This is a genomic window from Fluviicoccus sp. (genome assembly GCF_030646115.1).
Lineage (GTDB): Bacteria > Pseudomonadota > Gammaproteobacteria > Pseudomonadales > Moraxellaceae > Fluviicoccus.
This window is the reverse complement of the sequence record NZ_JAUSMX010000005.1, coordinates 57672-172267: the sequence shown is the minus strand read 5'-3', so window position 1 is coordinate 172267 and position 114596 is coordinate 57672. Positions and strand designations below refer to the sequence as shown.

Annotated in this window: 104 protein-coding genes and 9 tRNA genes (2 of these 113 cut by a window edge); 50 read left to right on the top strand and 63 right to left on the bottom strand. The window is 58.7% G+C overall.

Features of this window, described 5'->3' with window-relative positions; genetic code table 11:
• The 3 genes in view from rsxC to rsxA are tightly spaced (at most 39 nt apart) and all read right to left on the bottom strand, a layout consistent with a single transcriptional unit that may run on beyond the window.
• Window positions 1-1275, bottom strand: the 5' portion of a protein-coding gene (gene rsxC / locus Q7T36_RS03220) for an electron transport complex subunit RsxC (RefSeq protein ID WP_304843950.1). Its footprint begins 189 nt before the window's first position; 1275 of the gene's 1464 nt are visible here — the first part of the coding sequence; it begins with the start codon at window positions 1273-1275; the stop codon falls past the left edge of the window.
• 39 nt (window positions 1276-1314) lie between these two features.
• On the bottom strand, window positions 1315-1842 hold the full coding sequence (locus tag Q7T36_RS03215) for an RnfABCDGE type electron transport complex subunit B (protein ID WP_304843947.1): 528 nt from the start codon (window positions 1840-1842) through the stop codon (window positions 1315-1317).
• A gap of 36 nt (window positions 1843-1878) precedes the next feature.
• Window positions 1879-2460, bottom strand: a complete 582-nt coding sequence (gene rsxA, locus Q7T36_RS03210) for an electron transport complex subunit RsxA (protein WP_304843944.1) — start codon at window positions 2458-2460, stop codon at window positions 1879-1881.
• A 511-nt stretch (window positions 2461-2971) separates the two neighbouring features.
• On the opposite strand from rsxA, the gene nifL reads away from it, so the two are divergent.
• The 8 genes from nifL to Q7T36_RS03170 all read left to right on the top strand — a co-directional run bounded on the left by nifL (window position 2972) and on the right by Q7T36_RS03170 (window position 11454).
• A complete protein-coding gene (gene nifL, locus Q7T36_RS03205) occupies window positions 2972-4546 on the top strand; it encodes a nitrogen fixation negative regulator NifL (RefSeq protein WP_304843942.1) in 1575 nt (524 codons plus the stop codon).
• An 11-nt stretch (window positions 4547-4557) separates the two neighbouring features.
• A complete protein-coding gene (gene nifA / locus Q7T36_RS03200; RefSeq protein ID WP_304843940.1) occupies window positions 4558-6141 on the top strand; it encodes a nif-specific transcriptional activator NifA in 1584 nt (527 codons plus the stop codon).
• 222 nt (window positions 6142-6363) lie between these two features.
• The gene (gene nifB / locus Q7T36_RS03195) at window positions 6364-7872 is read left to right on the top strand and encodes a nitrogenase cofactor biosynthesis protein NifB (RefSeq protein WP_304843938.1); all 1509 of its coding nucleotides are present in this window, start codon (window positions 6364-6366) and stop codon (window positions 7870-7872) included.
• 36 nt (window positions 7873-7908) lie between these two features.
• Window positions 7909-8187, top strand: a complete 279-nt coding sequence (locus Q7T36_RS03190) for a 4Fe-4S binding protein (protein WP_304843935.1) — start codon at window positions 7909-7911, stop codon at window positions 8185-8187.
• Window positions 8188-8201: 14 nt separating this feature from the next.
• Complete coding sequence (locus Q7T36_RS03185) at window positions 8202-8642, top strand: ArsC/Spx/MgsR family protein (RefSeq protein WP_304843933.1); 441 nt, start codon at window positions 8202-8204, stop codon at window positions 8640-8642.
• The gene (locus Q7T36_RS03180; protein WP_304843931.1) at window positions 8639-9277 is read left to right on the top strand and encodes a nitrogen fixation protein NifQ; all 639 of its coding nucleotides are present in this window, start codon (window positions 8639-8641) and stop codon (window positions 9275-9277) included. The genes Q7T36_RS03185 and Q7T36_RS03180 overlap by 4 nt, the downstream gene beginning before the upstream one ends.
• A gap of 108 nt (window positions 9278-9385) precedes the next feature.
• Window positions 9386-10309, top strand: coding sequence for a bifunctional enoyl-CoA hydratase/phosphate acetyltransferase (locus Q7T36_RS03175; protein ID WP_304843929.1), 924 nt, complete (start codon window positions 9386-9388; stop codon window positions 10307-10309).
• A complete protein-coding gene (locus Q7T36_RS03170; protein ID WP_304843927.1) occupies window positions 10306-11454 on the top strand; it encodes an acetate/propionate family kinase in 1149 nt (382 codons plus the stop codon). The genes Q7T36_RS03175 and Q7T36_RS03170 overlap by 4 nt, the downstream gene beginning before the upstream one ends.
• Window positions 11455-11545: 91 nt before the next feature.
• Here the strand turns inward: Q7T36_RS03170 and phbB are convergent, their stop codons facing one another.
• From phbB to cydP, 6 genes are all read right to left on the bottom strand, one after another.
• Window positions 11546-12295 (bottom strand): acetoacetyl-CoA reductase, encoded by a 750-nt coding sequence (gene phbB, locus Q7T36_RS03165; RefSeq protein WP_304843925.1) that lies wholly within the window; start codon window positions 12293-12295, stop codon window positions 11546-11548.
• Window positions 12296-12447: 152 nt separating this feature from the next.
• Window positions 12448-13800, bottom strand: coding sequence for a DUF2252 domain-containing protein (locus Q7T36_RS03160; RefSeq protein ID WP_304843923.1), 1353 nt, complete (start codon window positions 13798-13800; stop codon window positions 12448-12450).
• A gap of 166 nt (window positions 13801-13966) precedes the next feature.
• Window positions 13967-14113, bottom strand: a complete 147-nt coding sequence (cydX, locus tag Q7T36_RS03155; RefSeq protein ID WP_304843920.1) for a cytochrome bd-I oxidase subunit CydX — start codon at window positions 14111-14113, stop codon at window positions 13967-13969.
• A 12-nt stretch (window positions 14114-14125) separates the two neighbouring features.
• Window positions 14126-15262, bottom strand: coding sequence for a cytochrome d ubiquinol oxidase subunit II (gene cydB, locus Q7T36_RS03150; RefSeq protein ID WP_304843918.1), 1137 nt, complete (start codon window positions 15260-15262; stop codon window positions 14126-14128).
• Window positions 15263-15264: 2 nt separating this feature from the next.
• Window positions 15265-16839, bottom strand: a complete 1575-nt coding sequence (locus Q7T36_RS03145) for a cytochrome ubiquinol oxidase subunit I (protein ID WP_304843916.1) — start codon at window positions 16837-16839, stop codon at window positions 15265-15267.
• 130 nt (window positions 16840-16969) lie between these two features.
• Window positions 16970-17170, bottom strand: coding sequence for a cytochrome oxidase putative small subunit CydP (gene cydP / locus Q7T36_RS17970; RefSeq protein ID WP_370690039.1), 201 nt, complete (start codon window positions 17168-17170; stop codon window positions 16970-16972).
• A 274-nt stretch (window positions 17171-17444) separates the two neighbouring features.
• Between cydP and Q7T36_RS03140 the strand changes: the two genes are divergently transcribed.
• From Q7T36_RS03140 to Q7T36_RS03110, 7 genes are all read left to right on the top strand, one after another.
• Window positions 17445-18173 carry a hypothetical protein gene (locus tag Q7T36_RS03140; protein ID WP_304843915.1) on the top strand — a complete coding sequence of 243 codons (729 nt, stop codon included), beginning with the start codon at window positions 17445-17447 and terminating at the stop codon, window positions 18171-18173.
• Between the two features lie 63 nt (window positions 18174-18236).
• Complete coding sequence (locus Q7T36_RS03135; protein ID WP_304843913.1) at window positions 18237-18488, top strand: hypothetical protein; 252 nt, start codon at window positions 18237-18239, stop codon at window positions 18486-18488.
• 378 nt (window positions 18489-18866) lie between these two features.
• Complete coding sequence (gene ade, locus Q7T36_RS03130) at window positions 18867-20525, top strand: adenine deaminase (protein WP_304843910.1); 1659 nt, start codon at window positions 18867-18869, stop codon at window positions 20523-20525.
• Window positions 20516-21913, top strand: a complete 1398-nt coding sequence (locus tag Q7T36_RS03125; protein ID WP_304843907.1) for an FAD binding domain-containing protein — start codon at window positions 20516-20518, stop codon at window positions 21911-21913. Before ade ends, Q7T36_RS03125 begins: the two co-directional genes overlap by 10 nt.
• Window positions 21910-24168, top strand: coding sequence for a xanthine dehydrogenase molybdopterin binding subunit (locus Q7T36_RS03120; RefSeq protein WP_304843905.1), 2259 nt, complete (start codon window positions 21910-21912; stop codon window positions 24166-24168). The genes Q7T36_RS03125 and Q7T36_RS03120 overlap by 4 nt, the downstream gene beginning before the upstream one ends.
• Complete coding sequence (locus Q7T36_RS03115; RefSeq protein WP_304843904.1) at window positions 24165-24638, top strand: hypothetical protein; 474 nt, start codon at window positions 24165-24167, stop codon at window positions 24636-24638. The genes Q7T36_RS03120 and Q7T36_RS03115 overlap by 4 nt, the downstream gene beginning before the upstream one ends.
• A complete protein-coding gene (locus tag Q7T36_RS03110; protein WP_304843902.1) occupies window positions 24631-25563 on the top strand; it encodes an XdhC family protein in 933 nt (310 codons plus the stop codon). Before Q7T36_RS03115 ends, Q7T36_RS03110 begins: the two co-directional genes overlap by 8 nt.
• Before the next feature lie 107 nt (window positions 25564-25670).
• Here Q7T36_RS03110 and Q7T36_RS03105 read toward each other — a convergent pair whose 3' ends face one another.
• Window positions 25671-26015, bottom strand: a complete 345-nt coding sequence (locus Q7T36_RS03105; protein WP_304843900.1) for a hypothetical protein — start codon at window positions 26013-26015, stop codon at window positions 25671-25673.
• A 215-nt stretch (window positions 26016-26230) separates the two neighbouring features.
• Between Q7T36_RS03105 and Q7T36_RS03100 the strand changes: the two genes are divergently transcribed.
• Both Q7T36_RS03100 and Q7T36_RS03095 read left to right on the top strand, forming a co-directional pair.
• Window positions 26231-28396, top strand: a complete 2166-nt coding sequence (locus tag Q7T36_RS03100) for a DNA topoisomerase 3 (protein WP_304843898.1) — start codon at window positions 26231-26233, stop codon at window positions 28394-28396.
• Window positions 28393-29106: an RDD family protein gene (locus tag Q7T36_RS03095; RefSeq protein WP_304843896.1), complete on the top strand. Its 714-nt coding sequence runs from the start codon at window positions 28393-28395 to the stop codon at window positions 29104-29106. Before Q7T36_RS03100 ends, Q7T36_RS03095 begins: the two co-directional genes overlap by 4 nt.
• Here the strand turns inward: Q7T36_RS03095 and Q7T36_RS03090 are convergent.
• From Q7T36_RS03090 to Q7T36_RS03075, 4 genes are all read right to left on the bottom strand, one after another.
• On the bottom strand, window positions 29103-30146 hold the full coding sequence (locus Q7T36_RS03090) for a lipase secretion chaperone (protein WP_304843894.1): 1044 nt from the start codon (window positions 30144-30146) through the stop codon (window positions 29103-29105). The genes Q7T36_RS03095 and Q7T36_RS03090 overlap by 4 nt on opposite strands.
• Window positions 30147-30228: 82 nt before the next feature.
• Complete coding sequence (locus Q7T36_RS03085; RefSeq protein ID WP_304843892.1) at window positions 30229-31167, bottom strand: triacylglycerol lipase; 939 nt, start codon at window positions 31165-31167, stop codon at window positions 30229-30231.
• Between the two features lie 400 nt (window positions 31168-31567).
• Window positions 31568-32506, bottom strand: a complete 939-nt coding sequence (locus Q7T36_RS03080) for a triacylglycerol lipase (protein WP_304843889.1) — start codon at window positions 32504-32506, stop codon at window positions 31568-31570.
• Between the two features lie 227 nt (window positions 32507-32733).
• A complete protein-coding gene (locus Q7T36_RS03075; RefSeq protein WP_304843887.1) occupies window positions 32734-33348 on the bottom strand; it encodes a tRNA-(ms[2]io[6]A)-hydroxylase in 615 nt (204 codons plus the stop codon).
• A gap of 139 nt (window positions 33349-33487) precedes the next feature.
• Between Q7T36_RS03075 and Q7T36_RS03070 the strand changes: the two genes are divergently transcribed.
• The 4 genes from Q7T36_RS03070 to Q7T36_RS03055 are packed head-to-tail and all read left to right on the top strand — an operon-like array spanning window position 33488 to window position 37338.
• Window positions 33488-34408, top strand: a complete 921-nt coding sequence (locus tag Q7T36_RS03070) for a lysophospholipid acyltransferase family protein (RefSeq protein WP_304843885.1) — start codon at window positions 33488-33490, stop codon at window positions 34406-34408.
• A 39-nt stretch (window positions 34409-34447) separates the two neighbouring features.
• Complete coding sequence (locus Q7T36_RS03065; RefSeq protein ID WP_304843882.1) at window positions 34448-35491, top strand: toxic anion resistance protein; 1044 nt, start codon at window positions 34448-34450, stop codon at window positions 35489-35491.
• A gap of 3 nt (window positions 35492-35494) precedes the next feature.
• The gene (locus Q7T36_RS03060) at window positions 35495-36715 is read left to right on the top strand and encodes a toxic anion resistance protein (RefSeq protein ID WP_304843880.1); all 1221 of its coding nucleotides are present in this window, start codon (window positions 35495-35497) and stop codon (window positions 36713-36715) included.
• 44 nt (window positions 36716-36759) lie between these two features.
• Complete coding sequence (locus Q7T36_RS03055; protein WP_304843878.1) at window positions 36760-37338, top strand: TerD family protein; 579 nt, start codon at window positions 36760-36762, stop codon at window positions 37336-37338.
• Window positions 37339-37470: 132 nt separating this feature from the next.
• Here Q7T36_RS03055 and Q7T36_RS03050 read toward each other — a convergent pair.
• The 8 genes from Q7T36_RS03050 to Q7T36_RS03015 all read right to left on the bottom strand — a co-directional run bounded on the left by Q7T36_RS03050 (window position 37471) and on the right by Q7T36_RS03015 (window position 45984).
• Window positions 37471-37547: transfer RNA gene (locus tag Q7T36_RS03050), tRNA-Val, on the bottom strand.
• A 36-nt stretch (window positions 37548-37583) separates the two neighbouring features.
• The gene (locus Q7T36_RS03045) at window positions 37584-39629 is read right to left on the bottom strand and encodes a DUF3488 and transglutaminase-like domain-containing protein (RefSeq protein WP_304843876.1); all 2046 of its coding nucleotides are present in this window, start codon (window positions 39627-39629) and stop codon (window positions 37584-37586) included.
• Window positions 39626-40612 carry a DUF58 domain-containing protein gene (locus Q7T36_RS03040; protein WP_304843874.1) on the bottom strand — a complete coding sequence of 329 codons (987 nt, stop codon included), beginning with the start codon at window positions 40610-40612 and terminating at the stop codon, window positions 39626-39628. The genes Q7T36_RS03045 and Q7T36_RS03040 overlap by 4 nt, the downstream gene beginning before the upstream one ends.
• The gene (locus Q7T36_RS03035) at window positions 40599-41516 is read right to left on the bottom strand and encodes a MoxR family ATPase (protein WP_304843871.1); all 918 of its coding nucleotides are present in this window, start codon (window positions 41514-41516) and stop codon (window positions 40599-40601) included. Before Q7T36_RS03035 ends, Q7T36_RS03040 begins: the two co-directional genes overlap by 14 nt.
• A gap of 70 nt (window positions 41517-41586) precedes the next feature.
• Window positions 41587-42786 (bottom strand): O-succinylhomoserine sulfhydrylase, encoded by a 1200-nt coding sequence (locus Q7T36_RS03030; protein ID WP_304843869.1) that lies wholly within the window; start codon window positions 42784-42786, stop codon window positions 41587-41589.
• A gap of 23 nt (window positions 42787-42809) precedes the next feature.
• A complete protein-coding gene (gene purF, locus Q7T36_RS03025; RefSeq protein ID WP_304843867.1) occupies window positions 42810-44354 on the bottom strand; it encodes an amidophosphoribosyltransferase in 1545 nt (514 codons plus the stop codon).
• A gap of 8 nt (window positions 44355-44362) precedes the next feature.
• A complete protein-coding gene (locus tag Q7T36_RS03020; RefSeq protein WP_304843865.1) occupies window positions 44363-44884 on the bottom strand; it encodes a CvpA family protein in 522 nt (173 codons plus the stop codon).
• Between the two features lie 77 nt (window positions 44885-44961).
• Window positions 44962-45984 carry a quinone-dependent dihydroorotate dehydrogenase gene (locus Q7T36_RS03015; RefSeq protein ID WP_304843863.1) on the bottom strand — a complete coding sequence of 341 codons (1023 nt, stop codon included), beginning with the start codon at window positions 45982-45984 and terminating at the stop codon, window positions 44962-44964.
• A gap of 252 nt (window positions 45985-46236) precedes the next feature.
• Here Q7T36_RS03015 and Q7T36_RS03010 point away from each other — a divergent pair, with 252 nt between their 5' ends.
• From Q7T36_RS03010 to Q7T36_RS02985, 6 genes are read left to right on the top strand one after another with little or no spacing between them, the layout of a single operon-like run.
• The gene (locus Q7T36_RS03010) at window positions 46237-47190 is read left to right on the top strand and encodes a stage II sporulation protein M (protein WP_304843860.1); all 954 of its coding nucleotides are present in this window, start codon (window positions 46237-46239) and stop codon (window positions 47188-47190) included.
• Entirely contained in the window at window positions 47180-47941 is a 762-nt protein-coding gene (locus Q7T36_RS03005; protein WP_304843858.1) for a hypothetical protein, read from the top strand. The genes Q7T36_RS03010 and Q7T36_RS03005 overlap by 11 nt, the downstream gene beginning before the upstream one ends.
• Window position 47942: 1 nt before the next feature.
• Complete coding sequence (locus Q7T36_RS03000; protein ID WP_304843855.1) at window positions 47943-48731, top strand: hypothetical protein; 789 nt, start codon at window positions 47943-47945, stop codon at window positions 48729-48731.
• On the top strand, window positions 48728-49855 hold the full coding sequence (locus Q7T36_RS02995) for a DUF4350 domain-containing protein (RefSeq protein ID WP_304843852.1): 1128 nt from the start codon (window positions 48728-48730) through the stop codon (window positions 49853-49855). The genes Q7T36_RS03000 and Q7T36_RS02995 overlap by 4 nt, the downstream gene beginning before the upstream one ends.
• Window positions 49852-50859, top strand: coding sequence for a MoxR family ATPase (locus Q7T36_RS02990; protein ID WP_304843849.1), 1008 nt, complete (start codon window positions 49852-49854; stop codon window positions 50857-50859). Before Q7T36_RS02995 ends, Q7T36_RS02990 begins: the two co-directional genes overlap by 4 nt.
• 9 nt (window positions 50860-50868) lie before the next feature.
• Window positions 50869-52173 (top strand): DUF58 domain-containing protein, encoded by a 1305-nt coding sequence (locus tag Q7T36_RS02985; protein ID WP_304843847.1) that lies wholly within the window; start codon window positions 50869-50871, stop codon window positions 52171-52173.
• A gap of 728 nt (window positions 52174-52901) precedes the next feature.
• Here the strand turns inward: Q7T36_RS02985 and Q7T36_RS02980 are convergent.
• The 4 genes from Q7T36_RS02980 to Q7T36_RS02965 form a co-directional block, all read right to left on the bottom strand.
• Window positions 52902-57197: an NACHT domain-containing NTPase gene (locus tag Q7T36_RS02980; RefSeq protein WP_304843845.1), complete on the bottom strand. Its 4296-nt coding sequence runs from the start codon at window positions 57195-57197 to the stop codon at window positions 52902-52904.
• 83 nt (window positions 57198-57280) lie between these two features.
• On the bottom strand, window positions 57281-57577 hold the full coding sequence (locus Q7T36_RS02975; RefSeq protein ID WP_304843843.1) for a hypothetical protein: 297 nt from the start codon (window positions 57575-57577) through the stop codon (window positions 57281-57283).
• Between the two features lie 59 nt (window positions 57578-57636).
• On the bottom strand, window positions 57637-58857 hold the full coding sequence (locus Q7T36_RS02970; protein WP_304843842.1) for an argininosuccinate synthase: 1221 nt from the start codon (window positions 58855-58857) through the stop codon (window positions 57637-57639).
• A gap of 76 nt (window positions 58858-58933) precedes the next feature.
• Window positions 58934-60247, bottom strand: coding sequence for a GGDEF domain-containing protein (locus tag Q7T36_RS02965; RefSeq protein WP_304843839.1), 1314 nt, complete (start codon window positions 60245-60247; stop codon window positions 58934-58936).
• Between the two features lie 179 nt (window positions 60248-60426).
• On the opposite strand from Q7T36_RS02965, the gene pyrC reads away from it, so the two are divergent.
• Both pyrC and rnt read left to right on the top strand, forming a co-directional pair.
• Window positions 60427-61461 (top strand): dihydroorotase, encoded by a 1035-nt coding sequence (pyrC, locus tag Q7T36_RS02960; RefSeq protein ID WP_304844083.1) that lies wholly within the window; start codon window positions 60427-60429, stop codon window positions 61459-61461.
• On the top strand, window positions 61458-62069 hold the full coding sequence (rnt, locus tag Q7T36_RS02955) for a ribonuclease T (RefSeq protein WP_304843836.1): 612 nt from the start codon (window positions 61458-61460) through the stop codon (window positions 62067-62069). The genes pyrC and rnt overlap by 4 nt, the downstream gene beginning before the upstream one ends.
• 30 nt (window positions 62070-62099) lie before the next feature.
• On the opposite strand, the gene Q7T36_RS02950 is transcribed toward rnt, so the two are convergent.
• The 5 genes from Q7T36_RS02950 to nadA form a co-directional block, all read right to left on the bottom strand.
• The gene (locus tag Q7T36_RS02950; RefSeq protein WP_304843834.1) at window positions 62100-62324 is read right to left on the bottom strand and encodes a PA3496 family putative envelope integrity protein; all 225 of its coding nucleotides are present in this window, start codon (window positions 62322-62324) and stop codon (window positions 62100-62102) included.
• Window positions 62325-62560: 236 nt separating this feature from the next.
• Window positions 62561-62636: transfer RNA gene (locus Q7T36_RS02945), tRNA-His, on the bottom strand.
• Window positions 62637-62668: 32 nt separating this feature from the next.
• Window positions 62669-62745, bottom strand: a tRNA-Arg gene (locus tag Q7T36_RS02940).
• 18 nt (window positions 62746-62763) lie between these two features.
• Window positions 62764-62840, bottom strand: a tRNA-Pro gene (locus tag Q7T36_RS02935).
• Window positions 62841-62936: 96 nt separating this feature from the next.
• The gene (nadA, locus tag Q7T36_RS02930; protein WP_304843833.1) at window positions 62937-63992 is read right to left on the bottom strand and encodes a quinolinate synthase NadA; all 1056 of its coding nucleotides are present in this window, start codon (window positions 63990-63992) and stop codon (window positions 62937-62939) included.
• A gap of 148 nt (window positions 63993-64140) precedes the next feature.
• On the opposite strand from nadA, the gene putA reads away from it, so the two are divergent.
• Window positions 64141-67248, top strand: coding sequence for a bifunctional proline dehydrogenase/L-glutamate gamma-semialdehyde dehydrogenase PutA (putA, locus tag Q7T36_RS02925; RefSeq protein ID WP_304843830.1), 3108 nt, complete (start codon window positions 64141-64143; stop codon window positions 67246-67248).
• Here putA and Q7T36_RS02920 read toward each other — a convergent pair.
• Window positions 67217-67966, bottom strand: a complete 750-nt coding sequence (locus Q7T36_RS02920) for an energy transducer TonB (protein WP_304843828.1) — start codon at window positions 67964-67966, stop codon at window positions 67217-67219. The two genes, putA and Q7T36_RS02920, sit on opposite strands and share 32 nt — an antisense overlap.
• Before the next feature lie 120 nt (window positions 67967-68086).
• Between Q7T36_RS02920 and Q7T36_RS02915 the strand changes: the two genes are divergently transcribed.
• The 3 genes from Q7T36_RS02915 to Q7T36_RS02905 all read left to right on the top strand — a co-directional run bounded on the left by Q7T36_RS02915 (window position 68087) and on the right by Q7T36_RS02905 (window position 68823).
• Window positions 68087-68162 (top strand) — tRNA-Ala (locus Q7T36_RS02915).
• Between the two features lie 5 nt (window positions 68163-68167).
• Window positions 68168-68243 (top strand) — tRNA-Glu (locus tag Q7T36_RS02910).
• Between the two features lie 142 nt (window positions 68244-68385).
• Window positions 68386-68823, top strand: a complete 438-nt coding sequence (locus tag Q7T36_RS02905) for an HIT domain-containing protein (RefSeq protein ID WP_304843826.1) — start codon at window positions 68386-68388, stop codon at window positions 68821-68823.
• A gap of 58 nt (window positions 68824-68881) precedes the next feature.
• On the opposite strand, the gene Q7T36_RS02900 is transcribed toward Q7T36_RS02905, so the two are convergent.
• Window positions 68882-69466, bottom strand: a complete 585-nt coding sequence (locus Q7T36_RS02900) for a DUF1285 domain-containing protein (RefSeq protein ID WP_304843823.1) — start codon at window positions 69464-69466, stop codon at window positions 68882-68884.
• Window positions 69467-69694: 228 nt separating this feature from the next.
• Here Q7T36_RS02900 and Q7T36_RS02895 point away from each other — a divergent pair, with 228 nt between their 5' ends.
• On the top strand, window positions 69695-71326 hold the full coding sequence (locus tag Q7T36_RS02895) for an electron transfer flavoprotein-ubiquinone oxidoreductase (protein WP_304844081.1): 1632 nt from the start codon (window positions 69695-69697) through the stop codon (window positions 71324-71326).
• Window positions 71327-71392: 66 nt separating this feature from the next.
• Here Q7T36_RS02895 and Q7T36_RS02890 read toward each other — a convergent pair whose 3' ends face one another.
• From Q7T36_RS02890 to Q7T36_RS02875, 4 genes are all read right to left on the bottom strand, one after another.
• Window positions 71393-71893, bottom strand: coding sequence for a GDYXXLXY domain-containing protein (locus Q7T36_RS02890; RefSeq protein WP_304843821.1), 501 nt, complete (start codon window positions 71891-71893; stop codon window positions 71393-71395).
• A complete protein-coding gene (locus Q7T36_RS02885) occupies window positions 71886-72947 on the bottom strand; it encodes a DUF4401 domain-containing protein (RefSeq protein ID WP_304843819.1) in 1062 nt (353 codons plus the stop codon). Before Q7T36_RS02885 ends, Q7T36_RS02890 begins: the two co-directional genes overlap by 8 nt.
• A complete protein-coding gene (locus Q7T36_RS02880; protein ID WP_304843817.1) occupies window positions 72934-73899 on the bottom strand; it encodes a DUF2157 domain-containing protein in 966 nt (321 codons plus the stop codon). Before Q7T36_RS02880 ends, Q7T36_RS02885 begins: the two co-directional genes overlap by 14 nt.
• A gap of 143 nt (window positions 73900-74042) precedes the next feature.
• Complete coding sequence (locus tag Q7T36_RS02875; protein WP_304843815.1) at window positions 74043-74684, bottom strand: OmpA family protein; 642 nt, start codon at window positions 74682-74684, stop codon at window positions 74043-74045.
• A gap of 195 nt (window positions 74685-74879) precedes the next feature.
• On the opposite strand from Q7T36_RS02875, the gene Q7T36_RS02870 reads away from it, so the two are divergent.
• Window positions 74880-75962, top strand: coding sequence for a 3-deoxy-7-phosphoheptulonate synthase (locus tag Q7T36_RS02870; RefSeq protein WP_304843813.1), 1083 nt, complete (start codon window positions 74880-74882; stop codon window positions 75960-75962).
• Window positions 75963-76017: 55 nt separating this feature from the next.
• On the opposite strand, the gene Q7T36_RS02865 is transcribed toward Q7T36_RS02870, so the two are convergent.
• The 3 genes from Q7T36_RS02865 to Q7T36_RS02855 all read right to left on the bottom strand — a co-directional run bounded on the left by Q7T36_RS02865 (window position 76018) and on the right by Q7T36_RS02855 (window position 79861).
• Window positions 76018-76509 (bottom strand): 3'-5' exonuclease, encoded by a 492-nt coding sequence (locus Q7T36_RS02865; protein WP_304843811.1) that lies wholly within the window; start codon window positions 76507-76509, stop codon window positions 76018-76020.
• A gap of 80 nt (window positions 76510-76589) precedes the next feature.
• Window positions 76590-78761: a malate synthase G gene (locus Q7T36_RS02860; RefSeq protein WP_304843809.1), complete on the bottom strand. Its 2172-nt coding sequence runs from the start codon at window positions 78759-78761 to the stop codon at window positions 76590-76592.
• Window positions 78762-78856: 95 nt separating this feature from the next.
• Complete coding sequence (locus Q7T36_RS02855; RefSeq protein ID WP_304843806.1) at window positions 78857-79861, bottom strand: LysR family transcriptional regulator; 1005 nt, start codon at window positions 79859-79861, stop codon at window positions 78857-78859.
• Window positions 79862-79999: 138 nt separating this feature from the next.
• Here Q7T36_RS02855 and Q7T36_RS02850 point away from each other — a divergent pair, with 138 nt between their 5' ends.
• From Q7T36_RS02850 to Q7T36_RS02835, 4 genes are all read left to right on the top strand, one after another.
• Window positions 80000-81601 (top strand): isocitrate lyase, encoded by a 1602-nt coding sequence (locus Q7T36_RS02850; protein ID WP_304843804.1) that lies wholly within the window; start codon window positions 80000-80002, stop codon window positions 81599-81601.
• A gap of 103 nt (window positions 81602-81704) precedes the next feature.
• Complete coding sequence (locus Q7T36_RS02845; protein ID WP_304843802.1) at window positions 81705-82253, top strand: DUF2939 domain-containing protein; 549 nt, start codon at window positions 81705-81707, stop codon at window positions 82251-82253.
• Between the two features lie 138 nt (window positions 82254-82391).
• A complete protein-coding gene (aspS, locus tag Q7T36_RS02840; RefSeq protein ID WP_304843800.1) occupies window positions 82392-84200 on the top strand; it encodes an aspartate--tRNA ligase in 1809 nt (602 codons plus the stop codon).
• 90 nt (window positions 84201-84290) lie between these two features.
• Window positions 84291-85037, top strand: a complete 747-nt coding sequence (locus Q7T36_RS02835) for a YebC/PmpR family DNA-binding transcriptional regulator (protein WP_304843798.1) — start codon at window positions 84291-84293, stop codon at window positions 85035-85037.
• A gap of 92 nt (window positions 85038-85129) precedes the next feature.
• Here the strand turns inward: Q7T36_RS02835 and ppsA are convergent, their stop codons facing one another.
• Window positions 85130-87502, bottom strand: a complete 2373-nt coding sequence (ppsA, locus tag Q7T36_RS02830; protein ID WP_304843796.1) for a phosphoenolpyruvate synthase — start codon at window positions 87500-87502, stop codon at window positions 85130-85132.
• Window positions 87503-87675: 173 nt separating this feature from the next.
• Between ppsA and Q7T36_RS02825 the strand changes: the two genes are divergently transcribed.
• Window positions 87676-88497, top strand: a complete 822-nt coding sequence (locus Q7T36_RS02825) for a pyruvate, water dikinase regulatory protein (RefSeq protein ID WP_304843794.1) — start codon at window positions 87676-87678, stop codon at window positions 88495-88497.
• Window positions 88498-88501: 4 nt separating this feature from the next.
• Here the strand turns inward: Q7T36_RS02825 and Q7T36_RS02820 are convergent, their stop codons facing one another.
• Together Q7T36_RS02820 and grxD are read right to left on the bottom strand one after the other, a co-directional pair.
• Entirely contained in the window at window positions 88502-90088 is a 1587-nt protein-coding gene (locus Q7T36_RS02820; protein ID WP_304843792.1) for a PAS domain-containing protein, read from the bottom strand.
• 197 nt (window positions 90089-90285) lie between these two features.
• A complete protein-coding gene (gene grxD / locus Q7T36_RS02815) occupies window positions 90286-90609 on the bottom strand; it encodes a Grx4 family monothiol glutaredoxin (RefSeq protein WP_304843789.1) in 324 nt (107 codons plus the stop codon).
• A gap of 120 nt (window positions 90610-90729) precedes the next feature.
• Between grxD and Q7T36_RS02810 the strand changes: the two genes are divergently transcribed.
• The 3 genes from Q7T36_RS02810 to Q7T36_RS02800 all read left to right on the top strand — a co-directional run bounded on the left by Q7T36_RS02810 (window position 90730) and on the right by Q7T36_RS02800 (window position 94349).
• The gene (locus tag Q7T36_RS02810; protein WP_304843787.1) at window positions 90730-91908 is read left to right on the top strand and encodes an aspartate aminotransferase family protein; all 1179 of its coding nucleotides are present in this window, start codon (window positions 90730-90732) and stop codon (window positions 91906-91908) included.
• A gap of 33 nt (window positions 91909-91941) precedes the next feature.
• Entirely contained in the window at window positions 91942-92853 is a 912-nt protein-coding gene (argF, locus tag Q7T36_RS02805) for an ornithine carbamoyltransferase (RefSeq protein ID WP_304843785.1), read from the top strand.
• Window positions 92854-93002: 149 nt separating this feature from the next.
• A complete protein-coding gene (locus Q7T36_RS02800) occupies window positions 93003-94349 on the top strand; it encodes a hypothetical protein (protein ID WP_304843783.1) in 1347 nt (448 codons plus the stop codon).
• A 42-nt stretch (window positions 94350-94391) separates the two neighbouring features.
• On the opposite strand, the gene glpK is transcribed toward Q7T36_RS02800, so the two are convergent.
• Window positions 94392-95882 carry a glycerol kinase GlpK gene (gene glpK / locus Q7T36_RS02795; protein WP_304843781.1) on the bottom strand — a complete coding sequence of 497 codons (1491 nt, stop codon included), beginning with the start codon at window positions 95880-95882 and terminating at the stop codon, window positions 94392-94394.
• A 129-nt stretch (window positions 95883-96011) separates the two neighbouring features.
• On the opposite strand from glpK, the gene tusD reads away from it, so the two are divergent.
• The 5 genes from tusD to Q7T36_RS02770 are packed head-to-tail and all read left to right on the top strand — an operon-like array spanning window position 96012 to window position 98394.
• Window positions 96012-96398, top strand: coding sequence for a sulfurtransferase complex subunit TusD (tusD, locus tag Q7T36_RS02790; protein ID WP_304843779.1), 387 nt, complete (start codon window positions 96012-96014; stop codon window positions 96396-96398).
• Window positions 96399-96402: 4 nt separating this feature from the next.
• Window positions 96403-96759: a sulfurtransferase complex subunit TusC gene (gene tusC, locus Q7T36_RS02785; RefSeq protein WP_304843777.1), complete on the top strand. Its 357-nt coding sequence runs from the start codon at window positions 96403-96405 to the stop codon at window positions 96757-96759.
• Window positions 96759-97034 (top strand): DsrH/TusB family sulfur metabolism protein, encoded by a 276-nt coding sequence (locus Q7T36_RS02780; RefSeq protein WP_304843774.1) that lies wholly within the window; start codon window positions 96759-96761, stop codon window positions 97032-97034. The genes tusC and Q7T36_RS02780 overlap by 1 nt, the downstream gene beginning before the upstream one ends.
• A complete protein-coding gene (locus Q7T36_RS02775) occupies window positions 97009-97344 on the top strand; it encodes a TusE/DsrC/DsvC family sulfur relay protein (RefSeq protein WP_304843772.1) in 336 nt (111 codons plus the stop codon). The genes Q7T36_RS02780 and Q7T36_RS02775 overlap by 26 nt, the downstream gene beginning before the upstream one ends.
• 12 nt (window positions 97345-97356) lie before the next feature.
• Window positions 97357-98394 (top strand): glycosyl transferase family protein, encoded by a 1038-nt coding sequence (locus tag Q7T36_RS02770; protein WP_304843770.1) that lies wholly within the window; start codon window positions 97357-97359, stop codon window positions 98392-98394.
• 8 nt (window positions 98395-98402) lie between these two features.
• Here Q7T36_RS02770 and Q7T36_RS02765 read toward each other — a convergent pair whose 3' ends face one another.
• The 17 genes from Q7T36_RS02765 to Q7T36_RS02685 all read right to left on the bottom strand — a co-directional run bounded on the left by Q7T36_RS02765 (window position 98403) and on the right by Q7T36_RS02685 (window position 110431).
• Window positions 98403-98843 (bottom strand): DUF6691 family protein, encoded by a 441-nt coding sequence (locus tag Q7T36_RS02765; RefSeq protein ID WP_304843768.1) that lies wholly within the window; start codon window positions 98841-98843, stop codon window positions 98403-98405.
• A gap of 22 nt (window positions 98844-98865) precedes the next feature.
• Entirely contained in the window at window positions 98866-99267 is a 402-nt protein-coding gene (locus Q7T36_RS02760; protein WP_304843767.1) for a YeeE/YedE family protein, read from the bottom strand.
• Window positions 99268-99351: 84 nt separating this feature from the next.
• A tRNA-Asp gene (locus tag Q7T36_RS02755) sits at window positions 99352-99428 on the bottom strand.
• Window positions 99429-99501: 73 nt separating this feature from the next.
• Window positions 99502-99578, bottom strand: a tRNA-Asp gene (locus tag Q7T36_RS02750).
• A gap of 25 nt (window positions 99579-99603) precedes the next feature.
• Window positions 99604-99679, bottom strand: a tRNA-Val gene (locus tag Q7T36_RS02745).
• A 152-nt stretch (window positions 99680-99831) separates the two neighbouring features.
• Complete coding sequence (locus tag Q7T36_RS02740) at window positions 99832-100314, bottom strand: L,D-transpeptidase (RefSeq protein WP_304843764.1); 483 nt, start codon at window positions 100312-100314, stop codon at window positions 99832-99834.
• On the bottom strand, window positions 100314-100970 hold the full coding sequence (locus Q7T36_RS02735; RefSeq protein ID WP_304843762.1) for a TIGR00730 family Rossman fold protein: 657 nt from the start codon (window positions 100968-100970) through the stop codon (window positions 100314-100316). Before Q7T36_RS02735 ends, Q7T36_RS02740 begins: the two co-directional genes overlap by 1 nt.
• 54 nt (window positions 100971-101024) lie before the next feature.
• Window positions 101025-101747 (bottom strand): pyridoxine 5'-phosphate synthase, encoded by a 723-nt coding sequence (gene pdxJ / locus Q7T36_RS02730; RefSeq protein WP_304843760.1) that lies wholly within the window; start codon window positions 101745-101747, stop codon window positions 101025-101027.
• Window positions 101725-102405 (bottom strand): DNA repair protein RecO, encoded by a 681-nt coding sequence (locus tag Q7T36_RS02725; protein ID WP_304843757.1) that lies wholly within the window; start codon window positions 102403-102405, stop codon window positions 101725-101727. Before Q7T36_RS02725 ends, pdxJ begins: the two co-directional genes overlap by 23 nt.
• The gene (gene era, locus Q7T36_RS02720; protein WP_304843755.1) at window positions 102402-103346 is read right to left on the bottom strand and encodes a GTPase Era; all 945 of its coding nucleotides are present in this window, start codon (window positions 103344-103346) and stop codon (window positions 102402-102404) included. Before era ends, Q7T36_RS02725 begins: the two co-directional genes overlap by 4 nt.
• Entirely contained in the window at window positions 103343-104026 is a 684-nt protein-coding gene (rnc, locus tag Q7T36_RS02715; RefSeq protein ID WP_304843753.1) for a ribonuclease III, read from the bottom strand. The genes era and rnc overlap by 4 nt, the downstream gene beginning before the upstream one ends.
• Window positions 104023-104427, bottom strand: a complete 405-nt coding sequence (locus Q7T36_RS02710) for a DUF4845 domain-containing protein (RefSeq protein WP_304843751.1) — start codon at window positions 104425-104427, stop codon at window positions 104023-104025. Before Q7T36_RS02710 ends, rnc begins: the two co-directional genes overlap by 4 nt.
• A gap of 25 nt (window positions 104428-104452) precedes the next feature.
• Entirely contained in the window at window positions 104453-105331 is an 879-nt protein-coding gene (lepB, locus tag Q7T36_RS02705; RefSeq protein ID WP_304844078.1) for a signal peptidase I, read from the bottom strand.
• Between the two features lie 258 nt (window positions 105332-105589).
• A complete protein-coding gene (lepA, locus tag Q7T36_RS02700) occupies window positions 105590-107389 on the bottom strand; it encodes a translation elongation factor 4 (protein ID WP_304843748.1) in 1800 nt (599 codons plus the stop codon).
• A gap of 81 nt (window positions 107390-107470) precedes the next feature.
• On the bottom strand, window positions 107471-108562 hold the full coding sequence (gene aroC / locus Q7T36_RS02695; RefSeq protein ID WP_304843746.1) for a chorismate synthase: 1092 nt from the start codon (window positions 108560-108562) through the stop codon (window positions 107471-107473).
• A complete protein-coding gene (gene prmB, locus Q7T36_RS02690) occupies window positions 108563-109510 on the bottom strand; it encodes a 50S ribosomal protein L3 N(5)-glutamine methyltransferase (protein ID WP_304843743.1) in 948 nt (315 codons plus the stop codon).
• A 138-nt stretch (window positions 109511-109648) separates the two neighbouring features.
• Window positions 109649-110431 (bottom strand): dienelactone hydrolase family protein, encoded by a 783-nt coding sequence (locus tag Q7T36_RS02685; protein ID WP_304843740.1) that lies wholly within the window; start codon window positions 110429-110431, stop codon window positions 109649-109651.
• A 150-nt stretch (window positions 110432-110581) separates the two neighbouring features.
• Between Q7T36_RS02685 and Q7T36_RS02680 the strand changes: the two genes are divergently transcribed.
• Window positions 110582-111328 (top strand): DUF805 domain-containing protein, encoded by a 747-nt coding sequence (locus tag Q7T36_RS02680; protein ID WP_304843738.1) that lies wholly within the window; start codon window positions 110582-110584, stop codon window positions 111326-111328.
• Between the two features lie 95 nt (window positions 111329-111423).
• Here Q7T36_RS02680 and Q7T36_RS02675 read toward each other — a convergent pair whose 3' ends face one another.
• Both Q7T36_RS02675 and Q7T36_RS02670 read right to left on the bottom strand, forming a co-directional pair.
• Window positions 111424-112623 carry a ferritin-like domain-containing protein gene (locus tag Q7T36_RS02675; protein ID WP_304843736.1) on the bottom strand — a complete coding sequence of 400 codons (1200 nt, stop codon included), beginning with the start codon at window positions 112621-112623 and terminating at the stop codon, window positions 111424-111426.
• 42 nt (window positions 112624-112665) lie between these two features.
• Window positions 112666-113892: a ferredoxin--NADP reductase gene (locus Q7T36_RS02670; protein ID WP_304843734.1), complete on the bottom strand. Its 1227-nt coding sequence runs from the start codon at window positions 113890-113892 to the stop codon at window positions 112666-112668.
• Window positions 113893-114141: 249 nt separating this feature from the next.
• Between Q7T36_RS02670 and Q7T36_RS02665 the strand changes: the two genes are divergently transcribed.
• Window positions 114142-114596, top strand: partial view of a Smr/MutS family protein gene (locus tag Q7T36_RS02665; protein ID WP_304843732.1) — the 5' portion only. 202 nt of this gene lie beyond the right edge of the window; the window shows 455 of its 657 coding nt (coding positions 1-455); it begins with the start codon at window positions 114142-114144; the stop codon falls past the right edge of the window.

Here is a 114596-nt window from a genome sequence, read left to right as displayed (position 1 = left end):
CACCAGCGGGATGTGTGAAGGGCAAACGTAGGCGCAGGAGCCGCAGAGGATGCAGTCCTTGAGGCCGTAATCATCCGCACCGTCGAAGTCATCGGCGCGGGCATGCGCCGCCATTTCCAGCGGCATCAGACCCATGGGGCAGGCGTCCACGCAGCGGGCGCAGCGGATGCAGGCGGAAGCCTCGTCACGCGGCAATTCCGCCGCCGACAGCGCCAGGATGCCGGTCGTGCCCTTGATCACCGGCACATCCAGCGAGGGCAGGGCTTGTCCCATCATCGGCCCTCCCAACAGCAGGCGGGCGGGTTGGCCGTTCAGGCCGCCGCCAATTTCCAGCACGGTCCGAACCGGGGTGCCGATCAGGACTTCGATATTGCGCGGCTTGTTGACACAGCCCCCGGCCACCGTCACGACCCGCGAAATCAGCGGTCGTCCGAAGCGCAGCGCCTGCTGAATGGCATAGACGGTGCCGACGTTGTGCACCAGCACACCCACCTGGGTGCTGCGGCCACCGGCGGGCACCTCTCGGCCGGTAATGGCCTGGATCAGCTGCTTGGCCGAGCCCATCGGGTACAGGGCTGGCACCACTTCCACCTCGATGCTGCCGTGGCCCTCGCAGGCGGCGCGCATGGCGGCAATGGCTTCCGGCTTGTTGTCTTCAATAGCCACCACCACGCTGTAGGCGCGCAGGATATGACGGATCAGCAGCGCCCCGTCGACGATATCCTCGGCGCGCTCCCGCATCAGCCGGTCATCCGTGGTCAGGTAAGGCTCACATTCGCTGCCGTTGACCAGCACGGTCTTGATTTCATGTTTTACCCCCTGCTTCAGTTTCACCGCTGCCGGGAAAATGGCGCCGCCCATTCCCACCACACCCGCCTGCGCCACACGTTCGGCCAGCACCTCCGGCGCCAGGGCATAGGGGTCTTCGGGTATTTCCAGATCAGCCCAGCGGTCCTCGCCGTCGCAGTCAATGGTGATGGCGTTGGCGCTGAGGCCGGACGGGTGGGGGGTGCCGATGGGGCCGATCGCCGATACCATTCCGGAACTGGAGGCATGCACCGGCGCGGAGACATCCGAGCCGGCCTCGGCAATCAGTTGTCCCTTCAGGACATGGTCGCCCACCCGAACCACCGGTATGGCTTCAGCGCCCGCATGCTGGCGCAAGGGCAGGTATAGTCGCGGCGGCAGTAAGGCCGGAACAATGGTCAGCGCGGCGGAGCGGTCCTTGTGGCCGTCCGGATGCACACCGCCGCGAATGCGTGGAAACTTGAACACGGGTCTTCTCCGTCAATCAACACAAACAGTCACGATCGCTCAGGCTGCCAAGGGTTTCGGCCAGCTCCAGCTTTCCAGGGACGGCAGCTCGGGGTGCAGCGTGACGCATTGCTCCGGACAGGCCTCGGCGCACTGGTTGCAACCGGTACAGGCCGCGCTCATCACGACATGGATCTGGCCATTTGCCCCGACAATCGCATCCGTGGGACACGCCCGGAAGCAACGGGTGCAACCGGTGCAATCGTCTGCGTTGATGCGCGCAATCATCGGTACGCTGAGGCGGTCATCGGCTTCCATAGGGACCCCCAGCAGGGTTGCCAGCTGCTCCGCAAGTCCGCGTCCGCCGGGGGGGCAGCAGGTGATCTTGGCCTCACCGTTCACCAGCGCTTCCGCCGCCGCCGAACATCCGGGAAAGCCGCATTGGCCGCATTGCGCGCCGGGCATCAATGCTTCGATTTCCTTCACCAGCGGATTTTCATCCGGCACGGCGAAAACCCGTGCAGAGATGCCGAGCAGCACACCAAACATCAGGCCAAGGCCGGTCAGGATCAGGGTGGCGAGCAACATGGGAAACCTCCTCAGAAGACCGTGGTCAGTCGGGCATCAGGCGCCGGGGATCAGGCCGCTGAATCCCATGAAGGTCATGGCCAGCAGTCCGGCGGTGATGAAGGCAATTGGGGGACCGGCAAAGAGTGAAGGCACGTGCGCCAGCGCCAACCGTTCACGCAGGCCGGCAAACATGATCATGATCAGCGAGAAGCCCAGCGCCGAACCGAAGCCGAACACCGTGCTCTGCAGCAGTCCGTAGTTCTCCCGCACTGCTATCAGCGGCACTCCCAGCACGGCGCAATTGGTGGTAATCAGGGGCAGGTAGATGCCCAGCGCCTTGTACAGGGCGGGGCTGAACTTGCGGATGACCGTCTCGATGAACTGCACCGCCACCGCCACCACCAGGATGAAGGCCATGATGCGCATGAATCCGATCCCCAAGGGCTGCAACAGCCAGTTCTCCAGCATCCAGCTGCTGGCCGCGCCCACGGTCATCACAAACGTGGTGGCGGCTCCGAGGCCCAGCGAAGTGGACAACTTGTTGGAAACCCCCATGAAGGGGCACAGGCCCAGGAAACGCACCAACACCACGTTATTGACCAGTACGGTGCTCAGCAACAGCATCAGGTAATCCATGGTCTTCCCCCTCGGGTGGCGTCTGGCAGTGGCGGTTTTCGTCAGAAGTGTGGGTGCAGCAACCATGCCATGCTGCCCCGGCTCGTCGGTTTCCAGACGGGCCGTTCCCCATCGGCCCAAGGCGCAACATGCGGCTAAAACACGGGTTTACAAGGGATTTTGTCCGGTCGTGAGCCTGGTTAAGGCCTCCGGCCCCAAGGCCGCCGGGGCCGGATTTTGACCGGGGGCGCATGGCAGCCGGCATCCGCACGAAGTTCCATTTGTCAGTTTCATGACAAAGCCGCCGACGTGGTTTCAGCCATGTGTTTTCTTTCCCACATGAAAAACAGGCCATTTCCGATTCATGGCGGCAACAGCAAGACCATCCCATACCCTGCAGAGGCCCGTGATTCACGATGTTCCGGGGATTTCGCGACGGTACGGGCGGCATCCGACTGCATCGACTGGCCCCGGCACGCTAATTGCCTAGTATTTACAAGGTTATTTGGCTGACATCTCCGGAGTACGGGTCATGAGCAAGGCGGATGGATTGGAAGCATCGGAAAATGGCTCTCTACCGGCGGAAGAGCCTGTGGCCTCGCCGGGTGCCTTGGCGCCGGAAGTCTTCATGCACGCGGTGGAGCATGCCCCGGTCTCGATCTCCATCACCGACCTGAAAGCCAACATCCTTTACGCCAACCGCGCCTTTAACGCCACCACCGGTTACACCACGGAAGAAGTGGTCGGCAAGAACGAGGCGGTGCTCTCCAACGGCACCACGCCGCGCCTGGTCTACGAAGCTCTGTGGGGAAGGCTGGCGCAGCAAAAACCCTGGTCCGGCGTCATGGTCAACCGCCGCAAGGACGAATCGCAGTATCTCGCCGAACTCACCGTCGCGCCGGTGCTGGACGATCAGGGCAAGACCATTTACTACCTGGGCATGCACCGCGACCGCAGCGACCTCCACGAACTGGAACAGCGCGTCAACAACCAGCAGCGCATGATCGAGGCCGTGCTCAATGCGTCTCCGGCGGCGATGGTGTTGCTGGACCGGGGACACAACATCCAGCTCACCAACCCCAGTTTTGTCGCACTCACTGCCGGTATAGCCCGGGGTCAGCCGATGGGCGTCGCCCTGGCCACCCTGATTGACAGCCTCGGGGAAAACTTCATCGCTCTGCGTGACGGGGGGCGACCGTTTACCGGCCGCGAAATCTGTTTTGACCTGGGCGGCTATTCCCAGCACTGGTATTCCTGCCACGGCCTGTCGCTGCAACTGGAAGATGAATGCGCTTCCACCTTTTTCGCCCAGCCGGAAAAGCACCACCTGCTGCTGATCGTGCATGACATCACTGAACTGCGGCAGCGCCAGCAGGACTCGCAGATGAACGCGATCAAGGCGCTGATGGCCGAGGACGAGTTGCTGGAAGGTATGCGTGAAACCTTCAACGGTGCACTGCACCGCTTGCAGGGGCCGGTCAACCTGATTGGTGCGGCGCTGCGCATGCTGCAGCGGCGGCTGGGCGATCAGGCCGATACTGATCCGGTCGTTCTGGCCATGCGCGAGGCCAACGAAGCCGGGCTGCAGGCGCTGGACAGTCTCAGTGACTCCATTCCGGAGCCGTCCACGCAAGCCAGGATGCCGGTCAACATCAACCAGCTGATCCGGGAAGTAATCACCATCACCACCGACCGGCTGCTGGCGCAGGGCATTGTCGTGGAATGGCAGCCCGCCATGCGGCTACCCTGGGTCATTGCCAGTGAAAACCGCCTGCGCAGCATGCTCAAGCAACTGGTGGACAACGCCATCGAGGCCATGAGCCACCGCAGCGTCACCCGGCGCGAACTGCGGGTCAGTACCCAAGTGGACCGGCAGGTGGTGCGCATCGAAATCAGTGACACTGGAGCGGGCATCCCTTCTGAACTGGCGTTCAAGGTCTTTGAACCGTTCTACAGCACCAAGCCGCCCCACAAGGGCTGCCGGGGCATGGGACTGCCCATGGCGCAGGAAATCGTCACCGAACATGCCGGAACCCTGTTCATCGACACCGCTTACCGCGAAGGTTGCCGCATGGTTGTGGAGCTGCCTTTCTCTGCCACAAGCTGACCGGAGGCCGAATGAATTCCCCACCCCCACGACGTTCCCGGCCGTTGTCACGGCTGGAATTGCTGGAGCATGAACTGGGCGCGCTGGCCCGCATCTCCCGGTTGCTGTGCCGCACCTTGCCGATTGAAGAAATCCTCTCCGAAGTGCTGGCTGTCCTGCATAACGATGCGGGACTGGAGCACGGCCTCATCACCTTTGCCAATGCCGAACACAACGCCTTGCAGATCGGGGCGGTCCACAGCGACTCGGACGATGTGACCCGCCTCTCCGGCAATATCCGTTACCGCAGCGGCGAAGGCGTCATCGGCAACATCCTGCGCCATGGGGAAATGGTGGTTCTGGGCCGCATCTCGCACGAGCCGCGCTTTCTGGACCGGCTGTCGCTTTACGATCTGGAACTGCCGTTTATCGGCGTACCGATCAAGGACAGCGCCAACGCCACCATTGGCGTGCTGGCGGCTCAGCCGGATTGTCCCGCCGACGAGATGCTTGCCGATCGCGGCCGCTTCCTGCAAACCGTCGCCAACCTGCTGTCGCAGACCGTGCGGCTGGTGGTCAACGCGGAAAAGGGTGACCGCATTGCCGACGAACGCGATGAACTGCGGCGGGAAGTCCGCGCCAAGTATGGCTTCGAGAACATGGTGGTGGGACACACACCGGTGATGCGGCGGGTATTCGACCAGGTGCGACGGGTGGCCAAATGGGACAGCACCGTGCTGATTCTGGGTGAGTCCGGCACCGGCAAGGAGCTGATCGCCAGCGCCATCCACTACAACTCGCCACGCGCCCACCAGCCGCTGATCCGGCTCAATTGCGCCGCCCTGCCGGAAAACCTGCTGGAGTCGGAATTGTTCGGTCATGAAAAAGGCGCCTTCACCGGCGCCATCAAGATGCGGAAGGGGCGTTTCGAGCAGGCGGACAACGGCACGCTGTTCCTGGATGAAATCGGCGAGATCTCGCCGATGTTCCAGGCCAAGCTGTTGCGGGTGCTGCAGGAAGGGGAACTGGAGCGCGTAGGCGGCAGCCAGACCATACGCGTCAATGTGCGTATCGTCACCGCCACTAACCGCGATCTGGAATACGAGGTGGAGAAGGGGAAATTCCGTGAAGACCTCTATTACCGGCTGAACGTAATGGCCATCCGGGTGCCGCCGCTACGCGAGCGCGCGGCGGATATCCCCGAACTGGCGGATTTCCTGCTGGCCAAGATTGCCCGCCAGCAAAACCGGACACTCCGCCTGACCGACAGCGCCCTGCGCTTGCTGGTCGCCCACAATTGGCCGGGCAATGTCCGTGAACTGGAAAACTGCCTGGAACGCGCTGCGATCATGAGCGAGGACGGCGCCATTGACCGCGACGTGATTTCGCTCAGCGGCGTGGATGAGTCCACCCGGTCGTTTGCCCCGGCGACTATCACCCCGGTCATGCCGCCGGTGGATCTCACGGACATCGACATGGATGAACGTGAACGCGTCATCGCCGCGCTGGAGCAGGCCGGCTGGGTGCAGGCCAAGGCCGCTCGCCTGCTGGACATGACGCCGCGCCAGATTGCCTACCGCATCCAGACGCTGAACATCAATGTCCGCAAGATCTGAGTCCCTGTCCGGAGCATTTTGGCTCGGGACAGGCCGGATTTGTCGCAACCCCCACAAAGCGCGGTCGGTCCTTTGTCCGCAGCCCGACAATGCACCTTGTGCATAAATTAATAAAGCATTTAAAAACAATGGTATTTACTCCCGGCATGGCCGTTGCATCACTCCGTATAACTGCTGACAGCCATGCAGCCTCATCCAGTCGAACGCCCCGGGAGACCCACCATGGAACTGAACGTGCTCGGACAAGATCCCGTCCCCGCCCAAGGCGGTTGCTCCGCCGGATCGTGCGGCAGCACCGACACCCAGGTTTCGCAACTGCCGGAGCACATCCGAGCCAAGGTGCAGAACCATCCCTGTTACTCCGAGGAAGCCCATCACTACTTTGCCCGCATGCACGTGGCCGTGGCACCGGCCTGCAACATCCAGTGCCATTACTGCAACCGCAAGTACGATTGCGCCAACGAGTCCCGTCCCGGCGTGGTCTCGGAAGTACTGACCCCGGAGCAGGCGGTGCGCAAGGTCAAGGCCGTCGCTGCTGCCATCCCGCAGATGAGCGTGCTGGGCATTGCCGGTCCCGGAGATCCCTTGGCCAATCCGCAACGCACCTTCGACACCTTCCGCATGCTCAGCGAGCAGGCCCCGGACATCAAACTTTGCGTGTCCACCAACGGCCTCAACCTACCGCAATCGGTGGAGGAACTGGCCAAGCACAACATCGATCATGTCACCATCACCATCAACTGCGTGGACCCCGAGGTCGGGGCGAAGATTTACCCCTGGATCTACTGGAACAACAAACGTATCCGCGGCAAGCGGGCGGCGAAAATACTCATCGACCAGCAGCAGAAGGGCCTGGAAATGCTGGTGGAGCGGGGCATCCTGGTGAAAGTGAACTCGGTGCTTATCCCCGGCGTCAACGACGAGCACCTGAAGGAAGTCAGCAAGATCGTCAAGGCCAAAGGCGCGTTCCTGCACAACGTCATGCCGCTGATTGCCGAGGCCGAGCATGGCACTTTCTACGGTGTCATGGGTCAGCGCAGCCCGGATGCCGACGAGTTGCAGGACCTGCAGGATGCCTGCGCCGGCGACATGAACATGATGCGGCATTGCCGCCAGTGCCGTGCCGACGCCGTCGGCCTGCTGGGCGAAGACCGGGGCGAGGAGTTCACCCTAGACAAGATCGAGGCGATGGACGTGGATTACGAGGCGGCCATGGTGAAGCGCGCCGCCATCCATTCCGCCATTCTGGAGGAACTGGAAGAGAAGCATGAGAAGAAGGCGCGCCTGGCCGCCATGTCGGTGCCGGTGATCCCGTCGGCTGCCGCCGGGAAGCATCACCGGCCGGTGCTGATGGCGGTCGCCACCAGCGGCGGCGGTGTTATCAACCAGCACTTCGGGCACGCCCGTGAATTCCTGGTCTACGAAGCCTCACCCGCCGGTGTGCGCTTCATAGGGCATCGCAAAGTCGACCAGTACTGCATCGGCGACGACAGCTGCGGCGAAAAGGAGAGTGCGCTGGCGGGCAGCATCCGCTCGTTGAAAGGTTGTGAAGCTGTGCTCTGTGCACGCATCGGTTTCGAGCCCTGGTCCGATCTGGAGCAGGCCGGCATCCAGCCCAATGGCGAGCATGCCATGGAACCCATCGAGGAAGCGGTGCTGGCGGTCTATCAGGAAATGATCGACGCCGGAAAGCTGGACGCCGTCCGCACGCCGATGCGGAGTCACGGCTAAACACTCTTATCGCGTTGAAACCGAGAGGTCACGTTCATGGCGCTTTCCATCGTGGAATCCTGTGTCAACTGCTGGGCCTGTGTTGACGTCTGCCCCAGCAACGCCATTCATGCGGCAACGCCGCATTTCCGCATCAACCCGCACCAGTGCACGGAATGTGACGGCGACTACCCGGACAAGCAATGCGCCAGCATCTGTCCGGTGGAAGGCGCGATCCTGCTGGCGGACGGCAGCCCCGCCAATCCGCCGGGATCGCTGACCGGCATTCCCCCCGAGCGCCTAGCCGAGGCCATGCGCGAAATACGCGCCCGCTAACCCGGAGTCCGCCCATGAGCAGCATCCTGTTCTATGAAAAACCGGGCTGTGGCGGCAATGCCCTCCAAAAAAAGGTTCTGGAAGCGGCGGGGGCGCAACTGCAGGTGAAAAACCTGTTGACCGAGCCGTGGACCGCCGCCTCGTTACAACCTTTTCTGACCGGGAAGCCGGTTGCCGAATGGTTCAACATGGCGGCGCCGCGAATCCGGAATGGAGACGTGCAGCCGGACCATCTGGATGAAGTTCAGGCCCTTGCCCTGTTGCTGGCAGAACCACTGCTGATCCGACGGCCGCTGATCCGTTACGGAGACTTCTGCAGTATAGGCTTCGATTGGCCGGGTCTGGCCGCAGCGCTTGAATTGGATGCCGGGACCGAAACAACGGTCGCCGCCCTGGAAGGTTGCATACATCATCCGGCAGGCAGTTGCCGTCATCCACAGGAGGCTGAAGCATGACTACTCAGTTGGCGGCCCGCGAGGATCTCATATCCTTGATAGAGCCCATGCCCCACCAGATGCCGTTGTATTCATACTTGATGGCCGCGGGGCCGGACCGCCCCAACAAGTCCTGGCTGGCCCGGATCCTTGACGCCCAGCGCAGCACCGGCAGCGCCTTGCCCCTGCATCTTGGACTGGAACCAGATGCTTACAGGCAATTGATCAACTGTTTTTTTCCGGATTGCCGCGTATGGCTGGCGCTGCATTATGGCCATGATCTGCTCTGGCAGCGGGGTGAGTTGCGCCAGCAGTTACTGGTGTTGCGTCGAGAAGAATGGGAAACACTTCGAAACCTGCTGGTACAGCATCGTCGTGGTGATGACGCGTCTGAAATCCGGATGGCGGAAATCGTAGCCGCCGCCTGTCTGGGCAGCGGTCACTTGTGGCGCGATCTCGGCCTGGGCTCGCGCGGAATGTTGCGTGATCTGCTGCAATCCAATTTTCCGGCTCTGGTATCCCTCAACACCCGGGACATGCGCTGGAAGCGGTTTTTTTACAAACAGCTTTGCGAACAGGAGGGCGGTTATGTCTGCCGCTCGCCAAGCTGTGACCAGTGTTCAACCTACGATGAATGTTTTGGAGAGGAAAACTGAGGCAGGAGTGGAGCGATGACGTCTTGTACATCCATCATCGTCCGTCACCAGACTGTCAGAACGGATCGTGCATAATAGGGAAACCCACAACACCTTCAGGGATTTCTCATGTTGCCGATTATGCGTTTCTCCGATCTGATGAAACGCGCACGTTTGCTGGGTGCGGTGCAAACCGCCATTGTGCATCCTGTTTCCGAAGTTGTCCTGCGCTCCACCCTCAGCGCCCGCTCCTTGGGTCTGATTGAACCGATTCTGGTAGGGCCGGAGTCGCGAATCCGCAGCGTGGCCGAACAGGCCGGTCTGGATCTGACCAATATCCCTATCCACAATACCCCTCACAGCCATGCCTCGATCAGCGAGGCCGCCAGACTGGCGCGGGAAGGGAAGGTTGAGCTGCTGGTCAAGGGTTCCACCAGCACCGACGAATTGATGTCCGTGCTGGTGGAAGCCGCCAGCGGGATTCGCACCGAACGCCGGATGAGCCATGTCTTTGTCATGGAAGTTGCCACCTATCACAAATTGCTGCTGGTGACGGATGGCGCCCTGAATGTAACACCCGACCTAGCCGCCAAGCGCGACATCGTGCAGAACGCCATTGATCTGGCGCACGCGCTCAGCATCGACTGCCCCAAGGTAGCCATCCTGGCCGCGCAGGAAAAAGTCAAACCCTTCATCCCCTCGACCATTGACGCCGCCGCTCTGTGCAAGATGGCCGACCGCGACCAGATTACCGGCGGCAAACTGGACGGCCCGCTGGCATTTGACAACGCGATTTCCGCCGAAGCAGCCCGGATGAAGGGCATCCGCTCCGAGGTTGCCGGGGATGCCGATATCCTGCTGGCCCCGGATCTGGAAGCGGGCAATATGCTGGCCAAGCAACTGACCTATCTGGCATCGGCGCGCACGGCGGGGATTGTCATGGGCGCGCGCCTTCCCATTGTGCTCACCAGCCGCTCCGAACAGGAAGAAGGGCGGGTGATTTCCCTGGCGCTGGGGGTGCTGGTGGCCCATAACCGCCGGAGAAAACCATGAGCCTGCTGACGTTGAATGTCGGTTCTTCCTCGCTGAAGGCCGCGTGTTACCGCCAGGGAGAATCGCAGGCGGTATTTGTGCTGGATGTCGATCTGGCCACCGGCGCGGCGCAGTCCTGCGCCGGCCTGCCGGAGTCCCGGCGTCAATGGCCGCCGGGATTAAGCGCCGCCGACATTGCATTACGACTGGTGTCCTGGCTGCGAGAGTCGGGAGAGCACGGCCTCACGGCCTGCGTCCATCGCGTGGTGCATGGCGGTGAGCGGGATGCTCCCGTGCTGATCAACGAAGGAGTCCTGCGGGCACTGCATCGGCTTGCCCCCCTCTGTCCCCTGCACCAGCCTGCGGCCCTGGCCGTGGTCGACGCCCTCCGCAACAGCTGCCCTGACCTGGTGCAGATAGCCGCCTTTGATACCGCTTTTCATGCCGGTCAGCCCTCGCTATGGCGGGAATATGCGCTGCCGGCTGAACTGCGGGAACGCGGAGTCCGGGGCTATGGATTTCATGGATTGTCCTGCCAGTCGATCATGCGCCGGTTACGGCATGACAGTGCGCAATTGGCGGATGGGCGGGTGATCATTGCCCATCTGGGCAATGGCTCCAGCCTGACAGCGGTCAAGGGCGGGCGAAGTCAGGCAACGACAATGGGATTCAGCGCCTTGGACGGGTTGCCGATGGGCACCCGCTGCGGGCATCTGGACCCCGGCGTGCTGCTTTATCTGCTGGAGCAGGACTGGACCGTGGAAGCCCTGACACGGATGTTGTACCGTCAGTCCGGTTTACTGGGGCTTTCCGGCATCAGTGGCGATATGCGCACCCTGACCGCCAGCGATGCGCCGGAAGCGGCTTTTGCCATTGATTACTACATCGACCGGGTGGCGCGGGAGATTGCAGGGCTGGCAACAGTACTGGGCGGGCTGGATCTGCTGGTCTTTACCGGCGGCATTGGCGAACACCAGCCTGCCGTGCGCGCCTGTATCGTCCGGCGCTTGGCCTGGATGGGGTTGAAGCTGGATGAACAAGCCAACCGGGAAGGCTGTGTCAACATTGCGGTTGCTGAATCCGCTGCCTCCCTGTTGGTGATCGCCACCGATGAGCAGGATGAGTTGCGCCGTGCCGCCGAGGCGGTGCTGCTGTTCGGGGATTGATCACCGTTTGCTCACCTTCATGGCCGCATCACAAAAAAGGGGAGCCATCAGGCTCCCCAAGGCTTCCCGGAAGGGAAGCGCCTAAAACCGCTCAATGCATGTAATGGCCGCCATTGACCGGCAGGTTGGCTCCGGTGATGAAGCCTGATTCGGGAGCCGCGAGAAAGGCCACGGCGCGGGCGATTTCCTCGGGGCGGCCCAAGCGGCCGACCGGGATCTGACGGCGGATCTGCTCGCGGATTTCCGGGGCAATCGCCAGCACCATCGGGGTCTCGGTATAACCCGGCGACACGGTATTGACGGTGACGCCCTTGGACGCCACCTCCTGCGCCAGGGCCTTGGTAAAGCCATGCATGCCGGCCTTGGCGGCTGAATAGTTGGTCTGACCGAACTGACCCTTGTCGCCGTTGATGGACGCCACATTGATGATGCGCCCGAAACCACGTTGCATCATGCCGTCCACCAGATGACGCGACAGGTTGAAAACACTGAACAGATTGGTTTCCAGCACCACGCGCCAGTGGTCCTCGCTCATCTTGCGCAGGGTGCCGTCGCGGGTCACCCCGGCGTTATTGACGAGGAGGCTGATGGGGCCGAAACGTTCTTCGATATCGGCAACCATACGCCGGCAATCGTCAAAGTCGGCCACATTGCCGTATTGCAGGGAAATGTCGTAGCCGTCCTCGCACTGCAGCTCCTGCCAAATCTGAGCGGCCTCATGTTTGCCGCCATGGTAATACCCGGCCACCACCTGATAACCCTCGTCCGCCAGACGACGGCAGATGGCGGTGCCAATGCCGCCGGTTCCGCCGGTGACCAGGGCAATGCGTTTTTCACTCATCTCGGTTCTCCAAAGCCATACCAGATAACTAGATTTCCATTCTTCATCCCTGAAGGATTAGTGACCGAAAAATGACGGATTAATGACGCCCTCCTGGTGGATCGGCTTTAAACCTGCTCGCGGCAACCCATCAGGCACACCCGGAAATAGCCTTAATACAAGGGCGTTCCCGCATTTTTGGCGGCGACAAAACTTTGCCAGTCCAGTTGAACCTGATTGGCATAGTCGAAAGCAAAACTGACCATTTCCGCCTTCAAGCCGCTCTTGCTGGTCACGGCGTCGCTGACTTGTTTGTCGATGCTGTAACTGACGATGGCTGAGTCGTAGTCCTGATCGGCCAAGGCATGCGCGGCAGCCAGCGCCTGTCCAAGATAGATGGCGGCGGCGTTCATGCGTGTGGCGTCCAGCAGGGTGTAGTCAAAATCTTCCTGAAACGGAGACTTCTCGTGGACGTAGTAAGGAATTCCGCTGATATTCGTATAACCAATCAACCGTTCCGCATTGATCAATTGTGCTTTGGCGGTTTTGGCGACACGGTTGGCTTCGTTGTAACCATAAGCGGACGCAGGCAGTTGTCCGTTATCGGCCAGCGCTACCGAGCTTGAAATTGTCTGCTTCATTTCCAGAATGACATCGTCGGTGGTTGCCGTACTGGGGCCTTGCACCAGAACGTAGTAACGCATCTTGCCCAAGGAGCCGACACCCGAACCCAGCTTCCGATGAATGTCTTTGACCGTATAAAAGCCGGCGGAGTATTGCTTAGAGGCTGCAATCGACGCCACATAGCCGCTCATGGCAGTCTTGATGTTGTTGTAGGTCGTCGTGTCGACCGCTGTCAGGTTGGAGAGGTTCTGGAAGGTGCGGGTGGTGCCGCTCAGCTGGGTGTATTTGGACAACAAGCTGGCGCGTGTTTTACCGGCTGCTGCTGTAATCGTGTCCTTGACCGCGCCGCCGGTATTGCTGCTCTTGAGCTGGAAGGTGAGTTCAGCGCTGCTGCCCTTGAAACTGCTCATCTGATCGACATAAGCGCCAACCATGGTATTGATGGCTGTGGTGATATTGCTGTCATTGACGCCGGTTTCCCGTCCGGCAAGCACCATGCTGGCAGCGAGGCGCCGCAGGTCCCACGTGTATTGTCCCAGATAGCCCTCATCAAAATCGGACACCTTGAAGACGACCGCTCCGGCGCTGTCCTTGACGGCGTCAAAATTACCGATATGGGTGTCGCCGCCCAGCCAGGTATAGCCGGTCTGAATGTTGGCGTAGCCGGAGGCGGGCAGGGTGAGCATGTCCTGGAAGAAAAGGTGGTCAGTGCCGCGATAAAAGGTGTAGGGACTGGTGGCCATGGTCGTCATTTTGGTGGCGACTTCCACGCTGTTGGTGGCGGCCAGCGGGTGGTTGAAGCTGTAAAGTTGGCTGACGACCCAATTGGTTCGGGGAGCGGCGGCATTGGCGTGGGAGGTGAAGGCTATCAGGCCGGCCAAGGCCAGAATACGCATTCGCATGATCAGGATCTCGTTGTTGTTGGCAATTCGAGAAGTGAATCAAAACTGCATGACGTATTGATGTTGATTTAGTGACGCGTACGGCGGCCATCCGGCGTTTTGAACGAAGCGAGAACACGACTTTGTCATTCAACCCCGCCGAGGTCTTCCCCGGCGGGGTTATGGTTCACTGATCCCGAAACTCTTCAAAGCGATGTCGGGACTCCTGCTCGCTGCGGCGGCCAAACGCATAGTTCGACTCCAGCCACATGACGTTGAGGATGCTGAAGCACAGGGCAAGACCCAGTCCGAGAACCCAGCTGAAATACCACATGATTCACCTCGCTTAATACATCGTATGGGAGTTGGCGCGGATATTTTCAACCGTCACCGTGCCACGCATTTTCCGGTAGACCCAGCCCGTATAGATCAGGATCAGGGGCAGGAATACCACAACCACACCCAGCATGATGCTGAGGGTATGGCGGCTGGAGGTGGCGTCCCACAGTGTCAGGCTGCTGCCTGCATCCAGCGAAGAAGGCAGGATGAAGGGAAACAACGCAATACCCGCAGTGGCCACGATACTGCCGCAAGCCAGCGAACTGCTGAGAAACCCGGTCCAGCGCCAGCCTTTCCAGGCCGCCAGCGCCGCCATCAGGCTGGTCAGGACTCCCAGCGCCGGAACCAGCCACAGCAGTGGCCGGTTCATCAGGGAATGCAACCAGGCCCCATCCTGACGGACTACGGTTTTCATTAGCGGCGTCAGTACGCCATTCACATTGCCTTGCTGCTCAATGGCAAAACCGGACATGCCCTTGATCCAGAATCCGCCGAGGGTAAACAGGAGGGCTGTTGTCACGCCGCCTATGATGGCCAGCTGTCGTGAACGCTGCGCCACCATGCCGTCCGTCCGCAAATGGAGATAGCCGGCGCCATGCGTGCCCAGCATCACCAGCGAAACGGCACCGCAGAACAAGGCAAACGGGTTCAGCAAATCGAAGAAGCTGCCGCCATAGAAAACCTGCAGGTCGGTGTTGTAGCGGAAGGGCAGTCCGGAGAACAGGTTGCCGACCGCTACACCGAACAGGATCGACGGCAGGATGCCGGAAAAACTCAGGGCGATGTCCCAGTTGCGACGCCACCGGGCGGAGGGCTCCTTGCTGCGATAGTCAAAGCCCACCGGGCGGAAAAACAGCCCCAGCAGCACCAGCATCAATGGCAGGTAGAGTACCGAAAAGGCGGCGGCATACAACAGGGGCCAGGCCGCAAACAATGCTCCTCCGGCTGTGACCAGCCAGACCTGGTTGCCTTCCCACACCGGACCAATGGTGTTCAGCGCCACCCGTCGCTCGTCATCCGACTTTGCGACCAGCATCAGGATGCTGCCAACGCCGAAGTCAAAGCCGTCCATGATGACAAAGCCGACAAACAAAATTCCGACCAGCAGCCACCAGATGAATTTCAGGGTTTCGTAATCAAACATGATCATGCCTCCTGATTCAGCGCGGGCGCAGCGGTTTCGCCGTCATAGCGACCGGTATGCAAACTCGCCGGGCCCAAGCGGATGTATTTCAGCATCAGGTACATTTCGACCACGAACAAACCGCTATAGACCAGCACCAACCCTATCAGGCTGCCCAGGACTTCATGTCCGGCCAGTTGCGACACCGACAGGTGCGTCGGCAGGATACCGCTGATCGTCCATGGTTGCCGACCGTATTCCGCCACGAACCAGCCTAGCTCCGCCGCCAGCCAGGGCAGGGGAATGCTCCAGACACACAACCGCAGCAGCCAGCGTTGCGGCGCCAGTTTCTTGGCCGCCAGAAACCAGAAGCTGGCGGCAAACACGAACAGGAAAAAGAAGCCCAGGCCGACCATCAGCCGGAACGACCAGAACAGGGGCGCCACCTTGGGAATTGTATCCTGCGCTGCCTGCTTGATCTGGGCATCGGTAGCATCTACCACAGCAGGTGTATATTTTTTCAGCAGCAGTCCGTAGCCCAGGTTTTCCTTGTGCTGGTCGAAACGGGTGCGGGCGGCATCACTCAGGTCACCGGACTTGAGCGTTTGCAGGGCTTCAAAGGCGATGATGCCGTCACGGATTCGGGCTTCATGCTCCTTGCGCAGGTCTTTCAGGCCGATGACCTGCTTGTCGATCGAACGGGTGGCGATCAGGCCCAGGGCATAAGGGATCTGGATGGCATAATCGGTACGTTCCTCGGCCTGGTTGGGAAAACCGAAGGCTGTAAACGAGGCTGGCGCGGGTTGGGTTTCCCATTCCGCTTCAATCGCGGCGATCTTGACCCGTTGCACTTCCCCGGCGGTATAACCGGATTCGTCACCCAACACAATCACGGACAACACAGACGCCAGACCGAAGCTGGAAGCAATTGCGAACGAACGCAGGGCAAAATTGACGTCCCGGGCTTTCAGCAAGTACCAGGAAGAGATGCCCAGGACAAACATCGAAGCCGTGACATACCCGGCAGCGACGGTGTGGATGAACTTGACCTGTGCGACAGGATTGAAAAACACATCCGCCATGCTCACCAGTTCCATGCGCATGGTGACAAAATTGAACTCCGCACCCACCGGATTCTGCATCCAGCCGTTGGCCACCAGAATCCACAGCGCAGACAGGTTGGAGCCCAGCGCCACCAGAAACGTCGTCATCAGATGCTGCAGCTTCGACAGCCGGTCCCAGCCAAAAAAGAAGATACCGACAAAGGTGGACTCGAGGAAAAAGGCCATCAACCCTTCAATGGCCAGCGGAGCACCAAAGATGTCGCCGACATAATGCGAGTAATAGGCCCAATTGGTCCCGAACTGGAACTCCATGGTGATCCCGGTTGTCACCCCCATGGCGAAGTTGATGCCGAAGAGCTTGCCCCAGAAGCGTGTCATGTCCTTGTAGATCTGCTGGCCGGTCATGACATACGTGGCCTCACAAATAAAGAGTATCCACGACATCCCCAGGGTCAGCGGGACAAAAAAGAAATGAAACATGGCGGTGACGGCAAACTGCAGTCGCGACAGTTCAACCACGGTGTCTAAGTTCATAGCATTCTCCGGAGAAAAGCCGTGTTCAGGGTGATGAAGGAGGGCGCCCATACAGTCTTTACAGGAAATACTGCATGATCAGGGTAGCTTAAGGAATGCGGCACATTGCCGCAGCAGCACAGATAGGTCATCAGTGAACCGTCCGTATGGGCGTTGGGGACGGTGAGGAGAGGGGAGCGGTAGACAGTATCCTGGAGTCCAGGCTTTCCACCGGCATTTGCATGTGCGGGGCAACCGGGTGCGAAAACCAAATGCACCATATTCCCCAGAGTAATCCGGCCTTGATCAGCAACAACAGCGTAATGTCACGCTTCAAGCGGTCTTGACGCATCCTGTGTCACCTCCGGAGTTGAGTTTAATCAAAGTAGCATACCCCCTGTAGTATTTCACCCCGTATCGTTTAAGATTGACTGAAAGTGGCGAATGCAGTAAGGATTATGGCAATCCGGCAGCCCAGCGGTTACTGTTGAGCTAACGGAGCAACGTGTTCAGAAGCTGGTACGAGAACGTGGCTCCAGTTGACCGTTTTCCCCATGGATCCACCGGGATCTATACGATAGCCTTTGGCGGACAACAAAAAGAAAATCTCGCGGGAGAATATTCCAATGACAATCCGGCGTTTCGGGTTGAGCCTGTTGCTGGGCTTGACAGTGGCTGCGGGCGTGGTCCATGCTGAGGACGAAGACGGCCTTGATGAATTCCGCGACAAGCTGACCAACGAATGGATGATGGTCAAGAACGACCGCCTGCACAATATCCGCACCTTCGCACGGCTGGAAGACGGCAAGCGCTACCGCTCCATGAAGGTTGAAGCGACCCTGGACGCCAGTCTGGCCTCGCTGGCCCGAGTCATGTACGACATCGAGAGTTATCCCCGCTGGTTCTGGAAAACCCGTACGGCCCGTTTCCTGCGCAAGGATTCACCCACCGAGTTCATTGCCTACATGGTTCATGAAGCGCCGGTGGGGCTGCCGGACCGGGATACGGCCATCAAGATAACCGTTGATCCGCAATCCCGTGGCAAGCCCGGCATCGTGATGCATGTGACCGCCATGCCTGACTTTCTTCCAGCCAAGCCGCCGCTGGTGCGGGTCAAGGCCGAAGAGCTGACCTTGCGTTTTACGCCCAAGTCCGAAAAGCAGGTGGATTTGCAGGTGGAAGGCTATTTCGATCCGGGTGGATTTGCTCCGGCTTGGGCAGCGAACTTTGTGCAACGCAATGCGCCGTACAGCGTCATTCTGGGGTTGCAGCGTATGGCGAACAAAGAGGACTATGCAAAGGAAGGGCGGCCGTTACCGTTCAAGATCTATGAATTCGGGCAGGCTATTCCCTGAGTTTTGTTCCGGATCCCTGTAAGGATATTCCGGCTCACGGCCATCAGGATTCGTGGTTAACCCATGACAGACAACGCAGTCAAATTTCACATCATCTACACTGACCGGGATATGCTGTTATCCCGGCAAGCCTTTGCATCCTGGCGCGACATTCAGGAAGCCTATCCCGGTTATCTGACATCTTTGGGGCCATGGAGTGCTGAGGAAGTCATCGAGTATCTTCAGCAGGAATATCCGGAACTTGAGCCTTCATCGGAACAACAGCTTGCATTGTGCATGTCCGCCGTGGAAACTGTACTGAGCTTCAGTCGGTGATTGGACGCGTACCTGATCAATCCCTGAAGGCTTAGACAGCCCAACGAAAACCCTCAGTCAGTTTTTCCAAGTCACACCAAACACCTCCGAATTACCTCAAAAAGCCCATCCAAACGCCTATCCCGGCCACCGGGGACTTATGTCGCATAATGTATATTATGTTAAAGATTACTAACTATAGCGACCCCACACCACATCCCCGCCACTTTCTACTGTAATCTTACATGTTACGTATTCGTTATTTTCAATACACAACCAACCCATCCACAAGACCACCATGCTTCAGCCAACATCCGTACCCTGAACAGCAAAACCATCAATAGCGCACCCATCCCACGGGTATTACAATCAAAAGATAGACCTCAAACGGACACCGACATGACCGGCAATTCTGGAAACGTCAGCGCCAACATCGTGGACATCGACCAACGCCGCATTTACGCCGCCAACGTGCAATGGACCGACGGTGTCATTACCGCCATGCAGGAAACCGGCTCCGAGCACCTTGAACTGCCATACCTGATTCCCGGCTTCATCGACGCGCATATCCATCTGGAAAGCAGCCTGCTGCCACCGGCCGAGTTTGCCCGGCTGGCAGTGCGTCACGGCACAGTCGCCACGGTTTCAGACCCGCACGAAATCGCCAACATCCTGGGAATTGAAGGTGTGCACTGGATGCTGGAAAACGTGCAACAGACGCCCTTTCATGTCTTGCTGGGCGCTCCCAGCTGTGTCCCGGCCACGCCGTTTGAAACCGCCGGTGCCGTGCTGGAGGCCCATGAGGTGGAAGCCTTGCTGGATACCCCCGGCGTGGGCTATCTGTCCGAGGTCATGAATTACCCCGGCGTTTTGGCCAAAGAACCGCATCTGATGGCGAAAATCACTGCCACATTGGCACGTAACCGACCCGTTGATGGCCATGCGCCGGGCCTCAGCGGACAAGCAGCCTCTGATTACGCCGCTGCCGGTATCCATACCGACCACGAATGCGCCACGTTGGCCGAGGCCGAAGACAAGCTGAAAAACGGCATGAGCATCCTGATCCGCGAAGGCTCGGCCGCCCGCAATTTCGAGGCGCTGCATCCGCTGATCAGCCGTTTTCCCGGCAAAATCATGTTTTGCAGCGATGACCGCCATCCTGATGACTTGTCACAAGGCCATATCAACAAACTGGCCAGGCGCGCGGTGAAACATGGCCACAATGTCTTTGATGTGCTGCAGGCCGCCTGCCTGACCCCACGGCGTTTTTACCCGCTGGATCTGGGCGAAATGCATGTCGGCGATGCCATGAATGCGGTGCTTCTTGAAAATTTAGAAGATTTCACGGTCAGCGCCACCTGGTTGAACGGCGTGCTGGCGGCGGAAAACGGGGAATGCCGCTTGCAGCGTTATCCCTGCCGTCCGGTCAACCGTTTTGCAGCGGAAAAAGTCCGGCCGGAGCAATTGCAGATACCAGCGGGAATCGATATCGGTACTGTCGTTTGCCGGGTGATCGGCGCTGAAGACGGGCAATTAATTACACGTTCGCTGCAAGTTCCGATGCAGGTTGAAAACGGCCGCATCGTTCCATCCATGGCCGACGATGTGCTGCTGCTGGCGGTCGTCAATCGTTACCACCCTGCTCCGCCCGCCCTGGCCCTGATTCGCGGCTTCGGCCTGAAATCCGGCGCGCTGGCGTCCAGTGTCGCCCACGATTCGCACAACATCGTGGCCGTCGGCTGCGACGCCCATAGCCTGATGCAGGCGATCAATGCCGTTATCGATGCCCATGGCGGCCTGGCCCTGAGCAATGGCGGCAAAACCGATTTGCTGCCTTTACCGCTGGCCGGGCTGATGAGTGATGGCGATGGCGATGCTGTGGCGGCTCATTATTCGTCCCTGACCCACAGTGCCAGAACCCAATTGGGCTGCCTGTTGCGCGCGCCATACATGACCTTGTCGTTCATGGCGCTGCTGGTGATCCCGGCGTTGAAACTGAGTGACAAGGGCCTGTTTGACAGCCAGGAATTCCGTTTCACGGATGTCGTATGTCATTGATATTAAATGATGAAAGTATAGAAACCCCGCATGTTTCACCGGAGATGCCGCTGCTGGATTTCATCCGCAACCAGCGCGGATTGACCGCCGCCAAGCCGGGTTGCGGCACCGGCGACTGTGGCAGTTGTCTGGTACTGGTGGGCGAAAAAGCGCCGGGAGAAACCCAGGCGCGGTACCGGACCGTGAACAGTTGCCTGATGACGCTGGCAGATGCCGAAGGTTGCCACATCATTACCCCGGAAGGCCTGAACGGCGAGGCGTTATCGCCCGTACAGCTGGCCCTGGTGGAACACGGCGCAGTGCAATGCGGCTATTGCACACCGGGGCTGGTCGTGGCCCTGACCGGAGCCTTGCTGAACGGCGAGTCCCCGGTTGAAGCCGCCGAAGGAAATCTTTGCCGATGCACGGGATATGCGGGAATCCGTCGCGCCTGTGAAGACCTGGACACGCAGTTTATCCGCCGTGAGCGCACGTTGGCCGAAGCAGCAGTGTCCGGGTTGTTGTCTGCACTTGTCGCGGCGGCCTCCGCCGGATTAAAACCCTTGGCCGAGGAAAAGCGGCCGACCCACGGCAACCACCTCCGGTTTCGCGCCGGGAATACGGATCTTGGCGTGCAGCACGCTCATCAGGCCGACGATGCCACTGCCTCCATCAGGCTGCATCGTGTGCCATCCTTGCGGGCCATCACGCTCCATGAACGCCATGTGTCCGTCGGCGCCGCCGTGACGCTGGCTGAACTGCGGCAGGATTCAACGCTGCAGGAGGAATGGCCGTTACTGGGACATTTCCTCAGCCAGTTCGCCTCACCCTCCATCCGCCACATGGCCACGGTCGGCGGCAATCTGGTCAACGCCTCGCCGGTGGCTGATCTGGCAGTGCTGCTGCTGTCCATGGATGCCGAACTGGTGTTGCAGTCCGCTTCGCAGGAAAGGCGTTGTTCGCTTGCCGACTTCTATCTGGCTTACCACCAAACCGCCCTGCGCCCGGACGAATTGCTGACCGCCATCCGCATTCCCCGCAATACCGATGTCTCCCGCCGGCTTCACGCCGAAAAAGTGGCGAAGCGCGAGCGGGACGATATCGCCACCGTCAACAGCGCCATGACCGTCAGCAACGGCCTGCCGGGTTGTTTTGGCGAAGTCCGGATCAGTGCGGGCGGCGTGGCGGCCTTTCCCAAACTGTTGATGGCAACCTCCGCTTTCCTGAGCGGGGAACCTGTCAATGCCGCCATTATCCGGGAGGCCATGACGCTCCTTGACGGTGAAATAGCGCCCATTGACGACCTGCGCGGCAGCGCCGACTACAAACGCCGGTTACTGAAACACCTGTTGCTGGCGCATGTTCTGGCGCTGTATCCGGAACTGCGGCTGGAGGACTGCCTGCCATGAATCGCACCCCTGTCAACTTGCTGGTTCAGGGCAAGGCGCAATTCACTGGCGACTTGCCGTTGCCCGCCGGGACGCTGCACGCTGCTGTCGCCACGTCCCCTCATGCCCACGCCACCTTTACCCGCATCGACACCTCGGCCGCACTGCGTGAACCGGGTGTGGTGGCCGTACTGACCGCCGCCGACATTCCCGGCATCAACGACATCGGCAACCTGTTCCACGATGAACCGCTGCTGGCGCACGGTCGTGTCGAATGTGTCGGTCATCCTTATGCCTTGGTGTTTGCAGGCACGGCGGATGCCGCCTGGCGCGGTGCGCAACTGGTCAGCGCCGACTGGCAGCAGCTGCCGGCCATTTTCGAAGCCCGAGCCGCCTTTGCCGCCGGTTCACTGATCCAGCCGCCCCGCACTTTTGCTTTGGGCGATGTCGATGCCGTGTGGTCCGCGTGCCACACCATTGTGTCCGGTCAAGTGGACATCGGCTCCGCCGAGCATGTCTATCTGGAAACGCAATGCGCCCTGGCCATCCCGCGAGATGACGGCGGCCTTAAAGTGCATTCCGCCACCCAGTCGCCCAGCGTGGTGCAGAAGGCGGTCGCCCATATCAGCAGCTTGCCGATGCACCGGGTGGAAATTGAGGTGGCGCGACTGGGCGGCGGTTTTGGCGGCAAGGAAGACCAGGCGACCTTATGGGCCTGTCTCGCGTCTCTGGCGGCGTTGAAGTTGCAGAAACCGGTACGCATCTGGCCGGATCGCCGGGACGACATGCGTATTACCGGCAAACGTCACCCCTATTCTGCCGATTACCGGCTCGGCCTCGACGCCGATGGCAAGTTCATGGCCTACGAGGCTTTCCTCTACCAGAACGCCGGTTGCAGCGCCGACTTGTCCACCGCCATTCTCGAACGTTCACTGTTCCACGCCACCAACGCCTATTTCATCCCGAATGTGCGGGTCACCGCCGCCAGTTGCCGCACCCACCTGCCCTCCAACACCGCCTTCCGGGGCTTTGGCGCACCACAGTCCATTTTCGTTATGGAATGCGCCATCCGCGAAGCCGCGCGGCAATTGCAGCAGCCGCCGGAAGCCTTGCAGCAGCGAAACCTGCTGCAGGACGGCGACACCCTGCCCTATGGCATGTCACCGCAACGAGCCAAGGCACTGGCCTGCTGGCAGGCGCTGGATACCCGCTTCCAACCGGCCGCCAAACGCCAGGAGATCGCAGCGTGGAATTCCGCCAATCCGCGTTTCCGCAAAGGCCTGTCGCTGATCCCGGTGTGCTTCGGCATCGGCTTCACCGCCACCCTGCTGAACCAGGCGGAAGCGCTGGTGCATGTCTATACCGACGGCTCGGTCAGCGTCACCACCGGCGCGGTGGACATGGGCCAAGGCGTGCATGAGAAAATCCGGCGCATCATGGCGCAGACGCTGGGCATTCCGGGCGAACGCATTCATGTGGAAAGCACCAGCACCCTGCGCGTGGCCAATGTCTCGCCCACCGCGGCCAGCACCGGCGCGGACCTGAACGGCGAAGCCGCGCGACAGGCCTGCCTGACCATCCGTCACGGCCTCAGTCAGGTGGCGGCGGAAATTCTGGGCGGCGACCCCGAAGCCATCGTTTTTTCGGATGGCTGGATATCCATCGCCAACACCGAGTTCTCACTAAGCTGGGAAACGCTGGTCAGTGAAGCCTATGCCCGCCGTACAAGCCTGTCTGCGCTGGCGCATTACGCCACCCCCGGCCTGCACTTCAACCATGACACCAATACCGGCAATCCCTTTGCCTACCATGTTTATGGCGCGGCCATGGTGGAAAGCACGGTGGACATCCTGCGCGGCACCGGCACTATAGACCGGGTATCGGTGGTGCATGACTGCGGCCGCAGCCTGGATGAAATGACCGATCGCGGCCAGATTGAAGGCGCGGTGGTGCAAGGCATTGGCTGGATGACCAGTGAGGACATCCGCCACGACGCCAACGGCTGCCTGCTGACCGACACCCTTGCCGGCTACAAGATTCCCGACCTGCATGCCGCACCGCTGATGGACATCGTACTGCTGGAAGATGCCGACAACCCGCCGGGGGTGCTGAACAGCAAGGCTGTTGGGGAACCGCCCTTGGTCTATGGGCTGGGCGCGTACTTCGCCTTGCAGGACGCCATGCTGTCCTGGCGGCCGGACGCGCTGGCGGAATACCACACCCCCATGACCCCGGAACGCATCTTCACCTGGCTGCATCCGGGCAAGGACGCATGAAGGCGGAGATGCTGCGCGCCGGGCTGATTTACGGCGGCGGTGATCTGGTGGCGACGTTGCTGACGGGCCAGTTCAATCCCCTGCGTTCAGCGGGCATTGGTCTGGTGGGCACCCTGGTGTATGCCCCGGAAATCCGCTGGTATTTCGGCTGGCTGGAACGGCGCTTCCCGCAACCGCAGGGGTTCGGCCAACGCCTGCAACGCGCGGCGCTGGCCTGGCTGTGGTTCAATCCGTTGTGGATTGCCCGGCACGCCCTGCTGATCCGCTTGTTCAGCGGCCGCCCGGAGACGATTGATGCCAGTCTGCTGACCGTCGGCCTCACCTCCTTCGCCCTGAACCTGCCGGTGGCGCTGACCGCCAACTACCTGATCCAGAACCGCTTGCCGTTGCGCTGGCGCTTGACCGGCAGCGCATCATTTTCCGCTTTGATGGCGGTGTATTACGCGTTGAGCGAGGTGTGGTTTGGTTGAACTTCCGTTGTGGCAGGCGGTGACCGATGCGCTGGATCAGGGCCAGCGCTGTGCCTTGCTGGCGGTCGCGGACCATCGCGGCAGTTCGCCGGGCAAAACCGGGGCGTTGATGGCGATAACCCTGCAAGGGCCGCTGGCAGGCACCATCGGCGGCGGCGGCATTGAGTCGGCGCTGATGACACAGGTCATGGCCGATCTGCAGGCCGATAGCTTCACGCCATCGTGGCTAACCCGCCGTCATCGTCCGGAGGCGGAAGACAGTTCCGGCATGATTTGCGGCGGCGAGCAGACGGTGGTGACGGCGCTGCTGCAACCGGAGCATCTGGCGGATATCCGCTCCCTTCTGGCCGCCCTGACGGAGGGTCGGCGCTGTGGCTGGCAGATTTCGGCCCGTGGCTGGGAGCTTGATGTCGGCGTGACGGAATCCGGGTGGTTGGCGGATGCGGACTGGTGTTACCGCCATGTGTCCGGGCCACGGGTGACGGTATATCTGGTGGGCGGCGGTCATGTCAGTTTGGCGTTATCGGCGTTGCTGCGCGGGCTGGATTTCCGGGTGGTGGTGCTGGAGGAACGCGGGCTGGTTTCCAGTTTTTTGCAGAATACGCAGGCGCATCTGAAGCGGGTCTGCGGTTATGAAGAATTGGGGGCGGAAATTCCGGACGGCGAGTCGGTGTTTTCGGCCATCATGACGCACTCGCACGAGCGGGATTTTGTGGCTTTGCGGGCTTTGGCGGGCAAGCGTTTGGGCTATTTGGGGGTTTTGGGTAGTCGCAGCAAGGTGCGGCAGTTGCTGGAGATCTGCCCTGCTCCGCCCTTTTTGCATGCGCCGATGGGGGTGCCGATTTGCAGTCATTCGCCGGAGGAGATTGCGGTGAGTGTGGCGGCGGAGATGGTGGGGGTGAGGAATGCGGTTGTGGGCTCCTGATTCTTCAATGGCAGTGCGGTTCAATGACAGGCGTCATTCCCGAGGAGGTGGGAATCGGTGGCTAATGTTATGTTCAGGCCTGCCATTACATGAAACATTAATCTGGACTAATCGACTGCAATACTGCTTTCACAATAATGCTTTTGTTGTTTTTCTGACAGGTCGTGCAAATACCAGCGATTGAATACATTTGCCACAACAAGCGATCTACTATTTTTCGATGTCTTTTTGTGTTCTATATATAAAACTCTATATCCGATAGGAAGCTTCTTTACCCAAGCTGAGAAATAATTAACACCCCGATCACAGTCGATCGGCACGCCCAATTTAGTAATTACAAGGCTTAATGGCATTCCACTTCTAATATCATGCCATTCGCGTGGACCAGAAGTTACCATAGCGATTGAACATACAAGTACTATGGTAACTATTAGCAAGAATGCACGTTTCATAAGTAACCATTCCAGCATAAAAAGGTGGGACGGAGTGATATTTTTCTCGGAACTGCCTCTCTGTCCCTAACGTCTCCTTTGCCGCTCATGCTTTTCCCCCAAGGCGTCACGCGCTTTTTTATCATAAAACGCCAGTGTACCCGGCTTGCTAATTGGAATGAAAGTGCGATGCAAATGATAGAATCCCCTCCCCCTGACGCATGGACCGCCGCTGCATGACCATCCTCATCATTGCCGAAAAACCCTCCGTCGCCCAAGGCCTCGCCAAACACTTCGGCAACGCCCGGCGTCAGGACGGCTACCTCAGCACCGGCCCCTACCTCATCACCTGGTGCTTCGGACACCTCATGGAACTGGCCGAACCCCAAGTCTATGACGAACGCTACCAGAAATGGCGCGCCGCCGACCTGCCCATCCTGCCCGGCGACATCCAGATCTTACCCAAGGCCGACAAAGGCGCACGCCAGCAAATCAAGGTGATCCGCGAACTGCTGAAACAGGTGGACAGCGTCATTCACGCCGGGGACCCCGACCGCGAAGGCCAACTGCTGGTGGACTGGGTGCTGCAGCACCTCAAAAACCGCAAACCGGTGGAACGGTTGTGGCTGGCCGCGCAGGACAGCGCCTCCATCCACAAGGCCTTCCGCCAACTGAAAAGCAACCTGACCTTCCAGCCGCTGTTTCAGGCCGCCCAAACCCGCGCCGTCGCCGACTGGCTGGTGGGCATCAACCTCTCCCGCGCCTTCACCCTCGCCGCCCAGCAACACGGCTATCAGGGCGTGGTCAGCATCGGCCGGGTGCAAACCCCCACGCTGGCGCTGGTGGTGATGCGCGACCTGGACATCGACAACTTCGTCAGCAAGACCTTCTACGTGCCCATGCTGCACGTCGGTGTCGCCGCCGGCAGCTTCTGGGCCGCCTGGGTGGCGCCGGACACCCTGAAAGACCGTTATCCCGACGGCCGCATCACCGACAAGGAGTTTGCCGAAAACATCCTGCGGCTGCCGGAAACCGGCCATATCAGCCTGCTGGACCGGCAGCGCCTGCACACTGCGCCGCCGCTGCCCTACCGCCTGTCGCGCCTGCAAAAGGACGCCAGCGCCCGCTTCGGCCTTAAGGCGGATGAAGTACTGGCCATCTGCCAAAGCCTGTACGAGAAGCACAAGCTGACCTCCTACCCGCGCACCGACTGCGACTATTTGCCGGAATCCCAGCATGCCGAAGCGCCAGCCATCCTCAATGCGCTGGCGGTCATTCATCCCGGCTTGCAGGCGCTGCTGCCGCAAGCCAATACCAGCCTGAAATCGTCCGCCTGGAACGACAAGAAGGTCACTGCCCACCACGGCATCATTCCCGTGCGCGGCGATGGCGCCACCGTGGCCGATCTCAGCGACAAGGAACGCAAGGTCTATGACCTGATCGCCCGCACGTACCTGGCGCAGTTCTTCCCGCCCTACGAATACGAAAAGACGGTGGTGGAATCGCTGTTTGCCGCTGAAACCTTCCGCGCCACCGGCCTGCGCCCGCTGGTTCCCGGCTGGAAGGTGGTCTTTCCCGCCAAGGCCGCCAAGGAGAAGCCCGACAGCGACGAGGCCGAGCCGGAACAAACCCTGCCCGCCATTGACCTCAACGAAACCGCGCACAATCTGGACAGTGAAGCCCGTGAGAAACAAACCACCCCGCCCAAGGCCTATACCGACGGTACGCTGATTGCCGACATGGAAAGCGTGCACCGCGTGGTGGCGGCCAAGACCAAGGCCATCGACAACAAATGGCTGAAGCTGCTCAAGGAAAATGCCGGGTTGGGCACGGAAGCCACGCGGGCGCGCATCCTCACCGTGCTGCTGGACCGGGGCTTCCTGATGCACAACGGCAAGTTGCTGATCTCCACCCCCACCGGGCGGGCGCTGATCCAGGCGCTGCCCAAGGAGGTGAAAAGCCCCATTGCCACGGCGATGATGGAACAGGAGCTATCCGCCATTGAAAAGGAAGGCGCGGACAGCGCCGCCTTCCTGCTGAAGCAACATGAAAACCTGACCCGGCTGGTGGCGCTGGCGGCGGCAACACCCATGGTGCTGGCCAATCCGGAAACAGCCGTGGCCACCCGCAAATCCCCGGTCCGCGCCCGAACCGCCAAGGCGGCATCAACCGGCAAGTCTGTTGCAGCCAAGACCGACGCCAAGCCCCGCAAGCGCGCCGCCCCCAAGGCCAAGACAGCCAAAGCCGCAACCCCTGTGGCCACCTCCTCCTCCGCCCAAACCTGTCCGGCCTGCCAACGGCCCATGGTTTTACGCCAGCGCAAGTCAGACGGGCAGGCATTCTGGGGCTGTTCCGGTTATCCTGCCTGCAAGCAAATCGTCAACCAGGCCCAAACCCCATGAAACGCACCAAGCCGATGCTGGACTCTCTTCTAATTCTGGAAACCCCGGAAGGCGTGCGCCTGTCGCTTCATCTGGCGGGCATGGTGCCGCGCAGCCTCGCCTTTGGCGTGGATTTGCTGATTCGCGGCGGCATTTTGATCGGGCTGGCCATGGGTTTAAGCAAGCTGGGGAATATCGGAACCGGCTTGTTCCTGATTCTGCTGTTTCTGATGGAGTGGCTGTATCCGGTGATTTTCGAGGTCTATTTCGGGGGGGCGACACCGGGCAAGAAAATGCTGGGATTGACGGTGATGGAGTCCAGCGGATTGCCGGTGGGCTGGCGCTCGTCGCTGATCCGAAACCTGTTGCGTTTCGCGGACTTCCTGCCGTTCTTTTACGGTTTTGCGGTGTTTTCACTACTGAATACAGCGCGCTATCAGCGGCTGGGGGATCTGGCGGCGGGTACGGTGGTGGTCTGGAAACAACAGCCGCAGGAGATACCTGAATTCCCCGATCATCCCCCTGTGGACCCGCCGGTCAGACTGACACCGGAGGAGCAGCGCAGCCTGATTGATTTTGCAGCGCGGGCCGGACAGCTCACCCCGCAGCGACAACTGGAACTGTCCGACCTGATGGTGAAACTGACCGGCCACACCGGACAACCGGGCTTGGAGCGGTTGCTCGGCATGGCCAACCATCTGGCCGGAAACCGTCGTCAGACGGCGGATTAATCCGGAACCGTCAGCCCCTGATCGTGGATGCGTTCCAGTGCATCCACCCGCACCTGCTCCTGCTGGTTGAAGCGTTGCTGGCGTATCGTCTGCACCTGCTGCTGCCTGTCCTGTTCACTCAAGGCCGGGTTCTTCAAAATAGTCTCGCGTTCCTGCAGGTATCCCGCCATCTTCGCATCCCATTCCGAACGTTCGTGATCCAGCGCTTCCAGACGGGTGGCGGCTTCCGGGCCCACAATCTGTTCACGGATGGCGCGCAACTCCTGCGGTGAGCCGGAGCGTCCCTTCCAGTCTTTTTCCAGCGCCTGCAATTCCTGGTACTGGTTCAGCGTCTTCACGCTTTCCTTCATGTCCGGCGGCAGCTGTTCCAGCAGCGCGGCAGTGCGCTTGGCCTTTTCGGTGGCGCTCAGGTTCTTGTCCTGCATCACCTCGATACGTCCCAGCGTATAACTGTCATAGGCATCTTCATCGCCGAAGAATGCCGTAATCACTTCGCGGTCGAAATATTGCGAACGCAGGTTTTGCACATCCAGCTTTTGCTGGCGGATGGCGGCAATGTTCAGCGAAGGGTCACCGGCCACCTGCGGTAAGCGGCCCAGCCCGTCACGGTAGGAGATATAGGACTCCAGCAGCTTTTCAGCTTGTGCGGCGGCCTTGGCGGGCAATTTATGGCGAATATGGGCGCGGATACGGGCAATGATGGTCGTCAGGTCTTCCTCACCAATGGCCGAGAGGAAATAGTCGAAGGTCTGGCGCACGCCCTTGGTGATTTTCAGGTTGCCGTTGGCATCCACTTCCAGCGCACCATCTACCTCGGTGTCCTGCAAGGACTTGGGCATGCCTTCCAGGCCCGTCGTGAACCGGGAGGCGGCATTCAGGGAGTTGCTGAGGGCGCTGCTGACCATTTCCGCGGTGTTCTGGCCCGGCTTCGGCATCAACACCGCATCCGCAGCGGGTTCCTTGTCGCGGGAAAACCAGAGCAGGCCCAAGGCAATGGCCAGCAATACACCTACCAACCCCAACACCATTTTCTTCTGCATTATTTTTATTCTCCAGTGTGCAGCCAATAACAAAACGGCGGCCCCTTCGGGCCGCCGTTGCTTACAATATCAAGCCTGAAGCTTAGAGACCAGCCGATTTCAACCGGTTGGCATGCGAGCGGTAGACATCGGTCGGGGCCGGGGTGAACAGGCCGCGGATGCCGAACATCTGGTTGATGGCGTCGCCATGGTTCCACGGATAGTTGTCACGCAGCACTTGACCGAAGTGGCTGGAGCAACGTCCCACCAGACCGTCGTTGGCTTCCTTGCTGGCCAAACCGGTGATCCCGAAGAAGGTATCAAGCGGGTCCAGGATGTTATTGAAGGGCGAAGTGCCGCTCCAGGAGTAGTTACGGATGCCGTTGGCGGTATAAGCGCCTTCACCGCAGGCGGTGGTCGGCAGGCCTCTTGGATGCTTGCTGTTGAAGGTAGCCGCGCCAACCGTGGTAAAAGAATCCATGCTGGCCATAAAGTCTTCCTTGTAGCTGTTGCCCGCCAGGAAAGTGACGATGCTGGCAACCGCTGTTCCGACGCTTTGCACCACAGAAGCGGAATAGGCACCGGCCGGAGCAACATTACGGATCACATCGGCCAGACCGGCGCCTTTGGCCGGGCTGTGGATCAGGGTCACGGAAGCCACGCGGGTGGGGATCACATCAGCGACGTAACGCACCGAGAAACCGCCATGGCTGTGGCCCATCAGGTTGACCTTGGCCGCGCCAGTGATGGCCAGGATGTTCTGGGTTTGTTTCAGCAGTTGCTCACCGCGCAATTCAGAGCTGTTGAACGCGGAAGCCGACGTTGGATAGACCTTGGCGCCGCCGTCCTTCAGGGCGCCGGGAATGCCGTACCAGTAATCCACCACGCCCAACAACTTGTCGAAGCCCAGCACGCCGGGTGCCAGCACCAGCGGATACTTGGTCTTGGTGTAGTCGCAGTTGAAGAGGCACCAGGCGCTGCTGACATTAGCAGTCATGGCGGCGCTGACGAGAACGGATGCAGCCAGAATTTTCTTGTACATGGTGAAATCTCCTGCGACGGATAAAGCCAAAAAGGTTGTTGTTATTGCCGGTTTTCTGAACATTCTTAGTCAATGTTTTGTTTGTTAATTCGTCAGTCGGGAACAATTAGAGTATTTATTCGACATGTGGCTATCTTATCACCAACTCTAGGCGAGGCTTGATAATCAGCGCCAATAGTTAGTGATTAAACGTCACCTATCTGACAAAGCCCGTCAAAACGACGATGAATGGCGACAGTGTCCTTGTGCGTTCACGACATTGTCTGACAATTCCAGTCGCTGATTTGTCCATCCTTTGAACAAGCTGCGCGGAGCCGCCCGCACCGGCGCTGCCCGATTTAGCGGCATAAAAAAAGGCGCCCGTCCGGGCGCCTGAAACCTTAAGAATCGGTTTGTTGAATCAGAGGCCTGCGGTCTTCAGGCGGTTGGCGTGTTCGCGGTAGACATCCACCGGATCGGGCGTGAACAGGCCGCGCACACCGAACAACTGGTTGATGGCGTCACCATGGTTCCACGGATAGTTGTCACGCAGCACCTTGCCGAAGTGGCTGGAGCAACGTCCAACCAGGCCGTCATTCGCTTCAGAACCAGCCAGACCGGTCAAACCGAAGAAGGTGTCCAGCGGGTCCAGGACGTTGGCGACAGTGGTGGTGCCGCTCCAGGAGTAGTTGCGGATACCGTTGGCCGTGTAAGCGCCTTCGCCGCAAGCGGTGGTCGGCACACCGTTGGGATGCTTGGCGATGAACGCGGCAGAACCGGTCTTGGTGAAGGAATCCATGCTGGCCATGAAGTCTTCCTTATAGCTGTTGCCCGCCAGGAAGGTAATCAGGTTGGAAACCGCCGTGCCCACTGTCTGCACCACGGTGTCGGTGAACGTGCCGGCCGGGGCCACGCCGCGCACCAGATCCGCCACCGGCGAACCCTTGACCGGGCTGTGAACCATGGTCAGCGAAGCGACACGGGTCGGGATGACATCAGCAACATAACGCACCGAGTAACCGCCATGGCTGTGGCCAATCAGGTTGACCTTGGCGGCGCCGGTAATGGCCAAGATGTCCTGGGTTTGCTTCAACAGCTGCTCGCCGCGCAGCTCGGAGCTGTTGAACGCGGAAGCCGATGTCACATAAACCTTGGCGCCGCCATCCTTAAGACCGCCGGGAATGCCGTACCAGTAATCCACAAAGCCCACCAGCTTGTCAAAGCCCAGCACGCCCGGCGCCAGCACCAGCGGATACTTGGTTTTGGTGTAGTCGCAATTGAACAGGCACCAGGCGCTGCTGACATTGGCGGAAAAGGCTGCGCCTGAGAGAATGGCGGCGGTCATGAGCTTCTTGAACATTTGGAGTGATCCCCTGCTTCCGGTTGTTGTGTCACGTGGGTCTTTACACGTGTATTTGTCATTTTTATCGGAGTTTTACGGGTACAGCTTTTAGAGTCATTACACTAATTTTTGTTTGTAAAGCCGCATTAGCTGCCGCTTGTCGCCATATTAGTGTCTTTGGTCGCCAATCGCTTGATAAACACCGACACGATGGGGAAATCGTGTCGTGAATTACCAAATCGTGATCAATGCTCAGTTGTTTCAGGAATTCCGCTGTGAAAACGGAACAGGGGATCGGGCGAAAGGATCAGTCCGGCCTCCGCTTCGCGGAAGAAAGCCACCCGCGCCGTGATCGGTTCCGGGCTATATTGCTGCGCCAACTCCAGGTAATACTCGAAATGGCGTGATTCCGACTTCAGCAGGTAGGTGTAATAACGCCCCAGTTCCGCATCCACGAGGGGAGCCAGCGCCTGGAACCGTTCGCAGGAACGCGCCTCTACAAACGCGCCGATAATCAGCACATCCACCAGATGCCCCGGCTCCGAAGTGCGGATGTGCTGGCGCAGCCCGCCCGCATAGCGCCCCGCCGACAACGGCTTGTAGCCCAGCCCGCGTTCCTCCATCATTTCCATGACCTGCTCGTAATGCAACAGCTCCTCCCGCGCCAGCTGCGCCAGCTTGTGCTGCAAATCGCGGCGGTCGTTATAACGGAACAGCAGGTTCATGGCGGTGCTGGCCGCCTTCTTTTCGCAGTTGGCGTGGTCCTGCATCAACAGCGGCAATTGGCGGGTGGCCTCGTCCAGCCAGGCCTGCGGCGTGGGGCACGCCAGAAAATCATGAACGGGTTGCAAGAAATCCATCGTAAACTCCTGAGACTTGCCGGATATTATACGTGTCCGCTCTTGGTGTTGGAGAACATGTCCATTATGCTTTCAGGCCTGAAATCCATAACGATCATGGCCGCCAACGGCCGGCTTCACTGAGGTTCCGCGCTGCATCATGCCCATTACAGAAACCGACAAGCTTCCCCCCGTCCTGACCCGGCGCGATAAAATCATTCTCAGCCTGCTGCGCGTGTTCAGCCGGCTGTCGCTGCCGTTTCTGCAAAAGCTGGGTCTCTGGCTGGGCGTCATCGCCTCCTGGTATCCAGGCAAGAATGCCCGGGTCATCGAACAAAACCTGCGTTTGTGCTATCCCGGACAAACCGATGACTGGATTCGCCGCACGGTGCGCCAGAACATGATTTCTACCGGACAGACCGGCCTGGAGTTCGCCAAGACCTGGGGCATGCCGCCGGAATACAGCATTGAGCACATCCGCAAGGTGACCAACGGCGACGTTTTCTTTGACGCCTTGAAGGAAGGACACGGCGTGCTGGCCATAACCCCGCACTACGGCACCTGGGAATTCATGAACGCCTGGCTGAACCAGCATGCGCCCGCCGTCATCATGTACAAGCCGGGCAAGGACCGCGGCGTTGACGCCTTCGTGCGTGAAGCCCGCAGCCGCCTCAGCGCGCACATGGTGCCCACCGACGAGCGCGGTGTGAAGCAGATGCTGAAATGCCTGAAAACCGGCGGCTTCACCATCATCCTGCCCGATCACGTTCCCAGCGACAACGGCGGCCTTTATGCGCCGTTTTTCGGGGTCAATGCGCTGTCCACCGTGCTGACGCCGCGGCTGGTGCAGAAAACCAAGTGCAAGGTGGTGTGCATGACCTGCACCCGCCTGCCAGGCGAGGATGGCTTTGAAATCTATTTTGAAGCGCCGCACCCGGACATCTACAGCAGCGACCTGCAAACCGCCACCGCCGGCATGAACCTGTCTCTGGAAAGCCTGATCCGGCGCGACCCGACGCAATACCAGTGGTCTTACAAGCGCTTCAAGCGCACCGACCCCGTGATCAACGTCTATTCTTGAGGCAAGCACTTTCAGCACGCGGAGTCCGGACACCCCCGTATGGTCAAGACCTTTCATGACCGCACCCCGAAGCCAGCCCCCCCGGATTCCTCCGCCGAAACTCCGGGGAGTCCGCTGTTCGCCTCGCTGGAGGCCCGCAAGCTGAGCGCCGCCGCCGATTCCGCCACCACCGCCCCGAAACCCCTGTTCCGCCCCGCCGTTCATGCCGAACTGGCCGCCGGTGAGCGGGCCAGGATTGAACAGGCCATTGCCGGGCTGAAACTGGATGACTTCCGCTTTGGCGATGCCGAGATTTCGCGCATCATCCAGCTCCGGGACGACATCCGTGTTGACGATCCAACGTATATCAGTGAGTTCGGCGCCGACCTCGGCCAGTTCTCGGACGGCATCCTCAACCGGCTGGCGGAAATTTCCCAAAGCCGGTATCCGGAACAGATTCGCGAATACCTGACCGGCATCCTTCAGCAGACGCGCAAGGTGAATCCGGAAGCGCTGCGGGAAAGCGGCAACGCGGGTTGGCTCAAATCGCTGTTTACACGCGGCGTCACCGACAAGGAAGGTTTTCGTCAGGTTGAGCGGGAGATCGGCTCCCTGACCGCTTCATGTCTGGAAAAACTGTCGTTGCTGAAGAAGTCACAACTGGCTTTTGTCGACCTGCTGGAAAAGACCGAGCTTCAATTCCGCACCATTACCTGCCAGATGGTGGCCGGGCAATTGCGGCTGGCGGCAGAACGGGAAGAAGCTGATGCCGCCCCGCCGGGTGATTTTTTTGCCCGTCAGGAAGCCGTGGATCGACAGGAAGCCCTGAACCGGTTCGAGCGGCGGTTGCACAACCTGTCCTTGCTGCGGCATACCGTGCTGTTGCGCATGAGCCAGTTACGTCTGGAACAAAAAAACATCCATGCCTTGATTGACCAGACCCATGAAACCATTACCTTAGTCATACCGGCTTGGCGACAGCAGGTCATGGCGTTATTTTCCGCCTCTGCGGGGGAGATGCATGCAGAACTGTTCGACCGGCTTGCCACGACACAACACGCCTTGCAGGAGCGCCTGCAGGCAATCAACACCAGACAGGGATAAATAATGAGCAAGTTCAAGCCCGTTTCCGCCTTCCAGACCGAGAGCGCCCCTGCCCCGGCATCCGCACCCGCATCTTCTCCGGCGGTGTATCAGGAGCCTTCCCCCGTCGCCACCCGCCCGGCGGCGGAGTCTGCACTGGAGGTGGTGTTTGCCCGCAATCAGGAGCGGCTGCAACAATCCGGCGCCGATGTCGGCAAGTTGCGGCAGGACGTGATGCGCTTGTCGCAGTCCTTCGACCCGCGCCGCAGTGACGGCGTGCATCAACTGGGCTCCAAATCCGGGGAAAAGATCGTCCAGTATTCTGAAAAACTGCTGACCCAAGTCAAGACCAAGGACATGGACGGTCTGGGTGAAAAGCTGCACGACGTGGTGATGCTGGCCAAGGGCATCAATGTGCAGGCGCTGGTCAAGAACAGCGGCTCCGGTTCCAAAATCCCGTTGATTGGCGGCCTCATCGACTCCTTGCGCATGGGCAAGGAGCAAATCCTGGGCCGTTATGACACGCTCAGCAAGCAGATTGAAAAACTGGTCAGTGAAATCAAGGTTACACAAACCCGCCTCAGCACCCGTATCCGCGACCTGGACCAGGTTTATGAGTTCAATGTCGAGGAATACCGCAATCTGGACTGCAACATCCTGGTGGGCGAAATCAAGGTGGAGGAATTGCGGCAGGAGCTGGAACAGCGCCGCAACGCGCCTTCGGCCACTGACCCGATGGAAGCCCAGGCCCTGGGAGACCTCCAGGACCTGATCGGCCGCCTGGACAAGCGCGTGCATGATTTGCGCACCATGCAGATGGTGGCGGTGCAAACCGCGCCGATGATCCGCATGGTGCAGTCCAACAACCGCATTCTCATCGACAAGTTCCATAACTTGCAGGAACTGACCATTCCCAGCTGGAAAAAACAGTTCACCCTGGCCATTGCGCTGATCGAACAGCAGAAAGCCGTGGAACTCAGCCAGCGGATCGACGACACCACCAACGACCTGATGCGCCGCAACGCCGACTTGCTGCGCCAGAATTCGGTGAATACCGCCCGCGCCAACCAGCGTTCGGTGGTGGATATCGAAACCCTGGAGCATGTGCAGCAGACCCTGATTTCCACCATGGAAGAAGTGGAACAGATTCAGCGGGAAGGCGAGCAATCGCGGCAGCAGGCCGCCGGACGCATGGAAGAAATGAAAACCGAACTGATGCAGCGTCTGAATGGAAGCCCTGACTGACACTGCTTTTTCCCCGGAACCGGATTACCCCCAGGAGAGCTACCATGGCAATTAATCTTAAAAAAGGCGAAGGCATCAATCTCAGCAAAACAGCACCGGCGCTGCGCACTATCCGGGTCGGGCTGGGCTGGGACAAACGCGCCGCCGCCGGCGCTGATTTCGATCTGGATGTCTCGGTTTTTGTGTGCCGGCTGAATGACTTCAATGAACCGAAGCTGATTTCTGACGATTATTTTGTGTTTTACAACAACAAGCAGTCACCGGACGGCGCGGTCACCCACTCCGGCGACAACCGCAGCGGCGAGGTTCGGGGCGATGATGAGGTGATTGGCATTGACCTGAACAAAATCAATGCCGAAGCCCGCGAGATTTCCTTCATCGTCACCATCCACGATGCGGTGGCGCGCAACCAGAACTTTGGCCAGATCCAGAATGCCTACATCCGTCTGTATGACGATGCCAATGGGCAGGTGGTGGCGGAGTACGATCTGGATGAGATGTTTTCGCAGGAAACGTCGGTGCAGTTCGGTTCGTTTTTCCGGGCGACTTCCGACTGGGCGTTCAAAGCGGTGGGTGCGGGTTACAAGCTGAGCCTGGAGGATTTTGTGGAGGGGTATCGCTAGGCCGTGCATGACGAACACTTTGGCAGGCAGCCGCCTCTCATGGCGGCTGCCTGTTGCCGTTATCCGGTTGTTCTGGGGGTAAAACAAAAAGCCGCTGGCAGCAAACTGCCAGCGGCTTTTTGTGACTTAATTTGGTAGACGCAACTGGACTCGAACCAGCGACCCCCACCATGTCAAGGTGGTGCTCTAACCAGCTGAGCTATGCGTCTGTATCTGAGGCGCTTATTCTATGCATAACCACCCGGCTAGGCAATAGTCCCCTCAACCAATTGCGTCTTTTGTGGGCGATATTCCGGCCAAGTGCGCAACAAACGTGCAAGTTCACGTAAATCCTGCTTCCCGGCCCCCGCATCCGGCTGATAGCGGATAGTCGAATAATGCTTTGCAAACAATGCCGCATGGTTTTGCCAATGCGGCTGACGGAGCTCCAGCCTTTGCATCCACGCCATCACCCCTTCCCCGTCCATACGCTGCAAGCCCTTGCGCCCCAAACGCCTCGACAACCTCTGCACCAGCCGGTCCGCCGGATGCCAATGCTTGCGGTGACGTAGAATGGTAAACAGCGCCAGCACGCCCGCCACTACGACCAAAGCCCCGAACATGACCGCCATCCGCCGCCAGAACGAACTGTCCCCCAATAACTTCAACAGGAACTCTTCCTGGCTACCGGTGTCAAAACCCACTACATCACGCTGCCAGCGGTAGTTCACATAATCCGCCATGTTGCGCAGTTTTCCCAGCAACTGGTAATTACTGAAACGCAACGCACTGAGCGCGGATTCACCCCAAACCTCCCGTTGTTCGGCTATGACACCCATTCCGTCATCAATCCGCTCCGGCGCCACGGCGGCGGTAGGGTCAAACTGAACCCAACCGCGACCGTCCAGCCAGACTTCCACCCATGCATGGGCATCCATCTGCCGCACTTGCCAGGAGTCCCCGGTCGGACTGTAGTCACCGCCCTGATAGCCCGCCACCACGCGGGCCGGGATGCCCGCCGCCCGCATCAGGAAGGTAAATGAAGAGGCATAGTGCTCGCAAAACCCGCGCCGGGAACGAAACAGGAAATCATCAATCCGGTTCGCACCCAGCGGCGGCGGCTCCAGCGTGTAATGAAAGGGCGATTTTCGGAACCAGCGCAGCACGGCATCCAGGTAGGTGCGTTCATCGCCAAAATGCCTTCGCCAATCCACAGCCATCTTGCGAGCCACGGGATTACCCTCAGCCGGCAATAACAGGTTCTCGCGCCGCATCCACTCCGGCAGATTGGCATCCAGCGACACTACGGTAAATTGCTCGGCATCATAGGTCAGCCGCTGGAACACCGGGTCACGCGCCGTCAGCATAAAATCCCGGGTCAGGCCGATATTGGCGTTTTTAGCCTGCGACACGGGCAAGGTAAAGAGCCAGTGTTTGTCCGTGGGCTCCAGAATGACCCGATACGGCATGGATTTCTGGTCGCGGATACGGATGGACTCGCTGGTCCAATCCGGCAACGGTTGCCTACTCCACGCCACCGGACCGTAAATACTGAGGCGGTGATCGGCACTGGGGCTCCAGGTAACACCGTCAAACCGGGAAAACGTCAGACCGCGCCAGTACAGTGTATTCTTGGGTGGCACCCGGCCATTGGGAAACTCCACCCGAAAAGCCAGAGCGTCCGATTTGCCGAGGCTGGCGAGGTCGCCCGGAGCCATGGAGTCCGACATACCGGTCCGCCCCGTAGAGTCCGTCAGTTTCATGGACCAAAGCGGGGGCAGGCGGGGAAAAAACACAAACAGGATCAGCATCAGCGGCACGGCTTGCGCCAACATGACGCCAGCCTTGCGCAAGGTAAAACCGGCCTGGTTGCCGCCGAGGTTGGTCGCGACCAGCGCCGATACCGCCACCAGCACCGCAAACACGCTGTACACCGACGCAAACAAACCCTGCTCAAAGAAGAATGACGTAGCCAGTACAAACAGCGACAACACCATCAACACGTAATGGTCACGCTCCGCCCGTGACTCCAGCAGCTTCATGGCCAGGCAGAAGATCAGGAACGCTACCCCGGCCTCCGGACCAAACCAGGTGTGATAACTGGCGCGGACCCCGGCAATGCCGCCCAGCAGCATCAAGGCCAGCAACCATTTGTTCGGCAGCGGCACCCGGCTTTCCACCGTTGGCAAACGCCACAGGCCGACTATAGCCAATAGCACGTTCAACCACCAAGGCAGCCGTGAGACATGCGGCAGCAGCGCGACTGCCAGCGCCAGCAGCAACCAATAGCGGGCATGGCGATACGTCGTCATGGCTCAATCTCGAATAAGGCCAGCGCCGTCAGGCATTGCTCGCGATGGGCGGGTCCCTGCCCTACCGGAATTTCCAGGCCGGGCAGGCGCAAGGCAAAGGGTTGCTGGACCTGGCTCAGTTTTTCAACCCACCAAGCCAGCCGGGACAGCCGGTTCTCACGGTCCATGCCCGACAGAGCCTGATAGTCGAGCGTATCACTGCCCGCTACCGGCTCGCTGTAGGTCTTGACCAGCATGCCCTGCCCACGCGCCAGATGTTTCCAGGACACATGCGCCAGCGGGTCTCCCGGAGTAAAGGTTTTCAGGGCTTCAAAATCGTCCTGGCCCGGACGACGTCGGCGGCTTTGCTCACTGTCATCCGACTGGCCGGAACCGGCGGGCAGCACATCGCTGGCAATCGGCCGGGGATAAATCACAGCCTCCAGATCCATGTCCAGCCAGGTCCAGGCGCGAAAAAGGCCCAGTGGGAACACGGTGCTGATTTTGACGCGCGGCGGATGAAACCTGCCCCGGCGGGGAGCCCGCAGGTACACCGTGACTTCCATCGCCTGATTCACTTGACCGACCTGTTCGATGACATCATCCCAATCCAGTTGCAGGCTGTGGTACAGCCGTTGATCGGGATTCGACAGGCTGAGTACGAAACCCGCCGGTTCACCGGCAAAACCCGGATGCGTTCCGACAGCCTGAATCCGCAAGCCGGACAGATTGGCGAAGGTATGGTGAATGGTGACAACCATCAGGCTGCCCAGAAGGAAACACAGTCCCAGCAGCAGGTTGTTGGCGTAGTTGATGCCGGCAATGAATAGCGACAACAGCAAGGCGCACGTCAGGCCGCCGTGACGGGTCAGGAAAATAAAGACGCGGCGCTGGTTAAGCGTGACATCACGGGTCACCGGCAAGCGGCGGCTCAGCCAGGCACTCCAGCGCTTGCGCCACCAGGTTTTAACGGGGCCGGGAGTCTCCATATCAAGCCAGGACATCCACCGCTTGCAACAAGCGGGTGGTCAGTGAATGGACACGGCCCTGGTCTTCAATACTGCCGCGCAAGCGGTGTTCGGCCACCGAGGGTAACACGGCCTGAACGTCTTCCGGCTGGGCGTACTGACGCCCATCCACAAAGGCCCAGGCCTGGGTGGCGCGCTTCAGCGCCAGCAAACCGCGTGGTGACAAACCGTGCGGAAAGTCCCGGCTCTGGCGGGTATGGGCCACCAGCCGCAGCAGATAATCCAGCACCGGCTCCCCCAGATGCACACTGTCAATTTGCTGCTGCCAAGCTTCGAGTCGATCGGTATCGGCCAAGGGTTGCAGGGTGGTCAGTATTTTGCGGCGATCGGTGCCGGTCAGCAGTTCGCGCTCGGCGCGCGGATCGGGATAGCCCAGCTGAATGCGCATCAGGAAGCGGTCAAGTTGCGATTCCGGCAGCGGAAAGGTGCCCATCTGGCTCATCGGATTCTGGGTGGCAATGACAAAGAAGGGCTTTGGCAGCGGCCGGGTCAGGCCGTCGCTGGTCACCTGCCCTTCCTCCATGGCCTCCAGCAAGGCGCTTTGGGTCTTGGGCGTGGTACGGTTGATTTCGTCGGCCAACAGCATCTGGTGAAAAACCGGACCGGGACGGAAGGTGAATTCCTGATCCGCAGGATTGAAGATGGAGACGCCAATGATGTCGGCGGGCAGCATGTCGCTGGTGAATTGCAAACGCTGGTAGCTGAGCCCCAGCACCCGCGCCAGCGCCTCGGCCAGCGTGGTCTTGCCCATGCCGGGCAGGTCTTCGATCAACAGGTGGCCCCGCGCCAGCAGGCAAGTGAGCGCCAGGCGGATCTGATGTTGCTTGCCGAGAATCACGGCATTGACGGAGGCCAGGATTTCCTGCACGGGAGAGCTCATTCCGGTTTCCTTGGGTGGGGTTGGCCCCTACCTTAGCCGACTCTCCCGGCCTTGAGAATGTGTTAAATCGTTAAATTGCCTGCAATCCGCGACGACAATCCGCGATCAGGTCGTCCATGTCTTCCAAACCGACTGCAATACGGATCAAACCTTCGGAAATTCCGGCCAATGCCTTGGCTTCCGGGCTAACGCGACCATGGGTGGTGGTTGCCGGATGGGTAATGGTGGTCTTGGTGTCGCCGAGGTTGGCGGTAATCGACATGATGCGGGTGGCGTCGATGAACGCCCAAGCGCCTTCACGGCCGCCCTTCACCACAAACGACAGCACGCCGCCAAACGCCCGCTGCTGGGCAACCGCCAGCGCATGCTGCGGGTGTGACTCCAGACCGGCGTAATTCACTTTTTCCACCTGCGGCTGTTCGGACAGCCAGCGGGCCAGCGTCAACGCCGAGGCGGAATGGGCCTCCATGCGCAGGCGCAGGGTTTCCAGTCCCTTGAGGAACAGCCAGGCATTGAAGGCGCTGAGGCTGGGTCCGCAGGTGCGCACCACGCCCAGCACTTCCTCCATCAACTTGTGGCTGCCGACTACGGCGCCGCCCAGCGCCCGGCCCTGCCCGTCCAGGTATTTGGTGGCGGAATGAATCACCAGGTCTGCACCCAGCTTCAACGGTTGCTGCAAGGCGGGCGTGCAGAAACAGTTGTCCACGGCCAGCAGGATGTCATGTTCATGCGCCAGCTTTGCCAGACCGGCAATATCCGCCACTTCACAGACCGGGTTGCTGGGCGTTTCCAGAAAAAACAGCCGGGTCGCCGGGCGCACAGCCGCTGCCCATTCAGAGCGGTCGGTCAGGCTGACAAAGGTCGTGCTGACGCCGAATTTCTGCATGTACTTGTCGAACAGGACATTGGTGGTGCCGAACACCGACCGGGAACACACCACATGGTCACCGGACTTGAGGAATGCCAGGCAGGTAGCCAGAATCGCCGCCATGCCGGAACTAGTTGCGATGCAGCGTTCACCGCCCTCCAGCGCCGCCAGTCGTTCTTCGAAAATACGGACCGTGGGGTTGGTGAAGCGGGAATAGATGTTGCCGGGTTCGCTGCCGCCGAAGCGGGCCGCCGCCTGCGCCGCGCTCTTGTAAGCGAAGGACGAGGTCAGGAACAACGGTTCGCTGTGTTCACCCTCATTGGTGCGGTGATGACCCGCACGCACCGCCAGCGTATCAAAACCGGCCCCGGTCAGGGGGTCATCTTCAAATTCGGCAAACATCGTCTATCCCCTTACGGCGGTTTCTAGTTGGACGAATCCATCTGCAGGTCATTCGGCAAATCGACAATGGTCGGCGCGCCGCCCTGACCGGGGTGGTTCTTCTTGAACTGGGCAATATCATTGCGGGAGGCAGCCAGACGATCCAGATAGCCTTCGTCGATATCGCCGGTGACATACTCCCCGTTGAAAACCGAACAATCGAACTCCGTGATTTCCGGATTGCCCTCGCGGGCGCAGGCAATCAGGTCCGCCAGATCCTGATAAATGAGGCCGTCAGCGCCAATCAGGCGGCAGACTTCATCTTCGGTGCGGCCATGCGCGATCAGTTCGGTCTTGGCGGGCATGTCAATGCCATAGACATTGGGATAAATGACAGGGGGCGCCGCCGAGGCAAAATAGACCTTGTTCGCGCCGGCATCCCGCGCCATCTGGATGATTTCACGGCAGGTGGTGCCGCGCACAATGGAGTCGTCCACCAGCAGCACGTTCTTGCCCTTGAACTCCAGCTCGATCGGGTTCAGCTTCTGGCGCACCGATTTCTTGCGCTGGCTTTGACCGGGCATAATGAAGGTGCGGCCGATATAACGGTTCTTCATGAAACCTTCGCGATATTTCACGTTCAGGTTGTTCGCCAGCTCCAGCGCGGCGGTGCGGCTGGTATCGGGAATGGGCATCACCACATCAATGTCATGGTCCTCGCCCATCACGCGGCGGATCTTGCCGGCCAGTTTCTCACCCATGCGCAGACGGGCCTTGTACACCGAGATATTGTCGATGGTGGAGTCGGGCCGGGCAAAATAGACATATTCAAAAATGCACGGCGAATAACGCGGTGTATCCGAACACTGGCGGGTGTGCAACTCGCCCTGATCATTGATATAGACGGCTTCGCCCGGCGCGACATCCCGCACTACGTGGAAACCGAGGGCGGTAATGGCTACCGACTCGGAGGCGATGATGTACTCCTTGCCTTCCGGGGTTTCGCGTTCGCCAAAAATCAGCGGGCGGATACCGAACGGGTCGCGAAAGCCGACCAGACCGTAGCCGGTAATCATGGCGACCACGCCATAGGCGCCCTTGCAGCGTTTGTGCACGCCATGCACAGCCTGGAAAATATCGTCTTCATTGGGCAGCAGCTTGCCCTGGGCCTGAAGCTCATGGGCCAGGACGTTCAGCAGCACTTCCGAATCGGAGTCGGTATTGATATGACGCAGATCGGTGCGGAACAGGTCTTCGGCAATATCGGCGGCATTGGTCAGGTTGCCGTTATGCGCCAGTGTGATGCCATAAGGTGAATTGACATAGAACGGCTGCGCCTCGGCCGAACTCGAGGAGCCGGCAGTGGGATAGCGGACATGGCCAATGCCGAAGTTGCCCGCCAGCCGGGTCATGTGCCGCGTATGGAATACATCCCTGACCATGCCGTTGTCCTTGCGCAGAAACAGGCGGCTGCCCTGGCAGGTCACGATACCGGCGGCATCCTGTCCGCGATGCTGCAACACGGTCAGGGCGTCATACAGACTCTGGTTGACGGAAGTCTTGCCGGCAATGCCAACGATACCGCACATGGTTCACCTCAATGATCGGGATTGGCTGTTTGGATACGGATTTTCGGCAGATGCTTCATCTGCGCCTTGACCTTGTCCGTGATGGACAAGGCGGCCGGCACATAGGGCATCGCGGACCGGGGAAATTCGGCTTCCTGCCACCAGCGGTCATGCTGGAAAAAACGGGAGAGTACACCCACGCACAACACCACGATCAATGCCCCGCGAGCCAGCCCGAACAGACTGCCCAGCAGATGGTCGGCCGGGCCCAGAGCCAGGGCGGACAAGGCGCTGCGCAGCAATTGCCCCACCAGGAAAGTCAGGGTGACAATGCCGAGGCAGATCAGCAGGAAGGCGGTCGCCATGCGCAATGACGGTGTTTCTATATAGGGAGCCAGCAACGGCGCCAGCGCCTGATAGCTGTTGACGGCCACAATGATGCCGATCACCCAGCCCAGGAGTGCAATGGCCTCGCGCACCAGACCGCGGCGGAAGCCCCTCCAGACGGAAAAGGCCACAACGGCAAGAATCAGGATGTCTGCCGGATGCATGGGATTCGGTATTCTCTGAACGAATAAGGGGTTGGAAGGCTGCGGGGCGCATTGTAGCAAACCGCCCCGCCCAAGGGCTATTCCTGAATGGCGGCGATGGCGCGAACGGCATCGGCAATCAGGCCGGGACCCCGGTAGATGAAGCCGGTATAAACCTGCACCAGGCTGGCTCCCGCCGCCATTTTGTCAGCCGCCGTAGCCCCGTCCATGATGCCGCCAACGCCAATCACCGGAATCCGGCCTTCCAGCGCCTGGGCCAGCCGTGACAGGGTGAAGGTGGAGCGCGCCTTCAGCGGCTTGCCGCTGAGCCCGCCGGCCTCTTCGGCCAGATTCAGGTTTTCGATACCCGGACGGCTGATGGTGGTGTTGGTGGCGATCACCGCATCAATACGGTAGTCGAGCAGTTGCGAGGCAATGTCGGCAATTTCGTCTTCGTCCAGATCCGGGGCAATCTTCACGGCCAGCGGCACGTAGTGACCGTGTTCCTGCGCCAGGCGAACCTGGGTTTCCTTGAGGCGGCCCAGCAATTCCGCCAACGCGTTGCCGGTTTGCAGGCTGCGCAGGCCCTTGGTGTTGGGGGAGGAAATGTTGACCGCGACATAGGAAGCGTGTTCGTACACTTTTTCCAGGCAATGCACATAGTCATCGGCGGCGTTTTCCACCGGCGTGTCGAAGTTCTTGCCAATATTGATGCCGAGGATGCCGTCGAAACTGGCCTTTTTCACCTGCTCCACCAGATGATCCACCCCGAGGTTGTTGAAACCCATGCGGTTGATGATGGCTTCGGCTTCGGGAATGCGGAACAGGCGCGGCTTGGGGTTGCCCGGTTGCGGGCGCGGGGTGACGGTGCCGATTTCGATAAAGCCGAAACCCAGCGCCGCCAGCGCGTCGATATAGTCGCCGTTCTTGTCCAGCCCGGCTGCCAGCCCCACCGGATTGGGGAAGTCGATGCCCATCACCTGCACCGGTTGCTGCGGCGTGCTGAATCCAACGCCCAGCAGACCCATGCGTTTGGCCAGCGCCAGTGACTCCAGGGCCACGTGGTGCGAGGTTTCAGGGTTGAGGCGAAACAGCAGCGAGCGGATCAGGGAATACCACATGTCTTGTTCCTGGGCTGGCATGAGGGCGGCGATTATACATGGTTTGGGGAGGGAATTGCGTGGTCGAGATGGCTCGGAAGTTGGGAAGTGGACATGAAGAGCCTGAAAATACTCATTCAGCCCGATTGCACCATCCCGCCGCATTGGCGACAATCGACTCACGATTTTCAGGACAGCCTGCCTCATGGACCGTGCGCCAACCGCCAGCCATAAACACCCAGCCCGACCTGACTGGCATCAGGCAGGCAACACATGACCCCGCAGGAGTTCAGCCGCCGCCACGAACAGGACTGGCAGCGCTTTGAAACCTTGCTGCACGGGGGCGACCCAACCGATCAGGCCGATTTTCCCTCCCGCTACCGGGAAATCTGCGCCCATCTGGCGCTGGCGCGTGACCGTCATTACCCGCTGGCCATGGTGGAACGGCTGAACACGCTGGTGCTGGCCGGACAGCAGCGCTTGTACCGTCATCAGGGCGGCCTGTGGCCCGCCTTCCTGGACTTCCTCAGCCGGGGATTTCCGGTACTGGTGCGACAGCACGCCGGCCTCTTCTGGCTGTCCGCCGCCTTCTTTTACCTGCCGCTGTTCGGCATGGCCGCCGCCATCTGGATGCAGCCCGAGCTGGTTTACAGCGTCATTCCCGCCGAGCAGGTTCGCCAGTACGAATCCATGTACGAGCCCGGTCAGCACCTGATCGGCGGCCGCGCCAACGACACCCACTTCATGATGTTCGGTTTTTACCTGCAACATAATACCGGCATCGGCTTCCAGACCTTCGCCGGTGGGCTGTTTGCCGGTATCGGCAGCCTGTTCTTCCTGCTGTATAACGCCCTGGCCATTGGCGCGGTGGCCGGGCACCTGACCCATATTGGTTATCAGGAAACCTTCCTGCCCTTTGTCGCCACCCACGGCGCGTTTGAACTGACCGCTATTGTGCTGTCCGGCATGGCGGGCCTGATGCTGGGCTTGGGGCTGGTGGCGCCCGGTCAGCATACGCGCAAGGACGCGCTGATCCTGCGCGGCCGGGAGGCGGTGCGCATCGTCTATGGGGCCGCCATGCTCTTTCTGGTGGCGGCCGGGGTGGAAAGCTTCTGGTCCTCCAGCACCTCCATTCCCGCTGAAGTCAAATACACCGTGGCGGCCATCGCATGGTCGTCGGTGATTGCCTGGCTGGGGCTGGCCGGAAGGAGGCAACATGCGCATTGATCGCCTGACTGTCGCCATACGCCCGCGCAAACCGTGGGAAGCCGCCGATCTGGGCGTGCGTTTGCTGCAGGATAGCCGCACCGCGGTGATGCGCCTGTGGTGCGCCCTGATGATTCCGCTGGTGGCCGCCCTGGTATGGCTGGAGCACAGCACCGGCCGCCTGATCGGACTGTTTGTGTTGTGGTGGCTGAAACCCTTGCTGGACTATGCCGTGCTGTGGGTGCTGAGCCGAGCCGTCTTTGGCGAAAAAGTCACGCTGGGCGCCAGCCTGGCCGCCATTCCCGGATTTTTCGGCAAGGGCCTGTTGGGAGCGCTGACCCTGCGCCGTTTCAGCCTCAGTCGCGCCTATGTACTGCCGGTGAGATTGCTGGAAGACTTGACAGGCCCCGCGCAGGATGAGCGCATCCGGCTGATGCGCCATCAACAGACCGGACGCGCCCGCTGGCTGATCCAGATCTATATGGCGGCGGAAATGTCAGTCTTCTTCGGCCTGCTCAGTTTGCTGGTCTGGATGTCACCCGCCTTTCAGGACATTAAGGTAGTGTCGGATTTCCTGGAGGCCCAGGCCGGAGACTGGAAACGGGACGTGCTGGTGCTGATCTACGGCCTGACCATCACGCTGGTGGAGCCGTTCTACGTGGCGGCCGGTTTCATGCTGTACCTGAACCGTCGCACCGACCTCGAAGCCTGGGATATCGAAATTGCCTTCCGCCGTCTCGCCGAGCGCATTTCACCGGCAGGACGCGACTGAAATGACGAGAGCACATCTGCAAGCCCTGCCCCTGTTGTTGGCCCTCGGCCTTTCCAGCGCCATGGCCAGAGTTGAAAGCCCGGTGACTGCAGAAGCACAAGACGCATCCACCCATATTCCCGAAGGTGTCGCACGCTCTCCGCAAGCCGAGCCTGCCCGTCAGGCCTTGAAGGCCGTGCTGGAAGGGCCGGATTTCGAACACAAGAAAACCACCCGGCAACTGCGTTTCAAATATGACTGGTTCAAGGACTGGAAATGGGAGAAGGACAAATCCCAAAAGACGAATTCCCCCCTGCCGTTTGTGGACATCCTGGGCAATATGGTGGGCTTTATTGTTGGGCACGCCTTGTGGCTGCTGGCACTGGCGGTGATCCTGGCCGCCGTTTGGTATCGGCGCAAATGGTTGCCGCTATTGCAGCGTCTTGGCCTCCGCATCCAGCAGCCGTCCCCGGCGGTGGCTGAAGTGACGGAAAGCGATGAGCCTGTTCTGGCTCCCCTGCCCGACGACATCCTGTCCGCCGCCGAGCGTGAATGGCAGCGCGGTGACCGCCGCTCGGCCTTCAGCCTGTTGTATCGCGGCGCCGTGCAGTCACTGCAATTGCCTGTTCCCGCCACCGAGCAGGAAAACCTGCGGCAGGTGCGCCAGCAGCAAACGCCGGAAGTCATCGACAGCTTCACCCAGATTACCCGCGCTTGGCTGGATACCGCCTGGGCCGGTCACGCCCCGGACAGCTTCAACCGGCTGACCGACGCCTATCGCCGGCACTTCCAGCGGAGGACCGGACCATGAAGCCGTCGTCCCGGGTGCTTGGGGTGGTATTGGTGCTGTTGCTGGCCGGGTTGGGCACGCTGCTGTTTGAGGTGGTTCCTGTGGAAACCTCTTCCGGCTGGAGTGACGCCGCCAAACGCAATAACTACCTGGCAGCCGGGCGTCTGCTGGAAAAACAGGGGATAAAGGTCAGTTTCCAGCCTGATTTCAGCGGCGCGCCATCCGGTCAGGGCGTGTTGTTCCTTTCCTCGTATGCGGGCGCCCTGCCCCCGGCGGAGATTGCGCCGCTGCTGGCCTGGGTGCGGCGCGGCAACCGGCTGGTTCTTCCCGCCCAGTATCTGGGCAATGGCAAGAAGCGCAGCCGCGACCCGCTGCTCTCCGAACTCGGTGTCGTCCTCCATGACTATCTGGAGGAAGATCACGAGGAAAGGCTGTCCGACGACAAGCGCCTGCTGTTGAGTCCGGAAGCAGGCTGGCTGAATACCGGCTTCCAGTCCCGGCTGGTGCTGGAGGATTCCCTGGATGAAGCCACCGAATTGCTGTACGACGGCAGCGGCATCCATGTGCTGCGTTATGAGCTGGGTGACGGTGAAGTCGTGGTGCTGAGTGAAACCACCCTCTTCGGCAACCGGCAGCTTAATTTCAAGGATAATTCCGCCCTGTGGCTGCATTTGTTCAACGACTTACCTGGTTCCTCCAAGGTATGGCTGGTTTATGAAGGGGATTTTCCCGGCATCATGGAAATCCTGTGGCACCAGGCCCGGCTGCCCATCATCAGCCTGGGCGTGCTGCTGCTGGCCTTGCTTGGCTACGGCAACCGCCGCTTCGGTCCCTTGCTGCCCTCGCCCGACCAGCCCCGCCGCCGTCTGGCTGAACACCTGCAGGCCGCCGGACGCTTCCTGTGGTATGCCGGACAACAGTCCCGGCTCTATGCCGCCGTCCGCCACAGCCTGCGCCTGCATCTGTTCCGCCATCATCCGCACTGGCGGCTGCTGCCTGACAACCGCCTGATCGAAGAGCTGCACCGACATACCGGCCTGGAGCCGGGCCCGCTGCATCAGGCCCTGAACACTCCGCCCACCAACGACCTCGCGCGTTTCCTGCAGGACATGCGCGTTATTGACCAACTCCGGAAACTGACATGACCGACCCGATTTCCCTGTCCAAGGCACCTGAGGACGACAACCTTTCCGCTTTCCGTCTGGCCACGCAGTCCGTGCGCCGCATGCAGCGCGAAATCGGCAAGGCGCTGGTGGGCCAGCAGGATGCCGTCACGCAGGTGCTGGTGTCATTGCTGGCCGGAGGGCATGTGCTGGTGGAAGGCGTCCCCGGTCTGGGCAAGACACTGCTGGTACGCGCCCTGGCCAAGACCTTCGGCGGCACCTTCAACCGCATCCAGTTCACCCCCGACCTGATGCCCAGCGACGTGACCGGCCATGCCCTTTATGACCTGAAAAGCGAACAGTTCCACGTACGTCGCGGGCCGGTGTTCAGTCACTTGGTTCTGGCGGACGAAATCAACCGCGCCCCCGCCAAGACCCAGGCGGCGCTGCTGGAAGCGATGCAGGAATACCAGGTCACGATTGACGGCCAGGCCTGCCCGCTGCCACGTCCCTTCCTGGTCATGGCCACCCAGAACCCGATTGAACAAGAAGGCACCTATCCACTGCCGGAAGCACAACTGGACCGCTTCCTGCTGAAAGTGGTGATCGGCTACCCCACTTTGCAGGAAGAACAGCGGCTGCTGTCGCTGGTCACGGACGGCAAGATGGGCGACACCCTCGACATTGACGCCCTGCAAACCCTGATTTCCCCGGAAGAACTGCACGCCATCCAGTTGCTGGTGGCGCAGGTGCGCATTGACCCCGCCCTGCGTGATTATGCCGCCCAGATCGTGCGCAGCACGCGGGACTGGCCGGGCATCGACATCGGCGCCGGGCCGCGCGGCGGCATCGCCCTGCTGCGCGCGGCACGGGCTTCGGCCTTGCTGGACGACCGGGACTACGTCATTCCCGACGACATCAAGCAACTGGCCGCCCCGACACTGCGCCATCGTCTGGTGCTGTCGCCGGAGCTGGAAATGGAAGGCCAGCACACCGACGACGTGATTGCCGCCATCCTGCAATCCGTCGCCGCGCCGCGCGTCTAGGATCAGGGCATGCAACCCACCCGCCGCCTGCTGGCCGCGCTGGCCCTGTGGCTCCTTGTGGGGCTGCTGACGCTGATCGAGTCACGGCTGACGCCGGTCTGGCAAGCCATTCCCGTGGTGCTGGCAGTGTTGGCGGCACTGGATCTGCTCGGCCTCATTGCCACCCCCTCACCCCGCATCAAGCGCGAGCTGCCCGCCATCTGGCCGCTGGCTGTGTGGCAAACCGTGGAATTGTCGCTGGTGAAACGCGGCATCGGCTCCACCCGGCTGGACATTCAGGAACACTTGCCGGAAGCCATGGAAAGCCAGGGTTTGCCCGCCACCGTGACGCTGAAGGCGGGCAAGGTGCTGCACCTGCGTTATAAGGCGCGCAGCCTGCAACGCGGGGAACGGGAAATCGAGTTGTGCGAAATCCGGCTGACCGCCCGCTTCGGGTTGTTCAACCAGATCCGCCGCATTGAGTTGCCGTCCACGTTCCGGGTTTATCCCAATTTTGCGGAAGTGGCGCGTTACACCCTGCTCGCCACCGACAACCGGCTGTCGCAACTGGGTATCCGGGTGCGGCCGCGTCGGGGTGAAGGTCTGGAGTTCCATCAGTTGCGGGAATACCGGCTGGGCGACTCGCCGCGCCAGGTGGACTGGAAAGCGACTTCGAGGCTGCGCAAGCTGATCTCCCGCGAGTATCAAGACGAACGCGACCAGCAGGTGTTGCTGATGCTGGATACCGGTTTCCGCATGCGCGCGCAGGATGATGCGTTGTCGCACTTTGACCAGACGCTGAATTCCGTGTTGCTGCTGGCGCATGCAGTCAGCCATCAGGGTGATGCGGTGGGGTTGATGACCTTTGCCGGCACCGACCGTTATCTGGCTCCGGCCAAGGGTGCGCATGTGGTCAAGGCGATCATGAACCGGGTGTTTGATCTGGAGCCTACTGACAGTACGCCCGATTTTCTGCGGGCGGTGCAGGTGTTATCCGGGCGGTTGCGCAAGCGTTCGCTGGTGGTGATTCTGACCAATGTGCGGGATGAGGACGGCCGGGATTTGCAGGAGGCCTGCCGGGTGCTGGGCCGTCGGCATTTGGTGCTGGTGGCGACCTTGCGTGAGCATTTGTTTACTACCCTGCATGCGCAGTCGGCGGCGGATGTGGATGAGGCTTTTACGCTGGCGGCGGCGGAGGATTATCTGGCGTTGCGGCAGCGGCAGTTGCATGCGTTGAGCCATGCGGGGGTGCTGGTGCTGGATACTGAGCCGGAAAAACTGGCGGTGGGGTTGGTGAACCGGTATTTGGAGGTGAAGCGCAGTGGGCGGTTGTAGGGTTGGGGGTTAACGTTTGAGTTCAGGCCGCGGCCCGTCGGGGCCGTCGGGCCTGCAACGAGTTAGGCCCGTTTCCACGCCCACCAAGTGTAATGATATTCGCGCTCCTCAACCCGATACCTGGCTCCACACTCCAGACACTCGCACTCATAGAAATCAACCCACCCTCCGTCTAGGAGTGTTGTGCCAAGAATCTTCACGTTCCCCGACTCTTGCTCTCTCGTAGGGTCGTAGAGATCGTCCATTGTGTACAGCGCGCAAAGACATGCGCTTGGGTCTTTCACAAACTCCAACTTGCGAATGGCGAAATCCAGATGGCTTGAGTTCGGGCGTAAGGCCCCGCCCAACGATACAGCGCGGGTTGCTTCGCGGATCTCGCCTATATGGGAGGCCAAGAGATGAAGCTCATCCCTATCGCGAAGGGTACGGACCGCGCATGCACCAGACCAAATGCGATTAGCGTCTCGTGATGTAAGGTCTTGGAGAATAGTCATGCTAAGGGCCTAACGTTTAAACTCAGCCGGCGCGTTAGTGATCGGCTGGAGTACCTTGTTATGTGCTTTAGATCACTTTACTATTTTTCTCTACATCTGCTTGCGGACAGAAGCGGACATTCGCAACCTCAGCCCTAGGCAATCGATCAACCTGTCCTGGAAGTTCCAGAATCCGCCGAGTGGGGGCTTTGCGCTTCGATTTAGTTCTTGCTCCGAGCCCATAGGCATAGCCACTTATGAATCTGAGGCGTGTTCTCGTAATGTCAGGTCTATTACCATAACTTCGATCACGTCCACACCAGGGAAATCGGCTGAAATCTCTAGCCAATAACCTTTTAGGGCACTGGCCAATTCGCTCAATTCAACCCTGTGCCCACCAATCGTCCATCGTTTAGCGGCGATATTTCCTTGCCAGACCAACAGCATTACGCCGCATCCCGCACTTTCCTCTCTGAGGTAATCACCCGCCAATTGGTTTCGTAGCCGCTCACAAAGATCTGGTCCGCTCCAGCCTTTCTCTAGCAGCTTTAGCTCGATAGGAACTGGTGAGTGCACGTTGGTGTTTTGCAACCAGATATCCATGCGCTGGCTGTTGGCGAGTTCTGGCTCTTGTGCAGTCGTATATTGATCACGGCAGTGCTGGTTGAGCCAGCCAGCTATCAATGTGCGCATCTCGGTTTCGCCGTCGACACGCTTCCAGGTTCTCCAGGGGCTGTCGTTTCCCCGTTCCAGCCAGTTCTTTAGGTCCTGTAAGCGATGCACAGCCAGGTCGAAGAGCTGATGATGCGTTGCGGGCGTTATTGTTTGAGACTTATCGAATGCGTTGACCTGCTCAGCGGACCAAGGCTCAAGGTCGCCATCCTCTTCAGCTCGCTTGTATGCCTGTTTGGCCATCCACGGACGAAGATTTGGGTCCGGATGCTCGTGGATCAATTGCTCGATGACTGTATAAGTAGCTTTGCCTGGTATTTCCGATAGGAGTTTGAATAAGCCACCTCGCGCATCTTGGGCATCATCGCGCAGCTGTGGAGAATACACGCCCCCGCCTGCGCGGTTGATGTCATCCTCCGCACGAATGTATCGGTGTGCCAGGATATATAGTGATTTTAGATGCTCTACTGTTTGGTAATGACCAAACGTAGGGCCACTTTCTCTCAATCGGCCTCCACCCATAAGCGTCGTTACGAATACCTGGGCCGCAGATGTTGCGGCATCATCATCAAGGTCTGAAAGCCACCGTTCAAGTTCAGGTATGCCACTTTCCGGGGCGCAATCGACGCGAAGCGCATACCACCACGCAATAGGGTTCAAGTCTGTTGCTTGAGCTATCTGGTGGTTTGCCAACTCCGCAAGCCTTGCTGCGTCTGTTCCGCCATTAACCAATATATGTCGGCAGTAGTGTCGGCAGGCGTGAATGTTTGAAGGGTTGGCTTCGACCCATTCCAGTATCGCGGGAGCAATGCGAGTATGCAGCCAAGGCGCATGGTAGACTAGGTCATGGAGGATGTAGTGCATGGGCTCGTCTGAGCCGGTGTGGTTGAGTTCCCAGAGTAGCTCCTTGGTCACAGCCTCTTCGACCAAGTCTGGGAATGCTCGATACATGCGCTCAAACCAAGCAGGAAATCCGTTAAGTTGCCAGGTGATATAGCGCAACGCTAAACGCGCTTCTTCTGTGGTCAGATTCGCTGGGAATTCGGTAATCTCACTAGCTTCGATCTCAAGGCCTGCCATGCCAAAGATTAAAGACCAAGGCACACTGTTAGATTTTCCCCCTTCCGATCCCAGGGGCGGGATATAGCGTCGCCAATGGGTTAAGGCAGCATCACGATACTCTTGCGCGACGCCCTCACCGAAGTCTGGAATCAGCGCCTGCCAGTTAGCGTACTCATAGCGGTCTGTGGCTGATCCACTATCATGTAGTTCGAGCATGAGCCAGTACTGATGGTTAATTAGTGCACCCGGCTCTATTTCCGATGGAGTGCGAACCAACGCAGTATTGGCGCGCAACTCCGCCACCCAATTGGCGCGCTGTTGTTTTTCTCGCTCTTCCTTCTCACCTTGTCTCCGTAGGTATTCGGCATGTTCTTCTTCGTGCCTTCGAACAGTCTCCGTTACCGGCGGGTTGAGCAGCAGTACCAACTGATTCGTCAGGACAGGATCATCAGCAATGGCATGTTGTAGATGGGCAAGAATTTCCGCTGGCCTGTCATTTTGCAGATAGACCCGGTACGCTGTGCTCAGTGCAACCGACCTGTCATCATGCAGCGAGCGGGAACCAATATAATTGAGCAGCCTTGGAAAACTGTCGACATCGAATTTCCAGAAGGGGCCTGTCCACGAAGCTGGCCAATCATCAGTCAAGGGTTCACCTGTACGTACGGCCTGTGCTAATCGAGCCTGTTCGATGCTGAACCAATAAAGGGAGTCATTAAGTTCTGGCCATGCGGGGACAAGCGAAAGAAGCCTGGTTTTGTACTCCCTGAGATCTTCGTCCTGCCAATGGCGTAAGGTTGTAACCATTAGCATGATGGAAAAAAATGTTTCGTTTAGGGCAGCCTCGCTTCGAGCGGCAACTAGCTTTTCCACCGCGTGAGAGGCTGGACCAAGCAGCCATGCGTATTCCTCCGAGACATGACACTCTCGCCTCTCGATATAAGGTGGCTGCTCCAGATAAGCATGTAGACCACGTATAAAGTGGGTTATAGCCTGTTGATCGTCAGCAATCGGCAAACCTTCCACAAAGCTGTGTAGGGCGCCGACAAGACCGTTGGTTTCGAACCTTTCATAAGATGGTAGCTTGCCCAGTGCAATCACCAGTTTTTCAACAACTTCACTATCAGGCGAAGCTTCTTCCACTAGCTCTGCGAGCAGCTCACGGGGAATCGGGTCATCGCCATCGATAAGTTGTTGCCACAAAATTTGTTTTTGCTCTGCGGCCCCGCAAGTCATCACCGTGCGTGCCGATGCTATTCGGGCGTAAATTCCCCGAGAACCATCTGCTGCAATGGGAACCAAAGAGGCCACGCAACTTATCATTTCTCCTTGCCAGGCCAGCCGGCCTAGAAAGAAGATGGCGTCATCATTGTCGGCGTAGGCGTTTATGAGCTGCTGAACGTTGTCCGAGAGGTCTAGATTAGCGATTCGCGCGATTGCACTATTGTCTCGTGCGGAGCGATCATCCTGATCCGAAGTGATGCGCTGGACGATGCCTACCAATATCTCCTGTCGTTCTGCCAATGGTAGGCGTGATGGATCGCCACCTTCGACAGCAATTTCAGGGTGAATCTGAAGCGCTTTGCGCCGAATCTCGTCGTCAAACAGGATGAGCCAAGGCAATATTGCTCGAAGTCGAGGGGTTACAATTTCTTGCCCATATTGCTCACGGAAGAAGAGCGCTTCGACTGAGTGGCGACTGTTGCCCGACCTCAACAGGCCAGAGAGCCACTCGGCAGCAAGCAACTCGCGCACCTCCCGATGGCGAAACCGTACTGCCCCATAAATAATGTCGTTGAAAATTCCACGTTCAAGTAGAGCCCGAACATCTTCGGGATTCCAATCAGCGAGGACGGCTTCTGCGTCAACCCCAAGTTTGAGCGGCGTAGCATCCGGGACATTAAGGCCCGCCTGCCCGGTCAGTACGACCGCAGCAGCCAAGCTTCGCACGCCCTCTCTTGCTTGTTCAAGATTCAGGGGTTGACGCTGCGCCCTGTCAGTACTGTGCGCATCGCGTAGGCGCTTATCGATGTTATGGCGGAGCAAGTCCAAACGGCCGCCTAGAGCGTTGTCCTCAGCCCATTTGGCCAATATGCCTTCAAGGTCAAATGGACGCTCCGCCAAACTCCAAAGGTCGGCACGATCGATTTCCCTGAGCAGGGCGTCGACATTCTCTGCCGCTCTAGCAACGCAGAAACGCCGAATCCGCCCTTCATCCAAAGGGCGCATAGTGAATACTGTGAGGGCGCTTTGCGGCGTGGCTTGCCGATCACCTTCCCCATCCTCTTCTGTCTGTGCAGCGGGGAGATACAGAAGCTCATCTACAAGCCTTTGGTCTTCATTTGGCCGCCATGCGTAGGGACGACTCGAAATGTAGATATGCGCTCTGTGCGCACCATTTGCAATCCCCCTGGCAAAGCGGCGAAGAGCCTTCTCGAAGGCTCTCGGGTGATCTAGGCGAGCCTCATCGACAGAATCCAGGAAAAACCATGCTTCGTCCGTCGACTGCAGCCATGCGTGAAACTGGGCTTCTGTGCCTATTTCAAACGCGGTATAGAAATCAGTTTCGATATCTTCAATTCGGAGAAAGAAGGCTACTTTTCCTTCGCCCGCAAGGGAATTGGCACGTTGCCGCAACTCCTCTGTCTTCCCCGCGCCCGCTTCCGCTAATATGATGCAGCGGTATTTTTCCTCCATCCCGTCCCATGTTATCGGTTTGGCATGCCCCCAGGCCGAGAGGAATTCGCCACTCTCCGCTTCTTTTTCACTTTTGTAGACAGATGAAAATTCGCGATCTAACGGAACATGGCCTTCCATTTAGTATCCTTGTGGTCCGCCCATGAAGAGCTATTGTGGATAAGAGTGATAAAACTATCCCGTTTATCAAGAGCCAGCATCGTTCAGCACAGCTGTCCGCTTCGGGTCGGAACCCGCCATTCCAAAATACATACTTTGTATTCGACACCAAAAATGGTGTCATAATTCCCCTGGCTTGGTGCATAACTCTCAACGCCACCGCCAAAGCACTGATTTTCAATAACTTTACTGTAAGTCAAAAGAGCAAAAGCGACAATCCAAGCCCTTAATTCGCCCACCCCGGATTGTAACCATACATTGCCACCCCGCAGAAAACCGGCGAAGGGCTTGATGAACCGATATCCGTAAGTGAAGAACAGCGCTCGGTTGCAGGCGGCCATCAAGCAAAAAGGCCTTCCCCGTCACCGGGGAAGGCCTTTTCATTACCATCTGACGCGGATCAGATCAGCTTGCGACCCTTGCCGGCGGCAATCCGCAGACGCAGACCATTCAACCGGATGAACCCTTCCGCATCCTTCTGGTTGTACGCACCGCGATCGTCTTCAAACGTAGCGATATTGGCGTCGAAAATGGAATCTTCCGACTTGCGGCCGGCAATGTAGACATTGCCCTTGTACAGCTTGGCGCGCACCACACCGTTCACATAATGCTGCGACTCATCAATCATCGTCTGCAGCATCAGGCGTTCCGGGCTCCACCAGTAACCGTTGTAAATCAGGCTGGCGTAACGCGGCATCAACTCGTCCTTTAGGTGGGCCACTTCGCGGTCCAGCGTAATGGATTCAATGGCGCGGTGAGCCTTCAGCATGATGGTGCCGCCCGGGGTTTCATACGCACCACGGCTCTTCATGCCAACATAGCGGTTTTCCACCAGGTCCAGACGGCCAATGCCATGCTTGCCGCCCAACTGGTTCAAAGTTGCCAGCACCGTCGCCGGGCTCATCTCCACGCCGTCGATGGCAACGATGTCGCCCTTGCGGTAGGTCAGCTCAATGTATTGCGGAGCGTCCGGGGCCTTTTCAGGGCTGACGGTCCAGCGCCACATGTCTTCTTCCGGCTCCCAGTACGGGTCTTCCAGGCCGCCGCCTTCATAGGAAATGTGCAGCAGGTTGGCGTCCATCGAGTACGGGGATTTCTTGCCCGCCTTGTTGAAGTCGATGGGAATGTTGTGCTCGGCGGCATAGTTCATCAGCGATTCGCGGGAGTTCAGGTCCCACTCGCGCCACGGCGCAATCACCTTGATGCCGGGCGTCAACGCATACGCGCCCAACTCGAAACGCACCTGGTCGTTACCCTTGCCGGTAGCGCCGTGGGAAATGGCGTCGCCGCCCACTTCCTTGGCAATTTCAACCAGACGCTTGGCAATCAACGGCCGCGCAATGGAGGTGCCCAGCAGGTATTCGCCTTCGTAAACCGCATTGGCGCGGAACATCGGGTAGACGAAATCACGCACGAACTCTTCGCGCAGGTCGTCAATGAAGATTTGTTTGACGCCCATGGCCTCGGCCTTGGCGCGCGCAGGTTCCAGCTCCTCACCCTGACCGATGTCGGCGGTGAAGGTCACGACTTCGCAACCGTAGGTTTCCTGGAGCCAGCGGAGAATGATGGAGGTATCAAGACCGCCCGAGTAGGCCAGCACGACCTTCTTGATCTGGGACATGGAATCAGCATCCTGTGAGGAGACGGGAAAACGGCGGGTATTCTACGTCAGGTGCGCCGTCTTTCCCATGCCGATTTCATTCGGATGGCGGCGAATGTCTAACACGGAGCAAATGAAAGGCGCGGATGCGGTGGCGGCCGGCGCGCTTGGCGGCATAGACGCCTTCATCCGCCTGGTCTATCAGGGTGGAAATGCTGTTGTCGCTGCCCGGCACCAACGTCGACAAGCCGATACTGACCGACAGATGTTTTCCCGCCTTCGAGCTGCGGTGAGGAATCTGCAAGGCGTCAATGGCGTCCCGCACGTCCCTGGCCACCGCCATTGCTCCTTCTTCGTCGGTGTTGGGCAGCAACAGCACAAACTCCTCACCCCCATAACGCGCCGCCAGGTCGGCGGGACGGCGCACCTGTGCCTTCAGCGTCTTGCCGACCTCGCGCAAGGCGTTGTCGCCTTCCAGGTGGCCGTAGGTGTCGTTATAGGGCTTGAAGTGATCCACATCCACAAACACCAGCGAAACCGGCTGCTGCTCGCGCTCGGCCACCGACCACTCGCGCGCCAGCGTTTCGTTGAAGAAACGGCGGTTCGCCAGCGTTGTCAGGCCGTCCTCGCGGGACAGGCGCGCCATTTCCTGGCTCAGGCGGTCCAGCTGCTGTTTTTCAATGTCCAGCAGGCGTTCCTGCAGGTAGGACTGGCGGTCGCGATGGTCCAGCATCCAGGCAATGGCCGCACCCATCACATTCGACAATCCGGCATACTGGGCAAACATGCTCATGTCCACCGACAGGCCGATGCCTTCAATCAGCGCCAGCGAGGTCAGGGAAGACGCCACGCCGATAATGATGTTGTTCAGCAGCGGCAGCGTGTTGAGGATGTACACGATCATGTAGACATAAATGACAATGTAACTGGCCTGCTGGCTGATGAACGGACTGAGGAAAGCCGAGGTCAGCACGGTCAGCCCTGTCAGTCCCAGAAAAGAACTGAAACAGACATAAGGGCCGTAACTGTGCTGCAAGCCGGGCATCCGCGCAAACAGGGCCACCCCGGCCATGATCACCCCGCCGCCCAGATAGGCAGCCAGCCAGATCAGAACATCCGTGCCGCGCGTAACCGAGGAAGACATCAATGAGACATACTGGTAGGTGAAAATACCCAACAGCAGGTAAAAGATGCCGACACTGAGGGAATTGGCGCGCATGACGTTGCGGGCGCGATTGAGCATATGGGTGCGATAGGCGTTTTCCAGCATTTTCGGGAAACGCTTGCGGCGGTTGCCCGCATCGCTCAGCAATCCGGCCAGCGTGTTGCGCGCTTCATTGAGCGGGTCGGCCAGCATCTCGGCAGGCTCGGGTTGAGCGTCCGTGACGGGCTTGTCACCGGGGGATTGCATTGTTGTTGTTCCCGACAGGAAGGGGCATGGCGAATGCTGCCACCGCCTTGAACCGGCAGCAAGCCCCGCCATCCGATATTACCGCGCTTTTTTCCGGCGCGGCACAGCGTCATCCTTCATTTCACCCCCCGCTTCCAGTACCATTCCGCATCCTTTTCGGGAACCCCGCCATGACCGCCATCCAGACTCTCACCCTCACCCGCCCCGATGACTGGCATATCCATCTCCGGGACGGCGACAAGCTTGCCGATACCGTCCGCGATGTCGCCCGTTATTTCGGTCGCGCCATTTGCATGCCGAACCTGGTTCCGCCCGTCAAGAACACGGTGGAAGCCTTGGCTTATTACGACCGCATCCAGGCGGTGCGCCCTGCCGGTTCCCGTTTCGAGCCGCTGATGGTGCTGTACCTCACCGACCACACCGACCCGGCGGAAATTGCCGTTGCGCAGGCCTCCGGCAAGGTCAAGGCCGTCAAGCTGTACCCCGCCGGGGCGACCACCAATTCGCACGCCGGAGTCACCGGTATCGACAAGATCTACCCGGTGATCGAGCAACTGGCCGAACAGGGCATGCCGCTGTTGCTGCACGGCGAAGTCACTCGGGACGATGTGGATATTTTTGATCGTGAGAAAGTGTTCATCGACACCATCCTCTCGCCGCTGGTGCAGCGCTACCCCACCCTGCGCGTGGTGCTGGAACACATCACCACCGCCGATGCCGTGCAATTTGTCGAAAGTGCCGGTGACAACATCGCGGCCACCATCACCGCCCACCACCTGATGTACAACCGCAACCACATGCTGGTCGGCGGCATCCGTCCGCACCTGTTCTGCCTGCCCATCCTCAAGCGCAATACGCATCAGGAAGCGCTGCAGCACGCCGCCGTTTCCGGCAACCCGCGCTTCTTCCTGGGCACCGACAGCGCCCCGCACGCCATCAGCGCCAAGGAAGCCGCCTGCGGCTGTGCGGGTTCGTACACCGCGCATGCCGCGCTGGAGTTGTATGCCGAAGTATTCGAAGAACTGGGTGCTCTGGACAAGCTGGAGGCCTTCGCCAGCTTCCATGGCCCGGACTTCTACCGCCTGCCGCGCAATAGCGATACGGTGACGCTGGTGAAGGAGGAATGGGAGGTTCCCGAGGCGCTGCCCTTCGGCCCCACCTCGGTGGTGCCGGTACGCGCCGGTGCGTCCATCCGCTGGAAAGTACGCTCATGAGCGACGCTCACCCGCTGAGTCAGCGCTTCCGCGGTTTCATGCCCGTGGTCGTGGATGTGGAAACCGGCGGTTTTCATGCCGCAACCGATGCGCTGCTGGAAATCGCCGCCACGCCCATTACCCTGGACGATAACGGCCAACTGGTCGCCCTGCCGTCGGTGCATGCGCATATTGAACCTTTTGCCGGGGCAGTGCTTAATCCCGCCGCCCTGGCCTTCACCGGCATTGATCCTTTCAACCCGCTGCGCGGCGCTGAGCCGGAACGGGACGCCCTGAAACGGATGTTTGCGGAGCTGAAAAAACTGCAACGGCAATACCATTGCAAGCGCTGCATCCTGGTCGGGCACAATGCCCACTTCGATCTGGGGTTCCTGCAAGCGGCTGTTGAACGGCATGATCTGAAAAACAGCAGTCCGTTTCACCCGTTTTCAGTGTTTGATACCGTGACGCTGGCCGGGATGGCTTACGGGCAGACCGTGCTGGCCAAGGCCTGTGAAAGCGCGGAGATTTCGTTCAACAATGAGGAAGCGCACTCGGCGCTGTATGACGCGGAAAAAACAGCGGAACTGTTCTGCAAAATCATGAACCGCTGGCAAATGACCCCCTGAGGCCATTTGCCGGCGCTCTTTCACGGACAACTATTCTTCGCCGTCGTCGAGATCGTAATCGTAGTCTTTCAGTTTACGTTCCAGACGACGCTCTTCCAGAATATCATCGATCACCCGCCGCTTGAGCAGGGAATTCTTGACGTTGGACGCCTTGGCGACATCATCACCACCACCGCCACCACCGTCAAAATCGCTGCTTTCCTCATCAATGAAGGCATCGTCCAGTTCGAAATCTTCGGATTTACCGTTTGACATAGCCACCTCAACTCACGCAAGGTTGCGCTATATACGCTAATAATAGATCACTGTAAAGCAACAAGCGCACACTACACGACAAATGGCAATATCGGCATGCTTTACGGTCTGTTTGCAGGCAATTTCTGTTGGAAAAGCATCAATTTGAAGACAAACGACTAAACGGAAGAACAGGAAAGGGACTTGGAAAAGGAATAACGCAAAGGGGGAGGACAAACGGCATAACAGGAGGGGGATGGGGTGATCGATGGGGTTCGAACCCACGACAACCGGAATCACAATCCGGGGCTCTACCAACTGAGCTACGACCACCACAAAGGTACATCTACAACAACGCTGGCAACTGGCGCGCCCGGCAGGGCTCGAACCTGCGACCCTCGGCTTAGAAGGCCGATGCTCTATCCAGCTGAGCTACGAGCGCAAGGATCTTGAACTAAGTTGGTCGGGGCGGTGGGATTCGAACTCACGACCCTCTGGTCCCAAACCAGATGCGCTACCAGACTGCGCTACGCCCCGACTATCAAAGCTGCATTTGTTGCCAAATGCGAGGGCTGAATAATACGTACCAGCCCAATTCGCGTCAATCCCCTCTTGCGCCGAATGCCTGTTATTTCAGCGTTTTCCTGCAGCGAAGTCCAACATGCGCTGCAAGGGCACCATGGCGGGCGGAATCAGCGCCGGATCAACGGTGATCTCCTGACCTCCGTTTTCCAGCACCGCCAGCAGGTTTTCCAGGTCATTCATGGCCATCCACGGGCAATGGGCGCAGGAACGGCAAGTAGCGCCGCTGCCGGCGGTCGGCGCTTCCATGAACTCTTTCTCCGGGCTCAACTGCTGCATCTTGTAGAAGATACCCCTGTCCGTCGCCACAATGAAACGTTGGTTGGGCAGCGTCTGCGAAGCCTTGATCAACTGCGAAGTGGAACCGACCGCATCGGCAATGTCCACCACCGCTTCCGGGGACTCCGGGTGCACCAGCACCGCCGCATCGGGATAGACCTGCTTCAGGTCGAGTACGCCGCGCGCCTTGAACTCTTCATGCACAATGCAGGCGCCATCCCACAGCAGCATCTCGGCGCCGGTGACTTTCTGTACGTAACTGCCCAGATGCTTGTCAGGCGCCCAGATGATCTTCTGGCCCAATCCGGACAGGTAATCGACCACATCCACCGCAATACTGGAGGTCACCACCCAGTCAGCGCGAGCCTTGACCGCCGCCGAGGTATTGGCATAGACCACCACGGTGTATTCAGGATGCTGGTCGCAGAAGGCGGTGAACTCATCCGCCGGGCAACCCAGATCCAGCGAACAGGTGGCTTCCAGCGTCGGCATCAGCACCCTTTTTTCCGGATTGAGGATCTTGGCGGTTTCTCCCATGAACTTTACGCCCGCCACCACCAAAGTGCTGGCGGGATGGCGATTGCCGAAGCGCGCCATTTCCAGCGAGTCAGCGACACAGCCGCCGGTTTCCTCAGCCAACGCCTGCAGGTCATGCGAGGTGTAGTAATGCGCCACCAGCACTGCGTCACGTTCTTTCAGCAATTGCTTGATGCGGTTACGCAACTCCAGCTTGCGCGCGGCGGAGATCTCCGGCTCGGGCGAAGTATGCAGGTGATCCAGGTAATCCTTCACCAGTTCCTTGGCGGCGTTGTCTATCAGGTTATTCATGGCGAAAACGGCAGTCAGGCAGTTCAGTTGCGCGATTTTACCCTGTTCATCCGACGGTCGCGTTTTTTTTTACCCTGTAAGCGTTTACAGGCTAAGCACTCACGCCTTTACTTAACAGCATGATCATTCTCCAAAAGGAAGACCTGACATGATCCCCCTGCGTGACTTGCCTGAATTCCCCTGCGACTTCCGCACCCTGCGTGACAGCTGCCTGGCTGATGAAGCTTTGGTGCTGACCTCCCTGCTCAACGACTGCGGCTTGGACCACGCCCGCAAAGCCGAGATCAGCACACTGGCCCTGCAATTGGTGAATCAGGCGCGCCACGCCCGCCATCCGGCATTCCAGGACTTCATTCAGACTTACCGCATCGACACCCGGGAAGGCCGGACCCTGCTGACACTGGCGGAGTCGCTGCTGCGCATTCCCGATGCCCACACCCGCAATGAGTTGATCAACAGCCTGTTGCCTGGCGGCGAATGGGAACCCAAGGAGGACGAAAACCGCACGCGGCTGGTGAACTGGGCGGGCAAGCTGTTGGCGCGGGCTCGACGCTTCGTTCAGGACGAAGACCGGCCGGACCCCTGGCATCAAATGGTGTTGCGGGTGGGTGACGGCGTCATGCGCACCGCCATTTCTTCTGCAATAAATCTTCTTTCAAAGCAATTCGTTATGGCGGAAACATTAACTGAAGCCTTAGCTTCACGTGAACAGGGATTCCGTTATTCCTTCGACTGTCTGGGCGAAGCGGCGCAAACCCCGGAAGAAGCCCGGCATTACCTGCGCCTGTATCAGCAGGCGCTGGAGTACATGGCCAATCACCAGCGCAATGAACAGCCGCTGGTGGAACGGGACAGCATTTCCATCAAGCTCTCCGCCCTGCATCCCCGCTATGAACTGGCGCGCTGGCCAGAGTTAAAAACGATACTGCTCCCCGATCTGGTGCATTTGGTAACCTTCGCAGCGGAGGCCGGGATTCCGATCACACTGGATGCCGAGGAATCGGAGCGGCTGGAAATCGGCTTGTGTCTGTTTGCGGAGCTGCGGATGCATCCGCAACTGGCCGGATACGAGGGCCTGGGAATTGCCGTCCAGGCCTACCAGAAACGCGCTCCGGCCGTGATTGACTGGCTGCGTGATCTGTCGATCCGGACAGGAAAGCGCATCCCGGTGCGACTGGTGAAGGGCGCCTATTGGGATTCGGAAATCAAGCGCGCCCAGCAACAGGGACTGGAGGACTACCCTGTTTTTACGCGCAAGGGTCACACCGACCTTTGTTATCTGGCCTGCGCGCGGCGATTGCTGAAGCACCCCGAACACTTTCACCCTCAATTCGCCACCCACAACGCCCATACCCTGGCCTGGCTGGAAGTGGTCGGCCGGCACCACGGCCAAACCTTTGAAGTCCAGCGGCTGTGCGGCATGGGTGAAGGCCTCCACACCGCCTATCGTGAAGCCTGCGGACGGCCGTTGCGCATCTATGCCCCCATTGGCGACTTCAACACGCTGCTGCCCTATCTGGTGCGACGCCTGCTGGAGAACGGAAGCTCACAATCCTTTGTTAATCAAATGGCTGACATGCATATTGAAAGTCGTTTATTAATTACAGACCCGGTCGAAATCCTGGCCGCCGAGCAGATAACCCCGCATCCGCAAATCCCCCGCCCCCCGGCTTTGTTCATGCCGCGACTGAACAGCCCCGGCTTCAGTATGTACGATGTACGCAGGCTCACAGAGCTGAAACATGAAATGACCGGATTCCGGGTGGCGTCCTGGACCGCGGGCTTGCCGCCGGATGGCGGAGACCCTGAAGAAATGCTGGCCGAGCCAAGGCATAGCCCCGCCGAACGCCATCGTTTGCTGGGAACCGTGCACACCCACAGCGAACAGGACATTCCCGCTCTCTTCAAATCGGCGCGGCAGGCTTTTGACACATGGTCGGGCGTCAGCGTCTCCGATCGCGCCGGCTGCCTGCTGAAGATGGCCGAGCTGTTGATTGACAACCAGCCGGAGCTTCTTTACCTGATGATGATGGAAGGCGGGAAGACACTGGCGGATGCCCAGGCAGAATGGCGTGAAGCGATTGATCTTTGCCGCTATTACGCAGATCAGGCCGTGAGCTTGATGAGTCCGTCATCCTTGCCGTCCGTGGCCGGTGAAGCCAACACACTGCGCTGGGCTCCGCGCGGGGTTTTTCTCTGCCTCAGCCCGTGGAACTTCCCGCTGGCTATTTTCCTGGGGCAGGTTGCGGCGGCGCTGGTTTGCGGCAATACCGTCATCACCAAAGCCGCCGGACATACCCCGCTGATCGCTGCGCGCACCCATGCTTTGCTGCTGCAAGCCGGTATTCCGGCAGACGCCGTGCAACTGGTTCTCGGAAGCAGCCGGGACATTGGCCAGGCATTACTGGAGCAACCGGCGCTGGCCGGGGTTGTCTTTACCGGTTCCACCGCCACCGCCCGCCATATCAATCTCCAGCTGGCCAAACGGCCGGGGCCGTTGACGCCGCTGATTGCCGAAACCGGCGGTCTCAACGCCATGATCGCCGACAGCAGCGCCCTGCCGGAACAATTGGTCAGTGATGTGCTGCAATCCGCGTTCAATAGCGCCGGACAACGCTGCTCGGCGCTGCGCATCCTCTGGTTGCAGGAGGAACTGAAGAACCCGGTGCTGGACCGCCTGGAAGGCGCCCTGAAATCCTGGCGTACCGGCCATCCGGCCTTGCTGGGCACGGACATGGGGCCGGTCATTGACTACGAGGCCTTGGGAAAGTTGCGTCATTATTGCGCCGCCACCGCGCACAAGGCGCTGTGGAAAGCCGCAGGCCCTGCCGCCGACCCGGAACACGAAGGGCATTATTTCCCGCCGCAGGCTTTCCTGCTGCATCCCCTGGACTTGCCGGACCAAGAGGTTTTCGGGCCGGTACTGCACATCGCCACCTGGAAGTCCGGTGAACTGGGGAAAGTGGTCAACCACATCAATCAAGGCGGCTATGGCCTGACGTTGGGCGTGCATTCACGCATTGCCGGCCATATTCATGAGATTGAAGAACATGCGCGGGTGGGAAACCTCTACATCAACCGCAATCAGATCGGGGCGGTGGTCGGCAGCCAGCCGTTCGGGGGCGAGGGCTTGTCCGGCACCGGCTTCAAGGCGGGAGGCCCGCACTACCTGATGCGCTTCTGTGTGGAACGCACTGTCACGGAAAACCTCAGCGCCATTGGCCTCAATCCGCAGTTGGTGATGCTGGAGCCCTGACGACAGACGCCAGCCGGAACTCCAGCGGCACCTGCACCCAGTCCGCCACCGGCGTTTCACCGTGGCGGGCGGGCCGGAATATCCACTCCCGGCTGACCTTGCGCGTTGCCGCCATGTCCAGTCGCCGAAAGCCGGAGGATTGCAGCACCTGTACATCCTGGGGATGACCGGCCATATCTACATAGACCCGCAAAATCACCACGCCGCTTTCACCCAATTGCTGTGAAAGACCGGGATAGTCCGGTTTGGGGTTGGCCAGCGTTCCGGTTTGAAACATTGGCGGAGTTTGCGCGCCAGGCGCGGCCGGGATATCCGGCTGCATTTTCGGGGAAGCGTCTGAAGGCGGTCCGTCGGCCGCTTCGGTCTTGACCACCGCCGCTTCCGGCCTGGCCGATACCGGCACATCCAATGTCTGCACTGGCGGCTGCACCGGAACAGACTCAGGGCCGCCCGGCTGTGGCCGGTGCACTGGAACTTGCCGCGAAGCGTTCCGGGTTTGGATCACGTCCGGGGACTTTGCTGCCGAATGCCCGGATGATTCCGGCAAACCGGCCCCGACCGCCATGCGCCCTTGCGCCCCGGCCTCCACCGGCACGGATGTCACATGCCAAACCCCGCCCGCCCGATGCGGCAGCGAAGGCCAGGGGTACAACACCAGCAGGCCATGGGCCGCCAGCGACACCAGCACGGCCAGCAATAAAGGAACAGTTCGGGACATCGATGACGTGACTGAAAAGAATGAACAAATTGCAGGCGATCATATCATATTGCTGCTGGAATCATTTGACAGGCTCCGGAGGCGTGCCTAGAATCCGCCCCCACAACGGAACTGTGTTCCGGGGCTATAGCTCAGCTGGGAGAGCGCTACAATGGCATTGTAGAGGTCAGCGGTTCGATCCCGCTTAGCTCCACCATCTATGTCCCCATCGTCTAGAGGCCTAGGACATCGCCCTTTCACGGCGGTAACCGGGGTTCGAATCCCCGTGGGGACGCCAGATCCAGAAACCCGCCTTGTTGCGGGTTTTTGTTTTTTTGGGTATTTTCGGCATTCCTGTCGATGCAGCGTATTGTCACGATAGGCATTCACTGTTTGCAGTGTTATATTTGCGCTGCATTTTTTGGGGCTATTTCCATACCATGTTTACGCTGCATTCACGTTTGGCAGAAGATACCCTCCCCTTGGGCGAGTTCCCTTTGTGCACCTGTCGGCTGATGAACGACATGCACTACCCCTGGCTGATTCTGGTGCCCCGGGTTCCCGGTGTACGCGAAATTTTCGAATTATCCGTGCGTGACCAGCAGCAGCTGCTGCGTGAGTCGTCCTGGGTCAGCGAACAAATGTCCAAGTACTTCCGCGCCGAGAAGATCAATATCGCCGCCTTGGGCAATCAGGTGCCGCAACTGCACTTGCACCATGTGGCGCGCTACAGCAATGACGCTGCCTGGCCCGGCCCGGTGTGGGGCAAGCATGCCGCCATGCCTTATACCGCCGAAAACCTGAATTTCATGCGTGAAACGCTGATGCTGGCCTTCCGCGGCCGTGACGGTGTTCCCTTTGAATGGAAACTCGGCTGACACGCCTCAACCGCTTGCTCCGGTTCACACCGGCAGGCAAGCGGTAAACTCCCTTTCCCTAAATCTCCGCCACGACAAACCATTCTCCGGCACTCTGCACGGCGTAACAGCTTCGTCCGTCCAGTTCCTGCAACTCCGCCCATTCAACCAACTGGTAAAACACATTGCGGTGCACCAGGGCATCCAGGCGGTCGCGCACCCGTATGTACGGGCGGGGCTCCCCGTCTGCACCAAACACCACCCGTAACGGATGTTCGGCATCGGCAATCACGACATCCTCCGTCAACGTCGTGAAGCGCAAAAACACCATGCCGTCTTCCGTGACGAGATCCACTTGCGTGGCAATCATCGGGGCATCATCCACGGTAATCCGCACCCGCTCCACCGGCGTCACCAGGTAATAACAATCATCGTCATCACGGCGCAGCACGCTGCTGAACAGCTTCACCAGCGCCGGGCGGGAAATCGGCGTCCCCGTATAGAACCATTGCCCGTTGGCCTTGATCTGCATCGGCAAATCACCGCAAAACGGCGGATTCCAAAGGTGCACCGGAGCCGGCCCCTTGCGCGGCTTGCCGTTTTCATCCAGCAACAGCCGGGCAATGGCCATCGGATCGGCCCTTAATTGTGACTGTTGGGTCATTTCAAACGCTTCCCATCACTTGTCGGACAAAATACCGTATAAAAAGTTGGCCTTTGCAGGTTGTGCTTTTATACTACGCGCGCTTCCCGCCTGAACGGGAATAATACTTGCATTCAACATGGTACGCGCCCCGCCCCGCTTTGAAAACGGCCGGGACGTGTATCCGTACGGTCCATCACCGGACCCGTTTTTCCTTGCCGTGAGGAGATAGTCGTGGAAAGAGAATCAATGGAGTTTGACGTCGTCATCGTCGGCGGCGGTCCTGCCGGTTTGTCGGCAGCCATTCGTTTGCGTCAGCTGGCCATTGAAAGCGGCCACGACATTTCGGTCTGTCTGGTGGAAAAAGGCTCCGAAATCGGCGCTCATATCCTGTCCGGCGCTGTATTCGAGCCGCGCGCCCTGAATGAACTCTTCCCCAACTGGAAGGAAGAAGGCGCTCCGCTGAACACCCCGGTCACCAAGGATGAAATCCACCTGCTGTTCAGCGAGACCAAGAGCAAGCTGATGCCCGACTGGGCCGTGCCCAAGCCCCTGCACAATGAAGGCAACTATGTTGTCAGCCTGGGCAACGTGGTGCGCTGGCTGGGCCAGAAAGCTGAAGAACTGGAAGTCAACCTGTTCCCCGGTTTCGCCGCCTCGGAAGTGCTGTTTCACGAAGACGGCAGCGTCAAGGGCGTCGCCACTGGCGACATGGGCATCGGCAAGAATGGCGAGAAGAAGCACTCCTTCACGCCCGGTTATGAACTGCACGCCAAGTACACGCTGTTTGCCGAAGGTTGCCGCGGCCACCTGGGCAAGCAACTGATCAGCCAGTTTGAGCTGGACAAGGATTGCGATCCCCAGCACTACGGCATCGGCATCAAGGAACTGTGGGAAATCGATCCCTCCAAGCATAAGCCCGGCCTGGTGCTGCACGGTTCCGGCTGGCCGCTGAGCGAGTCGCACAGTGCGGGCGGCTGGTTCCTCTATCATGCTGAAAACAATCAGGTCACACTGGGCATGATCGTCGACCTGGCCTACCACAACCCCTACCTGTCGCCGTTTGACGAGATGCAGCGCTGGAAGCACCACCCGGTGATCAAGCAGTATCTGGATGGCGCCAAGCGCATTTCCTACGGTGCGCGCGCCGTGGTCAAGGGTGGCCTGAACTCCCTGCCCAAGCTGACCTTCCCCGGCGGCTGCCTGATTGGTGACGACGCCGGTTTCCTGAACTTCTCGAAGATTAAGGGCAGCCACACCGCCATGAAGTCGGGCATGCTCTGCGCGGAAGCTGTTTTTGAAGCTCTGAAGGGCGGACGCGAAGGTCATGACGAAGTCACGGCCTACACCGAGAAGTTTGAAGGTTCCTGGTTGTACGAAGAACTGCACCGTTCGCGCAATTTCGGTCCGGCCATGCACCGTCTTGGCTTCCTGATGGGCGCGGCGTTCAACTTCATCGACCAGAACATCTTCCCGATGCCGATCACCATCCACGACAACACGCCGGATTATGAGTGCATGGATCTGGCGAAGATGTGCACCAAGATCGAGTATCCGAAGCCGGATGGCAAGATCAGCTTCGACAAATTGTCTTCGGTGTTCCTGTCGAATACCAACCACGAAGAAGACCAGCCGGTTCACCTGCAACTGAAGGATGCCAGCATCCCGATGGAGAAGAACCTGCCTCTGTACGACGAACCTGCCCAGCGTTACTGCCCGGCCGGCGTTTATGAAGTGGTGACTACCGGTGGTGAGCCGCGTCTGCAAATCAACGCCCAGAACTGCGTGCATTGCAAGACCTGCGACATCAAGGACCCTGCCCAGAACATCAACTGGGTGGTGCCGGAAGGTGGTGGCGGTCCCACCTACCCCAACATGTAAGTTAGCAATGCATTGTGTTTAAACAATGCAGGTTAAAATAATCCCGCTTCGGCGGGATTTTTTTTGTCATGGGTTGCCCAATTTCTCGCGCTTCTCCCCCCTCAAACCCACCAACAACAATTCACCATCATCCCCCACCCGGAATTCCCCGAACTTAGCCTTCGTATAACGCTCAGCAGTCCCCTCCTCAAAGAAAAAGGCATTCCCGGCCAGCTTGAAAACCCCATGGCGCAAACGGAATCTCAGCTGCTCGGTGTCCGGCGCGGTGGCCTTCGATCGCTCCCGTGAAATACCTTGCAAAGTCGCGACCCCCTCCTTGTCTAACTGCACCACCAGATACCCGTCCTGAGTCGGCTCGGTCTTGATATCCAGCCGGCTCATGGCCTCGGTTTCCACGGCATAACGCAGCCGCATGTAATCGCCCTGCATCAACGAACGGGGGTCCACAGGCGCCAGCGCCAGCAATACCACCCTGCCGTCGCGTAATTGCTGTTCCTTGTCCCAGACCGCCTGGTTGACCAATAACAGGATCACCAGCCCCAACAACACCGCCAGATGCCTACGCATGATCCTGGGCCTCCCGGCTATTCAGATGCAGCAGGGCATACCCGGCCAGAAACACCGCCGCGCTCACGGCCAATACCCCGGACTTGGCCAGCAACGAGGCATCCAGCAAATAATAATAACGGCCCAGATAGCCCCAGAAGGCCATCATGCCCAAGCCCAGCAGCACCCGATGCCCTTGGGCAAAACCCAGCAGCATCATCAGCCAGGCAATCGTCAAGCCTTGGGCTTGTTGGGAAATCAGTGCAATCGCCACCATGCCGCCCCATGCCAGTTTTCCGTGCCGTGATGACCAGCCAATACCGGACCTGCGAAGCAATAGTGCCGTACTGCCAAGCCAGACCCCGGCAATCAGCCATTCATTCAGCGTCAGTATCCACGCAGACGGGGCTTGAAGTTGACGTCCCTGCCGGGCAATTTCCGACCAAACCGACGGACTGATGATGGACGCCGCGTGCATCTGCAGCACACAGATCGATACGGCAAAGGCCACCGGACTCCACAGCTCCGCCTTGGGCAACCAGCGGGTTTCCGTCAACCACAAGACAGCCATGACCAGCATCAGCAGCGAAGGCACCAGCCAGAAAACCGTCAGATTGGCAAAAGCGGCTGACAGGGCATACACCACCGCCGTGGCGGAAAGAAAGCGGTGCACCGGTAAGGCAATCAACCACACCAGAACGGCCTGCACCGCCGCCCACAACAACCAGAAGCTGCTGTCCTGCCAGTAATCCTTCTGCCCCACCAGCCACAACACCTGCCCCGCCAGACTGGCAGCCAGTCCAAACTGATCCGCGAAGACCTTGCCGGGATGACGCAGCAACACCACGGCCAATGCCACCAGCAACGTGCCAATCCCCAAGCTGAACCAGGGTTGGTCAAACAAGCCATGGAACAACGTCCCCATGAACCCCAGCAGGAAGAAGGCGGCCAGCCAGCCCGAAAATCCTTGCAGGGTGCGCACGTACCAGGGCGGCAATTTCTCCACCGGCGGCATTTCACCCTGAACCAGCCCGGCGGCTGCCAGTTTTTCCCACAGCATGTCAGGCTTGCTCATGGGACATGACCTCATGTTCGGATTTCAGCCAGCGCACCGCAACCGACGATATACCGATAATCCATAAACTGATCACCAGGAATGCACCCAGTCCATCGCCATGGAACAGCCATTTAGCCAGCCCGACGGAACTCACCACAATGAAGGACAGGCATAGACCGGCCAGCATGAACAGGTCCGGGCGCAGGCGACGATAGGCAAACTGAAAGGCAGCCATCCAGGCTGCGTAGACACTCAACACCACGATGAACCGCCAACCATCCGGGCTAATAAGCTCCTCGATGGTTAAAACGGTCATGGCAAATCCTGAAGCAAGGGCCAGCAACCTTGGACCGCTGCGGGATGCAACCGTGACGGTCGCTGGGGCGGCTTTTTCCCAGGCCACGAGCGCCACGGTATTGAATGCCAAGGTGGTCCATTGCATGCCATCACTTCCCCACAGCAACGGGTGAACGCTGTCATACAGCATCAGGGAAAGGTTGACCAGAAACAGCCACAGCAGCCACAGTGAAGCCGAGCGGGCCAGCAAGGCCCAGGGGAGAATGAGTGCCGCCCAACTGGCAAACAACTGCCAGTTATCCGCGCCGGTCTGATAAGTCTGGCCGTAATAGGCCAGCAAGACCCCTACAAGAACGGCTGACGCCGTCAGTGACGCCTGCCCGACAACACGTGTCGGGAACCGCCAGTAAACCGTCAGGGCGGCCGCCAACAGAAGTTCAATCAGCCCGAACTTGGCAAACCGCCCCATGGCTTCCCAGTTGGCGGCAAAAAAGAAAATGACGGAGGACATTAGCATGGCGCCGCCGTTGCCCAGCAACAGACGCTCCAGAAACTGACGCCATTCCGAGGCTGCCGGGGTTACTCCGGCAACTTTCAACGCCTCTCCGATTTTACCGGGAGGCAGGGCGCCGGCTTCGGCCCATTGCTGAATTTGTGATTTGCTGGCGGTCATGATCCCTTCGACTGTGTATTTCTGAATGACAGGATAACGCACCTTCGACCAAAAAAATGAGAGGGCAACTATGCCCTCTCATTTTGTGTCACCTTGCTGATGGCGGGAAGACCGAACTATCAAGTCCCCCACCCTCCACCTGATTACATCGATTCAGGCGGGTTGATGGTGATTTCAACACGGCGATTCTGCGCCCGGCCGACTTCATTGCTGTTGTCAGCAATCGGCTTGGTCTTGCCGAAACCGACCGTGGTGATACGGCTGGCGGGAACACCTTGGGAAGTCAGGTACTGACCCACGGCATTGGCGCGGTCCTGCGACAACTTCATGTTGTAATCATCACGACCGACGTTGTCGGTGTGGCCGGACACGGTGATAGTAGTCTTGTTGAACTCCTTCAAGGTCTTGCCAACGCTGTTAAGCGTAGCGAAAAAGTCCGGCTTGATGCTGCTTTGGGCCGTCGGGAACGTAATGTTGCCGGGCATGATCAGGTCAATGGCGCCGGTGGTCTTGTCTTTTTGCACGCCAACGCCGGTGCCTTGCAGTTCGTCACGCAGCTTCTTTTCCTGGCTGTCCATATAGACACCGACACCACCGCCCAGCGCCGCGCCAATAGCCGCACCTTCACCCCGGTGCTTCTTGCCACCGGCCAGAGCGCCAACGGCAGCCCCGGTCAGGGCGCCAATGGCGGCCTTGCTGGCCTGACGTTCACCGGTATATGGATTTGTGGTGCAACCAGCCACCAGCAAGCTGCCGGAAATAGCGGCAATAAGAACGATACGCATGAGAGTCTTCCTTTGATACAAAAATCGATGACGCAGTTTTAACAGATGCCTGCCTCAATCTGTAATGTTTTCTTGTTACAATTTAAGATGAAATCTGTTTGTACACCAACCAGTGGCCTTCTCACTTCATTTTGGGTTGTTGCCTTGACCGGTTTCCCCCTACAATCCATGGTTTTACCGCCTCGATCCCGCATCATGACCATCGATAACCTGATTGAAGACATCAATGTACGTTCTACGGAAGTACTGATTACCCCGGCCGCCCTGAAAGACGAGCTTCCCCTGTCTGTCACCGCACGCAAGGCCGTGCTGACCGGTCGCCAGACCATCCGCAACATTCTGGATGGCAAGGACCACCGCCTGTTCATCGTCATCGGCCCTTGCTCCATTCACGATCTCAAGGCGGCCCGTGAGTATGCCGAGCGCCTGAAAGCACTGTCTGCCAAAGTGGAAGACACCCTGTATCTGGTGATGCGCGTCTATTTCGAAAAACCGCGTACCACCGTGGGCTGGAAAGGCCTGATCAACGACCCCGACATGAATGACTCTTTCGATATCCAGAAAGGTCTGCATGTCGGCCGGAAGTTGTTGCTGGAGTTGAACGAGATGGGCCTGCCCTGCGCTACCGAAGCGCTGGACCCGATGTCGCCGCAGTACATGCACGACCTGATTGCCTGGTCAGCCATCGGCGCCCGCACCACCGAGTCTCAAACCCACCGGGAGATGTCCAGCGGCTTGTCATCGCCGGTCGGTTTCAAGAACGGGACGGATGGCGGTTTGAAAGTAGCGATCAACGCCCTGCTCTCCGTGGCCAATCCGCACAGCTTCCTGGGCATCAACCAGGATGGACAGGTCGCCATCATCAACACCAACGGTAACCCGTACGGCCATGTGGTGCTGCGTGGCGGCGACGGCAAGCCGAACTATGACTCCGTGTCGGTGGCGCTGGCCGAGCGTGAACTGGACAAGGCCAAGGTGGCGCGCAACATCATGATCGACGCCAGCCATGCCAATTCCAACAAGGATCCGGCACTGCAACCGCTGGTCATGGACAATGTCAGCAACCAGATCATTGAAGGCAATTCGTCGATTGTCGGCCTGATGGTGGAAAGCCATCTGAAGTTCGGCCGTCAGGATATTCCTGCCGACCTGTCCCAGCTGGAATACGGCAAGTCCGTAACCGATGGCTGCATTGATTGGGCGACAACGGAAGAAGCCGTGCTGAAAATGCGCGACAAGCTGAAGGATGTGCTGCCGAACCGTCGTCAGGGAGCCTGATTCCTGACGCTCCTGCACCGGTTTTCCGGTGCAGGAACCCTCTTGTTTCCACCCTTTAATTTGCCCCCGATGCCGCAATCACAATCTTGGCACACGCTTCTGCGTCAGACAGCGCTTGGTGATGCACCAACGGTATGTTGAGAAATTCCGAGACCGCTGCCAGGTTCGCCCGTTTCAATCCCCAAGTCCTTTTTGCCAAGCGCACGGTACATTCAAACCGGACATCCGGCATGGCTACCCCCGCTGCCGCGCAACAGGCCGCCAGAACACCCCGGTCAAAGCCCGCATTGTGCGCCGCGACAAACTCCACCCCTTCAAATTCCTGTGCAATAGAGGGCCACAACTCCGCAAAGGTTGGCTGGTCCGCCACATCCGACCAGCGCAAACCATGAATGTGCGTAAACCGGAACAACGAACGTGGCGGTCGGATCAAGCTGTAGGTGCGTTTAATAATGCGGTCGTGCTGCACCCGCACCAAGGCAATCGCGCAGGCGCTGTCGGCCCCGTAATCGGCGGTTTCAAAATCGAGCGCAACAAACTCAGCCATGAAAACATCCCCTAAAAAAGAAGGGGACACCAAAGTGTCCCCTGCCGGATCAGATCCGTGTCACCACGGAGAACCGGGGCTTAGCCACGCTTCGCCTTCAGTTGCAGGCGGGCGGCGTGCAACAGCGGCTCGGTGTAGCCGGACGGCTGGACCGTGCCCAGGAACACCAGGTCGCAGGCTGCCTTGAAGGCTATGCCGTCATAACCCGGGGCCATAGCTGTGTAGGCGGCGTCACCGGCGTTCTGCTGGTCGACGATCACAGCCATGCGCTTCATCACGTCCATTACCAGTTCCTGGGAGACCACGCCATGGCGCAGCCAGTTGGCGATGTGCTGGCTGGAAATACGCAGCGTGGCGCGGTCTTCCATCAGGCCGACGTTATTGATGTCGGGCACCTTGGAGCAACCGACACCCAGATCCACCCAGCGCACCACATAACCCAGGATACCCTGGCAGTTGTTTTCCAGTTCGGCCAGCTTCTCGGCATCGGTCCAGTCGGTGTTCGGGGCCAACGGCGGGTTCAGGATGGTGTCGACGGCATCACCGGCAACCGACTTCAGTTCGTCCTGACGGGCCTTCACATTCACCTGGTGGTAATGCAACGCGTGCAGCGCCGCGCCGGTCGGGCTTGGCACCCAGGCGCAGGTGGCGCCGGCATTCGGGTGCGCTGCCTTGGTGGCGATCATTTCCTTCATTTCGTCCGGCTTCGGCCACATGCCCTTGCCAATCTGGGCCTTGCCTTGCAGACCGCAAGCCAGACCGATGGAGACATTGCGACGCTCGTAGGCAGCGATCCAGGCCTGCTTCTTCACGTCGTCCTTGCGGACCACCGGACCGGCTTCCATGGAGGTATGGATCTCGTCACCGGTGCGGTCCATGAAGCCGGTGTTGATGAAGATGGTACGTTCGGACGCGGCGCGGATGCACTCCTTCAGGTTGACCGAAGTGCGACGCTCTTCGTCCATGATGCCGACCTTGAGGGTGTTCTCCGGCAGGCCGACAGCCTTTTCGGCGGCGGCAAACAGCTCGACCGTGAAGGCCACTTCTTCCGGTCCGTGCATCTTCGGCTTCACGATGTAGGTGGAACCGGTGCGGGAATTGACCAGCTTCACACCGGCCTTGTCGGTCCGGGCACGCTGGCTGATCAGGGCGGTGACCATCGCGTCCATGATGCCTTCAAACACTTCTTCGCCATTCACCAGAATGGCCGGGTTGGTCATCAGATGGCCGACGTTGCGCAACAACATCATGGAGCGGCCGTGCAGGCTGAATTCCTGACCCTGCGGATTCTTGTACGTGCGATCGGCATTCATACGGCGGGTCAGTTGCTTGCCGCCCTTTTCAAAGGTTTCCACCAGCGTGCCGGTCATCAGGCCCAGCCAGTTGCTGTAGCCTTCAACCTTTTCCTCCGCATCCACGGCCGCCACGGAATCTTCCAGATCCTGAATGGTGGTGACAGCGGCTTCAATCAGCAAGTCATTGACATGGGCGGAATCATCTTTGCCGACATGATGTACGGGATCAACCTGAACTTCGACATGCAGGCCGTTGTTCTTCAGCAGGATACCGGTCGGAGCCGTGCTGTTGCCGGTATAACCCACGAACTGGGCCGGATTCTTCAGGCCTGTTTTGGAACCGTCGTTCAAGCTGACCACCAGTTGGCCGTTTTCAACCGCATACAGCGAGGAGTCCACATGCGAGCCGGACGCCAGCGGAAAGCTGTCGTTCAGGAATTGACGGGCAAAGGCGATCACCTTGTTGCCGCGCGCCGGGTTGTAACCCTTGCCCTTGTCAGCGCCGCCCTCTTCGGAAATCACGTCCGTGCCGTACAGGGCGTCATAAAGCGAGCCCCAGCGGGCGTTGGCGGCGTTCAGGGCGTAACGGGCGTTGCGCACCGGCACCACCAGCTGCGGACCAGCCAGTTGGGCCAGTTCTTCGTCCACATTCTCAGTAGTGATCTGAAAGTCCGGGCCTTCCGGCACCAGATAACCGATTTCCAGCAGGAAGGCCTTGTACTGGGCCTTGTCAAAACCGGGGTTGGCGCGGTGCCAGGCATCGATCTTGGCCTGCAGGTCATCACGCTTGGCCAGCAACGCCTTGTTCTTCGGGGTCAGTTCGACGACGACCTGTTCGAAAGCGCTCCAGTAGGCATCAACATCCACGCCGGATCCCGGGATGGCCTGGTTGGCAATGAAGTCATACAGTTCTTTGGCAATGGCCAAGTTACCGCGCTGGATACGTTCGGTCGTCATGAAGTTCACCTGATTGACAGTGAGCGGGGGAAAAATCGGAGGGCGATAGTGTACCGAAAAACAGGCCCGTATACCATTTTACGGGCCTGATTCGTTCAGTCTTCGTAGCGGGCGGACAAATGGCTGTGGATGATAGCCTTGTCTTCCAGACGGCGTTCTTCATCTATCAGCTGCCGGGCCACAAACAGGATCAACTGGCGCAGCCAGCGATGCGCCGGATGGTGATGCAGCAACGGACACCAAGCCATTTTCAACTCGAACTCGGGAATATAGAATGGCGGCTCCTTGATCACCAGCCGCAGGTTTTGCGCCTGCAGACGGGCCACACGCGTCGGCAACGTGGCTATCAGGTCGGCATTGGCCGCCAGCAAGGCGGGCATCTGGTAGTGGCGGGTGAAAATACTGATCTTGCGCTTCTTGCCGATACGGGCCAGCGCCTGGTCAATCCAGCCCAAACCACCGGATTTTTCCGGGTTGACGCCGAAACCGACGCCCATGCCGGTCTTGCTGACCCAGATATGCTGGGCTTCCAGATAGGAACGCAGGTTGAAGTGGTCCACCATTTCGCTGTCGCGGTGCAGCAGGCAGGAAAAGCTGTCCTGCCAAACCAGAACCTGGTGGAACGACTGGGGAATTTCGTTGAAGCGGTTAATGGCCATGTCGACCTTGCCCTGCTCCATGTCGCGGTAGCTGACGTCGGAGGGGGTGAGGAAATCAAGCACCACATTCGGCGCTTCGGAACGCATGGCCTTGACCAGCGCCGGGATTAAAGTCGCTTCCGCATAGTCGGACGCCATGATGCGGAAAACCCGGTTGCTGCTCAGCGGACGGAACTCGGTGCGGGGCTCAAGAATCTGGCTGAGATCGGACAAAACTTCGCGAATGCTGGGCTGCAATTCCAGCGCCCGTTCGGTCGGCGTCATGCCTTCGCTGGACCGAATCAGCAACGGGTCATTGAACAAAACCCGCAACCGTCGCAGGATGTTTGACATCGCCGGCTGGGTCACGCCAAGCTGTTCTGCCGCCCGGGTCACATTTTTTTCCCTAAGCAAAACATCAAGATACGTGAGCAGATTCAGGTCTACGCGCTCAAGATTCATAAAATAAATACCGAAGATCAAGATGATAAATTAGCGAAATTATGCCACAAACTTTAGACTGCGCCCATTCCGTTAAGGCCTCTTTTCTTCATTTCAGAAGATGCTTTGACCCATCCCCACCAGCAACAGGAAAACGTCATGACTACGTACGCCTCTGCGATTGAACACGTCCGCGCCGTCAAGGCCATACTCGGTGGCACCTGGGGTGCTATCCATCCGGAAGATGCTGCCCGCATGATCGTGCAGAACCGCTTCCGCACCGGTCTGGACATCGCTAAGTACACCGCCGCCATCATGCGTAAGGATATGGCCGAGTACGATGCTGACAACAGCAAGTACACCCAATCCCTGGGTTGCTGGCACGGTTTTGTCGCCCAACAGAAGATGATCGCCAACAAGAAGTACTTCGGCACCACGTCCAAGAAGTACATCTACCTGTCCGGCTGGATGGTTGCCGCCCTGCGTTCCGATTTCGGCCCGCTGCCTGACCAGTCCATGCACGAAAAGACCTCGGTTCCGGCCCTGATCGAAGAAATCTACACCTTCCTCCGTCAAGCCGACGCCAAGGAACTGAACGACCTGTTCCGCGCCCTGAACAAGGCTGAAGATGCCGGTGACAAGGCCAAGGCCGCTGAAATCGAAGCCAAGATCAACAACTTCGAATCGCATGTTGTGCCTATCATTGCCGACATCGATGCCGGTTTCGGTAACGAAGAAGCCACCTACCTGCTGACCAAGAAGATGATCGAAGCCGGCGCCTGCGCCATCCAGCTCGAAAATCAGGTTTCTGACGCCAAGCAGTGCGGCCACCAGGCCGGCAAGGTCACCGTTCCGCACGAAGACTTCCTGTCGAAGATCAACGCTGTGCGTCTGGCTTTCCTGGAACTCGGCATTGACGAAGGCGTTATCGTCGCCCGTACCGACTCCGAAGGCGCTGACCTGACCCAGAAGATCCCGGTCTCCAAGGAGAAGGGCGATCTGGCTTCCCAGTACATCAGCTACCTGAAGACCCAGGAAATCGACATTTCCGAAGCTCAGGATGACGAAGTGCTGATCAAGCGCGATGGCAAGCTGCACCGCCCGAGCCGTCTGCCTTCCGGCCTGTACCAGTTCCGTGAAGACACCCAGATCGACCGCGTTGTGCTCGACTGCGTGACCTCGCTGCAGAACGGCGCTGACATGCTGTGGATCGAAACCGCAACGCCGAACGTTGCTGAAATCGCCCACATGGTCAACCGTGTGAAGGAAATCGTCCCGAACGCCAAGCTGGTTTACAACAACAGCCCGTCGTTCAACTGGACGCTGAACTTCCGTCAGCAAGCCTTTGACCGCATGGTCAAGGAAGGCAAGGACGTGTCCGCCTACGACCGCGCCAAGCTGATGAGCGTCGACTATGACAACAGCGAACTGGCCAAGGCTGCTGATGAAATGATCCGCACCTTCCAGGCCGATGCTTCCCGTGAAGCCGGTGTGTTCCATCACCTGATCACGCTGCCGACCTACCACACCACCGCCCTGCACATGCACGAACTGTCGAAGGGTTACTTCGGCGAGCAAGGCATGCTGGCTTATGTGGCCGGAGTGCAGCGCAAGGAAATCCGTGAAGGCGTTTCCTGCGTCAAGCACCAGGCAATGGCCGGCTCCGACATCGGTGACGACCACAAGGAAATGTTCTCTGGCGACAACGCGCTGAAGGCCGGTGACGCTTCGAAGAACACCATGAACCAGTTCGGCGGCTAATCGCTTCCACCGGTTCTGGAAAAGCCCGCGCAAGCGGGCTTTTTTATTTACAGAGACAAGTACAAAAAATTCAATTAATTACCGCTTACTTTAAGAGTGCCTTATGAAGAAAATCCTCATTCCGGCTTTACTGTTCGCCGCAGTTGGCGGCGGCTGGATCTATCAAACGCCCTACCGCGCCATCGAACGAATGGAAACAGCGATCCATGACCGTAACACCGAACAACTGAACCGCCGGATTGACTACCCAAAGGTCCGTTCCAGCCTCAAGGCTTCACTGGGGGCCGGCCTCAGTACTTCCTTGCTGGGCCGCCAATCCGACAGCGGCATGCAGGCCTTCGCCAACATGTTCGCCGCTGCCATGCTGAACCCGATGATTGATGCGCTAGTGACACCTGAGGGACTGGAACTGCTGTTACAGGCGGATATTCCTGACCCCAAATCCAGTGCCAAACCGGACGCCGCCTCCCCGGACAAGACTATTGCCATCAACAAACACTACGACGGGATCAATCGCTTCGTGATGACGGTATCCCGTCAAACCGTCCCGACTGTCACGGTCAACTTCATTTTCGAACGTGAATCACTGACCGACTGGATTCTCCGTGAAATCACTATTCCGGACTCACCCGTCAATTCACCCGCATCCTGACCGGAGCAGCGGCAAGGGTGGAACAGACTTGTCCGGTATTCCCCGGCTTTCTCTGTCTTGCCCGTTCAAACCCTGCCGTGTTTCAGGCATAATTGTCCCCTTTTTATTAACAACGACAACGTGTAGGCAGAACCTATCATGATGCGTACGCATTACTGCGGCAGCTTGACCGAATCCCAAATTGACCAGACCGTGACCCTGTGCGGCTGGGTGCACCGTCGCCGCGATCACGGCGGTGTGATTTTCCTCGACATGCGTGACCGGGACGGTCTGGTTCAGGTCGTGATCGATCCGGACACCCCTGAAGCCTTTGCTCTGGCCGACAAGTCGCGCAGTGAGTTCGTGCTGAAGATCACCGGTCGTGTGCGCCGCCGTTATGCCGGCACCGAAAACGCCAACATGGTCAGCGGACAAATCGAAGTGCTGAGCAAGGACATCGAAATCCTCGCTACCTCCGAGACTCCGCCGTTCCCCTTGAATGACGAGTTCGTGCAGGTGGGTGAAGAAATCCGCCTGAAGTACCGCTTCCTCGACATGCGTCGTCCGGAAATGCTGCAACGCATGCGCTTCCGTTCACAAGTCACCAGCAAGATCCGCACCTACCTCGACAAGCATGGCTTCCTGGATGTCGAAACTCCGGTACTGACCCGCGCCACGCCTGAAGGCGCCCGCGATTACCTGGTGCCCTCCCGCACCCAGCCCGGCTCGTTCTTCGCCCTGCCGCAATCGCCGCAACTGTTCAAGCAATTGCTGATGGTGGCCGGTTTCGACCGTTACTACCAGATTGCCAAGTGCTTCCGCGACGAAGACCTGCGCGCCGACCGCCAGCCTGAATTCACCCAGATCGACATCGAAACCTCGTTCATGTCTGACGAAGACATCATGAATGTCACCGAAGGTATGGCTGTGGAGCTGTTTGACGAACTGATGGGCATCAAGTTTGAAGCCTTCCCGCGCATGACCTATGCCGAAGCCATGCGCCGTTATGCCTCCGACAAGCCTGACCTGCGTATTCCGCTTGAACTGGTGGACGTGGCCGATGTACTGAAGGACGTGGACTTCAAGGTCTTTGCCGGTCCGGCCAACGATCCCAAGGGTCGTGTCGCCGCCCTGCGCGTGCCCAAGGGCAACGAACTGTCGCGCGGCAAGATCGATGAATACACCAAGTTTGTCGGCATTTACGGCGCTCGCGGCCTGGCCTACATCAAGGTCAATGATACGACCAAGATCAACAATGGTCTGGACGGTAAAGAATCCGGCCTGCAATCGCCGATCATCAAGAACATCAGTGATGCCGCCTTGCAGGAAATCATTACCCGCACCGGTGCTGAAAACGGCGACCTGATCTTCTTCGGCGCTGACAAGGCCAAGATCGTCAACGATGCCTTGGGTGCGCTGCGCGTTAAGCTGGGTCACGACCTCAACCTGCTGACCTGCGAATGGGCTCCGCTGTGGGTGGTCGACTTCCCGATGTTTGAAGAAGTGGACGATGGCAAATGGACCTCGGTCCACCATCCCTTCACCATGCCGCACGGCAGTGTTGAAGAGCTGAAGGCCAATCCCGGCGCCGCTACTTCTGTTGCCTACGACATGGTGCTGAATGGCACCGAAATCGGCGGCGGCTCCCTGCGTATCTACAACCTTGATATGCAAAAGGCCGTGTTTGAAGCCCTCGGCATTGGCGAGGAAGAAGCCCATGAAAAGTTCAGCTTCCTGCTGGATGCCCTGAAGTACGGCGCGCCTCCCCATGGCGGCCTGGCTTTCGGCCTTGACCGCCTGGTGATGCTGATGACCGGCGCAACGTCCATCCGTGACGTCATTGCCTTCCCGAAAACCAAGAGCGCCGAATGCCTGATGACACAGGCCCCGGCCCCGGTGGACCAGAAGCAACTGCGCGAGCTGGGTATCCGCTTGCGTGAAAAGGCAGTGGAACAGCCGCAGTCCTAAGGGGATTTTATCGTCATTCCCGGCTTGGTCGGGAATGACGACATCCCAAGCGATCTTTTTTTCACCCTCAGCACCAATTAGGAGACTGTCATGGCCGGTCATTCCAAATGGGCCAACATCAAGCACCGCAAGGATCGACAGGACGCCAAGCGCGGCAAGATCTTTACCAAGTACATCCGTGAAATCACCGTTGCTTCCCGCATGGGCGGCCCGTCCGAGGCCGACAACCCCCGCTTGCGCGCCATTGTCGCCAAGGCGCTGACCTCCAATCTCAGCCGGGACATCATCAACCGCGCCATCCAGCGTGGTGCGGGCGGCGGTGAAAGCGAAACCGTGCACGAGAATACCTACGAAGGTTACGGCGTCAACGGCGTTGCGGTACTGGTGGAAACCATGACCGATAACGTCAACCGCACCGTCAGTGATGTGCGTCATGCCTTCAGCAAGTGCGGCGGCAATTTGGGCACCAGCGGTTCGGTCGCCTACATGTTTACCCAGCGCGGTGAAATCACCTTTGAAAACGGTGATGAAGACAAGATCATGGAAGTGGCGCTGGAAGCAGGCGCTGACGATGTGATTACCGAAAACGGCAATGTCATTGTCATTACCAACGCCCACAATTTCGGGGCCGTGGAAGATGCACTGACCGCCGCCGGACTGAAAGCCAATCAGGCCGAAGTCACCATGCATGCGGCAACACAGGCTGATATTACGGATGTTGAAGCTGCACAGAAGATCATGAAGCTGATCGACATGCTGGAAGATCTGGACGATGTCCAGAACGTCTACAGCAATGCCAACTTCAGTGACGAGGTCATGGAGAAGCTGGAAAGTTAAAAGAGGCATTGTCGGGCTGAAGCCCGACCTACAAAAGTGGCAATAAAAAGGGGCGCATATCATGCGCCCCTTTTTATTGGTAACAACTTCGATCAGGAACCGTGGTTCTCCGCCAGGAAGAACCAAGTATCCAGCACCGAATCCGGGTTCAGGGACACAGAGTCAATCCCTTCATCCATCAGCCACTTCGCCAGATCGGGGTGATCGCTGGGACCCTGGCCGCAAATGCCGATGTACTTCCCGGCTTTGCGGCAGGCCTGAATGGCGCGTGACAGCAGGAACTTCACCGCCGGATCACGCTCATCAAACAGGTGCGAGACAATCCCGGAGTCGCGGTCCAGACCCAAGGTCAGCTGGGTCAGGTCGTTGGAGCCGATTGAGAAGCCGTCAAAGTGCTGCAGGAAATCTTCCGCCAGCAAGGCATTGGTCGGCAGTTCGCACATCATGATCACTTTCAGGCCGTTTTCACCGCGCTTCAAGCCCTTCTCCGCCAACAGGCTGATGACGCGTTCGGCTTCACCCACCGTCCGCACAAAGGGAATCATGATCTCGACATTGGTCAGACCCATTTCATCACGGACTTTCTTCAGGGCGCGGCATTCCAAGTCAAAGCAATCGCGGAAGTTGTCAGAGATATAACGGGAAGCTCCGCGGAAACCCAGCATCGGGTTTTCTTCTTCCGGCTCATACAGCTTACCGCCAATCAGGTTGGCGTACTCATTCGACTTGAAGTCGGACATCCGCACAATGACCCGTTGCGGATGGAAGGCGGCAGCCAGTGTGGCAATGCCTTCGACCAGTTTCTCGACAAAGAACTCGACCGGCGACGCATAACCGGCGGCGCGAGCCGTCACGGCGTTGCGAATGTCGCGCGGCAGCGTGTCGTAGTTGAGCAGCGCCTTCGGGTGTACACCAATCATGCGGTTGATGATGAACTCCAGACGCGCCAGACCGATGCCCTGATTGGGAATCTGGGCGAAGTCAAAAGCACGGTCGGGGTTGCCAACGTTCATCATGATCTTGAAGGACAGCTTCGGCATGGAATCAATCGAGTTCTTCTGGATCTCGAAGTCCAGCATGCCTTCATAAATAAAGCCGGTATCGCCTTCGGCACAGGACACGGTCACTTCCTGACCATCCGCCAGCAGTTCGGTGGCGTTGCCGCAACCGACAATGGCCGGTACGCCCAACTCACGGGCAATGATGGCGGCGTGACAGGTGCGACCACCACGATTAGTGACAATGGCGGAAGCCCGCTTCATCACCGGCTCCCAATCCGGATCGGTCATGTCGGAGACCAGCACGTCGCCGTCCTGAACCTTGTCCATTTCGCGGATGGATGTCACCACCTTGACGCGGCCGGCGCCGATACGCTGGCCAATGGAGCGGCCTTCGCAAATCACGGTGCCTTTCTGCTTCAGCAGGTAACGTTCCATGGTGCCGACATTCTGACGGCTCTTCACCGTTTCGGGACGGGCCTGCACGATGTACATCTTGCCGTCATCACCATCCTTCGCCCACTCTATGTCCATCGGCGAACCGTAGTGCTTCTCGATGATCATTGCCTGGCGGGCCAGATCGGCAATCTCGTCATCGGTAATGGAGAACTTGATGCGATCCACCTTGTCGACATCCACAATCTGTGTGGACTTGCCGGTGACGCCGCTGCTTCCGTAAATCATCCGCTGGGCCTTGCTGCCCAGATTGCGGCGCAGGATGGCAGGGCGGCCCGCTTCCAGCGTCGGCTTGTAAACGTAGAACTCATCCGGATTGACGGCGCCCTGCACCACCATTTCACCCAGACCGTAGGACGAGGTAATGAACACCACATCTCGGAAACCTGACTCGGTATCCAGTGTAAACATGACACCGGACGATCCGGTTTCGGAACGCACCATGCGCTGCACACCGGCTGACAAGGCTACCAGTTTGTGCTCAAAGCCTTGATGGACCCGATAGGCAATGGCGCGATCGTTGAACAGCGATGCAAACACTTCCTTGACCGCAATCAGCACATTATCGATGCCGCGGATATTGAGGAAAGTTTCCTGCTGGCCGGCAAAGGAAGCATCGGGAAGATCCTCGGCGGTTGCGGAAGAACGCACGGCGACCGGCATATTTTCATCGCCGCCGGTGAGCTTGGTGAAATCTTCACGAATCGCCTTTTCCAGATCCGCTTGCAGCGGCGTCGCCACAATCCACTCACGGATTTGCTTGCCGGTTTCGGCCAGTTGCACCACATCTTCCACATCCAGCGTATCCAGTACGTCGTGGATGCGCTTGTTGAGCCCGCTTTGCTCCAGGAAATCACGATAGGCCTGAGCGGTCGTAGCAAAGCCGCCGGGTACGGATACACCGGCATTGGACAGGTTGCTGATCATTTCGCCGAGGGAGGCGTTCTTGCCGCCGACACGTTCGACATCATGCTTGCCAAGTTGCTGAAACCAGATAACAAGTGCTTCCAAGGTGAGGCTCCCTAACTGAGTTGAGTCATCGCCGGGGTGGATCGCACCCCGGTCGGATTGTGGCCGGGACAGGTTATGTCCGCAGCGATTTCTGTATTACACTCGCCCGCAGTGGCGACTGCCCGCTACTATAAAGACTCCATCCGCATCAGACAAACCCCAAAGGCCAGCCAATGAGAAGAAGCGTGTTTTTTATTTCCGACGGAACCGGCATCACGGCTGAGACCTTGGGTCACAGTCTGTTGGCGCAGTTCGGCAATGTCTCTTTCGAGCAGCATACACTGCCCTATATCGGCAGTCCGGAAAAGGCCCGCGAAGCCGTCTCGCTGATCAACAAGGTGGCGGAAGCCGATGGGATACAGCCGATTATCATCGACACCATTGTCGACCGGGAAATCCGCTCCATTATAGCGGCCGCCAATGCCTGCATGTTTGATGTTTTCGAGACCTTTGTCGACAAACTTGAGCAAGTGATTGGTGAAAAGCCGATGAATGCCGTCGGAAAATCGCACTCCGTGAACACCCAGACATACAAGACGCGCATCGACGCCATCCACTTTGCCCTGGACAACGATGACGGCGCGCGTACCCGGCACTACGACATGGCGGATATTATCCTGATTGGTGTCTCACGCTCCGGCAAAACCCCTACCTGCATCTATCTGGCCATGCAGTTTGGCATCCGGGCCGCCAACTATCCGCTAACCGAAGATGACCTCGACAGTGAAGCACTGCCGAAAAGCCTGAAGGAACACCGTTCGAAACTGTTTGGTCTGATGATTGACGCCGACCGCTTGGCGATAATTCGCACTGAGCGCAAGGCTAACAGTCGCTACGCCAGCACGCCGCAGGTCCAGCGCGAAGTGCGCGCCATCGAGTCCATTTATATCCGCGAGGGCATCCCCTTCCTGGATGTTTCAGAAATGTCCGTCGAGGAAATCGCCACCCGGATTATTGAACAGAAACACCTGAAGCGACGCATCAGCAGCAGCTAAGCATCTAGTAACGGCGCAGTGTCTGTTCATGCCATGCGGGACGCAAGTCACGAATACGCTTGAGCATGTGCAGGAGACTGCCGTTGCTGCGTCGCAAAACCGTTACCTCCATATCCACAGGCACTACATCGCCATGTTTGCTGACCAACCTCTTTTCCATGGAGTAATAGTCACAATCGCCGGATAACATCCCGTCCACATAGCCTTGATCCAAGCCCAGGTCATCAGGATGGGTAATTTCCACAAAGTTCATCCGCAGAAGTTCTTCTTCGGAATATCCGATTAGTTCACTAAAGGCAGGTGTTACTGAAAGGATCGTGCAATTCATATCAACCAGTAGTACTGTACCGTGGTGATAATCCGAGATTTCAACAGGATTTACGGCAACCGGAGCCAAGGATTCGACAGGCGCTGCTGGATTAAGGTGCCGCCCTTCGGTAACCAGCCAGCGTATTTCGCCGTTCGCCCCATAGACGGGCTTGATGGAGAAATCCACCCGATGGGGTATGCCGTTACGATCAATAATATCCACTTCATGTCGGACAAATTCGCCAGCAGCCGCCCGGCAAACCCACTGTTTTACGTCGCACTGCACTTGGTCATTTTTCCACCACACCCCTTCCCAAAGCGGCACTCCATGCATGTGTCCCTGCGGTAGTCCGGTCATCTCATAGACGGCATGATTGCATTCCAGAACACTACCATCAGGCTTCAGCATGCCGACAAACTGGAACATGGAGTTGAAGACCGCCTGAAACTGCCTATCCCTTTCAGCAAGATTCTGGCGAATGCTCACTTCCTGCCCGATATCCAAATATATCCCGACGATTCTGGAAGGCTGGCCACACTCGTCCCATTCAATAACGCGGGAGCGGTCCTGAACCCACACATATTCACCGGTCCGGTTCAGCAGCCGGTATTCCAGATTGCATACATCGGAATGACCGGCAAAATGTGCCTGAATATCTTCAATGCAGGCTGGCAAATCATCAGGATGAATCCTTCTCTCCCAGTCCGTTGTCCATGTATCCAGCGGTTCATCAGGGTCGTCCAGCAATTTCCGCCAAAAAGGCGACCGGATTACCCTCCCGGATTGAAAGTCCCAGTCCCAAAGTCCAACCTGCAGCCGGTCGATGGTATTCCGCCAAAAGAAATCCGTAGCATCCACCTTTGACTCGAGTACACGTTCGCGAGCTTCAAACTCATTGCAGCATGACCTCTCGAAACAAGCTCCGATCAGGACCCCCGGCAATTCAGGATGGCGCTGGCCGATCATGTGGACATGACGGGAACAAGCTCCCTCTCCACGCCCCCTGATCTCAACCTCAATCGCTGCCGGGGCGGAACCGTTTGCAAGCTCACCCAGCATGACTTCCAGATTTTCCATTCCTGCGGGAGTATATAAATCATGCCACTCCTCCCGGCTAAATCTCACTTTGCCAGTACCTCGGCCATGCAATCGGGAGGCGCCTTCCGTAAATTGAACATGCAAGCCACCATCTTCCAGCAGCCATGTCCCGCTCAGCCCATTCTTTTCGAGCAAGCTGAAAACATTGTCCACATCCGGAGTCTTTTGCAACGAATGATTCATGGGTACCGTCACAATTTGGCGCTGGTTTCGGAGCAAGAATGTTGCCTTTCTGATTTTGTGATCATCTTTACAATTATGCGCTTTATCACCTTCCCTGAAAACCGCCCTCCGACCGTGGAGCCTTCAAAACCGACCGTCAGTCCGTCCATGAAAAAAGCGCCACCGAAGTGACGCTTTTTTGACCCCCCGCAGAATCATCAATCCTGTTGCTGGGTGGCTTCCTTGACCAAGGGCGCCAGCTCACCTTTCTGGGTCATTTCCATGACGATATCGCAGCCGCCAATCAGTTCACCCTTGATCCACAGTTGCGGAAAGGTCGGCCAGTTGGCGATACGGGGCAGCGTGGAACGAATATCCGGATTTTCCAGAATATTGACATAGGCGAAGGGTGCGCCAATCTGGATCAGAGCCTCCACCGTACGGGCGGAAAAACCGCACTGCGGGAACTGGGGGGTCCCCTTCATGTAGATAAGCACGGGGTTTTCCGCAATCTGTTTCTGGATGAGAGCTTCAGTTTCCATCTCGGATACCTTTTTTGGCAGGAATTGGCGGGTTGTATTCTACCTCTAATTGCTGATGACGCGTAATCTGGTTAAGATGTTCCTTTATCCATCCATCTGCTTGAATCCGCACGAATTGCCATGACCAGCGCCCTGATGCCCACGTACGCCCGCCAGCCCATTGCCTTTGTCAGGGGTGAAGGGTCCCGACTTTACACTGCAAACGGGGATGCCTACCTGGATGCCCTGACCGGTATTGCCGTGTGCGGACTGGGTCACGCCCATCCGGTGGTGGCCCGCGCCATCGCCGAACAGGCAGCTACCCTGGTGCATACGTCCAACCTGTATCAGGTTCCCTTGCAGGAAGAACTGGGCGAGGCATTGCGTCAGGTGTCCGGCATGGACCTCTGCTTTTTCGGTAATTCCGGCGCCGAAGCGAATGAGGCCGCCATCAAGCTGGCGCGGATGTTCGGCCACCGCAAGAATGTAGCAGTCCCCGCCATCATCGTCATGGAAAACTCGTTCCACGGCCGCACCCTGGCCACATTGTCCGCCACCGGCAACAAGAAAGTGCAGACCGGCTTTGAGCCGCTGGTGCAAGGCTTCGCCCGTGTCCCGTTTGATGATGTTGCTGCCGTGGAGGCCGCCATTGTCGCCAATCCGGATATCGTCGCCATTCTGGTGGAGCCGATTCAGGGTGAAGGCGGCCTGCGTCCCCCGGCAGCCGGTTTGTCCGGCTATCTGGAAGCCTTGCGCGCACTGTGTGATCGCCACGACCTGCTGCTGATGCTCGACGAAATCCAGACTGGCAACGGTCGCACCGGCAAATACTTTGCGTATCAGCACACCGCTATCCGGCCCGATGTCCTGACCACGGCCAAGGGCCTGGGCAACGGCTTTCCAATTGGCGCCTGCCTTGTCAGCGGCAAGGCCAACGATCTGTTCCACCCCGGCAACCATGGTTCAACCTACGGCGGCACCCCGCTGGGTTGTCGCGCCGCCTTGACCGTGGTGCAGGAACTGCAGAAAGGACCGATAGAAAATGCCGCCGTCATGGGCGAACGCATGATGTCCGGTTTCCGTGAAGCGCTGGCCGACCTGCCGGTGCAGGTCAACGGCAAGGGGCTGATGATCGGCCTGCGTTTGCCTCGCGCCTGCGGTGAACTGGTGGCCCAGGCCCGCGATGAAGAAAAACTGCTGATCAACGTCACGGCCGATTGCGTCGTGCGTTTGTTGCCGGCCTTGAATCTGAGCGCCGCCGATGCGGACGAGATTGTGCTGCGTGTTTCGCGCCTGATCCGCCGCTTTCTGGCTGCCTGAGCCCGGCAAAACCCGACCTGGAGGATACTGACAATGGCGGTTCGCCATTTTTTGACATTACTCGATTTCACGCCCGAAGAGTTGATGGCCGTGCTGAACCGTGCCATTGAACTGAAGCGGCTCCGGCAGGAAGGCATTATCCATGAGCCGTTCCGGGGCAAAGTGCTGGGCATGATTTTTGAAAAGTCATCCACGCGCACCCGTGTTTCCTTTGAGGCCGGCATGGCCCAGTTTGGCGGCTCCGCCATTTTCCTGTCGCCGCGCGATACGCAGTTGGGGCGCGGCGAGCCGGTTGAAGACTCCGCCCGCGTGATTTCGCGCATGGTGGATATCGTCATGATCCGTACTTTTGCCCACGATATCATTGAGCGCTTTGCCGCCCACTCACGGGTTCCCGTGATCAACGGCCTCACGGACGATCATCATCCCTGCCAATTGCTGGCCGACCTGCAAACCTTCATTGAGCATCGGGGCAGCCTGCAAGGCAAGACATTCGCCTGGATTGGCGATGGCAACAACATGTGCAACTCCTACATCCACGCCGCTCACCAACTGGGCTTTCGCATGCAGATTGCCTGCCCCTACGGTTTTGAGCCTGATCCGGAATTACTGCGACAGTATGCCCATTGCGCCACGCTGGTAAAAACGGCCGAGGATGCCGCCGCCGGTGCACACTTGATCGCCACCGATGTCTGGACCAGCATGGGGCAGGAAGCCGAGCAAAGTATCCGCAAGCGCCGTTTCGCCACTTATCAAGTTAACCCGCGCCTCATGGATCTGGCCTCTCCGGATGCCCTTTTCATGCACTGCCTGCCGGCGCATCGGGGTGAGGAAATTTCCGAAGACATGCTGGAAGACTCCCGCAGCGTGGTTTGGGATGAAGCGGAAAATCGCTTGCATGCCCAGAAAGCCCTGATGGAGTTCCTGCTGACAGGCGGGAGTTGACACCGGTATGCGGCAAAGGCCATCTTCAATAACAGCTTTCATACATGCCTTTTGGGGCGGGTGAATCCCCTGACCGTTGTTTGTGATAACATGTTCGGGCTAACGGCTACCAACAATAACCACATAACCGACAAAAACGGAGTCCGATTGTGAGACTGCATCCGACCGCGCTGACCCTGATGACCCTTATGCTGGCCGCCTGCGGTGGCGGCGACAAATCTTCGGGTGGCGGCTCGGGGGTTCCCACCACGCCCGTAGCGACTCCGCACGACCTGATTATCAAACCGGCTATGGGTTATGTCGACAAGGCCAATGTAACGGTGAAGCGCCTGGATGGCAGCATTATCGGCTCGGCCGTCACCGTCAACGGGCAGGCGACAGTGACCGTGCCTGCCGGGGTCGATTCTGTCCTGATTGAGGTGACTGGCGGCGCGGACAGCAAGTACTTCGAAGAAGCGGCCAATGCCATGCAGAATTTGCCAGCGGCTTTTTCAATGCGCGCCATGACGCTGGTCAGCTCCGACAAGCAGATTGTCACCGTCACCCCGTTGACTGAATTTGCGGTTAACATAGCCATGGGCATCATGGGCGGTGTCCACAAATATTCGATCATTCAGGGTAATGACTATATCGGCCGGTATTTTGATATCGACAACATCCTGACGCCCCCCCTGCAGATAGACGAACTCACGGATTATTCCGGCCTCAGTATTGAAACCCTTCCCAGTAAACATGCTGGCAAATATGCCCTGTTGCTGACAGCGGCTAGTCAATACGCCTCTACACAAACCGGTACCACCGCCAATGCCACGGTGCGCTGGACGCAGGAAATGTCAGCTGACTTCCTGAATGACGGACTGATCAACAATACAACGGCTGTCACCTACAACGCCGGCAATATCCCCAACGGGTTGAAAATTGCGCTACAGTATTTCAGAGCCGCTCAACTGAATCCCACCGGAGTGATTCTTCCCACCCACCCCACCAATCCCTCGCTGGATATTGAAGCTTACTATACCGGCTTCATTTTCAAGGTTGCCAATCGCATCAATTCCGGTGACTACCTGACTGATGTCGGACCCGGCATTGATACCAGCAATGTCACGATTCCCCGCATTTCCGCTAATATCGTGGCAGCTGACTTGCTTGGACTCACCGGAACCTTTACCGGCAAAAACATCGAAAACAAGGAGTGCAAGGTCACGGTCAGTAGTGACGGCTTGATCACGATTGCAGAGAGCGGTGTTACGGTGTACAGCCAGAAATTTGACGGTGGCAATGAGGACACCCGCATCCAGACATTTAACAGCGCCGGCATTCTGGTTACGCAATATTTGCAGGCCCGCAGTTCCATCGAGTCTAAAAAATCACTCTTTGCGGGCTACGGCTCCGCCGGTTTGTTGCTTGCCGGTGTAACCGATGAAGTCAAGGACGAGAAGACGGAGGTCGTCTCGAAAGTGGTCAGCTCGGGCTGCTACATCACAACCGCACCTTGAACCGGATTTGTGGCCGGAGATTAATTTCTCCGGCCGCAGGGTTCAAACCGTCTTTGAGGCTACCCGCTGCACCGCATCCAGCCAGCCCGCATACATCTTCTCGCGCTTTTCCATATTCATGCGCGGCGTGAATTCCCGCTGGCAATGCCACAAATCGGAAATCGCATCGAGGGAGGCAAATTTCCCGACATGCATTCCGGCCAGCCAAGCCACACCCATGGCCGTGGTTTCAGTGACTTCCGGCCGGTCGACCCTGACCCCCACAATATCCGACAATGCCTGCATCAGCCAGTTATTGACGGCCATGCCGCCATCCACCCGTAACGCCTGAAAATGACCGGCGCCATCCTTTTTCATAGCCTCCATCAGGTCGCGTGTCTGAAAACAGACCGCCTCCAGACCAGCAATGACAATTTCGCCAATGCCGGTGTCGCGGGACAAGCCGAAAATCGCACCACGCGCATGCGGGTCCCAATATGGAGCACCAAGACCGGTAAAAGCCGGCACCAGATATACTCCCCGGCTGTCCACCGTCTCCTCGGCAATCGCCTCGGTATCGCCTGCCTGCTTGATCAGCTGAATCCCGTCACGCAGCCATTGCACAGCCGCACCGGCGACAAAAATACTGCCTTCCAGAGCATAGGTGACTTTGCCATTCAAGCGGTACCCCACTGTGGTCAGCAAACGGTGTTTGGACTGGATAGCCTCTTCGCCGGTATTCATTACCATGAAACAGCCGGTTCCATAGGTGCTCTTGACCATGCCGGGCTTGAAGCACGCCTGCCCGATCAGCGCCGCCTGTTGATCACCGGCGACCCCGCCAATAGGGATGGGAGCGCCGAAATGCGCCGTCAGGGTTGCACCGAAATCACTGGAAGAATCCTGCACTTCCGGAAGCAGCGAAGCCGGAATACCGAAGATATCAAGTAACTCCCGATCCCATTCCTGCGTGTGGATATTGAACAACAGGGTTCGGGCGGCATTGGTGGCATCGGTCGCATGCCTGGCGCCGCCGGTCAGCATCCATATCAGCCAGGTATCGATGGTGCCGAACGCCAGTTCACCTTTCTCTGCGCGGGCGCGGGCGCCAGCTACGTTGTCCAGCAGCCAGGCCAGCTTGGTCGCGGAGAAATAAGGGTCCAGCAACAAGCCGGTTTTTTGCTGGATCGTGCTTTCCAGACCCCTGTTTTTCAGGCGCAGGCAGGTATCAGCGGTGCGTCTGTCTTGCCAGACAATGGCTTTGTGCAATGGTTGGCCGGTCTTGCGATCCCACAGCACGGTGGTTTCACGCTGGTTGGTGATCCCAATGGCGGCAATCTGCTGTGCAGTAATGCCGCTTTTCTGCAGGACTTCACGACACACGGCCAATGCCGATTCGGCAATTTCAGCCGCATCATGCTCGACCCAGCCGTCGGCCGGGAAATGCTGCTTCAGTTCACGCTGGGCCATGCCCACCGGTTGCCCCTGCAAACTGAAAATAATGGCGCGGGTACTGGTGGTTCCCTGATCCAAACTGAGCAAATAAGGCTGCATATCTCTTCCTCAACCTTGTTATTATTGACAAGCCGACTATGGCCGCATCCGCTGGCCTTTCCCGGCACACAAAACCTCAAGCCTAACCTGATTGGCCGGCGCAAACCAGCCCGCGATGATAGTGACTCCATGCGCTTTGTCTTGTTAATTACTGCCGCACCCCATCAACCCGGTGCCTGGCATGCATATCATCTCTGCAAGGCCGCGCTGGCTGCCGGGCATAAGGTGCAATTGTTCTTTTACGGCGATGCCGTCATCACCGCCGGCCGGTTACGGTTTTTGGCGCAGGATGAACCGGTGCTGGGTCAGCTTTGGGCGGAGCTAGCGGTGCAAAACGGGATGGAGCTTCCGGTGTGCGTGGCGGCGGCCATGCGTCGCGGTGTGACAGATTCCGAGAACGCCCGCCGCCACCAACTGGACGGTGACAGCCTGAACCCCGCCTTCCGACTGGCCGGACTCGGGGAACTGACCGAAGCCATGGCCGGGGCGGACCGGGTATTGACGCTGGCAGGATGAACCCATGACAAGCCCCCTCTTTATCCAACATCGTGCCCCGTTTGACGGCCATGCCGCTGCCGAACTGCTGGACGCGCTGCTGGTCAGCGCCGCTTTCGGCCAGAACCCCACCGTGCTGTTCCATGGGGACGGCGTGTGGCAACTGGTTGGCCCTCAGGAGCCGGCCGCCTTTGGATGCAAGTCCCTGGCCGCACAATTGGAAGCGCTGCCGCTTTATGATGTTGAAAACATTTTGGTGGAGCAGGAAAGCCTGGACAGTCGAGGATTGTCGGCTGCTCAACTGGTCTTGCCCGTTCGATCGATAGCACGCACGGAACTTCTCTCACTATTGGCCGAACACTCCCCTGTCCTGAGGTTTTGATGAGCACCCTGCATCTGGTATCCGTCAACTTGTCCGGCCGAACAGAACTCACCGCACAACTCAGGGCGGCAGCTTCGGCTGATGACAGTATATTATTCATGGGGAGCGGCATATACAGCCTGACCACCCTTCCCGATCTTTCCGGAAGGCTGTTGGCGCTGCATGCCGACGTAGCCGCGAGCGGTTTCTCGCCCAGCAATCGCGTTGCGTTGGTTGATTACGCCACCGTGATCCGCCTGTGTGAACAGCATGAACGAAGTCTTAGCTGGAGCTGAGCCTGCCGTCGATGAAGACGGCCACTTGCTTCACCCCGGCTCATGGACACCGGAAATCGCCGGGATACTGGCAGCACAGCAGGGCTTGACGCTGGATGGCCGTCACCGGGAGGTCCTGGAGGCGGCGCGGGAGTTTTATGCCCGCTTTCAACGTTCACCGGCAACCCGCCCGCTGTTGAAATATCTGGCGCAAACTCTGGGGCCGGAAAAGGCCACCAGTATCTACCTGATGCAATTGTTTGGCGGCGGAACCCAGGCCCGCACCATTGCCCGGCTTGCCGGTTTGCCCAAACCTCCGAACTGTATTTGAGACGAACCCGTCATGGTCATGAAAAATATCTACAAGGATGCCGAGCACCCCTTCGCCCAATATGTCCGCATTGTCGGCAAAGGCAAGACCGGCAGCCGCTCTCTGAACTTTGAAGAGGCCCGTGACGCCTTCCGAATGATTCTGGACGGGGAAACGCTGGATGTACAAACCGGTGCTTTCCTGATGTTGCTGCGGGTCAAGGAAGAGTCCTGCGAGGAGTTGGCCGGTTTTGTCAGTGCGGTTCGTGACTGGGTTCCTTCCCCGGAAATTGCGGTGGATCTGGACTGGTCATCCTACGCCGGCAAGCGCAAGCATTTCCCGTGGTTCCTGCTGGCTGCGCTGGTGCTGGCGCAGCATGGCAAGCGGGTGTTCATGCACGGCGCCAGCGGCCACACCGTCAACCGTCTGTATACCGAGCATGTACTGCCCGCCTTGGGCTTTCCGGTCTGTCAGCACTGGGCGCAAGTGGAAATCCAGTTACAGCAATATCAGTTTGCTTACCTGCCGCTGCGTGCGTTATGTCCTCCTCTGGATGAACTGATCCAGTTGCGTAATGTCATGGGCCTGCGCTCGCCGGTTCACACCCTGTCCCGCCTGATCAATCCCCTGAATGCGCGCTGCACCCTTCAGGCCATTTTTCATCCCGCCTATCGCGAGTCGCATCAGCAAGCCGCCGCCTTGCTCGGGTATGACAACAGCATGGTGATCAAGGGTGAAGGCGGTGAGTTTGAGCGCAATCCGGATGGGCGCTGCCTGGTGAAAGGCATTCGGAACGGCGAATTGTACGAAGATGAATGGCCGATGCTGTTTGATGAACGTCACGAGGCTGAAGAAACCCTGGAGCTGGCAGATTTCCTGGCTGTTTGGCGTGGCGAACGTCCGCACGAGTATGGAGAAATGGCGGTGATCGGGACCTTGGCGTTGGCGCTGCAAGGCTTACAGGAGGCAGGCTCCCAAGAAGAGGCGCTGGTCATGGCGCGGCTATGGTGGGAGCAGCGCGACCCGTCCCGCAAGCCGATTCGCGGCGAGGAGCAGATGGCCTTGTTTTAAGCGGAGGGTCAGCCCTCTTGCTCACTGCCGCTGCGGTCAGGCCAGAAGCGACTGAGCCACATACCAATGGTCATGGCACCGACAAAGAGGATGGCAAAGGGCACACCGCTGGCCGCGATAATAAGACCGGGACCGGGACAAATGCCGGAAATGCCCCAACCGATCCCAAACAGTAGGCTGCCGATCACCAGCGGCGCATCAACGGGCCGGCGGTTAGCCAGCGAAACAGCCTCACCAGCCAGGTTGCGACCGCGACGGCGGATCAGATAAAACACCGGTGATGCCACGGCAATAGCCGTGGCCATGACAACGGCCAGTGCAGGATTCCAGGCCCCGGCCACATCCAGAAACGCCAGAACGTTGGCAGGGTTGGTCATACCTGACAGGATCAAGCCCGTGCCGAACAATGCACCGCTCAACAAGGCAACAAGCGCTTGAGGAATTTTCACGACAACCTCCGGTTCATGGTCGTTAGGCCAACACATGGCGAATGACAAACACCGTCACTGCTGCACTGAACATAAACATCAGGGTCGCGACCAGCGACCGCCATGAGAAATTGGCAATACCGCAGACGCCGTGTCCGCTGGTGCAGCCCGAACCGATACGCGTCCCCAGCCCCACCAGCAACCCCGCCAGGATCATAGCGTAAGCCGCTACCGGCGATGTCAGCTCCGGCCGAGGCATCAGAAACACCGGTAAAATCAAGCCAGCCATAAAAAACAACTGCCAGCCTCCCCGACCCATGTCACCGCCAATCAAACGGCCATAGATGCCGCTGATACCGGCAATGCGTCCAGTTAACGCCATCAACAAGGCTGCTGCCAAGCCGATTAACGCACCACCGCCCACAAGAGGCCACACGTTTGCCATCAGAACTCCAACTTACGCGCAAAAGCCATCCAAACTCCAAATACAAAAAAGCCACTGAGGTTCACTCAGTGGCTTTTTGCGTAATGGCGCAGCGGACGGGACTCGAACCCGCGACCCCCGGCGTGACAGGCCGGTATTCTAACCGACTGAACTACCGCTGCGAATCTGGTAAATCTACAACCTACAGCTTTGAACCCGAAAACCCCAGGTGTCACCCTCTTGAGCTTTCATGTATGGCGCAGCGGACGGGACTCGAACCCGCGACCCCCGGCGTGACAGGCCGGTATTCTAACCGACTGAACTACCGCTGCGAATTTGGTAGAACGATACGTGACTTGGTGGGTGCTGAGGGGATCGAACCCACGACCCTCGCCTTGTAAGGGCGATGCTCTCCCGGCTGAGCTAAGCACCCGCATCGTTTCGGTGTGGGGCATTATAGATTGTTTGACTAGCGTGTCAAATCAATAATGACGAAAACATTATAACTGCCCAAAAAAAACCCAAACATAAACAAACCCATCCAACCGCCGCCCCAGAGGAACAACGCATCCGGTCTGCCCGTTCTCAGCTTTCCACAATCAGCACCGTTGTATAAACCGGCACCCGGTCAAAGAGGTCAGCCAGATCGGCATTGCGCATACGGATACAGCCATGGGAGGCCGGAACCCCCATGGGTTCAGTGTCCGGGGTGCCATGGATATAAATATAACGGCGCATGGTGTCGCGGTTAGCCAAGCGATTATGCCCCGGCTCCAGACCGGACAACCACAGGATTCGGGTCAGAATCCAGTCGCGTCCGGGATGCGCCAAAGCCAGTTCCGGCGTGTAGATTTCCCCGGTGGGCCGCCGGGCGCGAAAAACGGTATTCAGCGGCAAGCCTGCGCCAATCTTGGCGCGAATGAGGTGCCTGCCCCGTGGCGTTTGGTAGCTGCCCGCCAGCTCTCCGGCCCCTTTGGCAGCTGTTGACACGGACCAGGCCTGAACCGCCTCGCCCTCCTCGTTCAGCAACTCCATCCGCTGATCCGCAAGTGAAATCCTGAGCTCCATTACGTCCCTACCTGCATGCTGATGTGCCGGTAATAGTGTGCGATGATGATCGCCGCCGCTTCTTCCGCCGTATCGACGATCGATATCAATGACAAATCACTGCGGTCAATACAGCCCGTCCCCAGCATCGTTTTTTCCATCCAGTCCATCAAACCCTGCCAATAATCCCTGCCCACCAGCACAATGGGGAACGGATCGCTTTTACCGGTCTGGACCAGCGTCAATGCTTCGAACAACTCGTCCATGGTGCCGAAACCGCCTGGAAAAATGGCAAAGGCTATCCCGTGTTTGAAGAACAGGAATTTTCGGACAAAGAAATATCGAAAGCTGAGATTGATATCCTGATAAGGATTTGGCTTTTGCTCATTAGGCAGAGTGATATTCAGGCCGACCGACAGGGCCCCTTTCTGGAAAGCCCCCTTGTTGCCTGCCTCCATGATTCCGGGTCCGCCGCCCGTAATGACGGCCAACCCAACCCGAGACAAGCGCTCACCCAACTCCTCCGCCGAACGACACCACGGGGACTCAGGCGGCAGTCTGGCGCTGCCAAAGATATTGACGGCATGTTCGATGCGAATCAGATGTTCAATGCCGTCCACAATCTCGGACTGGATCCGCAACACACGCCATGCTTCAGGCATTTTCTTGTCAAACATGAAGTTATCTCATTTTCTTATTGTTATACATGAAAGAAAATGCGCGCCTATAGCTTAGCCTCGCGCTCGCAATATCAGTTCTTTCATCTCCCGCACGGCATCCTTGAAGCCGACAAACAGCGCATGCGCCACTATGGCATGGCCGATATTCAGTTCGTGAATTTCGGGAATGGCGGCAATGGCGGCTGCATTATGATAGTGCAGGCCGTGACCGGCATTCACCACGATACGCCCCTGAGCCAGCCTCACAGCTTCCACAATGCGTCGCAGTTCCAACTCCTGACGGCTGCCAGTGGCTTCCGCATATGCTCCGGTATGCAATTCAATGGTCGGCGCGCCGCAGGCGATAGCCGCCTCAATCTGCACAGTGTCCGGGTCGATGAACAGGGAAACATCCATTCCGGCTGAGCCCAGGCGATCGCAAGCGGCGGCGATACGCTCCATTTGGCCTACAACATCAAGACCCCCTTCCGTGGTCAGTTCCTCACGACGCTCGGGAACCAGACAGACATGCTCGGGCTGCACGGACTCGGCAAAGGCCAGCATCTCGTCCGTGACGGCAATTTCCAGATTCATACGTGTTTGCAGCATTTGCTTCAGCAAACGGACATCACGTTCCTGGATGTGACGGCGGTCTTCTCGCAGGTGCAGGGTAATGCCGTCAGCACCGGCCTCCTCGGCCAGCAAGGCGGCATGCAATGGCTCAGGATAACGGGTGCCGCGCGCCTGACGAAGGGTGGCGACATGATCAATATTAACGCCCAGCAGAATGCTCATTTTTGGTCCTCATCCACAATTCCCGGCTTTTCAGCGGTTTGTCGCCCAGATGCTCGGCCAGCGCCCGACGCATGATTTGTCGTGCGGCCATCCGGGTTTCATCCCGGGCGTAATCAGCAACAGCAATAGCTTGCAGTATATCGGCAGTCCATCCTTCCGCACACGCCACCATGCCGGTTCCCGGCTCAAAGCGATAGTACTGCCCGGCCTGTAACGGATGCCCGTCATCATCCTGATCAAAAGTTATGCCGTAACCCATGGCCGCCAGCAATTGCTTTTCAAACTCACGCAATCCCGGTTCCAGGGTGGCGCGCACCCCCAATGTCCCCAACAGACCGGAATAATTGGCAAACAGGGTGGGATGCGCCTCATCCGGCGGCAGCAGGCGGACCAGCAGTTCGTTGAGGTAAAAGCCGGCAAACAGCGCTTCCCCATGCAGGGACAAAGGCAGGCCCGCCTGTTCGCAGTGGGTCATGGTCTTTAGGGTGGAACGCCCGCGCCAGCGGACCAGGCAGGGTTGAAACAAGGGGACAGAAGCGCGTCCGACGGCGCTGACACGCCCCTGCTCCAGAGTCCACAAGTCCACCAGACGGCTTCTTTCCTTGTAGGGACGCGTGTGCAGCAGGAAGGCGTGGCAGAACTCGCCGCCGGCGGTCATATATCGCTGTAGCCCAGACTTTTCATGGCGCGGATATCATCAGACCAGCCGCTCTTGATCTTCACCCAGAGCGTCAGCATCACTTTGCGGTCGAACATTTTCTCCATATCCAGCCGGGCTTCCTGACCAATCAGCTTCAGGCGCTGCCCGCCTTCACCGATCACAATGGCCTTCTGTCCGGCGCGCTCAACATAGATATTGGCATCTATGCGCAGCAGCTTCCCTTCTTCTTTGAAGCTTTCAATTTGCACGGTCAGGTCGTAGGGGATTTCGTCACCCAGTTGGCGCATGACTTTTTCACGGATCATTTCGGCCGCCAGAAAGCGCTGCGAACGGTCAGTGATCTGGTCTTCACCATAAAGCGGGGGCGCAAACGGCAGGAACCGGCTGACCAGGGCGTGCAAGGATTCGAGATTGTGACCACGCAAGGCCGACACCGGCATGACCTCCACAAAGCTGCGCTTGGCGCTGATGGCGGCAATATGCGGCAGCAGCTTTTCCTTGTCCGCCAACGAGTCCACTTTATTGATCAGCAAGACGACAGGCGTATCAATACGCTGCAACTTTTCCAGCACCAGTTCATCATCGGGTGTCCACTTCAGACCATCCACGACAAACAGCACCAGATCAATATCCTTCAATGCCGATTCGGCCGCCTTGTTCATGTAGCGGTTAATGGCGCGCGGTTCCTTCTTGTGCATGCCCGGCGTATCCACATAGACCGCCTGTACATTGCCTTCCGTGACAATCCCGAGGATGCGGTGCCGTGTAGTCTGCGGTTTGCGGGAGGTAATGGAGAGCTTCTGGCCCAGCAGGTGGTTCAGCAGCGTGGATTTACCGACATTGGGCCGCCCGACAATGGCCACGAAGCCACAACGAAAGTCGGGGGTCGGCGCGGTGGTTTGTTCCGAACCGAAAAAACTGTCAATGACATCACTCATGCTTCAATTCCCAGCTGTTTCAACATAATGACTGCCGCTGCCTGTTCGGCATAACGACGGGAGGCGCCTTCGCCTTCGACGAGGGGTTCGCCTTCGACTTCGCAAGACACCCGGAACTGCTGGTCGTGGTCTGCGCCGCTGACCTCCAGCACCAGATAGACCGGAAGCGGCCGCTGGCGGGACTGCAGGTATTCCTGCAAACGGCTTTTGGGGTCCTTGGATGGAGAAACCTGCTGCACATTAACCAGATGCTCGCCATACCAGCGCAGGACGCATTCACGACAGGTCCGAATATCGCCTGAATCCAGGAAAACAGCGCCCAGCAGCGCTTCGAAAGTGTCGGCCAGAATGGAGTCCCGGCGGAAGCCGCCGCTTTTGAGTTCGCCTGACCCCAAACGCAGGTACTCGCCGATATGCAGCTCACGGGCCAGACGGGCCAGCATGTCCTGATTGACCAGACTGGCGCGGAGGCGAGTCAAACGGCCTTCTTTTTCCTGCGGGAATTGCCGAAAGAGGTATTCGGCAACCAACATCCCCAGTATGGAGTCGCCCAGAAATTCCAGGCGTTCATTGTTACGGTTACCGCTGACGCTGCGATGGGTCAGAGCCAGCTCGAACAGGGTCGGGTCCTGGAAGGTGTAGCCCAACCTCCGCATCAAAACCAAGGGACTCGGGTTCATTCAGCCTCTGCGGGGGCCAGTTCGATGCCATTCGGATTTTCTGATGAGAATGACCGGCTGAAAGTAGCCGCCACATCCATGTTACCCATCAGGGGCCTACGATCCTCATACTGCAAGTCAACGACTATCTTATCGCCCTCGCGGCGGATTTTCATCAAGTCCTCAATCTTGCGCTCACCCATGCCGTTCATGCTCATGGCCGTCAGCATGCTTTGGTAAAAATCCTTCGTGTTCAAACCGTCAATATTGGGCTCATCAAACCGGCCGGCAATGATTTTGGTCATGGTGTAATAGTCCAGGTAAATGGGACCAATGGTTGCACCGACCTTGATGGCCATGGCAAAAAAACTGATACCGAAGACCACACCCCAATAGGAAATGCCTTTTTGACGACCCTGCATGCTGTTTACCCCTTTAATTGTTGGTTTATTGAACCGGGCCGTTACGCCCAAAGGTTGGCAGGTTCAGGCCCGGATCCTTGTGAATCCAGATATAGACCGCCTTGCCGACAATCATCCGGTCAGGAACGGCCCCCCAATAGGCATTGTCCGCCGGATTGAAAATACAACCGGTCAATTCGCTTTGTGAACACCAGTAGCGGCTGTCCTTGCTGTTGTCCCGGTTATCGCCCATCATGAAATAATGGCCTTCAGGCACCACAATATCCAGCACCCGGCGACGGTTTTCGCTGCCGGCCTCCTGACGCGTCGTGTGCTTGACGCCGCCCAGGTTCTCTTCAAAATACATTTCCCAAGGATCAACTGCGGGTTCCTGCCGGATCAGCCGCCGCGTTGCCAGCTCCCCGTTGACATACAGATCCCCGTTGACGTCCGTCCGGATACGGTCGCCGGGCACGCCAATTACCCGCTTGATGAAATTCATGGTGGGCCGGGGGGGAAACCGGAACACCATGATATCGCCGCGTTGCGGCTTGCCAACCGGAATAATTTCCGTACCGGTCACCGGCAGGCGCAGGCCGTAAGCATATTTATTCACCAGAATATAGTCACCAACTTCCAGCGTTGGCAACATGGAACCCGACGGAATGGTAAATGGCTCGACCAGAAACGATCGCAGCACCAGCACAATGGCCAGTACCGGGAAAAAGGAATGTGCATATTCCACCAGCGGGGGCTCGGTCCGCAGCGCCGGCGCCAGCGGAGACGTGGCGTACTTGACCAGGTCGAGGGCATGGCGCTGACGGATACGACGGGTCAGCAGCACATCCAGCAGCCAACCCAGCCCGCAAAGAAAAGTCGCTATGACCAGCACCAGCGAAAAGTCGATATCGACCCGACCCAGCATGGCCAACGCCAGCAGGCCCAACAAACTGAGTCCGCTGCCCCAGCGGATAACTTCTATATAGGCCGGTGTGGCAACCAGGGCAATGGACAAGCCTTCTTCGTCCAGCGCACCTGTCCGGTATGACCTCACCAGCGCAGCCTGGCGTCTGGGAAGCATCACGAAGGTCTCAACACTCCAGGCCAGCAGGCTGGACGCCAGCACTGCCAGCAAACCGGTCAACAACAAGGTCATGCTCATGGGTATCATCCAATCCGGGGCTTATCGTTCGACCTTGAGGACGGCCAGGAAGGCCTCTTGCGGAATTTCCACGCTGCCAACCTGCTTCATGCGCTTCTTGCCCTCTTTCTGCTTGTTCAGCAGCTTCTTCTTACGCGACACGTCGCCGCCGTAACACTTGGCCAGCACGTCCTTGCGCATCGCTTTCACTGTGGAACGGGCAATGATCTGGCTGCCGATGGCGGCCTGGATGGCGACATCGAACATCTGGCGGGGAATAAGCTCTTTCATCTTTTCCACCAGCGCCAGACCGCGATGACGGGCATCGTTGGCGTGGCAGATCATGGCCAGCGCATCCACCTTATCGCCGTTGATCAGCACATCCACCTTAACCAGCTTGGAGGCTTCAAAACGTACAAAATTGTAATCGAGCGAGGCAAAACCGCGCGATGTGGATTTCAGGCGGTCGAAGAAATCCATCACCACTTCAGCCAAAGGCACTTCATAGGTCAGGGAGACCTGATTGCCCAGGAACTTCATGTCCTGCTGCACGCCACGACGCTCTTCACAGAGCTTGATGACGTTGCCCAGATATTCCTGAGGCACCAGGATATGACACTCGGCAATGGGTTCGCGCAGCTCGTCCACGGTGCCGCCTTCCGGCATCTTGGAGGGGTTATCGACAAACACCACCTCACCGTTGCGCCTGACGGCTTCGTAAACAACCGTCGGCGCAGAAGTGATCAGGTCGAGGTCATATTCCCGTTCCAGCCGCTCCTGCACGATTTCCATGTGCAGCATGCCCAGGAAGCCGCAGCGGAAACCGAAACCCAGGGCATCGGAGGATTCCGGCTCAAAGAACAGCGCTGAATCATTCAGCTTGAGTTTTTGCAGGGCTTCGCGGAAGGACTCGAAATCGCTGGAATCAATGGGGAACAGGCCGGCATAGACCTGCGGCTTCACCTGCTTGAAACCGGGCAGCATTTCCACATCAGGCGTGGCGGCCAACGTTAGCGTGTCGCCAACCGGAGCACCGAAAATATCCTTGATCCCGGCAATGATGAAGCCGACCTCGCCTGCTTCCAGATGGCCGGTTTCAGTGTGCTTGGGAGCAAAGACGCCGACACTGGAAACCGGGTGGCTCTGACCGGTGCTTTTCACCAGGACCTTGTCGCCCTTGCGGATGCGGCCGTGCTTGACGCGCACCAGCGACACCACGCCCAGGTAATTGTCGAACCAGGAGTCAATGATCAGGGCCTGCAGTGGAGCGTTGCAGTCACCCACGGGAGCCGGAATGCGGGCAATCAGGTCCTCCAGCAGATCTTCCACGCCCAGACCGGTCTTGGCGCTGACGCGGCAGGCGTTTTCCGCCTCAATGCCGATGATTTCTTCAATTTCCTTGATCACCATTTCCGGATCGGCCTGCGGCAGGTCGATCTTGTTGAGCACGGGCAATACTTCCAGCCCCTGTTCAATGGCGGTGTAGCAGTTGGCGACCGATTGCGCTTCAACGCCCTGGGCGGCATCCACCACCAGCAAAGCGCCTTCACAGGCAGCCAGCGAACGGCTGACCTCGTAATGGAAATCGACATGACCGGGCGTGTCAATGAAATTGAGCTGGTAACGCTCGCCATTGCGGGCAACATGGTACAACGTCACCGAATGCGCCTTGATGGTGATGCCGCGCTCACGCTCCAGATCCATGGAATCCAGCACCTGCGCCTGCATTTCCCGGTCGGCCAGGCCGCCGCAAATCTGGATGAAGCGGTCGGCCAGCGTGGACTTGCCATGGTCGATGTGGGCGATGATGGAAAAATTGCGGATGTGGGAAATGTCAGTCACTGCTTGACCCGGGTCACGAAAAAAGATTGGGCATTCTACCCGAAGCGGACGGAATCAACAAAGAATGCCCTTTCTTTATTCTCAGGGGGCAATCGGACTCAACGGCGGCACCACATCGGCATTCTGGCCGCGATGGCGCAGGAAATGATCCATCAGCACAATAGCCAGCATGGCCTCGGCAATGGGCGTCGCCCGAACACCGACGCACGGGTCGTGCCGGCCCTTGGTCACCACCTCCTGCGGATTCCCGGCCAGATCAATGCTCTGCCCCGGATTGGTGATGCTGGAAGTGGGTTTCAGGGCAATGGTCACCACAATCGGCTGGCCGCTGGAAATACCGCCCAGCACGCCGCCGGAATGGTTGGCGGTAAAACCCTGCGGCGTCATTTCATCACGGGCCTCGTGCCCTTTCTGGCTCACCACCTCAAAACCGTCGCCAATGGCCACCGCCTTCACGGCGTTGATGCTCATCATGGCGTGGGCAATATCGGCATCCAGACGGTCGAACACCGGCTCACCCCAACCCACAGGCACGTTGTCGGCAACCACCGTCAGTTTCGCGCCCACGCTGGTGCCTTCACGTCGCAAATTGGTAATCACCTCTTCGAACTTGACCACGGCTTCACGGTCGCCGCAGAAGAACGGATTCTGGTTGACATAATCCCAGTCCAGTTGCGTCGCCTTGACATCGCCGATCTGCTCGACATAGCCGCGCACGCGCACACCGAATTTTTCCAGCAGATATTTCTTGGCGATAGCCCCTGCCGCGACCCGCATCGCGGTTTCCCGCGCCGAGGAACGTCCGCCGCCGCGATAGTCGCGGAAGCCGTATTTCTGAGTGTAGGTATAGTCCGCGTGACCGGGACGGAAAGTGGTGGCGATGTTGCCATAATCCTTCGATTTCTGGTCGGTATTCTCGATCAGCAGGCCGATGGGCGTGCCGGTGGTCCTGCCTTCAAACACCCCGGACAGAATTTTCACCACATCGTCTTCACGACGCTGGGTGGAGAACTGCGAGGTGCCCGGCTTGCGCCGGTCGAGGTCAATCTGCAGATCGGCTTCGGTCAGGGCCAGGCCGGGGGGAACGCCGTCGACAATGGCGCCCAGCGCCGGACCGTGCGACTCGCCAAAGGTAGTGACACGGAACAGTTGTCCGATGCTGTTGCCCGCCATTTACACGGCCTCCTGAAACTGCGGTTGAAACCGGCGGCATTCTTCCGCCGTCAATACGAAAACCCCGGAGCCGCCGTTCTCGAACTCCAGCCACTGGAACGGCACATCCGGGAACGCCTGTTCCAGCGCCCAGGCGGAATTACCGACCTCCACAACCAGCAGGCCGTCATCCGACAGGTAGTCGGCGGCTTCGGCCAGAATACGGCGGGTAATCGACAAGCCGTCCGGACCGGCTTCCAGCGCCAGCTCGGGTTCACGGGTGAACTCCGGCGGCAGGTCAGCCATGTCACCGGCATCCACATAGGGCGGATTGCTGACAATCAGGTCGTATTGCTGGCCGGGCAACTTGCTGAACACATCGGATTCAATCAGGTTGACCTGTTCCAGCAGATCATGATGCTCGACATTGACGGCGGCCACGGACAGGGCATCCAGCGAGATGTCGGTGGCATCCACCAGGGCCTCGGGAAAGGCATGGGCGATGGCGATGGCGATGCAGCCCGAGCCGGTGCACATGTCGAGAATGCGCTGCGGCTCATTGACGCCCAGCGAGGCAAAACGCTCGTTGATCAGTTCAGCAATGGGCGAACGCGGCACCAGCACGCGCTCATCCACATAAAAAGGATGGCCGCAGAAATAAGCCAGGTTCAACAGGTAGGCCAGCGGAATACGGTCGTTGACGCGTTTTTCCAGCAACTCGACGATGCGGCGGCGCTCACTGGGCAGCAGGCGCGCATCCATGATTTCAGCATCGGCATCCCAGTTCAGCGACAGGGTCTGCATGACCAGCGCGGTGGCTTCGGCAAAGGGGTCTTCGCTGCCGTGACCAATGTGCACATCGGCGCTGCGCAGGCAGGTGACGGTGAAGCGGATAAAATCGCGAATGGTGTGCAACTCGGCGACGGCTTCCTGAAACAGGGTCTGGGGGAGGATGACGGCCTCTTCCACGCTGGATTCCTCAATGGGGGATATAAAGGGGCGATTGTAGCAGCAAAGCCATGCCCCCTGTAGGTCGGGCTTCAGCCCGACAACACTCTCCGATCGAAGGGTATTGTCGGGCTGAAGCCCGACCTACAGGGATGGAGCTTATTTGAAGATTGTGTTCAGGAAGACCCGCAATTCCTCCCATGACGCCTTGTCCGCTTCTGCATTGTAGGCAATGGGCATGCCAAACTTCTTGGCGATGTCATCCGCACCTGGGTTAGTGAAACTATGCTTGGCGCCCGGATAGCTGATGACGCGGTAATCTGCCTGGGCGGCTTTCATTTCTTCATCAAATTTGGCTACGGCCTCGGCGGGCACCATGTTGTCATCAGCGCCGGTCATCACCAGCACTTTCGACGTGACTTTTCCGGGTTGGGCGGGTTGCCATGCGCCCAGGGCACCGTGGAAACTGGCGACACCCTTCAACGGTTCGCCCTGACGCGCCATGTTCAGCACCACCGCACCGCCAAAGCAGTAACCAATGGCTGCCAGCTTCTTGCTGTCGCTATGCTTGTTGGCCTTGAGCAGTTTTTCAGCCGCACGGAATCGGGCGCTGGTCTGGTCGGTGTTTTTGGTGGCTTCCTGCATGAAGGCCATGGCGTTATCGGGATGGTTGGCGTGCTTGCCGTCACCATACATGTCCACGGCCATGGCGACGTAACCAGCTTTGGCCAGCTGGTCGGCGCGGGAACGGGCGTAGTCGTTGAGCCCCCACCATTCATGCACCACCAGCACGGCGGGACGCTTGCCCTTGAACTGGTCGTCATACACCACATAACCTTTCATTTTGACACCACCACCGGTATAGCTGACATCCTTGCCGTGCAAGGCGGCCAGAGATTGCCCGGCAATGAGGGTGAGTCCGAGTAACCATGCCTTGTTCATGACTGTGCTCCTTGAGGTGGGGGTTTAAATGGAAAGCTATAAGATTTTGGAAGGGAATGCACGTGGACAGATAAAGTCCTGGAGTTCGAACCTTTACCTCCCCAGCCAAATCAGCTATAAAACGGGCAAAATTTACTAAGGATATCACTGATGGATACGCAAAACCCCTATCAGGGCCCTGCCCGCACCGAATCATTAACCCCGACCATTGGGAACACATATGAGCCACGGGTTTTTGCCCTGGAAGGCCGCATCGGACGGCTGCGCTATGTGGCTTACTATACTGCCTCGATGCTGGTTATCGTTCCGATTGCCGTGATAGCGACAGTCGTAGGCAAAATTGGCGGAGAAACCCCGGCGGTCGTGCTGCTGGGCGTGGGCATACTTGCCGCACTCGTGCACATGCTGGCACTGGGCGTGCGCCGCCTTAATGACCTGAATCGCTCCGGCTGGCTGCTGTTGCTGATGGCTATCCCTCTGGTCAACTTGCTGTTGAGCCTCTACATGTTTTTTGCTCCCGGAACAACAGGGGGCAACAACTACGGCCCGGAGCCGACACGCAACGGCAACTTCGTTTTCATTGGCGCGCTGCTGATGCCTATACTCGCCGTGGCCATGACCCTGTATGCGCCGTCCATGAAAAAGGGCAATGCCGCCGCTGTACAAGCGGAAGCAGCCACAATTCAGGAAGCGCAAGCCATGGAATCTGCAGATGCCGAACCTCAGATGGCAGAACCGGCAGTCTCAGAACCCCGGATGGCTGAACCGGCTGAAGCGGCAGCTCCGGCCATGGCGGCTCCGGCATACGCCGCCCCTGCCTATGAGTCGGCGCCGGACGTATCAGAGGAAAACAGTCAGACTGAAGATGATTCCGAGCGGAGCGCTTACGGGCGTTAAGCATCCCCACTCCTTCCGCAACATGCACAAGTGTTCAAAGCACTTGTGCCGCCAACGCAAAATGGGCCCTTGACCGGGCCCCTTTCATACTCCCTTTAAGCCGCCCTCGCCCGATCCAGATCTGCAATCATCTGCTCGCCCGTCAGCTCCGGGGCCGCCAGACCATTGAAGTACTGCCCCATGCCTGCCGCCTCGTAATGCGGGCGCATGCGCGGCGTCAGCAAGCCGATTTCCCGGATATTCGGCACCAGGCGCGTCAGCATGATATTGCGGAAACGCTGCATGCCCGGCGATGTCGTGACCAGTTGCCGCCATTGCTCACGCGTGACGCTGGTGCCGCCATACCAATCGTCGTAGACCTCATAGGCCATGAAACGGTTGCGCATCAGCAACGCCACTTCATAAGCCCAGTCTTCACGCTCCTCATGCTCCTTGGTGCTGATGTGTTCGGAAAAATGCTCTTTCAACGCCAGCACGCCGTAATGCACATGACGGGCCTCATCCTGGATCACATACTTCAGCAATTCCTTCAGCAACGGCTCGCGGGTGTTCTGGTAGAGGAAACCGAAAGCGCCCAGCGCCAGCCCTTCCACCATGATCTGCATGCCCAGGAACTTCATGTCCCAGCGGGAATCGGTCATCAGCGCATCAATGATCACGAACAGGTTGTCGTTGATCGGATACATCTTGCCCAGCTTCTCGCTAAGGTAACGGTGGAAGACTTCCACATGACGCCCTTCATCCACCACCTGCGTGGCGCCGTACAACTTGCCGTCAAAAAACTGCACCGATTCCGTGACCTGCGAGGCGGCCAGCAATGCACCCTGCTCGCCATGCAGGAACTGCGACAGCATCCAGCTGGAGATCGAGTGCATCATCTTGGTCTGCTCGGACTCCTTCAGCGTAATGCCCACTTTCTTGGCGGCGGCCAGATCAACCATGTCCAGCGGCGCAACGGGGACATTCGGATCAAAGGGATCGACCGAGGTATGCCACGGCAGGCTGGAACCGTTCCACTGGCCCAACTTGGCGCGTTCGTACAGCTCGTGCATTTCCGGATGGTCATGCGGGTAGGTCCAGTTGAAATGCGCGGTATGGTTGGCCTGCATGTCCGAGGTGTCATTCAGCTTGCCGGACTTCAGCAGCAAGCCACGCACAGCGGACGGGGCCATGGTGCGCAGCACATTCGGGTTCTTCATGGCAACGAAGATTTCAGCGGCTTCCAGCACTTCGTCCACACGGTTCTGTACACGGGTGGGCAGGATATGGCGGATGCGTTCCAGTTGTTCGTACATGGCGTTAACTCCAGTGAGACAATCGGGTGTTTGTTGTTTTATTCAGTGGCTCTGGGGCGGATCTATTTCGAAGCTGACCGGGGTGCAGGCTCGGGCGATACACGACAGCGCGTAGTGCTGCGCCTTTTCTTCGGGCAGCAGGCAATTGGGTTCAGGCATGTCCACTTCGCCCTGGGTAATCTTGACGCGGCAACGGCCGCAACCGCCCAGCGTGCAGGAAAACTGCACCGGTGCACCGGCGGCCAGACCGGCTTCCAGCAGGGTTTGTCCGGGCTGGGCGGTGGCAGTCCAGCTTTTGCCGCTCAGCGTGATTTCCACAGGCTGCGCGGTAAAACGGCTGGCATCGGCGGGGCCGGCGGACGGCGTGAATTTTTCCTGATGGAAGCGCGAAGCCGGAAGACCGCGTGACAGCACTTCTTCTTCCACGCCCTTCATCACCGGCTCGGGACCGCAGGTGTAAACCTCCAGTTCCGGCAACGGGTTGTCGATGAGGATACCGTCCAGCAACCGGGCAAAGGTGGCGCGATCCAGACGGCCCACTTCACCCTGCCACTCCTCCGGCGGCGTTTCCAGCACATGGGTAATAGACAGGCGCTCGTCGTATTCCTGCTCCAGCATGCTCAGGGCATCGCGAAAAATGATGTCGTCCAGGCTGCGGTTGCCGTACTGCAGGTGAATGCGGGTCAAGGGCTCGGTTTCCAGCAGGCTGCGGGTAATGGACATCAAGGGAGTAATGCCGCTGCCCGCGCCCACCAGCACCATATTTCGGGCCTGGGAGGCATCTGGTGTGACCGTGAAGTTACCGGACGGGCCCAAGACGCGGAGGGTGTCCCCGGCTTTCAAGTGGTCGTTGATCCAGTTCGAGACCAGACCTCCGGCAACCCGCTTCACGGTAATGGCCACCTTGTCGCCATGGTGGGCAGCGCTGGAAATGGAATAGGCGCGGCGGTATTCCTGACCGTCGATGGTCACGACGACGGTATAAAACATGCCGGGACGGAAATTGATGGCCTGACCATCCGGATTGGCCAGCACCACGCTGACTGCATCGGCGGTTTCACGCACCACGTCTGATACCAGCAGACTGGAAGGCAGTAACAGCGGCTGGGCTTGTACGGCCGGACGGCGAACCGCCGTCAGGTCATAGGTGCGGTAAAGCTGCGGCTTCCCGGATTTACCCCGCCCTTTGGATTTCTTCAGGCCCAAGGTATGCAGGGCCAAATTCACGGCGTCACGGCGCAAGGTATTTAGTGTTCTGAACAAGGCCATGCCTAACCCCTCTCATGTACAAATGTAAATTAAACTTTATGCGCCAATGTTGTAGGACAATCGGTCTGTTTAACTGAATATCCGGTTTTTTTAGCAAGCGCGCAAGCACTTTTGTTAATCTTGACAGCAATCAATGTAACAATTGAAAGTGTCTCTCATTGCGGCATTGCGGCGCCCGCCCTCACAGCGGCGGCATGAGGTAGAATGGAGGCCGACGTTCTCTCCGAATATGTAAATCGCCTTCGTCCCATGAAAAGCAAACTGCTCAATGATTTGAAAAAAAGCCTCACCGCCGAACAAAAGGCTCCAGTGAAGCCCGTTGCCGCACCAAAACCCCGCCAGGAAGAACCTGACGAGAAAACCCTGTGGCAACGCGCCCTGAACGGGGTGAAGCCGCTGGCTACCGAAGCCACCGCCCCGCTGCACCTGCCCCGTCCGGACAAGCAGGAAATGTTGATGCGCCGCGCCCGTGCGGAAGGCGAACGCGAAATGGACAATCTTGGCATTTCCGACACGCAGGCGCTGATGAACCCGGTGGCCAGTGAAGCGCAACTCGCCTTCCGCCGTGTGGGTGTGCAGGTGGGCCAGTTCAAGAAATTGCAGGACGGACAATTGGTCTGGAAGGCCGCCGTGGATCTGCACGGCTGCACCGTGGAACAGGCGCGGATGGCTGTGCTGCAACTGATTGCCGATGCCCGTGCAGA

Bases quoted from the DNA above. Each gene is read 5' to 3' on its own strand.
- Q7T36_RS03215 (WP_304843947.1), bottom strand. From the start codon at position 1,842: ATGTTGCTCGCCACCCTGATCCTGACCGGCCTTGGCCTGATGTTTGGT.
- rsxA (WP_304843944.1), bottom strand. From the start codon at position 2,460: ATGGATTACCTGATGCTGTTGCTGAGCACCGTACTGGTCAATAACGTG.
- nifL (WP_304843942.1), top strand. From the start codon at position 2,972: ATGAGCAAGGCGGATGGATTGGAAGCATCGGAAAATGGCTCTCTACCG.
- nifA (WP_304843940.1), top strand. From the start codon at position 4,558: ATGAATTCCCCACCCCCACGACGTTCCCGGCCGTTGTCACGGCTGGAA.
- nifB (WP_304843938.1), top strand. From the start codon at position 6,364: ATGGAACTGAACGTGCTCGGACAAGATCCCGTCCCCGCCCAAGGCGGT.
- Q7T36_RS03190 (WP_304843935.1), top strand. From the start codon at position 7,909: ATGGCGCTTTCCATCGTGGAATCCTGTGTCAACTGCTGGGCCTGTGTT.
- Q7T36_RS03185 (WP_304843933.1), top strand. From the start codon at position 8,202: ATGAGCAGCATCCTGTTCTATGAAAAACCGGGCTGTGGCGGCAATGCC.
- Q7T36_RS03180 (WP_304843931.1), top strand. From the start codon at position 8,639: ATGACTACTCAGTTGGCGGCCCGCGAGGATCTCATATCCTTGATAGAG.
- Q7T36_RS03175 (WP_304843929.1), top strand. From the start codon at position 9,386: ATGTTGCCGATTATGCGTTTCTCCGATCTGATGAAACGCGCACGTTTG.
- Q7T36_RS03170 (WP_304843927.1), top strand. From the start codon at position 10,306: ATGAGCCTGCTGACGTTGAATGTCGGTTCTTCCTCGCTGAAGGCCGCG.
- phbB (WP_304843925.1), bottom strand. From the start codon at position 12,295: ATGAGTGAAAAACGCATTGCCCTGGTCACCGGCGGAACCGGCGGCATT.
- Q7T36_RS03160 (WP_304843923.1), bottom strand. From the start codon at position 13,800: ATGCGAATGCGTATTCTGGCCTTGGCCGGCCTGATAGCCTTCACCTCC.
- cydX (WP_304843920.1), bottom strand. From the start codon at position 14,113: ATGTGGTATTTCAGCTGGGTTCTCGGACTGGGTCTTGCCCTGTGCTTC.
- cydB (WP_304843918.1), bottom strand. From the start codon at position 15,262: ATGTTTGATTACGAAACCCTGAAATTCATCTGGTGGCTGCTGGTCGGA.
- Q7T36_RS03145 (WP_304843916.1), bottom strand. From the start codon at position 16,839: ATGAACTTAGACACCGTGGTTGAACTGTCGCGACTGCAGTTTGCCGTC.
- cydP (WP_370690039.1), bottom strand. From the start codon at position 17,170: ATGCGTCAAGACCGCTTGAAGCGTGACATTACGCTGTTGTTGCTGATC.
- Q7T36_RS03140 (WP_304843915.1), top strand. From the start codon at position 17,445: ATGACAATCCGGCGTTTCGGGTTGAGCCTGTTGCTGGGCTTGACAGTG.
- Q7T36_RS03135 (WP_304843913.1), top strand. From the start codon at position 18,237: ATGACAGACAACGCAGTCAAATTTCACATCATCTACACTGACCGGGAT.
- ade (WP_304843910.1), top strand. From the start codon at position 18,867: ATGACCGGCAATTCTGGAAACGTCAGCGCCAACATCGTGGACATCGAC.
- Q7T36_RS03125 (WP_304843907.1), top strand. From the start codon at position 20,516: ATGTCATTGATATTAAATGATGAAAGTATAGAAACCCCGCATGTTTCA.
- Q7T36_RS03120 (WP_304843905.1), top strand. From the start codon at position 21,910: ATGAATCGCACCCCTGTCAACTTGCTGGTTCAGGGCAAGGCGCAATTC.
- Q7T36_RS03115 (WP_304843904.1), top strand. From the start codon at position 24,165: ATGAAGGCGGAGATGCTGCGCGCCGGGCTGATTTACGGCGGCGGTGAT.
- Q7T36_RS03105 (WP_304843900.1), bottom strand. From the start codon at position 26,015: ATGAAACGTGCATTCTTGCTAATAGTTACCATAGTACTTGTATGTTCA.
- Q7T36_RS03100 (WP_304843898.1), top strand. From the start codon at position 26,231: ATGACCATCCTCATCATTGCCGAAAAACCCTCCGTCGCCCAAGGCCTC.
- Q7T36_RS03095 (WP_304843896.1), top strand. From the start codon at position 28,393: ATGAAACGCACCAAGCCGATGCTGGACTCTCTTCTAATTCTGGAAACC.
- Q7T36_RS03090 (WP_304843894.1), bottom strand. From the start codon at position 30,146: ATGCAGAAGAAAATGGTGTTGGGGTTGGTAGGTGTATTGCTGGCCATT.
- Q7T36_RS03085 (WP_304843892.1), bottom strand. From the start codon at position 31,167: ATGTACAAGAAAATTCTGGCTGCATCCGTTCTCGTCAGCGCCGCCATG.
- Q7T36_RS03080 (WP_304843889.1), bottom strand. From the start codon at position 32,506: ATGTTCAAGAAGCTCATGACCGCCGCCATTCTCTCAGGCGCAGCCTTT.
- Q7T36_RS03075 (WP_304843887.1), bottom strand. From the start codon at position 33,348: ATGGATTTCTTGCAACCCGTTCATGATTTTCTGGCGTGCCCCACGCCG.
- Q7T36_RS03070 (WP_304843885.1), top strand. From the start codon at position 33,488: ATGCCCATTACAGAAACCGACAAGCTTCCCCCCGTCCTGACCCGGCGC.
- Q7T36_RS03065 (WP_304843882.1), top strand. From the start codon at position 34,448: ATGGTCAAGACCTTTCATGACCGCACCCCGAAGCCAGCCCCCCCGGAT.
- Q7T36_RS03060 (WP_304843880.1), top strand. From the start codon at position 35,495: ATGAGCAAGTTCAAGCCCGTTTCCGCCTTCCAGACCGAGAGCGCCCCT.
- Q7T36_RS03055 (WP_304843878.1), top strand. From the start codon at position 36,760: ATGGCAATTAATCTTAAAAAAGGCGAAGGCATCAATCTCAGCAAAACA.
- Q7T36_RS03045 (WP_304843876.1), bottom strand. From the start codon at position 39,629: ATGACGACGTATCGCCATGCCCGCTATTGGTTGCTGCTGGCGCTGGCA.
- Q7T36_RS03040 (WP_304843874.1), bottom strand. From the start codon at position 40,612: ATGTCCTGGCTTGATATGGAGACTCCCGGCCCCGTTAAAACCTGGTGG.
- Q7T36_RS03035 (WP_304843871.1), bottom strand. From the start codon at position 41,516: ATGAGCTCTCCCGTGCAGGAAATCCTGGCCTCCGTCAATGCCGTGATT.
- Q7T36_RS03030 (WP_304843869.1), bottom strand. From the start codon at position 42,786: ATGTTTGCCGAATTTGAAGATGACCCCCTGACCGGGGCCGGTTTTGAT.
- purF (WP_304843867.1), bottom strand. From the start codon at position 44,354: ATGTGCGGTATCGTTGGCATTGCCGGCAAGACTTCCGTCAACCAGAGT.
- Q7T36_RS03020 (WP_304843865.1), bottom strand. From the start codon at position 44,884: ATGCATCCGGCAGACATCCTGATTCTTGCCGTTGTGGCCTTTTCCGTC.
- Q7T36_RS03015 (WP_304843863.1), bottom strand. From the start codon at position 45,984: ATGTGGTATTCCCTGATCCGCTCGCTGCTGTTTCGCCTCAACCCTGAA.
- Q7T36_RS03010 (WP_304843860.1), top strand. From the start codon at position 46,237: ATGACCCCGCAGGAGTTCAGCCGCCGCCACGAACAGGACTGGCAGCGC.
- Q7T36_RS03005 (WP_304843858.1), top strand. From the start codon at position 47,180: ATGCGCATTGATCGCCTGACTGTCGCCATACGCCCGCGCAAACCGTGG.
- Q7T36_RS03000 (WP_304843855.1), top strand. From the start codon at position 47,943: ATGACGAGAGCACATCTGCAAGCCCTGCCCCTGTTGTTGGCCCTCGGC.
- Q7T36_RS02995 (WP_304843852.1), top strand. From the start codon at position 48,728: ATGAAGCCGTCGTCCCGGGTGCTTGGGGTGGTATTGGTGCTGTTGCTG.
- Q7T36_RS02990 (WP_304843849.1), top strand. From the start codon at position 49,852: ATGACCGACCCGATTTCCCTGTCCAAGGCACCTGAGGACGACAACCTT.
- Q7T36_RS02985 (WP_304843847.1), top strand. From the start codon at position 50,869: ATGCAACCCACCCGCCGCCTGCTGGCCGCGCTGGCCCTGTGGCTCCTT.
- Q7T36_RS02980 (WP_304843845.1), bottom strand. From the start codon at position 57,197: ATGGAAGGCCATGTTCCGTTAGATCGCGAATTTTCATCTGTCTACAAA.
- Q7T36_RS02975 (WP_304843843.1), bottom strand. From the start codon at position 57,577: ATGGCCGCCTGCAACCGAGCGCTGTTCTTCACTTACGGATATCGGTTC.
- Q7T36_RS02970 (WP_304843842.1), bottom strand. From the start codon at position 58,857: ATGTCCCAGATCAAGAAGGTCGTGCTGGCCTACTCGGGCGGTCTTGAT.
- Q7T36_RS02965 (WP_304843839.1), bottom strand. From the start codon at position 60,247: ATGCAATCCCCCGGTGACAAGCCCGTCACGGACGCTCAACCCGAGCCT.
- rnt (WP_304843836.1), top strand. From the start codon at position 61,458: ATGAGCGACGCTCACCCGCTGAGTCAGCGCTTCCGCGGTTTCATGCCC.
- Q7T36_RS02950 (WP_304843834.1), bottom strand. From the start codon at position 62,324: ATGTCAAACGGTAAATCCGAAGATTTCGAACTGGACGATGCCTTCATT.
- nadA (WP_304843833.1), bottom strand. From the start codon at position 63,992: ATGAATAACCTGATAGACAACGCCGCCAAGGAACTGGTGAAGGATTAC.
- putA (WP_304843830.1), top strand. From the start codon at position 64,141: ATGATCCCCCTGCGTGACTTGCCTGAATTCCCCTGCGACTTCCGCACC.
- Q7T36_RS02920 (WP_304843828.1), bottom strand. From the start codon at position 67,966: ATGTCCCGAACTGTTCCTTTATTGCTGGCCGTGCTGGTGTCGCTGGCG.
- Q7T36_RS02905 (WP_304843826.1), top strand. From the start codon at position 68,386: ATGTTTACGCTGCATTCACGTTTGGCAGAAGATACCCTCCCCTTGGGC.
- Q7T36_RS02900 (WP_304843823.1), bottom strand. From the start codon at position 69,466: ATGACCCAACAGTCACAATTAAGGGCCGATCCGATGGCCATTGCCCGG.
- Q7T36_RS02895 (WP_304844081.1), top strand. From the start codon at position 69,695: ATGGAGTTTGACGTCGTCATCGTCGGCGGCGGTCCTGCCGGTTTGTCG.
- Q7T36_RS02890 (WP_304843821.1), bottom strand. From the start codon at position 71,893: ATGCGTAGGCATCTGGCGGTGTTGTTGGGGCTGGTGATCCTGTTATTG.
- Q7T36_RS02885 (WP_304843819.1), bottom strand. From the start codon at position 72,947: ATGAGCAAGCCTGACATGCTGTGGGAAAAACTGGCAGCCGCCGGGCTG.
- Q7T36_RS02880 (WP_304843817.1), bottom strand. From the start codon at position 73,899: ATGACCGCCAGCAAATCACAAATTCAGCAATGGGCCGAAGCCGGCGCC.
- Q7T36_RS02875 (WP_304843815.1), bottom strand. From the start codon at position 74,684: ATGCGTATCGTTCTTATTGCCGCTATTTCCGGCAGCTTGCTGGTGGCT.
- Q7T36_RS02870 (WP_304843813.1), top strand. From the start codon at position 74,880: ATGACCATCGATAACCTGATTGAAGACATCAATGTACGTTCTACGGAA.
- Q7T36_RS02865 (WP_304843811.1), bottom strand. From the start codon at position 76,509: ATGGCTGAGTTTGTTGCGCTCGATTTTGAAACCGCCGATTACGGGGCC.
- Q7T36_RS02860 (WP_304843809.1), bottom strand. From the start codon at position 78,761: ATGACGACCGAACGTATCCAGCGCGGTAACTTGGCCATTGCCAAAGAA.
- Q7T36_RS02855 (WP_304843806.1), bottom strand. From the start codon at position 79,861: ATGAATCTTGAGCGCGTAGACCTGAATCTGCTCACGTATCTTGATGTT.
- Q7T36_RS02850 (WP_304843804.1), top strand. From the start codon at position 80,000: ATGACTACGTACGCCTCTGCGATTGAACACGTCCGCGCCGTCAAGGCC.
- Q7T36_RS02845 (WP_304843802.1), top strand. From the start codon at position 81,705: ATGAAGAAAATCCTCATTCCGGCTTTACTGTTCGCCGCAGTTGGCGGC.
- aspS (WP_304843800.1), top strand. From the start codon at position 82,392: ATGATGCGTACGCATTACTGCGGCAGCTTGACCGAATCCCAAATTGAC.
- Q7T36_RS02835 (WP_304843798.1), top strand. From the start codon at position 84,291: ATGGCCGGTCATTCCAAATGGGCCAACATCAAGCACCGCAAGGATCGA.
- Q7T36_RS02825 (WP_304843794.1), top strand. From the start codon at position 87,676: ATGAGAAGAAGCGTGTTTTTTATTTCCGACGGAACCGGCATCACGGCT.
- Q7T36_RS02820 (WP_304843792.1), bottom strand. From the start codon at position 90,088: ATGAATCATTCGTTGCAAAAGACTCCGGATGTGGACAATGTTTTCAGC.
- grxD (WP_304843789.1), bottom strand. From the start codon at position 90,609: ATGGAAACTGAAGCTCTCATCCAGAAACAGATTGCGGAAAACCCCGTG.
- Q7T36_RS02810 (WP_304843787.1), top strand. From the start codon at position 90,730: ATGACCAGCGCCCTGATGCCCACGTACGCCCGCCAGCCCATTGCCTTT.
- argF (WP_304843785.1), top strand. From the start codon at position 91,942: ATGGCGGTTCGCCATTTTTTGACATTACTCGATTTCACGCCCGAAGAG.
- glpK (WP_304843781.1), bottom strand. From the start codon at position 95,882: ATGCAGCCTTATTTGCTCAGTTTGGATCAGGGAACCACCAGTACCCGC.
- tusD (WP_304843779.1), top strand. From the start codon at position 96,012: ATGCGCTTTGTCTTGTTAATTACTGCCGCACCCCATCAACCCGGTGCC.
- tusC (WP_304843777.1), top strand. From the start codon at position 96,403: ATGACAAGCCCCCTCTTTATCCAACATCGTGCCCCGTTTGACGGCCAT.
- Q7T36_RS02780 (WP_304843774.1), top strand. From the start codon at position 96,759: ATGAGCACCCTGCATCTGGTATCCGTCAACTTGTCCGGCCGAACAGAA.
- Q7T36_RS02775 (WP_304843772.1), top strand. From the start codon at position 97,009: ATGAACGAAGTCTTAGCTGGAGCTGAGCCTGCCGTCGATGAAGACGGC.
- Q7T36_RS02770 (WP_304843770.1), top strand. From the start codon at position 97,357: ATGGTCATGAAAAATATCTACAAGGATGCCGAGCACCCCTTCGCCCAA.
- Q7T36_RS02760 (WP_304843767.1), bottom strand. From the start codon at position 99,267: ATGGCAAACGTGTGGCCTCTTGTGGGCGGTGGTGCGTTAATCGGCTTG.
- Q7T36_RS02740 (WP_304843764.1), bottom strand. From the start codon at position 100,314: ATGGAGCTCAGGATTTCACTTGCGGATCAGCGGATGGAGTTGCTGAAC.
- Q7T36_RS02735 (WP_304843762.1), bottom strand. From the start codon at position 100,970: ATGTTTGACAAGAAAATGCCTGAAGCATGGCGTGTGTTGCGGATCCAG.
- pdxJ (WP_304843760.1), bottom strand. From the start codon at position 101,747: ATGAGCATTCTGCTGGGCGTTAATATTGATCATGTCGCCACCCTTCGT.
- Q7T36_RS02725 (WP_304843757.1), bottom strand. From the start codon at position 102,405: ATGACCGCCGGCGGCGAGTTCTGCCACGCCTTCCTGCTGCACACGCGT.
- era (WP_304843755.1), bottom strand. From the start codon at position 103,346: ATGAGTGATGTCATTGACAGTTTTTTCGGTTCGGAACAAACCACCGCG.
- rnc (WP_304843753.1), bottom strand. From the start codon at position 104,026: ATGAACCCGAGTCCCTTGGTTTTGATGCGGAGGTTGGGCTACACCTTC.
- Q7T36_RS02710 (WP_304843751.1), bottom strand. From the start codon at position 104,427: ATGCAGGGTCGTCAAAAAGGCATTTCCTATTGGGGTGTGGTCTTCGGT.
- lepB (WP_304844078.1), bottom strand. From the start codon at position 105,331: ATGCTGGGTCGGGTCGATATCGACTTTTCGCTGGTGCTGGTCATAGCG.
- aroC (WP_304843746.1), bottom strand. From the start codon at position 108,562: ATGGCGGGCAACAGCATCGGACAACTGTTCCGTGTCACTACCTTTGGC.
- Q7T36_RS02685 (WP_304843740.1), bottom strand. From the start codon at position 110,431: ATGAACAAGGCATGGTTACTCGGACTCACCCTCATTGCCGGGCAATCT.
- Q7T36_RS02680 (WP_304843738.1), top strand. From the start codon at position 110,582: ATGGATACGCAAAACCCCTATCAGGGCCCTGCCCGCACCGAATCATTA.
- Q7T36_RS02675 (WP_304843736.1), bottom strand. From the start codon at position 112,623: ATGTACGAACAACTGGAACGCATCCGCCATATCCTGCCCACCCGTGTA.
- Q7T36_RS02670 (WP_304843734.1), bottom strand. From the start codon at position 113,892: ATGGCCTTGTTCAGAACACTAAATACCTTGCGCCGTGACGCCGTGAAT.